Raw genomic sequence first — 115,343 nt, 5'->3', positions numbered from 1 at the left:
ACTCATAAGAGAAATTAATACGGGGTGCCCCCATTGTTCCGCGTTTGGTTTTCACAAGTACCACTCCATTGGCACCGCGAATGCCATACAAAGCAGTGGCTACAGCATCTTTCAACACACTTACAGATTCAATTTCTTCTGAACTCAGTTCGTCAATAGACCGTTCAAAACCATCGACCAGGATGAGCGGAGTTTTGGAACTTGTAGTACCAAGTCCACGTATATACATAGTGGCTCCGTTTTCCCACACTGTACCGGCGTTTTGTAAAACCTGCAAGCCCGGAATTGTACCAAACAATTGGTTAGAAGGCTTGATACTGTTTTTATGTGAAAGGGCGTCATTAGTAGCTACAGAAATTGCACCTGTCACTTCCTGTGCGTCATAGGTAATAGTACGTCCCAATTCTATTGCCTCCCGGTTTTTATGAACCGTCAAAGTATCTTGTTGTGCCATCATACCACATGAACACAACACACCGGCTAATAGTATATTTAATCTTTTACTCATAATAATCTTCATTTCTAATTTTCAGAAATATTATTCCCAACCCGGATTTTGTACCAATCCGTATTGTTTGTTAACCTCGTCTGAAGGGAAAGCGCTTAGATACCAGATTGGAGAGAAACCACCGGCATTCCACCAAGCACGCTTTCTGTCTGAATTTGCAAGAGAGAAAGGTTCACAGATATAAGAACCGTCGTTTTTGTTTTTATAGACATTCAGGCCATGTAATGGTGTAGTGAACTTCTCTTCCATCTTCCAGCGAATTAAGTCGAAGAAACGTACTTCTTCATAACCAAATTCACAAGCACGTTCACGAAGCACGGCAGCACGGAACTGTTCCTGGTTCATTCCTTCCTTCAGTCCTCCCAAACCAACACGGGCGCGCACCTGATTGACATAGCTATATGCCGTAGAATTAGGACCTCGATGATACTCATTCAATGCTTCCGCATAAGTCAGATAAAGTTCGGCTATGCGCAAGAAAGGCCACTGAATGACATGTCCCTTCAGTTCCGCACCACGATCCAGTCCCCATTTCCGGCAAGCTATTCCGGTCTTCAGGCTCAATTTGTTCATGGCACCTATTTCCCAATCTCTTCCTGCAGGATAATTTTCCTTATCATCTGTCTTGGGAGCTGTCAAGCCCGCTGTTCTTCCTTGAAAAATATCACCATCCATCAGGAAAGTTTCGTTCAGACGGGGATCACGGTTGACAAAGGGATTTTTAGTATGTTCGGGATTATTCCAGTCAAAATCACTACCATCAGCCATAGGAAACATGTCGAAATATTCTTTGGTCGGATTGTAACCACCCCAACGGATAGCGTTCCATAACATTAAATCTCCCGAACTCAAACTTGCGCTATAAATGTTCCTGTGTACAGATATCAAAGTTTCAGTAGTACCGCGATCAAAATAAGCCTTACGGAAAGCATAACGGTACTCATTCTCGGCAACATCACTTTTCTGTACCATCCGGAAATAGCCGTTAGCATTCAATGCGGTGAAAAAGGCTTCACAGGCATCAATAGCCTTTTTCCAACGTTCGTGGTCATAACCGCCAAACCAAGTCATCAATTTTTCGGAAGCTTCACCTGCAGCATAAGGTTGGTCACTATTAAATAGCGGACTTGCGACAAATAGCAGTACTCTCGCTTTTAAGCCATAGGCTCCTGCCTTGCAGAGGCGTCCATCCCACTGAGCCATATCCGCATCCGAAACTCTCCACGGGAATTGGGGACAGTTAATCGCTTCATCCAACAAACGAATAATGAAATCCACCGTTTCTTGCAGAGTAGCACGTGCCGGCATTTCGTCCGATGCCGCAAGCGCATGGTCAATAATGGGCAATGCGCCATAGTGGCGTAGCATATTGGCATATTGAACAGCCACAACCATTTTCGCCTCTGCTTTCAAGCGCTCTTTTTCCTCCTGGTCCATGTCTGGCACACGATCTATATTGGCTACTACCAACCAAGCGTTACGAATAGAAGACCATATATGAGTATCTGCATCGTTAAACCACATCTTAGTTGCCATATAAGTAGCGCGTGGCCGATTTTCTTTTCCGGCATCGTAATTGCCGTTATAATAAATCTTTTGTACACCGGAATATCCCACATTATCGCAATTCAAATCTGTCAGTCCTTCCAAATTTCCCAACCACATACCGGTCCAATAGTTCTTCGTATCAAGTCCGTATGGCAGATACTGATAACTATACCACAATACACGGCGGGCATATTCAGCGGTAGAGAAAACAGTATCGATAGTAACGTCTGTACTGGGCGGTTTCTGCAGGAATTTATCTCCAAACGCCAAGTCCTCACAGGAGATGGTTGTAACCAACCCCAACATCAATATAATGACATGAAAATGTTTCTTTATCTTTTTCATAAATACAGTTTATTAAAATCCAACTTTCAAACCGAAATTCACGATCTTAATCAACGGATATGCCCGTCCGTTTGCATTGGATTCCGGATCACAAAAATCCAGATCGCTAAATGTCAACAGGTTGTATCCGGATACTGAAAGACGCAGAGAATTGATATGTATCTTCTGCAACAACTGTTTCGGGAAAGAATAACCAAGTTCGATATTCTTCAGACGAACATAAGAGGCATCGCGCAACCACAAATCAGAATCTTGATAGTTATTTGTTTTACTACCTGTCAAAGAGATGGCAGGAGCTTTTGCACTGTTACCCTTTTCCGGTGTCCAAGCATCGTCGATCATATATTGCATCAGTGAGTTGGTACCAGTCTGTCCGAAAGGAGTACGATAAATGCTGCTCACCAAACGAGAAGTTTTAAATGCGCCAGCCCAAGTCATACTGAAATCAAAACCTTTCCAAGAAAAACCTGCTTGTAAGTTACCATTCAAAAGCGGATAGGTAGGATAACCAATGGCTGACTTGTCATTAATATCAATTTTGTGATCGCCATTCAAATCTTTATACTTCACGTCACCGGGTTTGGGTGAGAAACCGGCACCATGATCGGGAATTCCATCTTCCGTACCTTTCACGTTTTCATAGTTCTCCGCATCCGTTTCTGAGAAGAAACCATCGGTTACATAACCGAACTGCTGCCCTACAGGACGTCCGGTTTCGCACATCCACTCATAAGGTTGAGGAATTTCATCTTTAAAAATTACTTTATTCTTGGCATACGACCAGTTTGTTCCGATATAATAACTAAAGTTACGAATTCTATCTTCCCAACGGGCTGTTACTTCAAAACCTTTGTTATCTACCTTACCCATGTTGACAATCGGTAAAGAAATAGCAAGATAACCGGGATTTACCTGACGGGAAATCAAGATATCCTTACGATGTTCTATAAAGTAATCAAAAGAAGTCTTCAAACGACTGTCGAAGAAATGTAAATCAACTCCATAATTCTGCTTAGCAGCAGTTTCCCATGTAACATCTGGATTACCGACCAGAGATTCTTTGGAACCGGGCAATTTATTGTTAGTGATGGATCCAAAGTTTACAGATCCTGTACTGAGCGTATAATTATCCGGCAAGTACAGAAAACGTGAACTATTGGATACAATATCATTACCTACAATACCGAAAGAAGCACGAATCTTCAGATAATTTACCGCCGGTTTTAAAGCTTGCATGAATTTTTCTTCAGAAAGTATCCAGCCAATAGATCCGGCAGGGAACGTACCAAAGCGCTTTCCTTCCGCAAAGTTCTCGGAACCATTATAACCTAAGCTCAGATCGAGCAAGTAGCGTGTCTTCCAGTCATAAGTAAGACGACCCACAAAACCAACATAAGCACGAGGAATACCAGGATAATTATTACTAAAATAATATTTCATGGTCTGATTATACATGGCAAGAGCAGACACATGATGTTCACCGAAATTACGTTGATAATTCAAGGCTGCTTCCAGATACCAGTTACGGCTTTGTCCTGTTGACTGGCTAAATCCCAGTGTCTGTGATTCCTGAGATTTCTTCAAAATGGCTTCACCATTCTCGCCTTTCACAGCCTGGTAATTCTCAATACGACCCTCACGACGTTTATTATAGGTAACACCACTATTATAAGCGCCCTTAACATGAGCAACCAGACCTTTTGTAATAAAATTCAGTTTTTGCTCCAATGAAAAGTCGAAATTGATTGTATTTCCGGTCGTTGTGTTATATCCTTTTCCATAATAGGCACCTAAACCGTCATTCAATGTACCGAATGAGCCGAAAGTAGCCTTATCACCTACTATCCATTTTCCGTCTACAATACCGGCACCTGAGAAAGGAACGGCACTGTAAATATTGTCAAACAAATATGAAATGTCTGTATATGTACCGTTATTATAGTTAGGTTGACGTTGGTCTGACAGACGTCCTCCCAAGTTGATTTTCATGGCAGTAGTCTTCGTCACGTCTATATCCATATTGATACGATAGTTGTAACGGTTGTATTTGAAACCTTTGTCATTGCCATTATCAAACGTAGTGAAAAGGCCATCTTGTGTAAATACACCCAACGATGCAAAATAACGAACCCGTTCCGAACCTCCGGAAATGGATAAGTTATGCTGAGTCTGTAACGCCGTGTTCCTTATCATAAGATCGGTCCAGTCTGTATCCGCATAAATCAAAGGATTACTATGTGTACGGAAAGCTTCCAGAATTTCATCAGAGAACATCAGCTTATCTTCTGCCACTCCATCGCGTAATTGTGCAGCATTATAGGTGGTAGCATAATCGTAACTGTTGGCAAACTCCGGAATATTGGTAGGCATCTGAATTGCCATACTGGTAGAAAACGATATTTTCGCTTTACCTTGTTGTCCGCGTTTAGTAGTAACCAGAATAACACCATTGGCACCACGTACACCGAACACAGCAGTAGCCGAAGCATCTTTCAAAACAGTGATATCTTCTATTTCATTAGGATCCAACTGAGTGAACGAACGTTCCACACCATCAACTAAACATAACGGACTGGATAATCCGGTAGTTAAAGAACCAACTCCACGTACATACAAAGTAGCATCATCGGCACCCGGTTGACCACTAGTCTGTACACTGGATAGTCCCGGGACTTTACCACTTAAAGCATTGGCAATACTACCTACCGGAGATTTCATGATTTCGTCCGACTTCACCGAAGCCAAAGCACCTGTTACCGTTACCTTTTTAGTAGTACCATAAGCTATGACCTGCACTTCTTCCAGTTGTGTCACATCTTCTGATATAAAAATCTTCAGTTCACTTTCTCCTTTGTAGACGATTTCTTTATCCTGATATCCTACAAAAGAAACAACAAGAGTCTTCCCTACCGGAAGCTTCAACGTAAACTTACCATCCATGTCTGTAATCACACCATGTGTGGTACCTTTTACCATAACTGTAGCACCCGCTACCGGTCCCATATCATCAGAGACCGTACCCGTCACTACTTTTTCTCTAGCCTGTTGCGTTGTATTCACCGATTGGACGCGAACATCACTACCCCACGTCTTACCCGCATACAAGACTAACAAAGCAAAAGCAAATAACCAAACTCTGTTTCTCATAAGTTAGATTTTAATTTAAAATTCATGTTCTTCATTCTCTATATACATATTTATGTAATTTAATATCAAAATCCGACACTTTTCAAACCTCTCAAAAAGATGCGCAAATAAAGAATTATTAAACATGAAAAACTTAGCTTCACACAATTGTCTAAGACACAAATAGTACGTCGGACTATATATGCCGCACTTCGGACTATAAGTGCACAGCAACAAATAGAAGAATAATGAACTTATTAGGGGGGATATTCGTTAATGAATTTTCTTTCGGTAGTTCTGAGGAGAAACTCCGAACAAATCTTTGAAGCAACGACTGAAATAACGAGAAGAAGAAAAACCTAACCGATAAGATATTTCCGAAACATTATATTGCGGTTCTTCTTTCAACATTCTCAAAGCTTCTTCCAATTTAAGTTTTAAAGTAAACTCATTGGGAGTAAGCCCTACCACTTCCTTAAAACGAAGAAATAATTTACTTCGTCCCATATTCAACTCGGAAGCCAACATATTCATATCAAAATCCGGATTGTCAAAGTTCTGTTTTATCACAGCAGTTGCAGTATCCAATAGTTTCTGATCGACTATACTGGTACCCAAAGTCTTCACATCCTGCTCTTCCTTTATAACCATATTCAATCGAGCCATTAATTTTTTCCGGCTATTCAGCAAATTATTACAACGTGTCAACAATACCTTGACATTAAACGGTTTTGTGATATAATCATCAGCACCTGACATATATCCTTCTATCGTATAATCTACCGAAGATTGCGCCGTAAGTAACACAACTGGAATATAAGATAACTCCAACGAATTTTTAATCTTACTACACAATTCACTACCTGACATTACCGGCATCATAACATCACTCACAATCAAATTAGGATGTAGTTGGCATGCCATATCAAATCCAATCTGCCCATTCATTGCTTTATGGACCGTATAGGTGGGCGAAAATATTCCTACCAACATATCCAACATCTCCTCATCATCTTCTACAATCAAAATACTAGGTAGTCCCTCCTTCTCTTCTTCCAGCGGATCATCATTTTCAAGGGCAGTATTATCCGGCAATATTTCTTCCGCTATAAGTATACCTTCTTCTTCCCAATCCAATGAGTGTACTACAGTCTGCTCATATTCAAGTTCTTCGGCAGTAAAATGTCCATTTCCCAATAACAGTTGTATCTTGAAGCAGCTTCCCTCTCCTAATACACTTTCTACTTTTATTTCGCCTTTGTGAGCATCTACAATACCTTTTGTAAAGGCCAAACCAATGCCACTTCCCAAAATATTTTTCCCAGGACCATCATTTACCTGATAAAAACGCTCAAATATTTTCGATAAAGATCCTTCGGGAATTCCGCAACCAGTATCTGCTACTGCTATTTCAACAGTTCGTTGTTGCCGCTTAATAGAAATCTTAATGTGTCCTCCTTCGGGTGTATACTTAAAGGCATTCGACAATAAATTGAACAATACTTTCTGCATTTGTATGGCATCAAACCATAAGTCTATTTTCTCTTCTGCATGTTCGAACGTATAGCTGATATTCCTTTTTCGAGCAAGATCTATAAATGACTGATAGACTTCTTTCATGAATGGAATAATATCTACACACTCAACTTTCAACTTCAGGAAACCCTGCTCCTGTTTTCTAAAATCCAACAACTCAGTTATCAAAAAACGTAAATTCATTGCATTCTTGTATATGCCATGTAAGCGCTTATTCAGAGTAGGAGATAACTTATCCAACTGCAACAACATTTCTATTTGCCCTATTATCAGCGTCAAAGGTGTTCTGAATTCGTGTGAAATATTGGTAATAAATTCAATCTCTCAAAAATAGTTTATATAATGATTTGAAAATCAGATTGTTGAAAATTTCACGATTTTAATTAAGGAACAAACAAGAAACAAAATCGTTAATTAAAGGTATTTCCCAATTTTTTGTTTTCACTCTGTTTCTTTCTTTGCACTTGCTTATAATCGGGACTTCTTGAACAGCTTCCCACCAGATTTTTTTCGTCCGATGGTTGCATGTGAGCTTCCAAGAACCACTGCAGCCAAAAGAAAAAAGCAAGTATTCTTTAGTTCATACAAAGATAAGGAAAAACTTATAGGCAGGCAAATTTGGCTGCCTAAATATAGTTTACTTTGATTTAGCATATATATAGGCTAATGGACTAAACTAAACCTTTTCCCGAACTTCGTAAAACACTCCGGTCCCATTGTACAGCCAAAAGAAAAAAACATTCCACGTCATATTTTTCTTTTCGCTGCAACCCCCTTTTTATAAACCATCAACCTTTTACACGAGATCTTCTCTTCCCTGTGTTCGCACATCCGCTTTCGGGCTGCCTGATATGAATTGTGTCGCAAAGGTACTTGTCATGTCTTTCTTGTATGCAAGGTCAAAGCCTAACGGTTCACGACAAAATCTCCACCCTCCGTTCCGCACGGGTAGTATTTAATCGTGAAACCTTGCATAAAGAGCCATGACACCTTTTGAAGCGACATAATTAAATCAAGCCCGAAAGTAGCTGGATGCTACAAGAGGGAAAAAAGAAAACTTAAAATTCAAAGTTATGGCAAACTACGCAACAAACATTTTCCACGCAAGTACGGAAAACAAACAAGACCTCAATAAGATAGAGGCATTTCTGGACGATAATTTCAACGGCTTTGTCAACCGGTATGGCGACACGGTAGATGCCGAATTTGATTCCCGCTGGGAATACCCGGAAAAAGCAATCAACGAATTAATAGCCTTATTGGCAGCCAAAGACAAAATCTATATCCGCATACTGACATACGAGTTAGAGGACGAATACGTGAGCTTTCGGATATTCTCGCAAGGTAAATGGAACATTAAGTTATCCTAAACCTAAACACAATTCACTATGTACGAATACGAAGAAGATAGCGATATTATCGGTTTGTCCTGCACGTTGCTCAATCCATATAAAGGTTACATGGAAGGCACAATCGTGGGCGACTATGGCAATACCATAGTTGTCCGCCTTGAAAGCGGCAAGGAAATTTCAGAATACCGTGATGAAGTGATTATCCATGATTAAACGATAGCAAACGTATGACACAGATAGCAACAAAATTCGTCAAATGGGACATTCCCGAACTGGCGACATTGCAGGACAGCAAGGTTTACAAATTGCGGGTACACCTGAACAACGGAGGCAAGTTAAACCGGGAAGAAAAGAACTGGATTACCCGTAACGTATGGGAAAGTATCTATTTCAAACGTGGAATTGCCTTGAGCGGTTATCACTTTGACTTTTCCGACATCCTCAAACGGTATTTCGTCAAACAGCACGGAAGTATTCACGAGTATTATGCGATTGACAAAACAGCGTTACGCTCGATACTGTACGGCAGAATAGAGGATATTGTAGAAGTAAGCGGTTAAAACAACAAGGATATGGGAGAATACAAATTTTATCAAGACCGTAAGGTTACAAGTTGGGAACGGGATTATTTCAGTGTGAAAGCGGACAGTTATGAAGAAGCCGAGGCAATCGTCCGCTCATGGAACTGTGAGGACGTGTCGAACATCATTGACAACCGTCTTTGCTATGAAGAGTGGCAAGCATTGACCGATACATCGGAATCTATGCTCCCCGAAGAAAACGACGGCAACCCGACAATAGAAATTTTCAATCAAGACGGAGAATCAATAATGACTAATGTACCCGAAACACCTCAATCAAACCAATAGAACCATGAACGTAACAATCGAACACGTCTTTTGCCGCTATAGCGATGAAGCGGAAGAAATCTATTTCCGAATCATGAACACGATTCTTTTTGCAACTGACGAAACCGAACTTCGGGCAAGTATGGAACGCTTGAAGAACGAAACCACGCTCGACGACTATTTCATATTCGGATACGGAGCACACCATATCTGGATAAAGCAACGGCGACCGAGCGATAAAAACAGGATTTTCAAACATCGGATTATGTGTAATAGTCAAGACTTAATCTGACAGTTACGTATAAAAAGAATAAATTTGTAACAGAAAACAGATTGAGTTATGACCACATCAGAAAAAGTCATCAAGAACAAACTGGGATTGCTTGAACTCTCCCAACAGTTAGGAAACGTATCACGTGCTTGCAAGATTATGGGTTATAGCCGTGACAGTTTTTATCGTTTTAAGGAGCTGTATGAACAAGGAGGTGAAATCGCCTTGCAGGAGATCTCACGCCGTAAGCCTGTCATAAAGAACCGTGTGGAAGAACACATCGAGCAGGCTGTGGTAGGGATGGCGATAGACAATCCGGCATTGGGGCAGGTGCGTGTATCCAATGAATTGCGGAAGAAAGGCATTCTTGTTTCGCCGGGCGGAGTACGCTCCATTTGGCTGCGGCACGATATGGAGACCTTCCAGAAACGCCTGAAAGCATTGTCTGCCAAAGTGGAACAAGAGGGCATTATCCTTGATGAGAACCAAGTGGCTGCATTGGAGAAAGCAAAGGAAGAGAAACAGGCTCATGGAGAGATAGAAACCTATTATCCCGGTTTCCTTGTCGCCCAGGATACTTATTATGTTGGACACATCAAAGGTGTCGGACACATTTATCAGCAGACCGTCATTGACACTTACTCCAAAATCGGATTTGCTAAGCTATACGACAGGAAGAACGCCCTTGTCGCTGCCGATATGCTCAATGACAGGATAGTGCCTTTCTTCGAGCAGCATGACCTGAAGCTGATGCGTATGCTCACAGACAGAGGAACGGAATACTGCGGAAACAGAGAAAACCACGAATATGAACTGTATCTGGCTGTGGAGGATATAGACCACTCTAAAATCAAGGCGAAAAGCCCGCAGACAAACGGCATCTGCGAGAGATTCAACAGAACCGTGCAGAACGAGTTCTATGCAATCGCATTTAGAAAGAAAATCTATACCTCTATTGAGCAACTGCAAACAGACCTCGATGCGTGGATGAACTCCTACAACACCCAAAGAACCCACTCCGGAAAGTACTGTTTCGGAAAAACACCCATGCAGACTTTTATCGAAGGGATTGCCGTCGCAAGGAAATACAAACTCCAAAATCAGGAAACAATAAAACCGAATGGCGTTAATATAACACCATCCGGTTGTGAGAGTCAAGAAAGTTGCGTAACTTCGCAACAAACAGCTGACAGTTTTTTTGTCCGATACTAAACAAGCTGTCAGAACAAGTCTTGACTATTACACCTCTTTTATTTCCGAACAGACACTCATACCGTTTCCTTCGGAAATACCCCTTTATACATTTCGGCTGCGCCATATCCTTTTATATCGAACGGCCACTCATGCAAAGGCGGCTTCTCCGCTTTGTTTCAAGGCAGACTTCGGCCATTTTTCCTTTACCTCTTCTTTCCCTCATTTCTCTTGCCGGATAGAGACAGCGATATCGATACGTCGCACACGCCTTTTGCCGGATCTTCGTCCGATAGTATTTTCCACGATGCAGCGTATATGGTTGTTAAACGGTATATCGTTCTTGCCGCTTCAACCCCAAACAGCCGATACACTTTCTCGCCTGATGTTCTTCCCGCCCACCTGCCGGAACGGGAGCGGTCTTGTGTCGGTGGACGGACAGGTCTTTCATGTTTCCGAGTCCGCTGCGGATTGTTTCGCCTCGACTTTTTCGCGACCGCTTTCTATTTGAAGTCGCCATATCGTTTTTCGTTGCAAAGTTAGTATGCAGACGGGCGCGACCCGATGGTCTTGACCAATGGCGTATCGCACAAATCTTCCTTTATCGGGCTTGCGGTTTGGGGCTTCGCCTCCAAAATAAAGAGTATTTATGCGCTATCCTTGGTGCAGCCCTTTACTGCACCTACTTTTATGCACCGTAAAACTGATTTATTAACTTCAAAAAGCAATCGCAATGAAAAAGATCGAGAACAATTTCGCAGTAACCGGATTCGTGGCAAAAGATGCCGAAGTCCGTCAGTTCACCACCACAAGTGTCGCACGTTTCCCGCTGGCAGTGGCCCGTCAGGAGAAGAACGGCGAAGATACCAAGCGTATATCCGCTTTCATGAACATTGAAGCGTGGCGCAAGAACGAGAATACCGGGTCGTTCGACCAGCTCACCAAGGGCACGCTGCTTACCGTGGAGGGCTATTTTAAACCCGAAGAATGGACCGACAAAGACGGCGTGCTGCACAACCGCATCGTGACGGTTGCAGTCAAATTTTATCCGGCTGTCGATAAAGAGGAGGAAGTTCCTGCGGAACCGGCAAAGAAACCGAAGAAGGGCAAGAAGTAATTCCTGCCTTTTTGAGACAAAGCGGCCCGAAGGCCGCTTTTGTTTTGCTCGTTACCGTTCCGGAACGTCTATACTTTTATACTCCTTCATACTCCACACGAAGAGTCCGCCGTCGTCCATTGATTTTCCCGTGCAAAGTTAAGGCGGTCGGGAACCGGCAAGGCGCGGCTTCATTTGAGGTTAACAACCATCAACTCGCAAGCTCGTCAATACTTGTTCAACACAAATGAAATCGTCCATAGGACTATCCGCTTCCTCCTTGCCTTGTTTCCCTTCTGTCCGCCTTGTGGTCCGCACGTAAAATCAAATCCCGCCGGACGAGGGAAACCCTCCGAAGGCAGGGATAAAAAAACAAAAGTCAAACTTAAAATTCAAGACGTATGAAACAGATGATTTGGTCAAGCTATGACCTGTTGGACGAAACGGCAAAAGAATACTATCAAAATTCACAACGGGAAATATTGGACGATGACTGTTACGAGGTCAGCGATGAAGAATGGGCAGAAGAAGTATATCGCTGGCTGGACGACGAACGGAGCAACCTGAATAAAGAAGTGGACGGCATTATTGTCGTGTTCGGCAACTTGGGATTATGGAACGGCCGGAGACAAGGCTATCAAATATTGGGCAGCACCATTGCCGATATTTTGAAATCCCAGTGCGACGATGCAGAATGGTACGGCGACGGCTATAACATTCGCGGACGGATGGGCCATCATGACGGTACGAACTACACCTTGTATCGTATCGCCAAAGACCGTGATGAAGCGGAGCGTATCGCCGATAAGATTTACAACCGTGAAATCGACGAAGAAGGTTTCCGCCGGAGAACACGTTCCCTCTATCCGTATGTAGCCGCCGTGTACGGCTGGAAAACAAGGCAGCGCAAGCCGGACAAGGCCGCATAAAATGCTGTCCACAAAATACCGCAACGCATCCGCCAGAGATGGTTGCGGTATCCTTTATCGAATGGGCGAAACACAGAACCGTCTCCTTTTATAATCAGCTCCATTCCTTTTTATCACTACTCACGGAGCAATATCCGCCTTTTATACCGACCCCGGTCTTTCGTATATCTCCCGTCTTTTCTTCTTTCCATCACCGGTTTGGTTTTACCAGATGCAAAGGTAGGCCGTCGCACTTGATCCGGTGGCTTGAAGTGCATTTCTTGCAAAATTCTTCCTTACCGGGGTAAGAGTAATTTTCCAAGGAAAGCCACCGTATGAAGTTTTCCCGACAGCCGTGTACCGCATCCGTAAAACCCCAAAGCGGTTCAGGAAGAAAGAACCGACAAAAGGGAAAATAAGTATTAACAATTTCAAAAAACTAAGATTATGCCTAATCATGTGACAAACCGTTTAGAAATAAACGCAGACCGGGAAACAGTACAAAAAGTAATGAATTTCTTAAAAGGTAAAACCGATGATGACAATACGCCTTGTTACATCGACTTCAACAACATCATTCCTATGCCTGAAGAACTGTTGATAGAAAAAAGCAGCAGTGGAGATTTGGGTATGAAATACCTTGAAGCAATGCAGTTGAAGCCATTCTATTTTTTATTGGACGATGATGCTTTGAGAACCATTCAATGGATAGAAGGATTGGCGGAAAAGGACAGAAAAGAAGCGCTGCAACTTGGAGCATCGTATTTGGAAAATCGGAAAAAGTACGGTTATCCCACTTGGTACGAGTGGTCTACCGCCACATGGGGTACAAAATGGAATGCCTATCACCAAGACTTTGAAGAGCCGAACATACTTTGGTTCGATACGGCATGGAATGGAGTGCCACTGCTTATCCAAAAACTTTCCGAGATATTTCCGGATGTGGAATTCCATTACGCCTATGCGGACGAAGACTTAGGTTTCAATACGGGAAGAGGAACAGCCCGCAATGGAGAAATCAACATGACGATACCCGAAGGTAGAAGCAACGAAGCCTTTGAAATCATGTTTTTTGTGAAACCGGGAATGGACGAATATTTTGAACTGACGGACGAAGGTTACAAATGGGTTTCCTAAACATTCGGTACAGATAATGACCGGTGCAGGTTCGGGATACATTGACAATGGATGTGTCCTGAATCCTTTTGCCGGAATTCCCCCTTTATATCTTCATGGCTCTTTCCCTTTTATCGAAACGCGGTCCGTTCCCCTTTGTACCGTGACTATCCAGCCGGAAAGTAATCCTTTTATAACATTTTAGCTTCCCCCGTTTTATCCTCCTTACAGCCGTTTCCCAACACTCCATGCCGAAAGCCCGCTTATTTTTTCTGCAAAGTTCGATTGCCGCTTGTCTGTCCTGTCAAGAACCGCTTACGCTTGCTGTCGAAAAATCTTCCTCCCCGACTTTGTTGGAGAGTGTATTTTTCGCAGCCTTCTTGCCTGGACCGACCGTCAATCCTATAGGCAGAAAAATAATCAACCTTTCGGTACAGGATTGTACCAAAGGGAAAAACAAAAAATAGTTCAAACTTAAAATTTAGAGCGTATGACATTTAAAGAATTTATGCAAGAGAACGGTTATGAGTTACAAACAACCTTTTGGGAAGACTTCTCAATAGCGGACAGATTTGGGTTGGCGGCTGTTTTGGACACTTTCAACCGGGCTTTCAGGGAGTGGAAAGGGGACTATAAGTTCTTGACGGAACTGACATTGGTACTTAACCATAAGATATGGCAATACTATGAAAACAGACCGGATATGGCGGTACTTTACAATACTCTTTGGGAACAAGCCGACCAATACGCCAAAGAGAATCTGAAAGGGAACGAGTTAAGCTATTACTGGGAGGTGACGGATTAAATATATAATACCCTCGCATGATATAAAGAAAAAGAGGCAGTTCTAAAAGCCTCTTTTCTTTATAGGTTAACTTCTAATTCTTTTCCACCAGATAAACAAAAATACGCATTCTGGAGCTGGTGTAAGTATTCTATGCGGTGTCCGCTTACCGTATATTCATTAGCATGAGTGGTAATGTAATATACAGTTTGATCATCCCAGTCTTGTGTAATCTCCATTTCATCATTGTCAAATGTATAATCGTCAAGCTGATTAAAACCGCATTGCAAAACCAATTTTTCAGTAAGTAATATTGGCTGAATGTCTCCATTTGTTTTATACGGAGGTTCTCCCCATTTATAAACAACGGATATATTCTCTTTTCTCAACTTAGGATCATAATCCAATGCACAAACCAAAGATGGTTTACCTTTATAAGCAACGTAATTGCCAACTCTCAATTCTTTAATCATAACAATTCTGTATTATCTTTTAGACTAAAAACTTAATCCCTCTTAAATCGCTAATAGATACAAATCTACAAAATAAAATGAAACTTTTACACGTCCTTTATTTTCCCTCTTTTACGGCATTCAGGAATACTTTTGCCGGTTTGAAGGCGGGGATGGAATGAGCCGGAATCACAATAGTTGTGTTCTTTGATATGTTACGGGCCACCTTCTCTGCCCTTTGCTTGATAATGAAGCTACCGAAACCCCGCAGGAACACTTCGTTCCCGGCAATCATCGCATCTTTTACATTCTCCATGAATGCCTCGACCACGGTCATTACGACCTCTTTCTCTATTCCGGTCTGCTGTGCAATCCGGCTAACAATTTCTGCTTTTGTCATATATAAGAATTAAATAGCAATGTACAAAAATGCAACTTTTTTTGGATAAGTCAAATCTTTGGCCCACCTTTGCGGCGAAATAACGCAAAGGACATTTTATAATCCTCATCGGAGGGCTATGGAAGCCGGATAAGATGACTGGGTAAAACCATCGTCTTATCCGGCTTCCGTCGTTTTCTGCCGGAAGTAAACCATATAATATAAAATACAAAGACGTATGAAAGAAAAAGTGATTGATTTTGGGAATGAGAGAGTTTCCGTTCTGTTTAAGAAACTGTTTTTCCCCACTCTGTTGGGAATGTTGAGTATGTCGGCGGTAACGACTATCGACGGGATTTTCGTGGGACACGGCGTGGGCAGCGACGGGATTGCAGCTGTAAATATCTGCGTCCCTCTACTGATGTCACTCATGGGTGTTGGACTGATGATGGGGGCAGGTTGTTCCGTAATCGCTTCCATTTACTTGTCGAAAGGAAAAACCGTTTTGGCACGTGCGACCATCACCCAAGCCATGCTTTTCGTGACGCTCATATCCGTAACCGTCGGAGGATTCATTCTGGCGTTTCCCGAAGAAACCGCCCGTATGCTTGGCTCGTCGGAGCATTTGCTGCCGCTGGTTGTCGATTATCTGGTCTGGTTTTCCCCGTCTCTGCTGTTCGAGTTGTGGATTGCCGTCGCCTTGTTTGCCATGCGCCTGGACGGCGCTCCGAAACTCGCCATGTGGTGCAGCATCATAGCCGCAGCGGTGAATGTCGTTCTCGACTGGCTGTTCATCTTCCCGCTGGGCTGGGGAGTGATGGGGGCGGCATTTGCTACCTCCCTGAGTTGTTTGGCCGGGGCAGCGGTGGCGATGGGTTACTTGTTGTTCTATGCCCGTGACACTCGTTTGCATTCTCTTCGTCCGGGTAGAAAAAAGATTTTATTCTTCTTCCATGATATAGGAATGCAGTGTAAGATAGGATCATCCGCCTTGTTAGGCGAATTGACAATGGCGATATTGCTGTTCATCGGCAACCAGGTATTCATGCGCCATTTGGGAGATGACGGAGTAGGTGCTTTCGGAGTAAGCTGTTATTATCTCCCGTTCGTCTTCATGATAGGTAACGCCATTGCCCAATCTGCCCAGCCTATTATCAGTTACAATTTCGGCACAGGAAGCACGGAAAGAGTTCGTTCCGCCTTACGCGTTTCCGTGTTTGCGGCATTAGTTTGCGGAGTCATTTCTACTGCCGCCTTTATCCTGTTTCCTGAATTGCTTGTCGGACTATTCTTGCGCATTGACAATACTGCCGCACGCATAGCGATAGAAGGATTCCCTTATTATGGCACGGGGTTCATCTTCTTTATTTTGAACCTCTCCATTATCGGATATTATCAGAGCATGGAACAAGTAAAGCCGGCCATCACATTTGCTGTCTTGCGCGGACTTGTTTTTCTGGTTCCGTGCTTCATGGCATTACCTGCCATAATGGGAGTAAAAGGAATTTGGCTCGCCTTACCGTTGTCTGAAATTCTGACGACTTTAGTGATTGTCGTTACATTTTGGATATATTCCCGGCAACGTGCCATAATTTGCAGGTAATTTTTTCGGATTTAGGTTCCATGTAAAATGCCGCTATCAAAAAAGTTTAAAGATTGGTAGCGGCATTCTGAGCAGTTATCCGGAATAAAAATTCCGCCAAATGCATGATGTATTAATAAACATTAATGGGTCGTAAGCAATAATTCGTTATCAAAACTGTACATTTGCATAGCATATTATATACATATAACAATAAATATATTATAATTTATGGATAAATACATCATTGGCGAGAACGCTGGTAAAGTTTGGCGTTTATTGAATAGTGACCATCTCCGTAAATGGGAATTTTCAGAGATAAAGAAAATTACAGGGATGGATGATGCCGAGTTGGGTAGTGCTATTGGCTGGTTGGCCCGTGAAGATAAGGTACAATTCGAACTTGAACATCATAACAGTAAGGACGAAAAGGCATACTTGTATCTTATGTTGAATGTATATATTTGACTCCTTCCTATAATGCTGAAAAAAGAAAGAAACCATGCTGATGAAAAACATGATTTCTTTCTTTTCGTTTGGTATAGAACACAATGACGGGACACTTCCATCAATGAGAGACCGAGTTGGAGAAGACATTGATGACGACCACTCCGGCAATAATCAGGACCAGCCCGATGATGGCAGCCAGGTCGAGGTGCTGTTTGAAAACGAAAAAGCCGATAAGCGCGATAAGAATGATACCCACTCCCGACCAAATGGCGTAAGCTATGCCTACCGGAATGCTCTTCAGTACGACACTCAAGCAATAGAAAGCCGCCGCGTACCCCAGAACGGTCAATACGGACGGAACGAGTTTGGTAAACTGTTCGCTCTGTTTCAAGAAAGAAGTGGCTACAGTTTCAAAAACGATAGCCAAAAACAAGATAAGGTAAGTTTTCATTTATCTACATTCATCTTTTGATTTATACGAATCATATTCCGACTCCTGACACGAAAGAACCGGCAAGACAATGCCGCCGTTGCCTCATACGTGTTACTGGTCACGCCGGTAGTCGCTCTTGCTAAAACCGCCGAACACCGCTTTCAGAAGTTTACCCACTACCCAGAACACAACGATTATCAATATTACTTCCATACTACGTTTTTATTTAACCTGTATTAATAAATTAAACATCTGCTGTTTGTTACCAAGAGTGCGAATCCCTTTCAATCTTGTTTTCCGACAGTTAAACCGTTTATAAGCGGTAGTTGCCGCCGCCCTTTTCGTTTTACGGGTTATTCTTCCGCCGGACTGTCGTCCTTTTTCTTTTTCCGGGTTCCCAAGGGGCCGCTGAATTTCCCCCTGTTGAGTTTTACCCCATGCCTGTGGAGCACGCTGAATACCGAACTCCGACTGCTGTACCCGCTTACCGCCATGATGTCCTCGAATGAATGGCCGTTGACATACATGTCAACAATAGTATTTTCCTTGTCGGCCTTATCCATAGCCTTCATCGTTTTCTTCGGAATCTTCGCGTTCTGTTGCAGGTTCAAGACACGTGCGGACGAATATCGCAGTATCGCCACCTCTTCGGGAAGCGCCCCGAACATCTCCAGCACATCGGCAACCGTCGTTTCGGGAAACAGTTTACCCCGTGAGTCGATCCGGTCATGGATGGATATGATGCGTACCACCTTGATACGGCACAACTCAATGAAAGCCGACAGTTCGCGCGACCCTCGGAGGGCATTGCTGAATTTGGCCACCACTACCTCGTCACCCCTTTCGAGGCTCGCCACAAGCTGTTTCCATTTAGGCCGTAGCGCCTCGCTTTCGACCGGTTCCTCTATCACTTGTACACAGCCGTACTTCTGCATCCATTCTTTGTCAGCCTCGAACCCGTCGTAACGATCCGCCTTAAATATGTAACCTACTTTTGCCATCTCATTGTACACTTCTATGATAACAAGTACAAATATAACAGTTTTATTTTAAACTAAACCATACTTTGAACGGAAAATCGAATAAAGCACTTAAATCTCCCGTTTTTTTCACTTGTTTTCATTGAAAATCAAACTATTAAGTGTAATGTTAAAAATAGCTTATAAAACAAATTTCAACACTTGCCATCTTGAAAATAATACTTAGATTTGCGCTGTAAAATTCAAAATTGAACAATGAATAGTAGAAAATCATACTTAAAAATCATACTTCCCATTGCTGGACTTTCTGCCGCTTCGATTGCCGTTTTCACATTCCCGTCATGCGACAGTCCGAACGGCAAATCACTGGCGGAACCCCAAGACACGCCTGCCGGTCTGTACAGAGAGTACCTCTCCGAGATACGCAAGTCCCAAGAACTTTCCTTTGAAGAGCTGACTGTATGTATCGGGGAATGGCAAACCTTGAAAGATTCCGTGGCTGCAGCCATTCGGCAGGACACGGCCCGTCAGGCCCATTCCGGCACACGGGAAGAATGTCGTCTGTTACACGACTCCATTTGCTCGGAACTTTCCCGGTTGGCCCTGTCGAAACCGCGCACCTACAAGGAAGTGTTGAGCTTAAAAGAGCGGTTCTCTCCCTATGCCGGAGACGTGGAACTACACCGTTCCGCCGAGGAGATCCGCCCGTTTTTCGCAGCGCTGGATAAACGGCCTGCCTACCGTGGCAACAAGGAGCAAACGCTGTCGGCATATCGTAAGTTGCTTGCCGGAACCCTGAACAACGGCATACACGACAGTCGTGACCTCAAGAGATTCATCGAGAAAGAAGACGCCGTTTTTCGCGCTTTTCTGTCCGGTCTGCACGATTCCGGCAGTGCAAACATGGCCGACATTACCCGCGACACGGAGAAGTGCTGTTCCGAGGTGTTTCTCGCTGCCGGACGCAAAGAGATTACCTACAAGGAGGCCCTGATATACATGGCCCTGCGTGCCGACCGCCGACTGATACAGAACGTGCGTACCTGTCTCGACGACATACATCGGGGCGAAATCGCGACACCCGAACAGGCGCACGCCTACATCTGGATGATACTCCAGCCCTACGCTTCCTTGGACGGCCTCTGTATGACGCTTCTTTCCCCAGAGGATAAGAAAGCCCTCGACCGGATTGCGACCGAAACACCCGGCGCTTTCGAGACACTGCGTAAAATCCTGTCGTCAGAGAACAACCGGTTGGACGAGCTGCCCGGTATGCTCATGGAGATATTCATCGCCTCTTTGTAAAAGCCTATTCATAAAATAAACGATATATGATTATGTTACGACACTTTCTGGATGACTTCATGTCGTTCGTACCCCTGCAAATGCCGCAGCTTCTCAATGTGGCGACAATGGAGGAGCCGCAGTTTTACGGCGACTACGTTCTGCTCACGTTCCCGTTGCGGGACCCCTATGATTTGGAGGAGGTCATGGACATATTCGAGGACGACATGGAGCTGATCACGCTCTACCACCATGTGCCGGTCGGATTGGAAAAATCCGGTCATAGCACCTGTGCCTACTCCAATCCCGCTTTCGGACAAATGTTCAAGATGAACGCCCGGACAGACGCGGACGGTAAGGTAAACCGCGTCATCGCGACCGTTTACGATTCGTTGGAACTGATGTACGGCGACCTGTCTCTCGACTTGAAACTCCACACCGGAAACGGCAGCTTCAAGTACAAGAAGGAGCTGGAAGACGTGCTGTTGGATTTCATGTAAAACAGTTCCTATGCGAAACACGATATATCGCCAGATGATTTTCTGCATCGACACATACCGCACATGGATAGAGGTGGCCGATGACAACCTCTACAAGGAGCACGTCATTCCGAGGAACAACCGGACCGATTTCCTGGTTTCCCGCACGCTGGTACTGCGTGCTTGCAAACCGCATGGCACATACGACCGGGGCATGACGTGGACGATTCCGGAGCATGATCTGGACGCGGCACTGGCTACATACCGCAAGCAGAACGGCATATTCAAGTCCCGGATGAAGAAAGGCGCATCGTCCCTGACAGCTGAAGACACCGAGAACATTATCCGCTTGGCCACCCACGGGATTGTCCGCTTGGAACTCGTGGTACGGCCCGTTCACATACCTTCAAAACCCTATTACCTGTTATGACTTGGATTATATTACAGTTTGTGTTTCTTGCAATGCCTGTCGTCCTTCCGGCACTGTTGTACAGGAGCAGACGTTACTTCATGGCAAAATTCTACGATAAAATGATATGGAGCGAAAAGGCCCGCAGGTTGTACACCCATGTGCTGCTTATCGTATTGCTCCTCTTCCATTATGTCTATACGAGCGGACACCCCGGCGAGTTCGGTGTTGTGCCATCCACCATTGTGTGTGCCGCATGGGCCTCTTTCCGGCGGGCGGACCGATGGATGCGCTGTTTGCTCGACCGGCCGAAACGTTTCGTCTGGTTTGCGCTCTTGGCATTGGTCATCGGCTTCGTGCCGCATCTGTACACGATGTCCGTAACCATCGCCTTTATTCTTTTGGCTGCCCTGTTCTACCCGTCGGCAAGGGTCATGTCCGAAAGGACAGACATGCGCAAATTCCTCGAATGGCTGGAATATCCCGGAGCATTAGCCGACAGTTATCATAGTATCATCACGCAAGACTGCCATGATAATGCGGATAATGGCAGTCCATACAATCCGCACGATATGAATCATCAAAAACAGAACGAAAATGAGAAATAGAAATGAAGCACCCGCCACCATACTGGCCAACACGGAAGTGTTCGACTATCTGAAAGAAAAAGTCGGCGAGCGGAAAACAAGAACAGAAGCCTACTGCGACCTGTTGGATAAATCGCTGGCAGGTTTCGTCTCCCCGTTTTTAAGGAAACAAGACTACGACCTCGGTCCCTGCCAGTGCCATGTGACCGTTTCCGACCTTGCATCCGAGTGGCATTGGCACCGCGCCACCGTCCGCTCGTTTCTGGACACGCTCGAAGCATTCGGGCAGTTGGAACGTATCCGGCTGGCGAAAAGCGTCATCATTACCATGCACCTGCGAATCGGCACGCCTGACATGCCGGACAGTGGGCAGAAAGAAACGGACTTTGCCACAAGAATACAAGGAATATTGTACGATTGGGTGATTGGCAAAGCAACTTCTTTCGATGTCGGCAAATCATGCGGACAAATCATGCGTCAGACCTTGGCGGAGATAACCGGACAGGACAGCCGGGCCTATCCGGACAACCATTCCGGCACGACATCCGTGCATACCCTCCGATCAGAAGAACAATTGCGTGAGACCGTTTTGGAGTGTATCGCCCATGCCGCCCTATGGCGGGTTCTGCGCAAGTCGAGATTCGACGACGGCTCACCGCTCGTGCAGTTCTTCCGGTCCGATCTCGGTGGGGAATGGGCGGCGTTCATCGAAGCCTCGAAAGAGCTTGCAGAGCTTGTTATCGACGGAAAGCCGGATGGAACGGATTTCGGTATGGACGAAGAGACGGAACGCCTCGAATCGCTTCGTAAACCCTTTCTATCGCTTTTAGCGAAGGCGCAGGAAGAAAGTTGAACAGGGATTCGCAGACAAAGATTGTATAACCACGGGCAATTCTCCCCGGTTCAGGTTCAAATATCCTTCCAGTTATAGCAGGCATCCGGGCTTGCCCGTCTGCCACTGAACAAAGGGAAGGGGGAGCCTAATACCCCGACCGACATTCGTCGGTGGGAAGGGTGTCCGTACAAGCAGCAAGCTGGGGACACGGGGGATTGTCCGAAATAACACGGAAGCAGTATGGCAAATGCAAAACAGGTTCTTGACGTTCAAGTGTCGAAAGGAATCACCGCCGCCCAAGGCAACGAACATCTGCGCAATCGCAGCAAAGAGGCAGAGAAGTACGCCATGAGTAAGGGCAACTACGATCCCACTCGCAAACATCTGAACTTCGAGATTGCGTCCGGAGGCAAGATACGCCCTATTGACACGAGCCGTAATATCCCGGAACGGATGGCGGACATATTGGGCCGTCGCGGAATAAAGGACCCCAACGAGGGACTGATCGAACCGAAATACCGCACGGTGGTAAACATCATCTTTGGAGGTTCGCGGGAGCGGATGCACGAACTCGCATTCGGTACGCAGAAGGTGGATTTTGAAAAAGGTGCGGACAATACCAGCATCAAAAGGAAGAGCGACATCGAACGTTGGGCAAAGGATGTCTATTCATTCGTTTGTGGCAGATACGGAGAGCAGAATGTTGCCGCCTTCATTGTACACCTCGACGAGTTGAATCCGCACGTGCATTGCACGCTTCTGCCAATCAAAGACGGGAAGTTTGCGTACAAGGAGATATTCGCCGGAAAGGACAAGTTCGAATATAGTGCGAGAATGAAACAGCTCCATACGGACTTTTTCGCCGAGGTCAACACGAAATGGGGAATGGCGAGAGGCCGGAGCGTCGCCGAGACCGGCGCACGGCACAGGACGACGGAAGAATACCGCCGTATGCTCTCGGAAGAGTGTACAACTATCGAGGAGAATATTGACCGCCACCAAAAAGTGCTTTCCGATCTTCATTCGGATATACGGCTGGCAGAGCGCAGGGTAAAGGGTCTCACTTCAATGGTGGAAAACCTGCGACGAGAGAAATCCGAAAAGGAGGCCCAACTGGCAGCACTCGAAAATGACATGAACTCCCGAAAAGACGATGCCTTGGCCATATCCGCCGAGAAAGAGAAACTCGAAAAAGAACTGGTCGCTATCCAAGGGAAACTGGCAGACAAACAGGAGAAGTTACAGACTGCCGACCGACAGCTTTCCGACCTCAAAGAGAATATGGATGCCATTCAGGAACGCACGGAACAGCTTAAGGAAGAAGCCTACGAATACACCCGTGATGTACATTCCAAAGTGGACAGCCTGCTCAAGGATGCCATGCTGGAAAACATGGTCGATGAGTGGCGGGAACTGTCGGCACGTATGAAGCCCTCCGAACGGCAACTGTTCGATGGCACCCTCGTGCGCTCCGTGGCAGAACAAGGCACGGAAGTCATGCACTGCGCCACACTGTTGTTCCTCGGCATGGTCGATGATGCCACTACATTTGCCGAAACACGTGGCGGAGGTGGTGGCGGCAGTGACCTCAAATGGGGACGCGATGACGACGAGGACAACCGGGCATGGGCGCTCCGCTGCATGAGAATGGCGAGCCGCATGATGCGTCCGGCCATCGGCAAAAAGCCCAAACGATAAATGGCAAAGATTGCCTGAAAACTGAATAGATTACAATTAAAAAATTGGAATTATGACAAAGAATATCATCTTTATCTTTGCGGCGTTCTGTACGCTGCAAGCCCGTGCGGATGTACAACCCACGGAGAAGGATACTGTACGCTGCATGTTCCGTTACGATGACACTGAACTGCTGCAGCCGTTACAGCCCTCATATCTTGACGGAGTGGTCGTCCCGGCACGGGGAAACGGCAACTGGTTCGTCAGTATCGCCGGAGGCACGACGGCCTTTCTCGGCACCCCGCTTGGCTGCGAAGACCTGTTCGGGAGGTTGAAACCCTCGTATAGCCTTGCCATTGGCAAGTGGTTCACCCCGTGGGTAGGCGCACGCATAAATTATAGCGGCTTGCAGTTCAAGGACGGTACGCTGGCCGTGCAGGAATACCACCACCTCCATGCGGATCTGCTATGGAATGTGCTCGGCGGCAGTTATTCCCGTCAGGAACAGGTACGCTGGCATCTGGCTCCCTTTGCCGGTATCGGGCTGCTGCATCATGCGACCAACGGGCATAACCCGTTTGCAGTCTCTTATGGTATACAGGGGCAGTACCGGATTTCCAAAAGGGTAAGCGCCCTCGTGGAACTCTCCGGCGCAACCACTTTCCAAGATTTCGACGGGTATGGTAAGGAGAACCGTTTTGGTGACCACATGTTATCGCTTACCGCCGGATTTTCTTTTCATATCGGCAGGGTCGGTTGGAAACGCGCCATAGACCCAAGTCCTTATATCCGCCGCGATCAGTGGCTTGTCGAGCGCGTAAATGCTTTGTCGGAAGAGAACCGTCTTTATGCAGGGCAGCATGACAGAGACCGACGGACACTCGCTGAGCTGAAAAAGATTCTGGAAATCGAAGGATTGCTCGACAAGTACAGCCATCTTTTTGATGACGACGATGCATTCGACGGCAACCGTTATCCCAAAAACAATTACAGCGGTCTGAACTCGCTTCAAGCGAGACTTAAGAACCGGAAGTGGGACGGGAAATCTCCCTTGGATGGGAAGGGTACACAATCTGCCGACACAATTCCCCTTTGTGCGGGTCAAGACACACTCTGTATGCAATATTTGGCTCGTATGCAGAACGGAAAAGAGTGTATCGGCTCACCCGTGTATTTCTTCTTCCAACTCAATACGGCGCGTCTCACGGATACCTCCCAGACGCTTAATCTCGACGAGTTGGCAAGAGTAGCGAAGAAGTACGGGTTATCGGTAAGCGTCATTGGTGCAGCTGACAGTATGACCGGAACAGCATCCGTAAACAATGTCTTGAGTGCATCAAGAGCCGATTATATCGCTGAAGAATTAATCAAACGTGGGGTGTCGGGCGACAAGATAACCAAAACTCACCAAGGCGGCATTTCCGATTATGCGCCCAATGAGGCCAACCGCCATACAAAGGTTATGCTGCATCTCAAATAATACTTTTTGTTCATACGATATAAAAACATTTTTTTTCGTTTATGGAGAGCCTGTCTGTGAAGATCGGCTCTCTTTTTAAACGGAAATCTGACTGTTTGATATTTTCTAATCGGTAACGAACATCGTAATTATTTATTATATACTATCTTTGCATTCAGTCTTTTACCGGTATAATTCATGAACATGCAAAACTCTTATCTGACCTCGAAGCCGCACTACGAGATTCTGGACGGACTGCGCGGTGTGGCGGCTGCTATGGTAGTGGCCTTTCATCTGCTGGAAGCGCATTCCGGCGGCAACCATCTGAACCAGATTATCAATCATGGCTATCTGGCAGTCGATTTCTTCTTCATGCTTTCGGGTTTCGTCATCGGCTACGCATACGATGACCGTTGGAACCGGATGAGCACGGGAACCTTCTTCAAGCGTCGTCTTATCCGGCTACAGCCTATGGTGATCATGGGGAGTATCGTGGGAGCCGCGCTCTTTTGGTTTCAGGATGCCCCCTGTTATCCGGCAATGGAGGGCGTGTCCGCCGGTGCGGTGCTGCTGGTCATGCTGCTGGGTTGTACGTTACTGCCTCTGCCGCTGAAGTGGGACGTCCGGGGATGGATGGAAATGCACCCGCTGAACGGGCCGGCATGGTCGCTTTACTACGAATACATCGGCAACATATTGTACGCCTTGTTCATCCGCAAGTTCAGCAAGACGGCATTGACTGTCCTCGTGGCGATAGCGGCGTGCTTCACGGTACACCGCTGCCTTACCGCACCTGCCGGCGACATCGTGGGCGGATGGGCTTTGAACTGGGAACAGCAGTACGTGGGACTGGTCCGGCTGATGTACCCCTTCTTTGGCGGACTGCTCCTGTCCCGGCTTGGCTGGCTGATACGCACCCGCAAGAATGCTTTTGGGTGGTGCAGCCTGATGATAATCGCCGTGCTTTCCGCGCCCCGTATCGGTGGGGAGGACGGGTATTGGATGAACGGGCTTTACGAGGCTTTCTGCATCATCTGCATTTTCCCGGTTATCGTCTCGATGGGAGCGGGAGGCAGGATAACGGGCAAACGCTCCGCTGCCGTATGCAAGTTTCTGGGCGACATATCCTATCCCGTCTATATCACCCACTATCCGCTGGTCTATATTTATACGGCATGGGCGTTCAACCGTCAGGCGACACTTGCCGAAGGCCTTCCTTACATGCTGCTCACGTTCGTCGGGGCGTTCGCGCTTGCCTATGCCTGCCTGAAGTGCTATGATCTCCCGGTGCGCAAATGGCTCACGGAACGTTTCTTGAAGAAGAAATAAAAAGCGGTAAAGAAATCCTATATTTATTATCGTATTTCTGTCGGATGACAGATAAAGTTCCGACGCCGAAGGTGTTTTGCGGACGACACAATCAGATAACGCGAACCCAAATGTCTATTACTGTTTCGCTGATAGAAGAAAAGCCCCTTGATGCCTTTGCCATAGGTTTGAGGGGCTTTTGGGGAGGCTACAAACCTCTTTTTGTTGAATAGGTTCTTTTGATATTGTCACACCTTTTTCTATCCCGACCGACGTATAAAACGTGCGTGTGCATGTCGGTTGTACAGGCCAAAGACATACCGGGAGAATAAAAACAGCACTGCCCGCCTGTAGAGGGGTTTCCTACAGACGGGCAGTGAGTAAGACACGGAATTAAAGTTTGGCGGTTGTCACTGGATAGTTACGCCACTGGGCGGTACGTAGGCTGCACGGATGCGGAGAGGTCTATTGATGCGGGGTGCTTTACCGGTAGTGCCGTTATCATTCGTGTATATATCGTCCCAATCACTTTCTGCATAACCACCGTCTGGCAGGGCCTTGGTGGCACGGGCATAGCTGGTGCTCTCTGGATAGATATACGCAGGCCATATTCCTGTTCTATCTTTTGCTGCCGCCGATGACCAGTAGAAATTGTTCTGGAACTCCGTGTATGTATTGTAATAAGAGGTAAGAATACTTTCCAGTTGGGAGATACCGGGCAGGAACCAACCGGAAGAATTGCTCATGCCCTGTACGGCTCCATTGGCATTGCGCTTGTTCTTGTTATAGCAATATTCCGCCGCTGAGCGGGGTTTTTCGTTCAGGTTCATTTCTGATTGTCCAGCTTGGGTAATAATGCGCCGGGTAGCTGCCGCCCCATGTTTGTTTCCTTCCGTCCATTCGTTATTTAGCGGACCTCCGATGTATTCACCATTACAACCCCATTCCAAACCGTCATAGATATAATCCCCTTCAAACTCGTTCAGGGGGTCGTAATGGGATATATATTCCTCATAGGCTTCCACGTAGATAGTGCCTTGAAGTCTGCCTTCATAATACCACTGTACCGGCAACAGACCGTGCTGTACGATTTCAATGGTACGGGTACGTGGCGTCTGCGTGTTGTTGTCGGTGTACGAGATGTTGACGGTGGCGGTGCGGTCTTTCGTGCTTAGGTTTTCGTCCAAGTAGAAATAGATGCGGTCACGGCTCCTGCTGATGGTGTATTCGGTGTTTTGGGCAAGGGTGTTGGTCACCAAGTCCGTGGTGAAGTATTTGCGTTTGCCGTTTCCCGCAGTCCATTTCTGTCCGGTCGCCAAATGGGTATCTGTACTCATGTCGGCAGAGAGTGTTCCATTCTCCATATTTTCGGCTGGCACACGTTCCATGCGTATCCAAGTGTGACTTTCCGGGTCGGCTATGCTGACTTTCATCTTTGGATTCTCATCTTCCTCGAAGAGGTACACGTCCAAAGGTGTGATACAGAAGTGGGCGTCGTGGTCACGCTCGCGCAGCATGGACAGGTAGAACGGGTTGTTCTGCTCGGTGATGTTGACGCGGGCATCGAAGGTGATGTGGTCCGGGTTGTTGCCCACATGGGTCAGTCCGCTGATGACGATGTTGTTGGCGTAGTGCCTGTTGCGTATCACCTTGAAGTCATTCACCGGGTTGCCTCCGAGATAGAAGGTATATTCGGCCTCGATGGTGGTGTTATCCTGATTTGCGGGCAGGGAGGGGTCGCCGTTATAGGTAGTGTAGTAGGCTCTCATCTTGAAATAGGTAGCCTTACTGTTTTCGCCTACAAGTCTCGGCTTCCACCGCTGCTTGTCAACATCGTCCTCTACTCCAGCCGGATACTGATAGTTTTCCGGATCTTCGTCCGGTTCAATCATGTTCTCGAACATGTAGAAGGTCAGGGAGGCGGCCCCGCCGTGGTTGTAAACGACGGCATCGCTCTGTATGTTTTCTACATTGCGGTATGGCTCATCGGTAGTCAGGCTGGTCTGGCCATCGGCAGGCTCGGTCAGGGGTACGGCGGTAGGCATGTTGTACACGCCCCATTCCGCAATGGAAAGGCGGGGCAGTTGTCCGCTCTCGTCCGAGTGGTCGGAATCGATACTGATGTTGATGTCGATGCGGGCCATCAGTGCCTTGAGCTGCATCGTGAGGCTTCCCTTCTCGGTGAGGTTCACGGTCGCGCTCTTGCCCGCCATCGGCATTCCCGTGCTGGGCAGGGTCGTGATGTCATCGCGGGTGTTAGGAGTATAATTGGCAGGATCGTACACGAACGCTTCGAGCAGCTCCTTGGGCTTTTTCCCGTCTTTGCTATATTGGGGGAAATTATCGGGATAACCGTCGCCGTTGGCATCAGTTACCACCTCCGGAGTCACGTTGGCCAAAGCGTAGATGGTAGTTTTTTTTGCGAGTGCCGGATCTTTAAACACGTCCGTAGGAATGCTGACATTGGTCGTATTCGCCGACGGAGCCATATACGGCGAGAATACTTTCGTGTTGCTCGATTCCAGATAGTCGCCGTTTTCGTCGAAGAAGAACAGGTAGAGCTGGTTGATGCGCTTCTCCTTGTCGTCCTTGGCGATGGCCGAGCGGGTGACGACTTGCTGCGGCAGCATGTTCTGGCAGACGGCCTCGATGGTGAATCCGTCGCCGGGCGGAACGGTACCGCCGCCAAAGTCCTCCTCCGTGGTGCAGGCTGCCGGCAAGAGCATGGAGGCCACCGGCAGGAAATAATAAAGTATCTTTTTCATCTTTATGCTGTTTTCGGTTGTTGTTTTATTGGATAGAGACGTCGCTGTCGCCCCCGTCTTCCCAGAACTCGTTATCGGCGGCAATAAAGTTCAGCGCGAAGGTTTCGCCCACGAAGTTGAGCTGCGCCGTATAGCGGACACCCGCACGGGGCTGGAACTGTGTCGGACGTTCGGCTGTAGCGGTCTTATCCGCCCCTTTGTAGGTATATTCGACGGAAACCTCCACGTCCTTGCCGAAATAAGTGCCGTCCGTGGCGTTGCTCAACAGAAGCAGGTGCTTGTCGCCTATCGGGCTGACGGAACTGTTGGGAGCTACTGCAAGCCCTGTCTCGTTGTTATATATCTCGTATGTGCCGGGATAGGTGCCGCTGTAGGTGTAGAATCCCTCTTCGTTGGTATTCTTGCTGAAATCGATGGTAATCGAGCGGGTGAAGTGGCCCGACAAGGTAACACGCTTGACGGTAACAGTTTCCTTCTTTTCATCTCCGTAATTGTAGTTGTTCACGGCGAAGCCCAAGCCCGTCATGATGTGGCTGAAATTGAAGCCCACGTTCCCCGTGGTACGCAGGTGGTTATAGACGACGGAAACCATCGCGTCGGGTGTCTGCATGTCGTTCAACGTGGTAGTCGCTACATCGCCCGTCTCGCCGAACGGCATGGTGAACGTCAGTTTCGGCACGCCCCGTGTGGTGGCGCTGGCGGGACTTTCCACTGTAAAACCGTCCTTCGGGTAATAGGCGAAAAAGGTGTACCGATAGCTGTCGGGGGAGGTCGCCGCCGGATTTTCCGTCGTGTTGTACCATTTTCGCGGGCCGCCACTGTTATTATAGTCATAAGTGCAGGCCGAGCCGTTGTAGGTGACGGCTTGATTGAAGAACACGTCGGGGAAGGCGTTGCCGCTCTTGTTACCCCAGTTCGCGCTGCCCGATGCCCAGTCCTTTTCGGTGTTACTGCCACGCTGATAAGGCACGCAGTAGCCCAGTACGCCGAACGTGCCGCCGGTGGGGAATGCGTCGTGGAACGTGCTCCGGGTGAGTTTCTCCACGGTAATGACCGGGGCGGCAAAGTGGATGGCGTCGGGACTGTCGGCTTCGGGCTGCGCCCATTCCTCCTGCTGGCAGGCGGAGCAGAGAAGCAGGAGAGCCGGAAGTATGTATCGTTGCTTCATTTGGATGTTCATTTTATCGTCAAGTTACAGATAGCTTATAATTGGGTTATTGGGTCACGTCGATGGTTACGTTCCCGCCTATGGCGTCGCTCCATGCGTTGACCGTGGGCGGGTCGAACACGATATAGCCTCCGCCGGTGAGGGTGAACGAGTAACGGTAATGGTTCGCCGCCTCCCACATGCTCACGGTGGTGGCAGGCAAGGTGTAGGAAGCGGTCTTTCCCCTCTCGGCATCGGTATCGTAGGTGACAGTCAGTTTCACCCCGTCCGTGAGCGATTGCGGAATGAGTAGCAGGTCGCCCGACACGTCCGCATTTCCGGCTGGAGTTACGGAAGTCTCTTTCTCCACGCTGACGGTTCCCTCTGCCGTGTTGCTCCACAGGGGTTCCTTGCCGCTGTCGTAATCTCCCTTGACATCCAGCCCCTCAAGGGAGATGGAATGTACCGTGGCGTTGCCACCCTCACTGCGTGCCGCAAAGGTGATGCGTGCCAGCAAATGTTGGAATTTGAGGGCTACCGGACCGGGAGGCTCTGTCTGGCCTGCCATGACGGAGATACCCGTCTTTTTCGCCGTCATCAGGTCGTGTCCTTTCGTGGCGTCGAAGCCCTTGACGGTAAATGTGCCGTCCGTGCAGGTGGCGGAGGACACGGCATCGCCCAGCGTTTCCACAGACGGATAAAGGGCGTAGAAGTCGTAGGTATTACCGGGGAGCCAGTATCTCGTGCCCTCGTAACCCCACATGCCGGAAACGTATGTCACTTTTTCGGCGTTAAACACGCTCGTGGCCGTACCGCCCGTTCCGTCGGTGTAGTTCCCCCATACGCTGAACGAGTTTCCATCGGTCAACATTCCGTCCGCGTCGTCGATGGCGGCCCGTGTCACGGCGGGACCGGCAAAACGGATCGCCCCGCTGTTGCCGCTTGTTTCCATGTCCGGGCCCGTGCTTTCCGTACAGGCTCCCAGCAGGCAGGCGACAGCCGGTATGAACAAGGTTTTGAATAGGTTGTTATTCATAATCATACATTGTTTCTTTATATCCGGTTATTTCTGACGCTACCGGTAGCGTAAATAAGGAGCAACACTCCCGTTAGTGGCTATGAGGGGACATTCAACCCCTCATAGCCTGATGTGATGTCTTTTCGGCTATTGATGCAAGCGATTACTCTCCGGCGTTTTCCGGGGTTACATCACTATTTGATGCGTCAGCCCATTCATCTACATCAATAACTTTGAACTCAATTACCTGCTCCTTCAACTCCGGATCAATCGTGCTACCGTTGATTTCTACTGTATAGTTATATTTGAAACCTTCAGTCCATTGGTTCTGTACTGTGCCGCTAACATCGCCTTTATATGCCAATTTTCCTTTGAACTGATTTTCACTTAATTGTTTATTTGCTGCATCATAGAAAGTTGCGGTAAAGGTTACTTCCAGATTTTCGTTGCTTTGTGGAATGACAAAGCAGGTCGTAGTGTGGGTAGCGTCCTTAAATTCTTCGGCAATATCCCCTAATGCTCCGAAATCATAGTCCTCTGTTGAAACACTTTGAGTAGTCCAATTGATATCTGGTTTCCCGCTTTCGGCATAAGTCGCTGTAACATTAGTTGTTTTTACTGCATTCACCTTGATGTCGGAGATTTTCATGGTGTAGTCATAAGCGTCCGTGTTCTTGAACGTGAACTTCACCTGCGACAACATATGGTAGAAAGATAAGTTTACCGGACCATTATTAGCTTCTTTTGCAGTCACCTCTTGGGGTATAGCCACAATCAAATCTTTCGTATTGTCTACCGAGTAATTTGGGAATGTCAACACTCGAGAGGTTGCATTAAACTCTGCATTCTCAATTTTATTACCACCATTGGAGTAAGCGCCAAAACGGTACTTCTTGCCATTTATCCAATAAGCAGTCTGTGTGGGATTCCAAACCGTCCCCTCCGCTCCTACAGTGCCTCCGTCTACCTGAACATTGGTATATACGGAAGTCCATGAATCATCATAGTTTCCGAATACGAAGAACTTCTGAAGATTCTGCTCCGTTGTTTCAGTCACACTACTTCTCGTTGAATGGTTCACGAAAGTTCCGAACTGGATCGCCCGGCTCTGCGGCATATCCACAACTTCTTCGTTCGTACAGCTTGCCAGTGCTGCTACAGCCACTCCAAGCACAAAAAAACTTTTCTTCATAAGATGTAAAAAATTAAATTAAAAATTTGGTTATTTAGTACCTGTTGTTTTATTCGTTTCAGTCAATGGGCAGCGGTATGTCCACCCATTCTCCCCAGCCGTCCACATCTACGTCAAAGCTGCCTCCGCCTTCCAGCCCCTCGTCGTTGGAAATCGACAGCCCGCTCACGACGATAACGCCACCCCGTGGTTGTCCTTTCACTTGGTCTGTGACATCGAACTCGAAGGTCTTGAACTTGCCGTTCACCATTCTCACCTCCAAGTTCAGGCTGTACCTTCGCCCGTCCGTACCGTTTCGTCCGTAATGTTCACCCGGATAGTCGGGTACGCCGAACGACTGTACCAGCGCTTCCGCTCCGTAATCTTCCAGCGTACAGTCGAACATTACCGTGGCTGCGGTTTCTCCGGTATGCCCATCGTTCAGATAGACCGTTTCGGCCATGCCTGCCAAGGCTCCGCGTGCCAAGGCCACGTATTGTTGTCCGCTTTCGAACTCGTAACGTATCATATAGGTGTAAACCAATGGACGCAAGGTAACCGGCAGCTCCGTCGGGGCAAGTGTTTTTTCTGCCGTGTATTCTTCCATGTATGCCCCGTAAAGCATGTCGGGCTGGTTCACGGTACGTTCCCCCGCGTGCAATTCATGGAAAGAACTCCGGGTCACGCCGCGTGTGGTGGCTGTGGCGGATTCCGAAGCGGCCACGCCATCGAACACGATATATTCCGTATCATTGTTGTAGAACAACAGTTCGTGCGTGCCTTCCGGCATGGCGATCCGTCCTCCTTCATCGGGCAGATTGCTCTCTATACGCTGTCCGTCGCTGGTATAGACTTGGACACGTATTCCGTCGGCCGGAGCAGGACACAAATCTTCATAGTCGTACTTCCAGTCCTCTTCCCACAATTTTTCCCAGTCATAGGCGTAAGTACGTTCCCATTCCTGTTCCCAGTCGGAAGAGAGATTCACCTTCACGGAAAGACCATGCTCGTCGTGGTCGTAACACAGGTCTTTCCGGCAGCTCGTGGAAAGGAATGTCAATCCTGCAAACGTAAGCCCCATGAGGGTATATCGTAGCGTTGCTTTCATCGTGCGCCTCCTTTCTTTTTATCGGTATCCCACAACCGCCACACAAGGGCAAACTTCAGTTTCAACGGACCGAAGTAATTCATTCGGTTTGTCTGCTGGTACACGTAGTGCCCGTCGATGGGAAGATATTCTTCGTACTTGCTGTGCATGTACCCCAGACCGATACCGGCTTCCAGCGAGAGCCGCCGTCCGATGGGGAACATGTAGCCGTAGCTGACACCCACCATTTCGGCCTCGCCCTGATAGCCCTCTTTGCCGTTTTCAAGGTCGTACCACGTGAAGCCGCCGAACACGCCGAGGTAGTGGCCGTGCCACGGGCTGCCTTGCTTCTGTCCGAACCACCAGCGTCCCTCCGGGCTGATTGTAGCTACTTGGTAACATTTGTGCTTGCCGTCATTATTCCACCATGCCATGTCGCCTTCGAGGTTCACCGTCCAACGGTCGGCGATACGGTACTCCACTTCGAGCGAAGGCATCAGTATCGCATCGTAGAGCAGGTTGGTCTTAACGGCCAACCGCTGTACTGTCGGTCTATGCGGTTGCACGGTCGCTTCCTTCCGCACCGTTGCCGGCTCGGAGGCCGGTTCCGCCACGCTATCGGGTTGCAGGGCCGGTTCCGGCTCTTTCACTTTCGTCTCTTTTTGGGAAATGACTTTTACGGGCGGTTCGGGTTTCCGGTAGCAGGCCACCGAGAGGCTGGAGCGCAGTTCGGGAAAGAAATTCTCCAGCATGTAGGTGTACGGCATACCGCCCCGCAGGTCCATGAGCTGTTTCTTGCGTCCGTCCACTACGCGACCTGCCTTGTCGAACACCCATACGGGCGTATGGTCAAGGATATGCAGCACCTCTTCCTTGTATAATATGTCCGAGGCGGCGACCATTTGGCGCAGCATGTCCCACGCAATACCTTCTCCATGTATGCAGATCAAACTGTCGGGGATTCCGGCGTGGCGCACGAGATAGGATTTCAGGGAGTCGGCCCTGCGCTCTGACAGCACCCCGTTGAGACGGTTCACACCTTCGGGCGATGCCCACGAGCGTATCACGACGCTTTCAAGGCGGTCCGCACCGTGTTCTTCACGCAGGGTGCGGATAAAACGCTCCAGTTCCGCGCGGTTGTCCCGGAAGAGCATGTCCACTTCCCTGTGGCCCTGCCGGTAATGGATACGGGCCGAGTCCAACTCTTGCGCATGAACATACCCGCCGCAGAATAAAAGAAATAATAACAGTATTCGTTTCATTGTCATAATTCTGTCTATGCCAATTTATTTATATCAGCTATTTATTCAATCTCTGTACGTTTGTCCGTGCCGTGCTTCTTTCTTTAGAGGTAAAAAAGCACCGAACCAACAAATAATCAGCCGGATAACTGTCAGTTATGCCGATTTATTTGTTGGTTTAATCGTTCGTTAAAAAGACTATCGGAAAAAAGGTCGTATTATTCGGACACTCCGGGAAAATTTGTCCTACTCAAAGAACTGAAACGCAATTTTTTGCAGATTTTTTTTGTGGATAATTCGTGTTTTTGTAATTTTGTGGCTGAAAACGAACGATTTAACCAACGTAAAATCATACCCTCCGTTTTTGCAACTCCCCTTTCCGTCTTATCTCTTTCTCTTTCATGGCCTTATCTATTTCCTTATAGCGGCTACGGAATTTCATGAATGTATCCCGCGAAATGTCGAAACGCCTGCATATATCGGCAATCGTACAGTTCCGCTTCAACATGCCAACGATGACCTTTCGGTTTTCGATCAGCACGTTCATTTTCGTGTAGCTGCCTTTTTTCCGACCAAGGACGACACCCTCGGCTTTCCGGAGGGCGAGAGCCTCCTTCGTGCGCATCGAAATCAGGTTGCGTTCAATTTCCGCTACCAGACCGAACGCGAAACAAAGTACCTTGCTGTTGATGGAGTTGTCGAACGAATACCCCTCCTTGGTTGTGTAAAGGTTGATTCCCTTCTCCAGACACTTGCCCATGATGGCCATGAGGTCCGTCAGCGTGCGGCTTAGCCGCGAAACTTCCGTGACAATCAGCGTGTCGCCCCGTTTCATGCGCCGTATCAGTCCCCCTAATTTGCGGTCGCACCCCTTCTTCTTGCCGCTGGCGACCTCCGTCACCCACTGGCTGACGGAAAGATTTCTACTGTCGGCGAAACGCCGGATCTCGTCTTGTTGGTTAGCCGGGTTCTGTTTGCCCGTGCTGACCCTTAAATAACCTATTATCATAATCCTTAATTATTTTACGGGAGCGACATTGCCCCCGTCCGGTATAAATAAGGCATGATGGTTCGAAATGAAAGGATTCTGTACATAATTGTATGCGTAACATTTTATTCTTCAACTATTTTAATGTCTTTTCGGAATCTCGTCGGGAAAAACTGGCACGTATGTTTTCTCCGGACAGGCCGTAAGCTCGTGAAAAACATAAACCGTTACGGAGGAAATGCCTCATTCGTGGAACTGCATGAAGTCGGTGCCTATGACAACAGCCATTCTCTGATGCCGGATTTGAAGGGGCAACGAATGGACCGGATGCCCCAAATGGTTGGACGAGCAATGCTGAAATCGAATGATATGCCGAAAAATAAAGAAAAATGCGGTCTTCTCGACAGTAAGCAAGAAGCCGCATTTGTAATAAGTACCCCGATTTCTGTAAGAACGCTTTGTCCGGAAGTTGTCCGTTGAATAGGTTGTGCTTATTTCAATGATTTGCGTAGCAACGGAAGGCGTTTCAGTATATGGCCGATAGAAAGGACAGTTGTAACGATTCCTGCCCAAAAATGACATTGCCCGACCGGGGAACCTGCTCCTTCTATGCCTAACAGGGCAAATCCGGTCAGAACCACGGACAGGAACAGGACCGACAGTACCGCCGTGACCTTGCTTTTCCGGCCTATTCCGTTCTTGGCAGTTCCCTTGTACCAGCCCCAATGCGTCGCTATATGAAATATGGAGGCCATGAGGAACAGCAGGCTCGTCAGGACATGGAAAACTGCCCAATTATGCCATACCTCGTGATTGCCTTCATAGTCGGCCACATGCAATTCGATTCCGGAGTATGCGGACAGGACAAACACGGGAATCAGGCTCCAGTCTATTATAAAAATCTTTTTCATCTGTCTTTCGGTTTTAATAGATGCGGCAAAGTTCGCATCTTCGACTGGAACCGGACGATAACAAATGTAAAGAAATGAACTATCGCCTGTTTCTGATCCTCGACAGGGAAACAGAAGTAATCCCCAAATAGGAGGCAATATAATGCTGGGGAATCCGCTGTATGATAGAGGGGTGTTCTTTCAGCAGTTCTTCATACCGTTGTTGGGGGGTGTTCTTTATGCGGGAAAGGAAGAGCCGCTGATAAACATGGAAGCGTTCGATGATTTTTTCCTCATATATCTGCCGTAGCGCGGGCTTCTGTCCGAGGTTTCTGAAAAAATCTTCCCGCTTCATAACCGACAGTTCTGCCGGCTCTATGCTTTCCAGGGAAAAAAGGCTCGGTGTCCGTTGATACAGGCTGTCGAATGACGCGACGAAATCCCCTTCGAAAAAGAACTGGAAAGTGATGTCCCGTCCTTCGTTGTTGAAAAACAGGCGCAGGCAACCTTTCCGGATCAGGTACATTCTGTCGGCTACCTTGCCTTCTTCCAACAATATCGTTTTAGGAGGAACGGATAATTCGGTTATCTCCGGAAGCGATAGAAAATAGGCGTTTTTATCAGAGTTCATTGTCATTTCATCTTTATTCGTCATGGTTTGATAGTGTATTGTTCATCACGTACTCGGCACAAATTCTGATAGAGACTCATCTACTTTAATAACTTGCGTTCGCTGCCGCCAGTTCCCAATATTCTCATCTGTTGAATGGCTATCTGATTGAGTTTAATCAACCGCTCACCCTGCGGAATACCTTGGTCTATAAATACTGCATTGAGGTTTTCCATATTTGAGAGGCAAATAAGCTCATTGATTGTGGCATAGTCCCGGATATTCCCTTTCAGTTCGGGGTGTTGCTCACGCCACATCTTGGCGGTCATACCGAACATCGCCACATTCAGCATATCGGCTTCATCGGCATAGATAATACTGGCTTGTTTGGCGGTTACCTCTGCCGGGATAAGGTTCTGTTTTATGGCATCGGTATGTATGCGGTAGTTGATTTTCGACAGTTCCCGTTTGGCTGACCAACCGAGTTGCTGTTGTTCCTCGGTCTTTAATCGTTGGAACTCCTTTATAATATACAGTTCAAATTCAACGGAAATCCAGCTTGCAAACTTAAATGCTATATCCTTGTGAGCGTAAGTGCCGCCGTAGCGTCCCGATTTGGAGAGTATGCCTATTGCGTTTGTCGTACTTATCCATTTTGTCGGTGATAAGGTAAAGGCGTTCAGCCCGGCTTCCTTTTTAAACCCCTCGAATTCGAGGGGTTTAAAACTCGGGTTGTACAAACTCTCCCAAATACCCAGATATTCTATTGTATTCCGGTTACGCAGCCAGTTCCCGATAACCGCAGTCGGGTCATCGCTTTTGTATCTTGCTATGTCTGTCAGGCTGATATAATCATTCTCGTTGACTGATATAATTGTGACACTTGTGTCTTTTACTGTAATCTTTGCCATTTTATATTTGATTCTTTGGGTTTTATGTACAAAAGTAATTATAATCTATGAGACTTTCTCCTTTTCAATGAACAATATGACTTTTCCTTTCGGATATAGACAAGGATATAGACAAGGTATTTCGCTACCTCCGGTAATACCTGCTTTTCCCTTATTTCAATCATGTAAAATCACCATAAATAGGTATTGTCCAGTAAATTCAAACCCCGTACTTTTGCAAAAATATAAACGGAAACATCGTTCATTATTTATGCAGGTACTCAAAGAAGACATACGCGGCCGCATATTGGCAGTCGCCGAACAGCGATTCGGGCAGCAGGGGTATTCCAAGACCTCCATGCGCGAGATTGCCGGAGCCGTCGGTGTCGGTGTGGGGAACATATATAATTATTTCCGGAACAAGGACGAATTGTTCTGTGAAGTGGTCCGTCCCGTCCTGCACGCTATGGAAGCCATGTTGCAGGAGCATCACGGCATACGCGGCGAGGACGTGATGACGATGCGTTCCGAAAAATACCTGAAAGCCTGTATCGACGAATACGTTTCGCTCATCGAAACGCATCGCAGCCTGCTGGAGATCCTGTTGTTCCGTGCCCAAGGCTCTTCGCTGGAACATTTTCGCGAAAGCTACACCGACCGTTCGACCGGGCTGGTCAAGGCATGGTTCGCCGCCATGAAGAAGAAGTACCCGAATATAAATACGGCTGTGTCCGATTTTATCATTCACCTGCATACGGTGTGGATGTTCACGCTGTTCGAGGAGCTGTTGATGCACGCGGTGCCCAAACAGGAAATGGAATCCATTCTGCATGACTATATTCTGTTTGAAATTCAAGGTTGGAGGGCCATTATCAAGGTATGACAGATAGAAAAGACACATACGGACAAGCTGCCGTAACGGGGCAGCGGGAAAAGAGGAAATCTTCACAAAGGTTTCCTCTTTTTTTATTCGTGAACAAATCTGAATATCGTTCATTAATAAATATCATAACAAATGAAACAGAGACATAAATTCGAGAGCATTGTCGCCGAGACATTGCTCATTCCGCTCTATTACAGGGCGAAAGAGAGCCGCCGAAAGAACCCGATTCTGAACGACAAGGTTGCGGAGGGGCTGGTGGACAGTCTGGAATACGACTACTCCCGTTTCGACGGGGCGAAGTTGAGCGAGGTCGGCTGCGTCGTGCGCGGGTGGTTTTTCGACCGTGCCGTGCGCCGCTTCATAGGGAAGCACGCCGATGCGGTGGTGGTGAATGTGGGCTGTGGTCTGGACACCCGTTTCCAGCGTATCGGCGACGGGAAGGCCGTATTCTACGACATGGACCTGCCGGAAGTCATCGCGCTGCGCCGCGAGCTGATTCCGGAGCAGCCGGGCAACCCCTACATTGCGGCCTCCCTGCTGGATGCCGGCTGGCTGGACGACCTGCGTCGCCGGCATCCCGATGCGCATTTCATCTTCGTGGTCGAAGGCGTGCTGATGTATTTCTATGAAAAGCAGGTAAAAACATTTCTGCACCATGTGGCCGAGCGTTTCGGGGGCGGCGAACTGTGGTTCGACGTCTGCGGTACGATGATGAGCCGTCACGGAGTGAAACCCGATTCGCTCCGTGAACACGAGGCGCAAATCCGCTCCGGTCTGAGCGACGGGCGTCTGGTAGAACAATGGGAACCCCGCCTACGCCTTTTGGAACAGGCCAATTACATGAAGTTTTTCCGTCCGCGCTGGGGCTTCTTCTTCGGGCAAATATTGGGACGGATGACGCGGCTGTGCTACAAGTTCAGTTCGATGTTGGGATATGAAATCGTATCGAATTCCCGTGACACGGCGGCAATTCTCCATGAAAGATGAAAGAGACGACGATTGAACCTTATCTCCCAATGTTGGAACGGTTCGAAGAATTTTTCAGGGAAGAACTGGCATCCCGTTTGTCGGTCGAATCCGTTGATTCCGTGATGGAAGCGGCTGTCGAGAATTTTCATCGTATCTCCGCAATCATTCCGGATGTCCCGCCGACATCACCATGGGTGAAAAACATTATCGGTATAGCCTATGAGATCGGTCTGTGGCAAGAACTGTCGGCCAGAGGATGGAGTCCGGCAGAACTTTCCATTGTTACGCAGAAAGCATTGAAAAAGCTCACGTTGTCGAGTATCCCTTCTGAAAAAATTTCGGAAATACGCGAAATGTTGTGTTCGCCCGACTATGTGCGTCGCATCGCTTCCGCTTCGCATGTTTCCACAGAGGACGATTGGCTGTTCGATTGCGTGTTGCCGAATGCGGACGATACGTTCGATGTCGGTATGGACATTGCCCGGTGCCCGGTCGCCGAACTCTGTTCCCGTATTGGCGTCGAGTGCTTTTTTCCCTATTTCTGCGTGAATGATTATATCACACACGATGTACTCGGTATCCGGCTGACACGGACCCGCACATTGGCACACGGTGCTTCGTGCTGCGATTTCCGGCTGACAAAAGAGCGGGGAGCGGCTGACGGGGCTGTTGTAATCCGGCCGGAAGATTTACAGGAATTTACCAACAACGGATAGAGAGAATCGGATAAAATTCAATATATGGAAACAAAAGAAAAGAAGAAAGAAGGTCTGTCCCGCCTGTTCGAGATCGCGGGGCAGAAGAAAGGGCTGCTTTTTCTGGCGGGTCTGCTGTCGGCAGGCAGCGCCGTGTGTATGCTCGTACCCTATTGGGCGGTGTACGAGGTGTTGAAAGAGCTGCTGACGCACGGTACAAGCCCGGCTTCGGTGGACGAAGCCGGCATGATTCGTTGGGGCTGGATCGCCTTCTGCGGGCTTATCGGCGGACTGGTGCTGCTGTACGCCGCCCTGATGTCCTCGCACGTGGCTGCATTCCGCATTCTGTACGGATTGCGTGTCCGGCTGTCCGAGCATATCGGCAAGCTGTCGCTGGGTTATCTCAACAACACCTCTACCGGAGCCATCAAGAAGACGATGGAGCAGAACATCGAGAAAATCGAGGGATTCATCGCCCACACGATTCCCGATTTGGTGAACGTAGTGGCGACGGTCGTGGTGATGCTCGTCATCTTTTTCTCGCTGGATACATGGCTGACGGCGGTCTGTCTGGCCGTGGTGCTGTTGAGCTTCGCCCTGCAATTCTCCAATTTCATGGGGAAGAAGGCACGGGAGTTCATGAGTATTTACTATGATGCGCAGGAAAAGATGAGCGCCTCCGCCGTGCAGTACGTCAGGGGAATGCCCGTGGTGAAGATATTCGGACAGAGCGTCCGCTCGTTCCGGCAGTTCAACGCCGAGATACAGGCTTACAAGACGTTCGCCCTGAAATGCTGCGACACCTACCAGAACGGGATGATCGCGTTCACCGTCCTGCTGGGTTCGATGGTGACGTTCATTCTTCCCGTGGGTATCCTGCTGATACAAGGGAATCCGCAGTCGCTCGCATTGGCCGCCGTATGGCTGTTTTTCATCATCATGGGACCGGGTGTGGCTTCGCCCATCTACAAACTGACGTTCCTGGGCGGAAACACCAAGGAGATCGACGAAGGCGTGGCGCGTATCGACCGCATTCTGGAGAAAAAGCCCGTTCCCGAACCGGAACACCCCGAAGTGCCGCAGTCGTATGAGGTGGAGTTCCGCCACGTGTCATTCTCCTACGAAAATACGGAACAGGGCACACGTACCGAGGCGCTGCGCGATGTTTGCTTCACGGCGCCGCAAGGCCGGATTACGGCGCTCGTGGGGCCTTCGGGAAGCGGCAAGTCCACCGTCGCGAACCTGATTCCCCGTTTCTGGGACGTGGAGCAGGGCGAGATTCTCATCGGTGGCGTGAACATCAAGAACATCGCTACGACGCAGTTGATGGATACCGTTTCATTCGTCTTTCAGGATACGTTCCTGTTCTACGACACGCTGTACGAGAACATCGCCGTCGGTTCCCCCGCCGCAACGAAAGAAACGGTCGTGGCGGCGGCCAAAGCCGCCCAGTGCCACGAGTTCATCGAGCGGCTGCCGCAAGGCTACGAGACGAGAATAGGCGACGAGGGCGTGTATCTGTCGGGCGGCGAGGCGCAGCGGGTATGCGTGGCCCGCGCCATTCTGAAGAATGCGCCGATACTGGTACTGGACGAAGCCACGGCCTTCGCCGATCCGGAGAACGAATACAAGATGCAGCAGGCCCTTCAATCCCTGATAAAAGGCAAGACCGTGATTATTATCGCCCACCGGCTGTCGTCCATCGTCTCGGCGGACAACATCGTGGTCTTGCAGCAGGGACGGATCGTACAGCAGGGCCAGCACGACGACTTATCCGTCGCCGAGGGGCTCTACAAGAACATGTGGGATGCCTATACGAGCGCTTATCATTGGAAGTTGAACAAAAATTGAATACGGAGATATGAAAAAGAATAGTTTCTTGAACGATATTTTACAGAATACGAGTTGTCCGCAGGGATTCTGGGGACGGATGATTTTGCGGGGAATGAACTGTTTCCACGCTTCGCTGGCCCATCGCGGCATGAAACAGGTGGACTGGCGGCCGGAATGGAATGTGCTGGACATCGGATGCGGGGGCGGCGCCAACGTGAAGCGTCTGCTGAAGCTGTGTCCGCAGGGAAAAGTTTACGGCATGGACCTGTCGGAGGAGAGCGTCGCCTTCGCCCGCAGGCACAATGCGGGAGAACTGGACCGCCGATGTTTCATACAGCAGGGCGATGTCTGCTCCCTGCCTTACGGGGACGGGGCCTTCGATGCCGTTACGGCCTTCGAGACCGTCTATTTCTGGTCTTCCGTCAGCAAGGCGCTGGCCGAAGTCTTCCGCGTGATCCGGAAAGGGGGCTGCTTTCTCATCAGTCTGGAAGCGAGCGACCCCGAACTCGGAAAGGCGTGGACGGAGCGGATAAAGGGAATGACGGTGTACGGAGCCGAAGAACTGAAACAGTTGCTGTCCCAAGCCGGCTTTTCCGACATCCGGGTAATTCAGAAAAAAGAAGAACTGCATATCGTCGCACATAAATGAAAGGAGTGGAACATGAATGCGATTAAAAACATTACGATAGGCCATACGGAACGTCTTTACAAGCCCGTGGGCTATACCATGCTCGCCAATCTGGTCAACATCATACCTTTCTGCCTCTCCATCGAGGCGGTGCGCATCATCTTCGCCGCGTTCGACGGCAGCGGACGACCGCTCGACACGGCAAGACTGTGGTGCATTTTCGGCATATTGGCTGTCTATATGCTGGTGATGGCTTTGGCCGAACGGGCCTCCTACCGGGCCAATTTCAGAGGAGCCTACGAAATGAGTGCGTCGGGGCGCATTGCACTGGCGGAACATCTGCGGAAACTCTCTCTCGGATTTCTTTCCCGGCGCGACCCCGGCGATCTTTCGTCCATGCTCGTTACCGATTTCACGATGGCCGAGACGGGCATTTCCCACCATTTGCCCCAACTGATGGGAGCCGTCGTCATGCCCGTGCTGGCATTCCTCTCGCTGGTATGGATCGACTGGCGGATGGCCGTTGCCATGTTCGCCGCACTGCCGGTCGCCTTGCTTGTCCTATGGATGAGCACGAGTGTGCAGAAAAAGTTGAGCGGCAGGCAGATACAAGCCAAAATCAATGCCGGGAACCGCTTGGAGGAATACTTGCAGGGCATTCGCGTGATGAAAGCCTACAACCTGCTGGGCGACCGCTTTGTCCGCCTGCGCGATGCTTTTGCGGAACTGCGCCGTGCCTGTATCCGTCAGGAAGCCATGCTGGGGCCTTTCGTGCTGCTGAGCATTACATTGGTGCGGGCCGGACTGACCCTGATGGTGCTGTGCGGAACCTACCTGCTGTTGGGAGGCGAACTCTCGCTGCTCGTCTTCGTGCTGTTCCTCGTGGTCGGCTCGCGCGTGTTCGACCCGCTGACTTCGGCGCTGACCAACTTTGCGGAGTTCCGCTACTTCTCCATTGCCGGAGGGCGTATTCTCACGCTGATGAACGAGCCGGAGATGGAAGGCGAACGGCAGGCGCCGGCCACCGGCGACATCCGGTTCGAGCATGTGTCGTTCGCCTATCAGGACAAGAAGGTGCTTCAGGACGTTTCCATCGCGTTTCCGAGAAACACGCTGACGGCTCTCGTCGGTCCTTCGGGGAGCGGGAAAAGTACGGTGATGAAACTTTGCGCCCGATTCTACGACCCGCAGCAGGGGCGTGTCCTTTTCGATGGCGTTCCGATGAAAGATATAGAACCTGAAAGTCTGATGAGCCGCATCTCGATGGTGTTCCAGGACGTCTATCTGTTTCAGGACACGATACGCGACAATATCCGTTTCGGAAAGCCCGGTGCGACGGACGAGGAGATCATCGCGGCAGCCGAGAAAGCCTGCTGCCACGATTTCATCATGCGCCTGCCGCAGGGATACGACACGATGGTGGGTGAGGGCGGTTGCACGCTGTCCGGCGGCGAGAAACAGCGCATATCCATCGCCCGCGCCATCTTGAAGGATGCGCCGATTATCCTGCTGGACGAGGCGACCGCATCGCTCGACCCGGAAAACGAGGTGGAGGTGCAGAAAGCCATCGACACGCTTATCAAGGGACGCACCGTCATCGTCATCGCCCACAAGCTTAAGACGATCATGAATGCGGACCGGATCGTCGTTCTGGAAGACGGACGGGTAAAAGAACAAGGCACGCACGACGAACTGATGCGGCACGAGGGGCTTTATGCCCGTCTGTGGACGATTCAAGAGAAGTCCGCAGGCTGGACCGTATAGAATAACGGGAAGCCCGGATAATAGGACTTTCACGAAAAGCCGGAAAGAAGGCAAGCCCCTCTTTTCGGCTTTTCCTTATTTTATCGGCATTGTCGTAAATCAGTACGACGGCATAGTTACTGTTTCTGACTGCTGAACGATGCTGCGTTATTCATTGTTCGCTGGACCTTTCGGTTATGGCAGAGACAAGACGGCTACCCGGCCTCGTGTCCGGAAACACCTTATTATAATTATACCGAAAAATTTCCTTTTCAAGTCCATATTCTATACCCGTTATATCCCGTTCACCTCTCCTTTTTATTTATTCTCGTTCTTATCGCTCCCTGCCGCACTCCCTTGTCGGTGTGATTTTCCCATGCGAAGGTACAGCGTCATTCGGTCGTCAAGTACCGCTCCGCTAACCGGCTCGCGGATTTGCCCGGCAGCCTTCCCAAATCGAAGATGACCTTTCGGTCCCCGCCGTGCTGCGCTGTCGGGTTGGGTATTCCGTTCAATCCCCGGCGGTTTCCTTGCCTTTTCCTCATTTTCCCGCTGTCTGGCCTGCATGTAAAATCTATCCCGATAAGGAAGCCGGAACAGCTTCCGAAAAAAGGGAAGAAAAAGTTTAACGAATAAAAATTAACGATTATGCCAAACTGGTGTTCAACAGCGTATGTGATAGAGGGCGACGCGCAGGAAATCAAAAGCCTCTATGAGTTGATGAAAGATTTGCAGGACAGAAAAACGCCTGCCGTGAAAAACGGCTTCGGGACATCATGGCTGGGGTGTCTTGTGGATGCCTTGGGCAAGGACTGGGACAAGGTGAGTTGTCGGGGAGATTGGGCAAACCTCGAAATGGTGGGCGAAACCCTCCGCTTTACGACGGAGACGGCATGGGGGCCATGCAACGAGACATTCGACCTCGTGTGCGAGAAATTCCCATCGCTCCGTTATTATTACCAGACCGAAGAGCCGGGAATGGGCTTCTACGAGACCAACGACAGCGAAGGCAAGTATTTTACCGACAAATACATAGTCGATTTATGTACTGCCAAAGGCAAATACTTCTGCGAATATTTTGCCGACAGGGAGAGCCTGTTTGCGTGGCTTGGCGAGGTCGCAGGAAAAACCGTCCGCTCGGAACAGGATGCCAAGGCTCTGTTTGAAGAATGGGCGCAGGAAAACCCCGATTCTTGCTGCAGTATCAATGAATATGTGGTCGTGGATTAAATCGGACAGACAGCCATGAGAACCTATCATTGGAAAGAGTACGGCTTTATCGGGACTGTACCCGACTTCGCCCGGCATTTCGGGATATGCAAAAGCCCGACTTTCGTCAATGCGGTGCGGAGAGTGTCCCGACACGTTTATAACTGCATGAACGCACGGGAACAGGCGGAATATGAAGAGAAGCGGGAGCGGGTGAAACCCGCTTACCGCCTCTATCTGGACGAGGAACGCACACGTTTCATCGAAATGACGAAAGAGGAGTACGAAGCTGTCGGCCTGCCCGTGGTGCAGGAAGAGGTCGGCATGTTCAAACTGTCTTACAGGAACAGAAGCCTGCCCGCATCGTTTGTCGGAAACGGTCGGGACGAAAGCCCCGTGGCTTCGGCCATGAAAAAATATCGGGCAGAAGCCATGCGTTTCGCCGGACAGGTCATGCTGGCTACGGGTTATTTCAATACCCGTCTGCCGACCGAACAGCCCAAAACCGAGATAAACTATACGGAATTGCGATTGTCGTACAGCAACGGTATCGTGTTCTATTTTGTCGCTGACCGTAGCCGTGACGGAGTATGCGGCTGTTACCTGCAACGGATAACGCTCGACGGCAAGCAGATATATAACGGCTGTTTTAGCCGATATTCCAGCGTCGATGACGTTTTGCAAAAGACACAATCGAACGGAGAATGCCAAAATGCCCATTACCATTTTATAGAGTAGACGATAAGCCCTCTCGGACAGTAAAAGTTCGAGAGGACTTTCTCTGTACGCCGTTTCCACGGAACGACCTCCTTTTTTAGCCAATGTTCCGGCTTTTTTATACAGTCCGGCTTCTTCCCCTTTTACTCCACTATCGTATCTCCTTCTTTCCCTTATCTCGTTTCCGCCACTTTCTCGCCGGTTGGATTTTCCCATGCAAAGGTACAGCGGTCGTCCGGTGTCAAGTACCGCCATGCTAACCGCTCGTGGATTTGCCCGGCAGCCTTCCCAAATCGAAGATGTCCTTTCAGTTCCCTCCTTGCTGCGCCTGTCGGGTTGGGTATTCCGTGAAATCCCCGGCTGTTTGCTTGCCTTCCCGTCCTTTCCCCGCTGTCTGATCTGCATGTAAAATCTCTCCCGGCAAGGAAAGCTGAAAAGCTTCCGAGAGGAGGGAAATAAATAACTCGGAGTTTAATTTAACTTTTATGTATTATGCACGCAAATGGTAATCAAATTATGGAAGGGAAAGTTCTGGACGAACAGGTTAAGATAAGAATTTTTGAGGCATTCCGGCAGTCATGTTTTTTGTTTGATGAAACAAGCGGTCAATGCGCCTATATGGGGTCGGTTCGTAAATGCGATGGGAAGTGTCGCCTAATGCTACGCTTTAAGCAGAATCTGGATAAATTGTTTTGTTGAAAAGGAATTGCAGCCATTGGCTGAACCTTATCGACAAGTTCAATATAGCGGATAGAAAGATATATTAATTTTTAATCTTGACAAGATATGAGTATAATATGTACACGATGTGGCGGTACGCAGGTAGTATGCGAAGCCACAGTAAACCCCAACACCAAAGTGATAACGGAAATTTCCGACGATTCTTTGCAATTCGGCCGGTGCGAAACCTGTAAGGCACGAAGCGTCCTGACGGATGTAGAGAAGACAAAGGCCGCCATCAAGAGCGGATTTGCCGGATTTGTCGAGGCGAACGGCAGGAAGCCCCATTATGCAAGTTGTCGGATAGTATGGAAGTACACCAACGATTCCGAAGACGTAAAAATCCGGCTGCTGGAAAGCGGTGAAAGTATTGGAAACGACATGTTCTTCTCCTGCAACAGCCTCCATGCCCTCGAATCTCTGGCGGAGTTCGGAAAAGAACCGTTCATCGTAACGGAATGTTACGGGTTCAAGACCTTAACAGAAGAGGAAATCTCCGATGAAAAAGCGTATGAATACGAGTTCGGAGACGAGAAAATCGTTGTTACAGGTAAAGAAGTACGTGCATTTTACTCGGAAGTATACAGGCTGACGGCACAGGACATCGAACAGTTTGCAGCCTATAATACGGCAAAACGCATGTATTACCGGAAAAATGATTGCCAGCTTACCCCGGAGCTTGTCCGACGGTTGCTCGATGAAGAACATTTGATGAAAGCAGGTGAATCCGACAGTTTCACGATTCAGTTGTTCTTCCTGTGGCATGTGCGGATTCGGAAAGAACCTGAAAATTTTGCACCGTTCAAATACGCTTTGGAAGCCTGTTGCTTGGATAACGTACAGACTTTCAGCCGCCGATACATCACGCTCGAAAAAGCATTGCTTCATTGCCTGAACGGTTTCAATGAAAACGCTAATATTCAAAACCGCTACCAATCCCTGCAAGACTATCTTCTGGGACAGGCGCACGGCAAACGCTGATAAATAGCCTCATGCGGCACAAGCCTCCGAACCTGCAAAGCCGGTTTCGGGGGCTTTATTCCGCAAGGTCGTCTCTCCAGTTATATGCCATACCCGGCATGTCACAAGAAATTCCTTTTTAAGCGGACGTCCACCTGTTATAACCCTTATACCCCATTTCCATTCCTTTCTACCTCCCGATAGCGTTTCCCGTTTTTGCTCCTGACGTTACCCGACAAATCAAGGCAAGACACACGACACCCTATGCAGCTGCAAAGGAACGTCGGAGGAGTTAAACTCTTTTATATCACATTCCTGTGAATCTTAATAAAAAAAGTCGTTCATGGCACCTTGTGGAATTGATTTTTATATATTTGCTTCTGAAAAAAACATACTGGAAACAGTGCCGGATAGTATGTGAAGAACAGAAACTTTTGGGAAAATAATATGTAAATACAAAATTATAAAAACAAAAAAATGATTAGAGTTGCCACGATAAAGGATGCTTCAAGACTTGCGGAAATACAGATTTTCTCTAAAAGAAAAGCCTTTCGCCCTATTTTTCAAAACGATGATGTTTCCTTTAATGAAATGTCGGTATTGCGTCTTGCATTATATTATCAGGATGTTATAGGAGCTTTGGACGATATATATGTTTTTGATGACGGGATTGTAAAGGGGATGATGAAACTGGATTGTAAAAACAGTATATGGGAATTGAAAGAGTTGTATGTAGATCCGTTCTTTCAAGGAGAAGGTGTTGGGACAAAACTTATGCGCCATTTCCTTACAACAGCAAAAAGTCACGATGTAAAAGAGGTTTACCTGTGGGTGTTGGAAGAAAATTTTGCAGCAAGAAAATTTTATGAGAGCCACGGGTATGTCTATACAGGAAATAAAAAAGAGTTTTCCGATTCAGGAAAATATCTGTTGAATTATGCATTACGATTAAAAGCCACCTTATAATCCGGCTCGCGTTCCGAAAATTCCGCTTTGCCGGGCACGTGAAGTCCCTTGGACGGTCAAAAGGTTCAGGGGGCTTTTTTTGTCAATCGCCCTCACAGGCAGATTTTCTTTTTTAGCCGTTATTCCCACTTCTATATACAATCGGGCTTCTTCCTCTTTTATTCCGGTTATCCCATTCTTTCCCTGATCTCGCCCCCGTTGCCTCCTCGCCGGTTGGATTTTCTCATGCAAAGGTACAGCGGTCGTCCGGCGTCAAGCACCACTATGCTAACGGCTCGCGGATTTGCCCGGCAGCCTTCCGCAAATCGAAGATGGCCTTTCAGCCCCCGCCTCGTACCTCGACGGGTTGGGTATTCCGTGAAATTCTCCGGCCGTTTGCTTGCCTTTCCGTCCTTTCCCCGCTGTCTGGCTTGCATGTAAAATCTCTCCCGCCAAGGAAGCCGAAAGGCTCCGAAAGCAGGGAGAAGAAAAAAGCAAGTTCAACAAATTAAAAATTTAAAGTTATGCACAGCAAGATTTTTCAAATTACCGAAACACGGGTGAGCAAGGACAACTACCTGAACGAGGACACCCTCACGCAGGGCGACGATAGTTTCTTCGACTATTGTGCGGAGATTGACGATGAGGAACGCCAGTTCCATATCGACAACTTGGTAAACAACATTCTGCCCAAAGGCATGTTCGAGCTTGTTTCCGACGATACCATACGCTACAAAGGCGGTGCGGAACGATGGAGAGAAGATTTCATCGCAGACATTCGAAGCAGGGCGGAAGCCCTTACCCCCGAAAGCGTGCAGGACTGGATTGGCCCGGTCTATCAACTCGAAAAGTTCCTGAAAAACCCGCTCGATACCGCTTACTGGTTCTACATGGACGAGGAGGGGCTGCAATCCAACGCCGAGCAATCCTACGAGTTCCTGCGGCAGGCATGTGAATTTAAACCCGGTACGCTGCTTTACATCGGCGGTGTCATCGACTATCATTTTTAACCTCAAAACGCTGAACGATGAAAGGTACGGAACATTTCAAACGGACTATCAAGGAATACTTGGACGGCAAGGCACGGACGGACGAACTTTTCGCCGTCTCCTATGCCAAAGAAAACAAAAACTTGGACGATTGTATCACATTCATTCTCAATCAAGTCAAGGCAAGCGGCTGTTGCGGAATGACCGACGACGAGGTGTGGTCGCTCGCCATTCATTACTATGATGAGGACAACATCGACGTGGGCAAACCTATCAGTTGTGGCGTCGTGGTCAATCACAAGGTGGAGCTGACCGAAGAAGAAAAGGCGCAAGCCCGAAAAGACGCGCTGAAAGCCTATCAGGAGGAAGAAATGCGCAAGATACAGCAACGCCACAGCAGGCCGAAGCCGACCGCCAAAGCTGTACAGAATACCCAAACGGAACTCTCACTCTTCGATTTCTGACCATGAAAGCACGGACAAAATTTCAGCATCAGGTAGTAGCCGCCAACGGGCGGTTGCTGCCTATCACGGAGAAACAGGCAGAATGGGCGTTCCGGCATACCGTCGGACATTACGCTTTTCGTACACCGAGCGGACAAACGACCTGCCTCGATTGCGGTCATAGGTGGAACGAGACAAAGGCGAAGCGTTGCCATTGCCCGAACTGCCACGCCAAACTGACGCTCAAAGACACGCTTTGCCGCAAGACAGATGAGAAAAGCTATTTTTCTGTCATCACCACGCAGGACGGATTTCAGGTGCAGCGGATTTTCAGAATGAATGTCTGTTACCGCAAAGGCAAGAACGCATGGACAGACGTGTGCGAAGTGGCGAGATACTGGTTGGACGAGAACGGGAAAACCGCTTTGACAGCCTTGCAACGGACAATGGGGTGTTATTTGGACAGCTTTCTGTACGGGTCGGGATTGGAACTGCGGAACGACAATTACGTGTACCAACGCATAGCCGACTGTTATGTCTGTCCGGGCTACACGGTTATCCCGAAGTTACGGCGCAACGGGCTGAAAGGGTCGTTTGCCGACATCGCCCCGCAAAAGCTGATGAAAGCCCTGCTATCGGACAGCCGAGTGGAGACAATACTTAAAAGTGGACGCAAACGAGACCTCAAGCACTTCATCGACCACCCGCAGGATTTGGATTTCTGTTGGCCGTCCTACAAAATCGTGTTACGCCAGAAGTATCGGATAACGGACATTGGAATATGGGTGGATTATCTCCGTATGCTCGACAGATGCGGCAAGGACTTGCACAACGCCCACTATGTTTGCCCCGCCGATTTGAAAGCCGAGCATGACAAGTATCAGAACAAGGTGCGTATTCTCCAAGAGCAGGAAAAACGCAAGGAGCAGATGAAACGGGCGAGGGAAAACGAGGCACGTTTTAGGGAGTTGAAAGGCAAGTTCTTCGGTCTGGAGTTCACGGACGGAACGATAGTCGTCCGTGTACTGGATAGCGTGGAAGCCTACTACGACGAGGGTAATGCGTTGCACCACTGCGTGGGACAGTGCGAATATTACCTCAAACCGGATACGCTGGTATTCTCCGCACGGATAGAGGACAAGAGGGTCGAGACCGTAGAATTGAGCCTCGAAACATTCAAGGTGCTGCAGTCGAGAGGACTGTGTAATAAAAATACGAAATATCACAAGCGGATTATGAACCTCGTGCATAAGAACATCGCCCTTATCCGAAAGCGCATGGCCGCCTGATACCGGCTGCGGAAGTTATATCGGGCAACCACCTGCCAATCGGGACAGGTGGTTGTTCATATTCCCGATAAAGGCCATGTCGAACATTCTGTTATACAGACAATTCTTTTTCCATTCCCTTACATTTTGTCCGATGGACAATCGTTCGACGTTTTTTTTGCCCTTTATACCCCAGACACATACTGCCGTCGTTTCCTGTTGTAACGGCCGGAGATCTTTGCCTCCATTCCCTTTGTATGCTTGGGCGTATCATTTCATGGAATCTCCACTATCGCCACGGCCTGTTTTTACGCAGCAAAGGTACGGCGAACGAACAGCGTGTCAAGTACCGCTTCGCTACTCCGGATAAAATTTGACGCAAACTTTCCGCAATCGCAGATTGCGGCATTTCATAAAATTTTAACCTCCGTTCCTTGCCTGCTGTTCTTGCTTTCGCCGTTGGGAATTGCACGTAAAAATCAACCCTTTGGGCGAAGTCGGAAGGCTTCAAGAAAAGGGAAATAAAAAAACAGAACAATGACAGCAATAGAACAGATTATCGCCATAGCTGAACAATTAGGCTGGCAAGTTAAAACCGATACCGACAAACCGAACCTCGTGGTGTTCGATTTTCAGCAATACACACCTCACGGGCAGGATTTCAGTTTCTCGGTTGAGATGAAAGGCAATGACACCGACAGCTTGTTACAGGAAGTTGAAACATATTACGAAGACTTCGACCCCGACTATGAAGCCTACCTGTGGATTGGTACGGACGGGCATGGCAAGAACGGCGCACCTTACCGAATCAAAGACATCGTGAGCGATATGGAGCAGGCGGAAGCCATGATAGAAAAACTTTATGAAACATTAAAAACAACCATGCAATGAGAACGAAAACCCTCTACACACGAGACGCCGAAAAGGCAGGAATAAGCCGTTTCCCAAACTTTCACCGCACGGGGAACATAACCGGCATGAAGCAGCTTTACTACGGAAAAAACGCCCTATTGGTACGTTGCGGGAGTCAGATTTACAACGTATCGAGCGAACCCGAAATTTACTACAACATGGCTCATTAAATGGTATTCATTATGAAAAGAGCAAGTTACAAGAAAGATTTTCAGAGTTGGAAAGGCATAATGGCTCTAAAACTGCTCTGCTGCAATATAGTTGCAGGCCGTTTTGATTGGAAGAAATACTGTACGCCACAGTCTTATTGCGGTCAGGAAATTTGCGTTGTACCGCTGCATTGCTCCTACGGACAGATAGGCTATACCGTGCACTTCCCTTATTCCGATATACCGGAAGTGGAATACGATTGGGAAATGAACAAATTAACTATCGACAAAGAGAATTGGGAAAGCTATTTAACGTGAGTATAATTCAAAATATAGCCAGTTGCCCGTCTTTGAAAAACATACATCAATGGCGGGCTTCTTTCAAAAACAGTATGCTGTTATGGTAGAAAGGGAGTTGGAAATAAAGTTATATTAAAGGAAGTGGGGCATGGAATATTCAATATCTTTATCTTCAACCATATATTTTTCCTGAAATTGAGCAATTTCTTTGCAAAAATCATCTGTCATACAATAAATCTCCGTAATTTTGGTCTCTGAAAACATCATGGTAATTGCTTAAATGTTAATTGAATACTATAAATTCAATACTTTTATTGCTATGTGCCTAATTTATTTACAGAATTAGAATTGAAAGAATATGACACAGACTTTTTATACCCAATGGCAATCTTCTGTCCTTGCAGACGCAGAAACTTATGTTTCAAAGGAATACAGTAATTTCCAAACGGCATTGCTACGTGAAATATCCAAATATGCAGAAGCCGTGGATGCGGCGGTCGTATCCGAGAATAAGGGGCATTATTATACAAGTTGCTTTATTGAACGTAATGGTAAGTTTGTATATATAAACCATTCTGCGGATGTGCGGATGGATGATGGGATAAAGATAGAACTCGGTTCGTTCATGATACGGACTGCCCGGCACGCAAAGGATTATACCGGCGGAAACAATCAATATTGCGATATGCTGCAGTTACAGTCAATGATTGACAAACTGCTGTCGTAATGATAACATATAGTCTGTAGCGGAATGAAAACCGGTAGGGACTATAAGGATGTGGAGCGCCTTCAGTATGAAATCGCTCCACATTCTTCATATTACGCTGCCGTTACCGACGCAGACCGCCGCCATATTCCGCCTCTTGTAGCTCCTCCCTGTATTCTTCAAGCTCGTTCAGCTTCTCGTTCACGGCTTGCAGGTTGGCCTCCAGCGTCATGTTGTGGTCATAAGGGTAATGATGTTGTACGGCCATCCCTGCATTGGTGGCCGTACCCACGTCCAGCGTATCCTTGTCCCTGTTGTACCTTGCATACAGAATATCTCCGTTTGGCATTTCGAATACCGGCATTCTCTGATGTGTCAGTTCAGCAAACTGTTCCGCCGCCATATCTTTGGCCACCTCTTTCACATCATCGCTGGCACGGTCTGTGCCGTAACGTGTGATATGGTCCCGCACCTCCTGTTCCGTGTATTTCAGCATGATGTCGTATGTGCCTCCGACACTTCCGTTGTACACCACGGCAAAGTCCTTATCTTCAATCAGCAGGTCATCGCCCCGGTTCTGGAGGGGAGAAGCGTATGTATGCTGCTCGTCCATGCCGTTGCCGTCGTAATACTCCTTGGCGAGCGCAAGCAGACCCTTGTAGTCGCCTTTGTCCTTCAATTCGTCCAGTTGCTTCGTGTCGTCAGCGGTTTGGAGATAGGCCACCGAAGCATAAAAAATACGTTCCTTGGCAGAGCGTTTGTCCTCTTGCTCTTCGGTAACATTTTGTTCCAACTCCTGCGCAATCTTATCCACCTTTTGAGTAACGATTGACGAAGCTCTTTTCACGTCCAGAAGCGTTGTCTTGATAAACTGTGGGGATTCTTTCAACTCATCGAGCCACCCTTTGAGGTATGCGCAACTGTCTTCCTTTATATGCTTGGTCATGCCGTAGCGTTGTGCGACCAACGCGCTGCCCAGTTCGGCCACCAGTTCCTCGCGGGCATACTCTTTCGAACCGAAAGAGGTAGGTTGGAGTCGGTCAAGCACACCTTCGGCACCCGTGGAATGGACCATCTCATGGAACAGCGTTCCGTAGAAAGATTCCCCGTCTCTGAACTGCTCCTTTTCGGGTACGACAATCTCGTTCTTTGTGATTGAGTAGTATGCTTCGTTTTGGTGCGTCGGTTTGATGGGACAAATCCAAAGGTTGTCCTTTATCATCGCATCGACAGGCCCAAAACTGAAATGTTCGCCGTTTTCGACCCTTTTCCCGTTCTCTCTTTCCAACTGCTCCCATAACTCCGGTCGAGCCTCCTGCAGGTTGGTCTGGGCGACATTGAACACCCGGAACACCTGCATTTTCGGATAGACATTGTATTGCGCCTTCTCTTCGTCGGAGAGTTTCTTGTAGTCGTCGTACTTGATTTTCTCCTTTGTTTCCTTATGTATGCAGGTGAATGTGGTCAGCATGACGGGAAACGATTTCTCGCCGCGCAGTACAGATACACGGGGTAATTCCTGCCCGTCCTTGCCGGGCTTGTTGAGCCGCTGCACGCAGTCAAAGGTGCAGAAGCGCGGAATCTTGTACCCCTCATTCTCACAATGCAACAGTAACATAAGGGCGTTCATACCGTTGTACTCCCGCCCGGAAAGGTTACGCGGCCATTGCAGTGCCCCCTCGGTAAACCACGGCTTATGCCAGTCCTTGTGGATGCTTTCGATTTTCTCGATCATCATCTCGGCAAAGAGGTCCAGCGCCTTGTCCTCGCTGCTCGGCCCCTCCGTATTTCGCTTTCTATAACCGGCCATGACTGCTACTGATTGAAGTTATCCGATTCGGGAATATATTGCGCCAGTTCTTCCACCCGGCAGGAGATGTCCGGCTTCCCGTTATGTACCGAGACCGTCATTTCGCCCTTGGCTTCTACCTTGACGCCCGGTTGCAGCCACTCTTCACGTTGCCTGTCGAAGCAGAAGAAACGCACCCACTGGTACTCGAAATTCTCATCGACCTTTTCGGTGCTGAATGCAGAGAACATCGTGTAGGACTTATCCTTTTTGTCCTTCCGTTCCTCGATGTTCTTGCCCACCTTGCCCCGGAACGACAGTTCGCCCTTGATGGAATCCGCGATGTCCGCCGCCGGGCCGATACGGTCGGCAAAGAGGTTGAAATAGAGCTTTTCGCCCCGGCGTTTCAGGAACAGCGTCCCCGCAACCTCGACACGCAATCCGTTTCGATAGCCGGATACCTTCTTCTGACCGCCCTCCTTGCTGACACTGATCTCGACCGTTTCGTTCCGACCGTCCTTGCCTTGGAGCACGACGCGGAGCGGAAAGGTCAGGAATGTTTTCTCTTCTTTGGTCGTGCGCATCGAAGCGTCGCGGCCGATGGTGCCGCACGCCGTAATATTGCATTTAATCATTTTATTTTGTCTTTTAGTGATACATAGTCCACCGGACAAAGCGGGGTGTCTTGAAGTTGAACAGGTTGAAAGCGTTTCCTAATCGGGAGCACGTATTCTCATGTAGACAATCCAGCCGGCAATACCCAGTTGGACGCCCACGATAACGAGTGTTGCTACCCAACCGAATAGCCGGGAACAGAACAGGATATGCAGGGCGCAGACGGACACCCCGGACAAGTACCCGCAAAGTCGTATCATCACGCGTTTTATCATGACTTTTTGGGATTATCTTTTCAGGTTTTCCGATTGTGCCCGTTGTTCGGACATTCCCCGTTCAAAGTTCTGCGACGCCGCCTCCGAGAGGATGACCGTGTTCAGCACGCCGGTCACACGCAGCCGTTTGGCTTCCTCCGAAAGAGAACTGTCGTTCAGCGTCACCGACAGGCGGCTTAACTCGGCAGAGGCCAGTTCCCGTGATACCTGAACGCTGCCGTTGTCCGCCTGCAGGACAGCTCGCCCGTTTTCCCCGACTGTGAGGTCACAGTTTTTCATGCCCGGCAGCAACGCTTTGAGGTCGATACGCCGGCTGTCCATCGCCTCGGAAATGGCTGCCTTTTGTTCCTCCTTGTTCTTGCTGTCGATTTGCGTCGCCAGTAACATCAGGGAGGTAAAGGCGGTCATGGCCATTTCCACGACAGGATCACTGCACCCCGACAATCCCACGCCGCTATCCTCCGAGGAGAGCAGTTTTTTCATCCACGCATCGGGCGAAAGGCTTTTGCCGGTGGCATTCTCTTCTGTTCCCTTATATCGGGCGAGCAGGTCGTTGCCGTTATGTAGTACCTGCTGTTTGATGTGGCCCTTTTGTGCGATTTCAGCCAGATACGCTGCCGGATCGACGTCCCGCTGCGTGCCGTCCGCATAAATCTGCCGGACACCGAAGTGCAGGTGCTTCCCGGTCGTCCGTGTCCCCGTGTTACCGGAACGGCCGAGCTTCTGGCCTGCCTGTACCGTATCGCCTGCCTTTACGGAAACTTCGCCGAGGTGCATGTAGGTACACTGTACCTTGCTGCCGTCCGGACGGGTGTATTCCACGGTCAGCGATTTGTTACCGGGTGCATGGCCTTTGTCTTTGACAGCGACGACCTTGCCGTCTTTTTCCGTGGCCAGGACCGTATCGCCGTCGCACCGGATGTCGATACCCGTGTGCATACGTTCCTTGCCGTCTGCCGGATCTTGCCGCATACCGAATGGCGAGGTGACGAAAAGAAACTCTTTCCGCTCCACCGGAAACGAATAGTCCACTGTATTTCCGACCTCACGGAGCGGGTTCTCTTCCACGCCGAACCGCTTTCCCTGCGTCTCCATTTCCTGCATGACCTGCCGGTCGTACTTTTGCAGCCCGTTCTGTTCGATGATACGTTGCAGGCTGTCGGCATAATGCCCGCCCGTGGCATAGCCCGCCTTTTCGAGGCCCTGTGTCCAGCCCTTGTAGTCATCGGGCGAGAGCGAGAAACAGCGGGCATAGCGGCTGTTCTCTTTCAGGAAGCGTGAGTGGTGCTCATACGAATCGCCCACGCTGTCGTAGCTGCAAAACTTCTCGTTCGGCTTGTCATCGGAATACAGACCGTACCGGCCACCTTCGGCAATCCATTCGGGCGTGGCCTTGATGCCGAAATGGTTGTTCTCATTCACGGCCAAACGGCTCTGCCCGTTGGAACTTTCCAGTATGCCCTGTGCCAGCGTCACGGAGGCCGGAATGCCGTACCTCCGCATCTGTGCCATCGCATAATCTGCGTATTGTTCCGTATATTCTTGATTCTTGTTTGCCATATCTTTACCTCCTCATGGTTGGACGTTGTTCGTTCTCGTTCTGTTCGTCAGTTGCCTCTGCAGGCTCGTTTTGCTGCGCCTTGGACATACCGTCACAATCCATCACGTATGCCCGCAGCGCATGGATTTGCTGCCTTGTTTCCTCATTGCTGTGTTCAAATACCAATATGATTTTGTCCGCATCATACGGAATGCGTTCTTTGGCCGGAGGCATGTCCAGCTCGTTCGCTATGGTCTCCGCATCATACATGGAAGCGTAATACTTGTTCTCATGTTTGAAAAGGACGACCGCTTCCGGTTGTTCCTCTTTGATTTTCTTGTATTTGTCATACAGTTGTTCCGGTATATCTTTTATGGGCAACTCTTTCAAGGATGAAGCAGTTTTGGGGGATTCCTCATTGGCTTGCTTGGGGTGCTTGTCCTTATCCTGCTGTAGGGTATCCTCTTCTCCTTGTTTCTTTCCGGCAGTCTCTTCCTGCGTCTGTCCTTTACGCAGCACATCGGCAAAAAGCGTGGCCGCCAGATGGCGTTTATATTCTGCACGGTCCTCAGCCAGCCACATGCGCTGCCACTGTTGCCGCGTGACGCTCCGGGGCTGCAGTTTCTTCCCGTCGATGGTCGCCACGCACAGAGTTCCTTCTTGTTTGGTCTTGAATACGGACACACGCTGAATCCGGTTCAGGTCGATGTCCTGCGCCCCGCTGCTGAACAGGTCCACTTTCAGGTCTGGCTGTGTTTCCGCCAGTACATAATACTTGTGCGCCAGTTCCATGCGTACCTTGTCGATGTTGTCCATCGCCTGTTTGAGCGTGGAGAAAAAACGGTTCACGTCCTCCTTGTCTGGATAGATACTGTACCCGTTCTGATGTTCGGGCTTCAGATACAGCGCCCAGCGGTTCTTGTCGTCCTGGATCATCTGTATCTGGTCGAAACCGATTTCGTCCGCCCGTTTGACCGCAGGCGTCACGTCCAGTGTGGAAAGCATCTCCAGTGCCCAGTTCTTCAGTCGGGCCAGTGATACCTGTTTCTTGGCGAAATAGGCATCATCGGGCCTGTACCCCCATGCGCCGTCGGGATTGAAGAAACGCACGTTTTCAATACCTTCCCTTCGCAAAGCCCTGCCGATACGGGCCTTGTTCATGCCCGGCACTTCGTTGTCCACCTCCGGCGACGCACCGGCAGGGAGTATCACATCCGCCGATTTCGAGGACGGATCGATGACGATGACAATGGTCTTGTCCTCCTTGTTCGGGTGTTTCCGGATTTCATCGGCCACGTAGAAATGCTTGGGTAACTGCTCCTGCATATCCGAAGTCTGCCGGCGGTTACGCATCGTGGCATATTCGATTTTCTCGCCCCGTTCCGCCTTGTGGATTACTTCGAGGGCGTTGTTCACGTCGCTTTCGAGGGCATCCATCAGGTTGGGGTTCTCTTTAAGTTCCCGGTTCCAGTAGTCTACCAATTCAAGGCTTTTGTCGGACAGACGGGCAGGCAGTCCCAGTTCCAGCATTTTGATGCCCGAAGCCACCTCCACGATCAGCCGTTCCTGTTTGAGGGCATCTTCCGAAGGACCCATGCCGTTTTTCATCACCATGCCTTCACGGGCCAGCCGTTGTTGGTGCCCCGTGGCGCTCACGATTTGCCGCAAGGCTTCCTGAACGTAGTCGTTATAATGCTCGAAGTTCCGTTGGCGCGGCATATAGACCGCATCGCGGTCCGTCTCGTAATGGGGCATTCCGCTGCCGTCCGAACGCACGGGCACGAGATTGTCCCGCATTTTCAGCAGGAAGTCGTTGAAGCGGATATGCAGTCTCCGTTCATCGGTTTCGGAGTAGCCACGCTCCACGGCACTACCGTCTTTCTGCAATACCGCATCGTAAGTCTCCTTATCCACGTAGGGCAGTGTCGTCTGGTCGATGTTGAAAAGTGTGCGGATCTCCCTGTTATGTATGCCCTTGTACTGTTTCTGCACCTCCTCGTCCAGTTTCAGATAAGCGTCCCGGCTGATGATGTCCTCCGGATTGTTGCGGTGGACGTACTTGTTCCAGTTGTAGAACAGGAACGGAACGCCTTGCTCGTGCTCGCGTACCGATGTGCCGCGTGCCTTGGCATCGCTGTAAAGGGTGAACAGGTTGGTCTTGCACCCGTTCCGGTCCGAATGCAAGGCCATGAACAGGCCGTTGAACGGGCTGACGGCAACACCTTTCGGATAAAATTTCGGAAAGCCCTTGCCCGTAGCGTTGAGCCAGTGTCCCCCGGCATTCGACGCTTCGTTCAAAGCCGTGGAGAGCAGCTCTATCTGACGCTCCTCGGCATTCTTTTCTATTTGCGATTTTTCTTTCATATTCCCATATTTTTTCGGTTACAGGATTATTGAATGCCCCGTGTCCGCACGATGGTTTCCTGCTGTCCGTTGTCATAGTTCTGCGAAGCCATCTGGCGGAGCTTGTCGCTTTGGGCGAGCACGGCATTGGCCAGCGTGTTCAGCGGCAAGGCTCCTGCACGGTAAGCGTCGGCCATAGCGGGGGTGAGCTGCACCGTACAGGGCACACGGTCTATCGTGGCAACCAGCGTGCAGCCTTGTAGTGCCGGGTTCACGATACGCGGATTCAGCGGCTCGTCGGGATAGCGTCTGTACTGTACCTCTCTACCGGTCGTGGCTGCATTTCTGTTTCCCTCCGTCCGTTCTTTTCCCAGCACCTCGTGTCCCGCCTTGTTCAGCAGGTTCGCGCCACCCAAGCCGATAAGCAGCATCTTCAACATCGGATTCTTGACGAACATACCTGCCACTATACTCGCTATCGGCAGCAGGTTGTCTTTCAGGCCCAGCGATTGTGTCCTACCTGTAAACACGCCCAGCAGGATGTCGGGCAGCATGGCCAGTATATAGCCCAGATTACCCGCGACATCGCCTATGCCGTCCAGTCCGAGCGAGCGGACCAGCTCGTCCCAGCCGTTCTCGTTGGTCTGTATGGTCTGTGTTCCCTGACCTGCCTGTTCCTGCCGCATCCCTTCCCCCGCAGAGACGGCGGAAGTCGACACTTCCTTTTCCTCTTTTTCCCTTTGTTTGGGTTTCGATTCCGTCTGTTCCTCCGTTTCGGCTTTCCGTCTTTCCATATCTTGCAGGTAGGCTTCCTCTTGTCCGGGAGCGACAACCATCGGCACGTCTTTATACCGTTCCACCCGTTTCCGTTCCTCCTCGGCGGTTTCTTCCCGCCACGGCATATTTCTATTGTCTGTTTTCCACCAGTCCATAAAATCGAATGTTACAATCGGTATCTTCTTTTGCAACTTTCCGTTGGCTGCGGCAAGAGCCGTGTTTTCTTTGCCCGGTATGCTTGCCGCCTCTTTGCGGAAGCTGTCGAACACGTTGCTGTCGCTGCCGAACACGCCCTTGCTGATACACTCCTCTGCAGAGAGCGGCTGCGTTTCCTCCTTCCCGAAATGGTCGGCAACGGCTGAGATTGCCGTATCCGCACCGATGAACCGTGCAACGGCCGTCCACGAACCCGTACCGCCCAACATGACCGTATCGGCCGAAGCCCCCAACACCCAGCCCGCACCTTTCTCCAACTTGCTCGGCCGGTAGGCAACCTCTCCGCGTTTTTCTATCTCTTCGGCCAGCGGCGAGCGCCCCAAAGCCTGTGGCAATCCCAGCAGGCTCGATTCTGCCGCCTTACGGATGATGTAGTCCGCCGAGGATTTGGGCATACGTTCCTTGACCAGTTGGTCTATCATCAGTTGCTCTACACGATAGTCCACGAAGGCATAGGCGAGGTCGCAGCCCAATTCCTGCGACAGTTTATCGTAACGCTCGCGTCCGACTTCCTTCACAACGACATCGCGCCACTGTCCGGCCATGTAGGCGAGGTCGTGCTGCATCTCCTCCGACGAGAGAATCCTGTCCTTGCACATCCCGATGTAGTCCTCGGTCGTCTTGGAGTTCCACTCTCCCGTAACCTTGAGAGTCTGGTACGGGTCGGCGAGCGGTTGCCCCGCTGACGCCATCATGCCGAGTATGCCGCCCAGGGAGGTCGAATACGCTTTCATTTCCTCGCCCTGTTTTTCGGTCAGGTAGGATTGCGTCTGCGTCATGACGGGGACAAGATGATGGCGGAAATAACTGCCCATCAGGGCCTCCAACTCCGCAAACCTTCTGCTATGTTTGATTCCGTCCATATAATCAATGTCTTTCTATATCATGTTTATTTGTTTCAACAGTTGTTCCTTCGTCTGCTCGATAGCGTTATGGTACACCTCCATTTGCTTGGGGAAAAACTCTTCGAGCCACGTGTCCTTTTCGATATTGTCGTGAATGAAACGTATCGCCTGTTCCCGCTCGATTTCTACCGAGGCTTCCCCTTCCTCCCGGTTGTTGAACCATGCCTTCGTCCACCAGCGGACTCCGGCACGGTCGGGATAGACGGAGACGATTCTCGGTATGTCGAAGCTCTGGATGTCGATGTCCAGTTCCGCCAACAGATCAATGAGTCCGCTGCCCGCTACGGCTTCGTCATGAAGTTTTTTTTTACCTCGCCGCCTGTTGCGGAAAGGTACACATCATGCCGCAGGGCAAGGTAGTTCAGGAAATCCGCTATCAGCAGGTTCTGTACCTTGCAGGCCAGCGGCATGGCTTTGCGCCCCAGTCCCAGCGGGTTGTACATGCTCGGCATCTTCTCATAGAAATACTCCTTCGCAGCTCCCATTGTAAAGATGTGGCGCAGCGACTGCTCCGTATGTGCGGGCACCGTGTACGCTCCCCGCTGTAAATCCTCCATGTAAAGTGGCAGAAAGCGGAGCATCAGCTCTTCTATTTCCCTTTGATCCTTCTCGTAGTCGTTTTTTACTCTTGTTTCCGCATCGTAAAAAGACGCCGCACCATTGCCGTCGGCTTCCTGCAAAGCCTTGATGTTGCCGTACAACATGGTCAGGAACTCTATTGGGTTCAGTTCCTCGCCCTTGAATTTGACTTCTATATGCAGCAGTTCGCCGCTCAAAGCCACCGTTTGTCCGGCTTTCACCCGCTGTCCGAATTGGGCGAATACATTCGACAGATGACCGTATGTCACCTCGTACCCGCCGTAACGGACCGTCTGGCAAATGCCATGTACCGGGTCGTTGCCCACACCTGACACGATGCCGCTGGCCACGGCTGACAGCATGTAACACCTCACGTTGAAGTCTATTCCGTGATGAAAGAACTTTTCTCCCGTTGCCGGGTGTACCTGTTCGCCGTAGCCGAGCGACATCTCCACATCTTTCCCCTGCGGCTCCTCGAACGGCATACAATAGCCGCTGTCGGAGTGCAGAATCATTTCTTCCGTATATTTCATTGTGATATATATTTTCGTGTTTCTATCTTCTCATTCCTCCGCTTTGCGTTTGTTCCTCCGGAGAGAGTGTCGGCGTCTGTGTCCTCGATACCGTTTCCGAGGGAACCGTGCGGACAACGCCCGCATTGTTGCCGATAAGCATCATGCCCAGAAACAGACCGGCGATTTTACCCAGCCAGCCGAAACGTCCGAACACGAGGTACGCTGCTGCGATAAGTCCTGCAATGTTCAATCCCGACACATTGCCCCCTCCGAGGTTTCGCAAAAAGCCGCTGAGCATGTTGAACAACCCACCGCCGGAGGCTTCCCGCAGGAAGTTCGATACCCCGTTCAGTTTCGAGTCCGCGCCTCCCACAGCCTCACCTATGGCAGAGACCGTCTCTCCGGCTTTGTCTTTCAGTTCCTTCATGTCTTCGGTCGTACCTGCAAGGGCATCCGTGGCGGATTTGCCGACTACGGCCTCACTGACGATCCGTGCGACACTTTTGTCGGTGGTCAGTTTTTCCCAACCCACATAACCGACGGCAGCTCCGGCGGTAGCCGTTTTGACCGCCTGCCCGGCTCCCCGAAGGGTCTGCGAGGGATGCAGTACCGCATGACCGGCACTTTTCCCCGTCGCATTGGCGGCCTTGCCCATGCCTTTCATGGCCTTTCCGCCGTATTTCAATATCGTATCCCAAGCTCCCATATTTTTATTCTTTTTTTTAGGGTCTTACATTTCTTCCAATTTGCCGCCAGCGTCTTTGGGCGGCTTTCACGATGTCGTACTTGTCCGCGACAGGGCGTGCGCCCTCGTCGATTTCCCGCCAGATGTCGCCCATCGTGGTGTATTTCACTGCCTTGGTCAGTCGCTGCAGCGTCCGGTTCATCGACCGGAGTTTCGGACGTATGCCGAACACGATCTCCATACGTTCCCTTTCCGTCATCTTGTTGTCCGAGAGGCAGGCCGTGCGTATATCGTTCACGATTTCCACGCTGTTCAATATCATCTCCCGGTAAATCTGGTTGCGCCGCGTGGAGAGGGCGACGGCCAATGCACCCGTCGAATGTCTGCTCAATTGTTTGGTGAAGTCGCCCATGTTGTCTGTAAGCTGCGATATTTCATGGTAAAAACCGTAAATCTGAGCCGCATAGCAGACAATCGAGCGGAACGAGTTCAGGTAATTGTTGAACTCCCGTTGCAAGTCCGTCGTGCCTTCCACTTCTTCCTTCGTCCACACATGCCCTGTAGTTTGCATCAGCATGACCTTCTCTTGGTTTTTCAGTTCCTTCTCGGCCTTGTTGGTATAAACCAGAATCATTCCCGCAAGGGTCGCATCGTTCTGCGCCTGTACCTTCGAGATACCGGCGCACAGCAACAGAATCCATATCGAGATTATCCGCTTCATCGTTCTTCGTTTTTTATTATCCTTTTTTCAACGGGCGATGGCTGCCGCCCTGCGCCAGCGGGACATGGCCAGACGGGCCACCTCGCCGTTGCTGCGGTCTATCATACCCGCCGTTATGTTGTTCCACACGTCGTTCAGGGTATAATAGCGCAGGCTCAAATAGAGCAGATGCAGTTTCCGGCTGAATGCCGCGAGCTGGTCGTTCAAAGCCCACAGGGTTTTGCTCCGTTCCGCCCCCGTGAGCATGTTTTCCGTGCCGCCTTTGGCCACGGCGTCGTTCAGCAACGTGAACACGGAAACCAGCTCCGTCGCCGTCTCGATATAGAGGTTGTTCATGTTCATGCTGGCGACGATGCCCTGCGGGTTGTCCCCGATGGCTTTGCCCAGTTTTCCCAGCGTGAGGAAAATCCGCACGCCGTCGTTATAGAGGTGGGTACAGGCTTTCAGCGACGAAGCATAACCGTTCGCCGTCTTGAGGTAACTGTTGTACTGCTTTTCCCACTCATGTATGCGGTTGAACTCCGCTGCGATACTGTTCTGCATCAGGGCGGTCTGTGTCTGCCCTTTGATTTGTTTGTCTATCTGGCCGTTTATCAGTTCGTTTCCCTCGGCCAAGGCTGCCCATTCCAACGGGTTCGAAGCGGCAACCTGCGCCTTGGCCAATTGCGGAAGCAGACCGGCAAGCACAAAGACCACCCATATGCTAATGATTCGTAATCTCATAGATTCCCTTTTTTCGTTTATTGATTTCCACACGTTCACGGATAATCGCCACGATGTCGTTTCCGCGCCGGATACCGATAAGGTCGAGCTTCGGGCTGTTCCGGTCCGTCGAAAGGATAACGACCGTTTTCAGACCGCAAAGCTGTTGCAGGAGGCTCTGGTGTTCCTGAAAGTCCACGATACGGTACAGTTCCATGTAGTCCACCCTGCGGCAGAAAAGTCCCCGCTCGCAGACAAGCTGTTCGTTGCCGACCCGGTAACATATCCGGCGCAGGCAAATGAAACGATACAGCAGCACGAGGAACAGAAACAAGGCAATGACCGTCGCCATACCGCCAAGCGGCATACCTTCCATGCCGCCGTACACCAGTCCCGCCATGCACATGAATATCAATGGCAGTTCGTCGATGACGAATTGCCCGGCGTGCGGGCGCAGGATAATGTTCCGGACATCTTGTATGGTATATGGCATGGTCATCGGCGAAAGTGTATCTGTCGTTCCTGCCCGGCGTTTTCTTCTTTTTCCGACTCCTGCCCGACAGTCTCTTCACGTTTCTGTTCAGCCAAAAGCTGTTCGTTCCAGCTCGTATGGCGATAATCCGGACTTTCCCAGGTAATGGAGACATCATGCTCCCTGTCAATACCAAGGAACTCCCGTAGTTTCTCTCGATATTCCCGGTAGCACTTGTTCGTGGTATCTATCTGGTCCTGCACGTCTTCCGGGGCACACAACCCGCTCGAACGCATCGACTCCGCTTCTTCCGATTCGGCGTCGAACCGTATGCAGATTTCTTGCAAACCACCCTTGGGCAATAGGTAAAATTCTCCGTCTGTCAAATCCCCGCCGTCCGGTATGGAATCGAGATAGGGTTTCCTCTCCGGCGTTTCCTCTATGGCAAAACGTACTGAGCGGCATATCTCCTTTTGCAAATCCCATGTGAGATTCGACCCTTTCCGGGTATTATCGAAACAGATATGTTGCCGGGCAGGGATGGTAAGATCAAGTATCTCTCTCATCTGTTTCCCGATAGGCTTGCCGCCCGTTGAGATAAAGACCGCCTTTCTCAAATCCTTGTTCTTCGCCTGATGGAGTTGGTAATAGGCCATCGCGTCATAGGTACTCCCGAACCAGTAGATATGTTTGGCCTCGGCAAGAGGTGTTCCGGCAGGACTTGCAATCCACAACCCTTCGCTCTCATTGCTTTCCTCGCTCTTGCCTTTATAGCTATCGCATCCGTCCATTCTCATACGTTCCCGTTCCTCGAAACCCACGACCGTACCGCCCTCTTTGGGCAAGGTCAGTGGAAAAGCGAGACAGGTGTATGCCGCACCGTCTGCGCCGTGTTTTGTTGCCAGGCAGAAATGACGGTGGAAAGCATTCTGCGTGCTGAGGTCGATACCCCGGTTCTTGAAATAGGGATAGAATATCTCCTGCATCTCATGGTCTTGAGGGTTGAATCTGTGCAGGTCGTAGTCTGTTATATCGAATGGTCGTAGGTCTTGCTTGACCGGTACGGTTTGCACCTCGTATTCTTCGAAGGGGATGTTCAGCAGGCGGCTGCACACGAGGTTTACCAGCCGGTTCAGGTCTATTCCCTCATAATATTCCGCGAATAACGCCGGGTGCTCCTTGATGAACGAAACGACGTTGTATTCCTTCTGCCGGGGTGGTTGGCAACAGCATTTTCCCTGTTGCGTTATGACGAACTTGTCACCCCGGATACGCTTTTCCTCACTGTCCGTGCGGATAAACGAGGAGAGGCGTAGTCCGAAGCGTCGGTTCTGGCGATACCCGGCATCAAGCAGTACATCCCGGATATCGAGTCTTTGCAAAAAATCATTATGTGTCAATTTCTTGTCATTCATTGTCTTCTCTTTTCTTTTGTTGTTTCATGTAGGGGGTACTGCGTTGTCATCGGTGGAAACGTGCTTGCCGTTCCTGTTCGGGTTCTTCTCTTCTGGCCGGCTCTTCGTGAACTGATTCTTGCAGCCTGATCTTTGCCAAGAGCTGTTCGTTCCAGTCCTTATAGCCTTTTTCAGCGGGCTCGTACACAATAAGGTCGGTGCTGTCCTCGCCGGGAGCGGGAAGATTACGGATCGCATCCTCTATGGCCATGATATTTTGTCTCATGCCCTCCAGTGTTTCCTCACTGGCCGAACCCTCGGCAAGGGCTATCTCGTACTCGTCTTGGCACACCATGCTCATCTCCTGCAAATATCCGTCGCCGATTGTCCGATAGTCGAGCGTACCATCTTCCCGATAGATTTCTTTGGGACGTAAAAGCGTGCCGATTATCCTGTGAAAGTCGAAGGGTTCGAGTTTTATTTCGTAGTTCTGGTTCTCCTCGCCACTGATACGGACCAGCAGTTTGTCGTCTTTCGTCACGTTGCTGGTGAATGTCTTGCCCGCCTGGGTGAGCGCGAAGTTGATGGCGAAGATCTGTCCGGCACGGTCCTGGTCGAAGCAGAGATGGTGGTAAGCGCGTGGAGTGGCCTTTATCATGGCTTTGAACTGCTGTTGGCTCGGTGCCCCGCCGGTAGAAACGAACACTCCCTTTCGCAGTTCCTTGTCCCATTTCTGGTTAAGCTGGTAATAAGCCATCGCGTCGTAGGCACTCTCGAACCAATAGATACGCTTAGCTTCCGCAAGTGGGGTTTGGGCAGGGCTGGCAATCCACAGCCCCTCGCTCGAATTGCTGCCCTCGGCCTTGCCTTTGTAGCTGCCGCTTCCGTCCATTCTTGCACGTCCCCGTTCCTCGAAGCCCACGACCGTGCCGTCGCCTTTGGGCAAGGTCAGCGGAAAAGCGAGATTGGTGTATGCCGCACCGTCCTCACGGTGTTTCGTCGCCAGACAGAAGTGGCGGTGGAAGGCGTACTGGGTGTAGAGGTCGATACCCCGGCTCTTGAAATAAGGATAGAACTTCTTCTGTGTCTCCCGGTCCTGCGGGTTGAACTTGTACAGGTCGTAGTTCGCGATGTCGAACGGGCGGATGTCCCGCTTGGGCTGTATAATCCGCGTTGTCCGGTCCTCGATGGGATGGTTCAGCAGCCGGTTGCACACGAGGTTCACCAGTCGGTCGGGAGACATGCCCGCACGGTATTCAGCGAAAAACTGCGGGTGCGCCTTGATGAACGAGATGATGTTATAGACTTTCTGCTGCTGTGCTTGGAAGCAGCACTTTCCCTGTTGCGTCACGATGAACTTGTCGCCACGGATACGCCGTCCCTCGCTGTCCAGACGGACATACGAGGGATAGCGCAGGCCGTCGCGCCGGTTCAGGTGGTAGCCCGCGTCAATCAGCACGTCCTGAATGTTCAGCCTTTGCAGGAAGTCGTCGTAGGTAAGGTCTCCTTCTCTCATAATTGTCTTTATCTCCCTCTTCTCATATCGTTAATATCCTGATTCATCTGTGCCTCGAAATTGCGTATAGCCACGTCCCTCGGCGTATCGACACCGGGCTTGAAATACGGACGCGGCTCGCCTCCGAAACGCTCACCGTAGAACTCCGGACCGTGATGATGATGCCGCAGGCCGTGGACGACACCCGCCGTGACGACCGTTCCTGCCGCAAGGGCGGCGAAAATCTTCACGCCGAGACCGCGCTGTGCTTCCGGCCGCATCTTCATGTCCACCTCGCTGAATATTTTCGAAAAGATTTTCATGCGGTGGTAGTCATCGACCGCAAGGAATTTGTCGTAATCCTTCTGGCTGATCTCGTGGCTGATGACCTGCCCGTCGATGACGGCCGTCATCTTGTACTTGCCCTCTATGGGGGACGGGTGTACGGCTATCTCGCCGACCTCGACCTCCCTGCCGTGCCGTTCTTCTCGGTACCAGCCCTTGCGCTCGTCAAGGACGGAAATATCCCGTCCATCGACGGAAGCAGCCGCACCATACGGCATCTCCTGCCGGAGCTGGTTTTCCAGTGGGGAGAGGATTTCCTGCTCCTGTTGCTGACGCTGCGTCAGTTCCTCCTGTACTTCGGGGTGCAGACCAAGGGCGATACGTTGTTTGCTGTCGAGGTCCGCCATCGTTACCTTGTCGGCAAAATCCGCCCCGATAACCCCGTTCAGGACTTCCAGCCGCTTCTCGACCGGTTGTTCCTCGATGGAGTTGGAGGTCAGGACGGCCGTTTCTTCTTCCGTCAGGTCATAGACCAGATCGGCGGTCACCTTTTCGGACTGTACGGTCAGTGTCCGTGCCTCCTTATCGACGATAAGGCCGTGGGAGGCAAGACATTCCTGCCATTTCTCGTTGGAAAAATAGACAGGAGAGCTTATCAGTTCCTTGTAGGTACGGGCCGGTTCCGTGCTGCGCGGACGGCTGACCAGCGGCGTGATGACCGTCTGCAGGTTTTGCAGGACGTCGGCCTGTTGTGCCGGTTGCACCGGTTGTCCGGCCTTGTATTTGTAATAGAAGCCGTAGCCGCCCGACTGCAATTCGCCCGGCTTCATGCGTCCGTCCCACCGTTCAGGGACAACGGGCGGTCCCGGATAGAACAGTTGGCCGCCGACCCGCCGCAGATGGAAGCCCCACTGGTGGCGTGGCGTCCAGCCGAGAAACGGGGGCGGCATACCCAACCGTCCCACATGCCCGTATTCGCCGATACCGATACGGTAGCCGTGCAGCCCCATAGCGACACGACCGTTGGCATTGCGGGCATGGACGAAGTTCTTGGGCATATAAAAGTCTTTCCCTACAATGCTCGTGAACACGTTGTAGGCTTTCTTGTTGGCCGAGTTTGTTCCCCAGTCCGTCAGGGCCAACATCTGACGCTCGGTAAGGTCGTAGGTCAGCAGCGGCGAATCGTGGCCCTGCACCACGAGCCGGTAGCCCGTGCCGTCGCTGACCACGTGGGCCTGCATACCGTTACGCCTCAATATGTCCTGCATTTCGGGTTGCAGGTCCATCATTCGGGGGTTGGTATTCTTTCGTATCGCCATAATCCGTTGTTAAAAAGGGTTTCCGTTATGCATCTCCGTTCTCCATCGCCGCCTCCAGTTGCTCGTCCTTGTAGTGGACGAACTCGGCGGCGGATTCGTTGCCCGCCATAAGGCTGTGCTCCTTGCAATAGCGGGCATATTCCTCCTGCCATTCGGGCGAGAAATGATTCACATAGTCGAGCCAGCCGTATTCGCCGCGCTCCATCTTCTCGATAAGTACCTCTTCGGAATAATATTGGTGTTCTGCCATATTCGCTGGATGTTAAGATATTATTTGTGAACTCCCGCCGCACGGTTACGCTCGGCGCTTTTCTTCTGTTCGTTCCACAGTTCTTCGGTATATTCCTCTTCGGGAACATAGTCGAGGTTGCCGTCATCGTCCATCACCCAGCAGCCGTACACGCCGAAAGTGTACTTGTCCCACTCGCGTTTGGGCTGTTCTTTCCATTTCTGGCTGTCGCCCGAACAGAAGCGGATGCCGGTCTTGTCATGCAGGTCGATGCCCACCGTGACGGGTTCATCGTCCACGACCAGTGTCAGCGGTTCGCCGTTCTGCATACTGTTTACCTCCATTGTACCGAGGTGCATTATGTCGGCCAGCACTTGCAGGTTGCGCCCGATAATCGGCGTGGGGATATACATCACCTGCTTCGTTTCCTCGTCTATCTGCACGAATGCCTTGCTGTGCCGTCCGTCTGCCGTCTCCACATCGGCAAGAATCGCCTTGCCTGCGAGCAGTTGTTTCTGTTGCGCCTCGTCGTAGCGTTCCAGTGGCGAGGATTCCAGGACGGGATAAAATACCACGTCCGACAGACCGTCATCTCTACGGACAAGGGCGAAGCGGCTGCGGCTTTCGATTAGTTCTCCCTTCTCGTCACGGACACGGACCGGAAGCACGGGAGAGTGTCTGCCGTCGCAAATCTCATCGAGGACACGCATCGGCAAGTCCTCGATCATCTCCTGTGTAAGCCCGAATCGGGCCAGTGTCGGATAGGGCAATTCAATTAGTTCAAATCGTACTACATTCATATTTAATTTTGTATTTTGAATTACACTTTGCAAAGATAGATTCTTTTCATTCCCTTGTATATAATAGAATAATATTAGTGTATTAAGAGAGTTTATTTTTATGTTCAGAGTATGATTTTGCGCATAAATTCATACTCTGAATGCTTTTTTTGTTGTACTTTGGTCGAAAAAGGCCGTGGAAACGGGACATCTTGGGCAGGGCTGGTTATATTTGCCGCATGAGAAAGAAACTACTGGTTTTGATGGCGGGTGCTGCAAGTATCGCAGGCCCCGTTCAAGCACAATTCAATACGGTCTCGACCGTGCCGTCCCGATACAGGGTTGAAGTCGTTTCTGCCGGTAGGGATAATGTGGCGACCTTGCCCGGAAACATGCTTTCCGTCCAAGACTCCTTACCGTCGGCAGGAGACGCCGCCCCGGCATTGCCCGCCGACACCTGCAAACACGTATGGATAGAGCGTTACCTTAGCGTAAGCTATCCGCTGCACCGGATGAAAATCAACTCGCTTTATGGGTATCGGAAAGATCCTTTTACCGGAAAAAAGAAGTTTCACAACGGAATCGACCTCCACGCACGGGGCGACGAGGTGATGGCCATGATGGCGGGAGTGGTAGTGAAAGTCGGGCAGGACAAATCCTCCGGCAAGTATGTGACCTTACGGCATGGAGACTACACGGTCAGCTATTGCCACCTGTCGCGTATCCTTACCCGGAAAGGGGCTGCTATCGGGCCGAGGGATGTCGTCGGTATTACCGGTTCTACAGGACGCAGCACCAGCGAACACCTGCATATTTCCTGCAAGCTCGATGGAAAAAGTGTCGATCCGTTAATGGTACTGGATTACATCAAGTCCATACGCGAAGAGTGCGTGGCGGCACTGGCCGAATCCAGAGAGGCCCCCGCATTAAGTCCTGCGGGTGGAAAACACAGATGATTCCGTTTATTTTTGTTAATCATTTCACGGGAATGGTAAAAAAATGCCTTTATGCTTACCTTTGCAAGGCAAAATTAAGGTATGAAAGGATTCGTTGCTGTTCTATCGTTGGTGCTGCTGGCCTTGGTATGCAATTCCGGGGCGCTGCATGTTCCGGCGGCCGGTGTGGCGGCTGCGCAGGAATGTTGTGTCCGAAATACGGACAACGCCTCTTTTCAGCAATTCCATGACAGAGACTCTATCCGGCAAAAAAAGGACAGCGACATAACAGGCATAATCGGGGAAATCCCCGATGTGGCTTGCCGTGCCGGCGCATCGGTAAAGGGGATGCATCTTCGGTACATATCTGTGGAAACGGCCCATTTTCTCCGAATTTTACAGCGGTATCTCATTTGCCGCATGAACAACCTGACCTATTGTTGTACCCTCGTGCATGACTCTTCCCGTAGCCCGAACTGGGATAATGCCTGCGAGCATTATATCTTCGGGATGAGACGGATTCTGATTTAGCGGTTTGTTTTTTTATCGTTTATACTGACGGTTACACTTGGCTGAAAAGCGGGGTGTGGCTGTTCGTCGTGAGTATATCTTATTATTGAACAATCAGCAAAAATAAAATTTTCAATCCGTATGAATCAAAACATTTCTGCTGCCGAAACCCTGTTTTCCGCAGCGCATCCCGATATAAAGAAGATTACCAATATTTCGGCTCTTATTCTTTCCCTCCTTTTTTGTGCGGTGGGACTGTGCCTTCTGTTTTTCTCGTCGAAAGTGGAAGATTCCTCTTCCGCGTCAGGTCCTGTCCTGCTGGTCGGCGGAATCGCCTTTCTGGTGGCCGGAGGTATTCGCCTGATGATAAGAAAAAGGAGTCTGATATACGTTCCGACCGGCAGTTTGGTGAAAAAAGGTTCTTGTTTCTTCGATGCGGGCGACCTCTCTGTATTGGGGCGGTTGCTGGAGGAGAAGACTTTTGACGGCAAGGCAGAGGTACTGCCGAAGAAGGACGGCGGTGTGCGGATGGACTACATGGTTTCGCAGGACGGTAACTTCGCTGCCGTCCAGTTGCTGAAGTATGTTCCTTACGCTTACGAACCGGCATCTTCCGTACTCCATTATACGGGAGAAGAGGCCAGCGCTTTCGTGAATGCTTTGCGGGTCGGCCGATTCTGATTCTGGAAGGGAAACGGTAACAGTTTCCGCAATTTGGCTCGTCCGGCAGCCGGTTCTATAAAAGAACGGTTGCCGGATTTGTTTTTATTGTGGACTGGGGTTTGTTTCTTTGGAAGGCTTTCATTTGCACGACAAATGTCCGGTTCATACATGACGCCATGCTCTGGAAAAGACCCGGTTGTACGGCAGGTTTTCTTGTACTCTGTATCGTTCCGACCATTTTTTATATGTTGAAGGTTAAAGTAATGAGTTATTATATATACCGATTGTTTGGTATTGGCACGGCTGGTAAAAGCTTGTAATTTTGTACCCGTTTTTCATTTCTTTTAAAAACTATAAAAAAATAACGGGTAATTGTGCGTATATCTGTTCTCGGACTGATACTTATGTTCCTGTTTCCGATAACTCTATTTGCCCAACAGAGGGTGGATGTGACCGGAAAGACCCTTGTCGTTTCCAACAATGGAGAAGGACAAGAGGTGTTGCCCTATACCAATATCTTGGTACTCGAAGCCGGGGATTCCACCCTTGTAAAAGGGGTGATGAGTGATGCCGGCGGGAATTTCCGTCTTAGCTTCCATGCAAAGAAAGAATCGCCTTACCTGCTGAAAGTTTCTTATATAGGTATGAAGCCGGAGTTTCGTGCATTAAATACAGGCAAGACGAAAATCCATGTCGGAAACATTGTCTTGACAGAAGGTCTTGAACTGTCCGAAGTGGTGGTCACGGCTCCCATAAAGGAGGTGGAACTGGTGGGCGACACTACCGTCATCAATGCCGATGCCTACCGGATTCCCGAAGGCTCGAACTTGGAAGAGCTGGTAAAAAAGATACCGGGCTTGGAATATGACAGGCAAAACAAAACCTTGGTTTATAATGGGCTTCCCATTGCGGAAATCAATGTTAACGGGGAAGCGTTCTTTGCAGGAAACCATGCGCTGGCTTTGGAAAATCTGCCCGCCGATTTGGTAAGCAGGATAAAAGTGTATGACAAGCGTAGCGAAATGGAGAAATTCATGGGGATAAAAACAGGGGAAGAAAACTATGTGCTCGACCTGCAAACCAAGAAGGAGTTCAACGGTACACTGATGACTTCCGTAGCCGCAGGCAAGGGTAACAACAAGAAAAAAGAAGCGGAACTAATCAGCAATTTCTTCAAAACCGGCGGGGAAAACCTGTCGGTAATCGCCAAAAGCGGCAACCGCAACATGACATCCGCAAACAAAGACAACCGCCAAGACAATGTAGCGGTGAACTTCCTGAAAAAGTTCGGAAAGAAGATACACCTTAACGGGAATGTCATGTACAGCAATGCTATCAATGGGAACGAGGGGACATCTTACTACGAGCAATACCTGAAAACGGGGAACCGCTACCGCTATGCGACCAGCGACCGCCACAACACCAACCGCATGGCAAGCACCATGCTAAGCATGAAATGGAATATCGATAAGATGACCTTGCTGAACCTTTCAGGCAGCTTTAGTGCGATGAAAGGGACAAACGGGAGTGACAGCCGGCAGGCGACCTACAATGAAAATCCAGAATTGGATATCACAGCACCGTTCAATGGGGAAGAAAACGGCCAAACGGAAAACGATATCCGGGTGAATGGCATCCGCATGAACTCCCGTTCAACAAGCGCCAACCGGCAGTATTTCCTGAACGCCGACCTCACCCGACGGCTGAACGAGAAAGGCAGCAGTTTGGGGCTAACCATGCAATACTCGGAGGGGAGAGGAAAGAACGAGGCGTTTTCCGTGTCCTCCACCACCTATTACCAATTGCAGGATGAGTGGGGTAACGATTCCGTCCTCTACCGTAATCAATATTATGACAGCCCAAACAGAAACCGCAAATTCAGCTTGGGACTGATACTGACACAGCCACTACACAAGAGCCTGCGGGCACAACTTTCGTATAAATTCAGACGGGAAAACCAAAACAACGACCGCAATACCTACGACCTGTCCCGCTTTTTCGACGGTACGGACGATGAACCCTTGTACACCCTGCCGGAAGGCTACGAGGCAGCCTATACCGACAGCCTGAGCAACAGAAGCCGAAGCCACACGACAGCGCATGAAGTGGCCCTCCACCTTAACTATACGGACAGAACTTGGGAAATCAACGCTGGCCTGTCCGTCGTTCCCGAACGGCAGAGTCTCGACCAGAAGACCGGGCGGATGCAAGCCGACACGCTGAGAACCTCCGTGAACTACTACCCGGCTGTTACCGTCTTGTGGCACAAAAAGAAAACACGGGTGCAACTAAGTTACGAGGGAGACACGAAACAGCCGGGACTGACCGAACTGCTGACACTGACCGACAACAGCGATCCGCTGAACATTACACGGGGAAATCCCAGCCTGCGCCCTTCGTACAACCAAAGGGTGCGCTTAGAAGCACGAGACACGAAGATAGGTTTGAACGGAGACATGACTTGGGCGAACACGGTGAACAGTGTGACACGGGCTGTGACGTACAATACCCAAACAGGCGGTATAGAAAGCTATCCCGTGAATGTGAACGGGAATTGGAACGCAAGAGCCACCGTGCGATACCAGAAGCGCATCAAACGCCGATTTTCCGTTACCGCACGTACCGGCGCTTCGTTCAGCCAGAACGTAAGCCTTATCAACGAGGGACAGCAGGAGATGCCGGAGCGCAGTACGACCCACAACACGACACTGAATGCCAACCTGCGTTTTGGCTACCAGCCCCAATGGGGAGGTTTCGACCTGACGGGTGACTGGCGTTTCCGCCACTCCACCAACCTTTTGCGCGAAACCGGCGATTACACCCGCGACTACCGCTTGGGGGTGAACGCCTACGCCGACCTGCCCGGCGGCATTCAGTTGCGGAGCGATGTCGATTATTCTTTCCGCAACGGGACGAACATCACCCCCGGCGAAGATGACCAGGTAGTGTGGAACGCCTCCCTTTCTTGGCGTTTCCTCAAACAGAAGAAGGCGGAACTGTCATTCTACTGGGCGGACATCCTTAGCCAGAAAAAGAACTTTACCCGCAGCGTCTCTTCCTCCGGATTGTCGGAGAGACACACGCAGCAGATAGGTAGTTGGTTCATGCTCTCCTTCAAGTACCGTTTTAACAAACAATTATAAAGCAGGAGCGAAGTTTATATTTTTTTAGTTAATGAGTGGTGATTTGCTTCTAATTATATACCAATTTTTAGGTATTGTGCTCTGAGTAAACTCGTTATAATTTTGCACCCCGAAATAATAATAACGAAATAATAAAATCACAGAAAGATGAAAAGAAACAATTTGCATGTCGGTTTGATGGCATTCGCAATGCTGCTGATAGGGGCATCGTGCAGCGATGACGACAACACCCTCTCATACAGCACGGGTGCCGTGCAGAATACCGAATTGAAAACCATTCTTGTTCAAAGAGGCTACACATTCAACGAGGACGGCAATCTGTTGCTTGATGATTTGGCTAACAATACGACGACGCTTGACCTCTCCGGAACGCAGATTTCCACAGACGCACTGGCAGAACTTTCCATGTTCCCTAACTTGACTGATGTGGATCTGTCGGACAATGGTTACGGCCCGGCGTTCGACTTTGCCAAATTGCCGGAACAAATCACCGGAATAGACCTGACGGGTAATGAAATCTACGACTATGATAATCTTGTGAGTGTCGTAGTGGAAGAAAACGGTGATGAAACTGTGACTAACCTGCACGAAATTACCAAACTTTACCTTCCGGAAACCGCTAAAGAGAATATCGAAGATCTCGTGCGTTTCTACCGCCAAAACAAGGAAGCCATCACCGCCGGCACCATTGATATGAAGATGACTGATGTCGACGGCAATCTGCAAACTTATACCACCCTGCGCGACGTGCCCGACGCAAACCTGCTCACTTATTTGCAGACAAATTTTGCCGATCTGTTTAACGGCGACCAAATAGACCTTAGCAAACATTTGGGACTCGACCAGAAAACAAAGGAACTGCTTGTTGCTCCTGCTGATAATGTTACCAACTTTGAGGGTATTCAGTTTCTGGTGGAGAATCCTTATTGGGAAGGTGCTAAAATCAGCCTTTATTCTGCCGGAGAAGAAAGTATAGCTTCTATGCCCAATATAAAAGTAGGGAAATTCATAACCCAAGTCATCCTGCAAAATATAGAAGTGGAAGATATCGACTTATCCAATGCTACAGATTTGCGAAGTGCTTGGGTCCAAAATAACCCGGCATTGCAGAAGTTAGATTTGAGTTATTCCACTATTTGGGGTCAAGGAGATAAAGAAACGGAAGGCAATGGTACGTATGGCAGTAGTCTGATGGTTCTGGGATGTCCTATACTGAAAGAAATCAAATTGCCCGAAAAAAATGAATTGAAAGCCTACAGAATTGATATTGAATGCTTGGACGCATTGGAAACATTTGACATGTCGAATGTCAAGATGGTAGCAGAACTCAGTATAGGTGATTTGAATAAAGACTTTAATCTGGTTTATCCGGAACTGACCATTTTCTATAGTGAAGATGGATATGCCGGTACTTATTTCGCTTGTTCAGAGAACACTTTCTATAGAGAATCAACCCAAGCATTCCTGAAAGCAAATTATACAGACATTGACCCAGACGATACGGTCAGAAGGTTAGGTTATACTTCTTCTTTATCGTATGATAAAAACAAAGGATGCCGTTGGAGGACTTTATTGAACAAACAAAAATAAAGTGTAATTATTTTTTTATTAAACTTTAATTATAAAAACGATGCGAAAATTTTTCTTAGGAGCTGCCCTTGTTGCAGCAAGTTTCGGAATGGCACAGTCTGCTGACGCTGCCACAGTGATGGATGTAGATGGTGTAAGTACCGTATTGGCAATCAGCGATTACGAAGGTACTTATAACGGTACAATGGATCAAATCAAAATGAGAGGAGAAGATTATGAGCCACGTGCTGCATCTTATACTCTTGAAAATGGTATTTTGAGTTGCGATTTTCCGCAGATCGGAAGTATGCCGGGGAATATCACTATCGAGTTGGAAGTAGAAGTAGATGAAGAAACCGGTGAAATTACAGCTTTCAAAGGTGATAAAGCAGGAACTTTGACCATTTTAGGCATGGATTTAGTAACATTGAAGTTAGATTCTTTGACTGATGCCAAAGTTACAGGCAACACTATCGAGTTTACTCTGGCAGTATCCGGTAAGTTCTTAGGTGCAGATTTCCCTGCATCCGTACACTTTGTTGGAACAAAATAATTCGTCATTATTTTGTCAAGCAACGAAATTAAATTCAGAAAGAGTAAGGAGAAAGCTGTCAAACGGCTTTCTCTTAGCTCTTTTTTTGTGTGTTACTAAGAAAAAATTATCACAATATATTCACCTCACCCAATGGGGAAGACACCATTATCCTGTCAGCAAGGCTGCTATGCCGCTAAAAACACTTCCGGTATGCAACCGACGGCGAGGAAACAAAATTATCCAAACCGCCTGAACCGCTTCTGAAGCCTACATGCGGTACACATCAAAGACAGACTTTGCCATCGGAAAAAGCCTGCCTTTAATCATGTAAAAACCATGACTTTACATACCCTTTGCGGAATACACGCAGGCAAGGGTAATGAACAGGAAACAATTATGGATTACAAAACAAGTAAATTATATAAGCAAAATGAAAAAGTTATACTTTTTATTCAGCCTTCTTATGGCAACAGTAATCGGATTAAGTTCGTGTGAAAGTGACGATTCACTTACCAATGAGCCACCTGCACAGGAATATATTGATAAGGCGAAGGAAATCCTTGTAGGAGACCTCGTGCTCTCAACCCGTGCTACAATGAGCGGTGTGGACAAGACGCTGTTGGAAAGCGGTTGCCCCACCAAATTCAACTTTTCTTGGCGGGAAGACGGCACGATGGTGCTCGACCTGAGCGACTTCACCGTGGGCGCCATGCCCTTCGCCATCACCTTCCGCTGTGCAACGAAGTTTATGCAACTCAACAGTTGGGAAAAGGATGAATACCCCGGCAGCGGTTGGGTGAAGTTCGTGGGAACGGACGGAAATGTCACCACGAGCGGCGATGACGCTGCGGACAACCAGGAAGGGAGCGGCGCCCGTGTAGATGGTTTCCTGAACGTGGACACCAAGCAAGTGGAGTTCATCGTGGACTACAACATGATGAACGTGCGCACCGAAACCTTCCTGCAAGAAATCGACAAGAGCCGTATCGACCGCTTTGAAGAAGAATTTGCCCAGTACGAAAAAGACTTGGAAGAAGCCAAGAAAGAACAGGGCAAGGCTTGACCTTTCGATTGCAGGAAAGAAGGAAAGACCGTAAGACACACGGCTTTCCCTCTTTTTTGTGTAGAATAACATGTTTTGATGATAGACAGATGAAAAGAATAACAGCCATCTTATTTTGTGTCTTACTGGCATGTATGAATGCCCAGGCACAACGTAAAGTAAAGCTCAAAGTTCTGGAGAAAGGGACGGAACAGCCGGTCATCGCGGCCACTGTGGTCTATGCCGATAACGAAGCGTTGCAAAACCTGCAGGGGAGCGTCACGAATGTGGACGGGCTGGCGGAACTGAAAATCCCCTCCAAGAAAACGTATTATTACAAAATATCCTATGTCGGTTTTGTTCCGGCAACAGGAAAGATAGAAGCGACCGAAACCGAGAAGACCGTCTATCTGGAAGAGGATCATTTGGGACTGAACGAGGTAGTCGTCACCGGTTCGCGTACAGCGCGACCCATCAAGATGTCGCCCGTTACGACGCAAGTCTTGGGCGGCAAGCAGTTGGTCGAAGCCGGATACAGCAACCTGCAACAGGCATTGCAGCAGGAAACTCCCGGTCTGAATATCCAGAAGGTGGGCTTCGGAAACGAAATCTCCATGCAGGGGCTCGACGCCCGCCACGTGCTGTTCCTGATGGACGGCGAGCGCATGACGGGCGACATGGCCGGGAATCTCGACTACGAGCGTTTCAACCTGCACGCCATCGACCGTATCGAGATTGTAAAAGGAGCCAGCAGTACGCTGTACGGCTCGCGTGCCGCCGGTGCGGTAATCAACCTTATCACGAAGAAAACGACCAAACCGCTTTCCATCGACGCAGGTGTGCGCTACGGACAGATGAACGAGCGCAATTACAAGAATCCGCAACCGAAGGATTTTTTGTATATGTTCGAGAAGAATGCCGACCGCCCCAACCTGCAAGGCTGGGTATCTGCCGGATTCAAGGCGGGGAAAGTAACCTCGCAGACCGACGCATGGTACAGTTCCTCGGATGCGTTCTACATGTATCAGGCGGAGAATGACAAGAAGGTCTACACGCAGGAGGCCAATCCCTTCCTTCCGCACGACATCACCGTGGTCAACTCGTCCTCACGTCCGCCGATGGGCATCGAGGGCAAGGAGCATATCACGGTTTCCCAAAAACTGTATTACGACCCGACCGATGACCTCTCGGTCTTGGTTTACGGGAGCACCTTCTTCATGAACACGTATGACCTGATACAGGACATGACTTTCAGCCAGGCGCGTGACTGGACGGCGGGAGCCAAGCTGACCTACCACGTGAAGGACTGGTTCAGCGTTACGGGTAGCCTTCATGCCGACTTTTACGACCGCTTCAAGCGGCACGAGCGCATCGACACGCGCAACAAGGACTACGAGAGTAGCATCTGGCAGCCGCGCCTGACCATCACGAGCAACTACTTCGACGGGCACAGCCTGATCTTCGGTGTGGAACATACGTCGGACGAACTGACCTCCGACCGTTTCTCCGGCAATGCCAACCACGATCTGAAAACCCGCGCCTTGAAAGAAACGGAGTATTTCTTGCAGGACGAGTGGACCATCAACCCCAAGTGGATGGTATCTGCCGGACTGCGTACCAACTTCTCGAAGGCGTTCGGTTTCATGGGGATGCCCAAGATTGCCGCCAAGTATTCGCCCAACGAACGGTGGAGCATCCGCGCCAACTATTCGATGGGATACCGTTCTCCGAGTATCAAGGAACTCTTCTTCAACTGGGACCATTTGGGCATGTTCATGATCCGCGGAAACGAGAACATGCAACCGGAAAAGAACAATTATTTCTCGCTGGGAGCCGAGTACAGCAACGACCGCCTGTTCCTGTCCGGTACGGCCTACGGCAACTATTTCCGTGATAAAATCGAGGGCGTATGGCGCATCTACGACATGCAGTACAACTTCGAGTACACCAATTTGAGCAAGCAACGCCTTCTGGGGCTGGAAGCCTTGCTGCGCTGGCACGTGCTGGACTGCCTGACGCTGAACGGGACGTACAGCTTCGTGAACGTGAGCAAGAACGAGGGCATACAGGTGAACACCACCTCTCCCCATGCCGCCACGGCCAGTCTGGACTACAAGTTCACGAAGAAGAACTACCGGTTGAACGCCGTGTTCAGCGCCTCGTACATGGGACGCAAGAAGTTCGACGTGCAGGACCGCGTGTTCGTGGAAGAGGACAACAAGAGCTATGACGCCTACTTCCGTTGCGACCTGCCGCAATACGTGCTGTGCAACCTGTCGGTGTCGCAGACCTTCTACAATAAGGTAAAACTGACGCTCGGTGTGGACAACATCTTCAACTACGTGCCGAAAACCCTCGGTTCGGGCATCACGATGTTCAACGTGCCCGCCACGCCGGGAACACGCGGATGGGTGCAGTTGGAATTTATGCTGGACGATGTGATTAACTCTTTAAGGAAAAAGAAATGATTAAATATACGACAATGAAACGTATGGGATTATTCAAAACGGTAAGCCTCCTGCTGGGCTGTCTCACGATGTTCTCCTGCGTGGACTATGACGACATACAGCCCTTTACGGGCAAGACGCTGCCCCGCAAGTCGGGCTATTCCACAGGGGTGACGAACGACTGGATATACTTCAACCTCCGCACGGGAGAGTCATTCAACACTTACACCGTGAACAAGGACATCAAGGAAGGCGAACAAATCAACCGCACGGACTGGGATCTGGCTTTCTGCGGCTATACCATGCGTACCAATTCGGGTACGAGCGGCATCGGTCAGGGCGGTGCCGCCGACTTGGGCTATGGCGGTTACGATGACTGGACGAGCGTTTCACAACTGCCTTCCGACTTGGAATGGGTCGTTGACACGGACGACGTGCGCGTCACCATGTCGCAGAACGACTGGAACCATTACCTTGTGGAAAACAATCTGGACTTCGATGCCAACCCGTGGTTCGACCCCAACAACGGTCCTGCCACGACCGAGACCAATGCCAACCCGCTGCTGTCGCAGGCCATGAGCTTCTCCGGGCCTCCCCCCACATACACCCCTTCGTTCCACACGTATGTGGTGCGTACCGCCGACGGAGAGAGGTACTTCAAGATACAGATTATCAGTTGGTACGATGCCAACGTGGAAATCGGTGATGAAGGCGGGAGAATCAGTTACTATTGCGACGAATTGAAATGACGGAAAGTATGATGGGACAATTCGTGCGCTTTATGCGCTTCTGCAACCGGCGGTGGGTGAAATGGCCGACAGTTATCGTCTTCCTGACGGCGATAACGGTCGCCCACTTCGTCATGGCAGACAAGTACGGGGACAGCCCCAATGCTCCCACTTGGGAGTTTACAATTACGCTGCACGCCGCCATGCTGGTTGCTGCGGCAATTATTATAGTATTCTACAAGAAACGTATCAAACGTAAATTAATGGAATATGGAAAAGACTAACGTAACGACCACTGAAACAACAAATGTAACACCTCCTGCCGCCAAACGGCGCTATTGGTGGAAAGCCATCGCTTCTTTCCTCATGGTATTGTTTACCATGCCTTTGGGGCACGGGCTGATGATTATCATGGAGCATCTGATGAGCGAGACCGTTCTGCACTATTCGGCCTTTGTCATGGGCGCGGTAGGTATGGCGATGGTGATTGTCGGCGTATTCGCCAAAGGAGATACGCGCCAAACACTCTGGGGATTCTTCGGCGGTCTGCTCTTCTGGACAGGCTGGGTGGAATTTCTCTTCATGTATTTTGCCAACCGTTTCGGCACGCAGCCGGAACTCGACCCTGTGACGGGTGAAATCGTAACCCGTCCCGAATATCTCATACTGCCCGCCTCGTTCGGTTTTTGGATGATGATTATGGTAATGTACCTGTTCAGTACAAAGAACGGATGCAACTTCATCAACTGGTGGCAACGGTTGCTCTTCCGTGGTAAGAAGAACGACATCGCCGCCCGCCCCATGACGCGCCACACGAGTATCGTCACATTCATGGAACTGATGATGTTGCTGTGGACTTCCTACCTGTTGCTGATGTTCTGCTACGATGATGTATTCCTGGGCGAGAATCATCCGGTGACACTGTTGGTGGGGGTCGGATGCTTTATCGGCTCGTTCTTTATCTTCGCCAAACAGTTGCGCCTTTCTGCGTGGGGGGCCAACATCCGTATGGCAATCGCTACCGTTATCGTGTTCTGGACACCGATTGAGATCCTTGGCCGTATGGATTTGTTGAGCGAGATATGGGTAGACCCTATGGGGCATAAGACGGAAATGATTATCATACTGGCAGCGTTCCTTGTACTGGCTGTTTACCTGTGGTATATGGGTGCGAAGAAAAAGAATGCCGTTTCCCAATAAAGAAAACCGGATATGGCAGCAACAAAAGAGAGAAAAAGGCACTGGCTTAAAGCGTTTGTCTCCATCGCTGTGACATTGGTTGCCATGCCGCTGACACACATCCTGGCACGTGCGCTGAAAGACGGTACGGCGGGGGTGGAACAGTTCTATGCCGGTATGGGAATGGGGCTGTTCGGTTTGCTGATGGTCATTATCGGTGTATTCATAAAAGGCGACGTCAAACAAACGCTGTTGGGTTTGTTCGGCGGTATGTTTTACTGGATGGGCGCCATCGACTTCCTGTTTATGTACTATGCCAACCGTTTCGGCACGCAGGCGCAGCTCGACCCGGTAACGGGCGAGATTGTCAGCCGGCCGGAATACCTGATACTTCCGTCCACATTCGGGTTCTGGGCCATGACGATGATGCTGTACCTGTTCTGCACTGCCAACGGCTGCAATTTCCTGAACTGGTGGCAGCGCTTGTTCTTCGGCAAGCACAAGAAGGAAATCGCCGCACGCCCCATGACACGCCATACCAGCATTGTCGCTTTTATGGAAGTCATTACCATGCTGTGGACGTGCTACTTGGTGCTGATGTTCTGCTACGATGAGCGTTTTTTTGGTGACCATCATCCGGTGACATTGCTTGTCGGGATGCTGGGCTTCATCGGTTCGCTGTTCATGTTCGCCAAGCTGTTGCGTTATGCTTCGTGGGGCATGAGCCTGCGTTTCGGTTTCGCCACCGTAATTATCTTCTGGATCGCGGTAGAGGTCTTCGACCGGATTCACCTGCTGAACGGGCTATGGGCAAATCCACAAGGACATGTGCAGGAAATCGCGTTGATTCTGGTTTCGTTTGCAGTAACCGGGCTTTATCTCGCTTGTGACAGACGAAAGAAAACTGCGGATGTAAAACGACAATAAAAGATAAATCATGAAACGGATAACTTGGAGGAAACATCATAAATGGTTCGGGTTGCTGTTCTGCTTCTTCATGCTCATGTTCTGTTGGAGCGGTATTGTGCTGAATCATCGTGAAGCGGTGGCCGACATCAACGTCAGCCGGAAGTGGCTGCCTGCGGGTTATCGTTTCGAAGCATGGAACGGCGGGCTGCTGAGGGGAACGCTGCGCTATACGGACAAGGATTCCGTGGCTCATATACTGGCCTATGGTGCAGCCGGGGTATGGCGCACGGACACTGCCGCCTCGGCTTTTGCGGACTTCAACGAAGGACTTTCCCAAGGGGCGGACTACCGTAGCATGAAAGGCATAGTGCAAACACCCGACGGTACGCTGTATGCCGCCGGCCAGTTCGGCCTGTACCGCCACGACGGAACGGCTTGGATAGAAATCCCCCTGCCTTTGGACGAGGGAGAACGTCTTTCGGACATCACCGTCCGGGGCGACACGCTGGTAGTTGCCGGACGTTCGTACCTCTATCTCTCCACGTCTTCTCACGCCGGATTTCGGAAAATACAGGTGAAAGTTCCCGACGGTTACGAGCCGAAGGTGACGCTTTTCCGCACGGTGTGGATGTTGCATAGCGGGGAGTTGTTCGGCACGGCAGGCAAGCTGGTTGTGGATGCGGTGGCTGTTGTGCTGGTTCTCCTGTGCCTCACGGGGCTTGCCTACTGGCTGCTGCCCAAGGACATGCGCCGCCGCCACCGCCACGGGCGGCACACGGAAGGCGAAGCCCGATGGACACGCCTCTCCCTGCTGTGGCACGACAAGCTGGGACGCACCACTATCATACTGACCCTCTTGGTGGCCGTTACGGGCTGGTGTCTCCGTCCACCCGTCATGATACCGTTGGCTCTGACTAAGACACCCGCTCTGCCCGGCACTTCCTTAGACAGCCCTAATCCTTGGCACGACAAGCTGCGCATGGTGCGCTATGACGATATGTGCGGTGACTGGCTGCTCTCCACTTCCGAAGGTTTTTATTCGCTGGCTTCACCGGATGCCGTTCCCGTGAAGGTGGAGGAAGCTCCCCCGGTCAGTGTCATGGGGCTGAATGTCTGGCAAAAGGATAAGCAGGGGAACTGGCTGGCCGGTTCGTTCAGCGGCCTGTTCGTTTGGGACAGACAGCAGGGCTGGGTAACGGACTACTTCACGGGAGAAGAAGCCGAAGATACAGCCGGTCCTCCTTTCGGCAAGTTTGCCGTTTCGGGTTACAGTGCGGATTTCAAGGGAAAGGAATGCGTGGTGGAATATTACGAGGGAACGGATGCACTTGTCCAGCCCGGCGAACTCTCCACACAACCCATGTCGCTTTGGAACTTCGCTTTGGAAGTACACAGCGGACGGGTGTTCATAGGCAGCGTGGCTACTTACGTGTTTGTCTTCCTCGTGGGAGGAGGATGCGTATGGTGTCTGTGGACAGGATATAGGGTGAGAAAAGGAAACAAGTAATAAAACTTGTTTTTAAGAAAGTCTCTTGGAGATTGAGCACACCCGATTCTACACAAAATGCGATGGCATACGGCAGAACGCCCTGTTTATTTTCATGCAGGACCGGAGAGATAAAACGGCATTTGAAAGAAACGGATTGCCAGTTGAAAATTTGGGAGGCTTTGTTCAAGATTCCATTGGTTGGAATGACCGCATACGGAGACATCGCCTCTTTGCGCATAAAAAGTGAGGTTGTGCCGGTTTGAAGTGAACAACCTCACTTTTTATAATTTGGGGCAGCGATTGTTTAACATCCTCCGCAACATCCGCCTCTTCTGTGTTTCTTGTGATGACGATGATAATCGCAGCAACGACCTTCATGATCACAATCTACGCAACTTCTGCATTCTTCATTCTTGCGACAACCTCTGCATTCCGAGCAGTCCGTATCGCATTTACACTTGCGGCAGGTACAGTCCTCGCAACAACATTCTATTTTCACTGTTTCCTTTTCTTTTTTGTCCTTTTGTGCAAACAGGGTCACACAGCAGGCTGAAAAAACGAGGACACAAGTCAATACGATTTTCTTCATAAATTATAATGTTTTAATGTAATGACTAAAAATACTTGTCCCTATTATTCTTGGTTTTTCGGGAAAATTAAAATTACGTTTCCAAAAATAGAGATATAATTCAATAATCACAAATCACTTATAATAAATGATGTGAAAAATGAGATTCCATTCAAAATATGAATTAAGAGAAATCTTTCCGCAAGTACACCATGTCGGTAAGCAGCTTTCCATCCTCATAAATCGGATGATCGTAATTATCCGTGAAGAAATTTTTCAGTCGGTGTGAGATACGAAAGCCGCAATGTTCGTAGAAAGAGAGTGTAGATGGCGTATCTCCCGTACCGACAAGCATGACGGAACATCTGCCCTGATAGTATCCAAAGAGATAATCAACCAGCCGTTTTCCGTATCCTTTGCGTTGGGAGGAGGGACAAACGGCTATGTTTTTTATTTCGTAAATACCCTCTCCTTCACACGTCACTACAGAGATAGCCTTCAGACCGTCATCATAGAGGGCAAACATCTCACCTCGTTCCAGATATTTGTCTATCATGCTTTCTTGTTCATCTGCCAACAACAGCAAATCCAAGAATTGTTTCTTGTTAGAAGTAATAAGTTTTATTTCCATGTCATATATTCTTTTTCCAATGTTCCAAAACCGTTTCCAAGTGTTCAAGTCCCCTTTCTACCACCCCTTGATAAAAAGGATAAGGCTTTTTCCCGATGATGTTCAAACGAATTTCAACAATAGTCATTCTTTCATTTCGTCAGTTCCTTGATTTTGTTCACGATGCAGCCACCCCACACGTGCGCCTTTATCAGAAGCAGAGGCGGCCGGGTAACGGTTTTTCCATAGAAGATGGCCGCCACCACCTTGCCGCCGCACCTTTCTATCTCCTCCTTGTAGTCGGCCATACTCTGTCCGCTTGTCAGCACGTCGTCCACGATGATAATCTGTTTCCCTTCGATATTCCCCGTGATACGGTAGTTCCTTTCGAGGATACGGTTTTCGCCGCCTTTCGCCTCGTGCAAGCTGTCGCGTGACTCGAACACATCGACATCATATAAGCCCGAACTTAGGTCCGGCCGGTGGGTTGTGATGTACCAGTCGAGCCGTTTGAATCGCCGGGCATACTTGAACTCGTCGCTGCACGGCATAAACAGGATGTGGTAAGGGGCATCGGCCAAATTCAAGACGGACATGCACGCCTTAAAAAACTCGATACCGTGATTTTCGCCCTCTTTGAACTGGTAGAGGGAACAGCAGAACGCCCGCTGTTCATCGTCGATCAGGTCGGCGTACCGTGAAGGATAGTAATACCCATAGAAAGCGACTTTTATTCCGTGCGATTTGAACGGCTTGAGCGGCTGATGGTCCTCGAAAAAGTCCGAACGGGCGAAACAGAACATGAGGCAGGCTTCCCGATGGCCCGCCAGTACCGCCAGACGGCAATAACGGTCGCGCTCTTTGGCGGTAGCGGCGTGCTGCTGCGAACGCAGCAGCTGCAGTCTTCCGTCGCCAGAAACCGGCAAGATACGACAGCAGGACTGCAAGGCCGCACAAAACCATGAACCAGAGCTTTGCTTCCATATTCATTGGGATAAGGTTATTCCGACATACCTGTACAACCGGCAGTTTTCTCTGCCACGGGAGCTTTGCACCTGCCGTTCACCTGTTTCAATGTCTTCTCGAAATATCTTGTTTTCATGTATTTATGCAATTTATTACTGTGTAATATATAAGCAAAGGAATGAATTACATTTTGTCTGCTGACATTCCTAATATTTTTTCCATATTGGGACGAAAGAAATTGCCCCACTCTTCCAGTTTCTCAATGATAGGCAAAAGGGTTTCACCTATCGGAGTAATCGAGTATTCGGAATGTGGGGGAAGTTCCGCAAATATTTTCTTCTCTATGATTCCATACATTTCCAATTTCTTTAATTGCTGATTTATAACACGAGCATTGGCTTCAGGAAACAATTTGTGTAATTTGCTCGGACATTTAGCCCCATCGCTTAGCTCAAAAATGATACAACTTTTCCATGTCCCACTAATAACTTCCATTGCAATTCTGATTCCGTAATCAATGTCAAAAGGTATTTTCGATACCCGATTCTAATTTATATTCCACCTCCCAGTGCATGATAAAGTTTGATAATACTCTGTATGCGGTCAAAGCTGGTTTGCAACCGGTTTGTCTCTGCTTCAAGGAGTGACTGTTGGGTAGTTAATATTTCCAGATAGGTGGTACCGGAATGGCGCATCAACAGTTCCGTCTTTCGCACAGCTTCACGCAAGGTTTCAACCTGATGGGTGTTTATTTCAAATTGCGATTTTGCCGTCTGCCATGCGGTTAAGGCATCATTCACCTCTTTCCCCGCGTTCAGTAATGACTGTTGGTATAACAATCTGGCTTCTTCCTGACGGGTTTGAGCAATTTTCAAATTAGCGATATTTGTTCCACGGTTGAATAACGGCTGTGTCAGCGAAGCGATTGCATTGAACAGCCACTGTCCGGGATTGGTGATTACCCCGCCTCCATTGTTGGTCCAGCCCAATGTACCCGAAAGAGTGATATTGGGGTAGAAGGCCGAGCGGGCTACATTGGTGGCGTAGAACGCTTGAGCCAGTTCCATTTCAGCCCGACGAACATCAGGACGATTGGATAATAACAGCAAAGGAACTCCGACAGAGATTGTATCGGGGAAAGACGCTTCTGCCAAATCGCTCCGCTCAATCGAGTGCGACGGCATGGCAAGTATCGCCGACAAGGCGTTTTCTGTCTCAGAGATACTTTTGCATATAGCCAGTTGCGATGATTCCAGCTGCATCACGTTTGCCCTTGCCTGCAACACACCGGCATCATTCGCCTTGCCCACCTTTTTCAACGCTTCAAGTGTGCGCACGGTAGCCTGCCAGTTTTCCAAAGTCCGATGATTTATCACCTTTTGCGCATCAAGCAGGGCGAGGGTATAGTAACTGTCCGCTATCGTAGCGACAAGCTGTGTCTGTACGGCCTGCCGGTAGTCACGACTTCCTTGCAATGCGGCAACCGCACCACGCTTTGCTGCCGTAAGTTTGCCGAATAATTCAAGCTCCCAACTTGCGGACGCTCCCACATTGTACGCCTTTGCCGTAGCTCCGTCATATTTGTTTCCGCTGCCTTCCGCACTGATTCCCAATGAAGGGAGGTACGACAGTCTGGCTGTCATCAGGGCGGCTTCTGCCGCTTCCACTCGCAGGCGTGCCACATTGAGGTCGGTATTCTGCCGGAGTCCTGTCTCAATCAAAAACTGAAGTTTACGGTCGGTAAACATCTCCCGCCATGACATGGATGCAAGCGTTGTTGTATCAATGCCAGCCGGGATATTCCGGTACAGCTTCTCTGTCGGAATGTCAGCCCGATGATACCGGCTGTATGTGCCACAGCCGGTAAGCATCAAGGTTGATATGGTAAATAAGATGATCTTCTTCATTTAATTACGTTTAATCCGTTCTTGAATATATTGAAATGTGATGAACAGTGACGGTACGAGGAACAGCAGTGCCAGCGTACCTACTATCATACCTCCGATTACGCCCGTGGCGAGCGAGCGGCTGCCGTTGGCACCCACACCATGAGCCATCATCAGCGGAACGAGTCCGAACACCATAGACAATACGGTCATCAGGATGGGGCGCAGGCGAACCTTTGCCGCACTGTATGCCGCCTGCGCGAGGGTCATGCCTTCCGACCGCCGCTTGCCGGCATATTCGGTCAGCAGAATGGCTGTCTTGGCAAGCAGCCCGATAATCATAATCAGTCCGGTCTGCATGTAGATGTTGTTCTCCAGCCCGAACAGTCCCGCGAACAGGAAGCTGCCCATCAAACCGCAAGGCACGGACAGCAACACGGCAAACGGGATGAACACGCTTTCATAGAGGGCACACAGTATGAGGTATATCAAGACCATGCACAGCACGAATATCCACACGGCATTGTTCGTCGTATTGCTTTCTTCGCGCGACAACCCTCCCAACTCGTAGGTGTAACCTGACGGGAGAACGTGGTCGGCAGTTTCCCTTATGGCCTTCAATACCTGTCCCGAACTGTATCCTGTTGCCGGCGACCCGCTGATGGAAATGGCATTGAACATATTGAAGCGGGTCAGGTCCGACGGACCGTTGGTCTTGGTAAGACGGACAAAATGGCTCAACGGCGACATGGAGCCGTCGGAAGTACGGACATACATGCCGTCCAACGATTCGGTGTCCATGCGATATTCGGCAGGAGCCTGCATGGTGACATGGTACAGTTTTGAGAAGCGGTTGAAATTCGATACATATTCTCCCGAAAAATATCCCGAGAGTGTTGACAGGACATCGGAAGGAGACACACCGGACTGTTCGCATTTGGCAGCATCTATATCCACCCAGTATTGCGGATAATCAGCCGCGAACGATGAATAGACCTCACCGATCTCCGGTCTGCCCGACAACGCTTCCACAAACCGGTCGGTCACTTGGCTGAAGGCGGTTATGTCTCCGGCGTTTTTGTCCTGCAAGTACAGTTCAAAACCGTTGCCCATCCCATATCCGGCAATCATCGGGGGCGACATGGCGAATACGGTGGCATCGGGAATATCGGCGGTGGCGGCATAAATACGGCCTATTACATCGTTCACCGACTGCCCTTCCCCTTTGCGCTCGTCCCAATCCGTGAGAGTGAGAAAAGACATGGCCTGCGAAGGTCCCGAGCCACTGAAAGAAAAGCCTGCCACAGTACCGTTGTATTCAATCTCTGCGATACTGTCAAGACGGCTGTTTATACGTTTTAGGGTTTTGCCGGTCTGCGCCATGGATGTACCGGGTTTCGTGTTCATGCTGACCATGACCGTGCCTGTATCTTCTTCAGGAATAAGTCCGGTCTTGGTCGTATTGACAAAAAGCACCAACAGCCCGAACGATACCGCGATAGTGCCCCACAGCAGCCACCTGCGATGAATGACATATAGCACACCGCGCACATAACGACGGCTCAAACGGTCAAAAACCGCATTGAATGCCTTGCGGAAGCGTGCCGCGAAGTTGTTCTTCGTGTTCCCGTGCTCGTCAATGTAAGGCTTCAGCAGCAGGGCGCACAATGCCGGAGAAAGGGTGAAGGCATTGATGGCCGAAATGCCCACGGCAACCGCCATCGTGATACCGAACTGCGTATAGAACGCCCCTGAAGTACCGCCCATCATGCCCACAGGGAAGAACACCGCCATGAAAATAAGGGTGGAGGTCAGAATGGCCGACGACACGCCCTTCATGGCATCATCGGCGGCAAGCACCGGAGACTGATACCCCTCGTCGAACTTCGCCTGCACGGCTTCCACCACCACGATGGCATCGTCCACCACCGTGCCTATGGCAAGCACAAGGGCGAAAAGCGTAAGCAGGTTGATGGAAAAGCCTATCAGTGACATTACGGCAAACGTTCCGATGATGGACACGAAGATAGAAATCGTGGGAATCAGCGTGGACTTGATGTCCTGTAAGAACACATACACCACCACGATGACTAAAAGTATCGCCTCGATAAGCGTCCTGATGACAGAATGGATGGAGGCATTCAGGAACTTGTTGGTGTCGGTAAGCACCACAAACTCTGCCCCTTCGGGCAAATCGCGGCTGAGGTCATCGAGTACCTCGTGTATCTCATTGATGGTGCTTGATGCGTTCGAACCGGATTTCTGGTTTATCATCATCATGGCTGCCGGATGTCCGTTCACTTCGGATGAATAATTGTAATACTCATCGCCCAGCTCTATATCCGCGACCTCTTTCAATCGCAATACATCGCCGCCGGGCAGGGACTTGACCACCAGTTCGCCGAACTCTTCCGCAGTCGAGAGCCTGCCCCGGTATTTCATCGTGTACTCGTTTGCCCCGTCGGAGTTCTGTCCGAAAGAACCGGTGGCGGCCTCAATGTTCTGCCGTGCCAATACCGCCGAAATATCATCCGGGATAAGCCCGTACCCCGCCATCTTGTCCGGTTTGAGCCACAAACGCATACTGTAGTTCGAGCCGAACAGCTGTGCCTTTCCGACACCGCCTATACGTTTCACCCGTGGCTCGACATTGATTTTCATGTAATTGTTCAGGAAAGTCTGGTCGAAACGGTCGTCGGGTGAGTAAAGCGCGAAAGTCATCAGCTCGGCATTCTGCTGTTTCTCTGTCGTGACGCCGCTTTTGGTGGCTTCCGCCGGAAGCTGGCTTAACGCGCCATTCACACGGTTCTGCACGTTCACCGCCGCCATGTCCGCGTTGGCACCCTGCTTGAAATAGATGTTGATGGAAGCATCGCCCGTGTTGGATGCGGTAGAGGTCATGTAGATCATGTCCTCCACTCCGTTAATGGCTTCCTCAAGCGGGACGATTACCGCTTTCTGCACGGTTTCGGCATTCGCACCGGGATAGGTACAGAACACGTTGACAGTAGGCGGTGCAATGTCGGGATATTGCTCCACCGGGAGCACTTTGATGGCGATGAGTCCCATCAAGACAATCACCACGGAAATAACGCCCGAGAATACCGGGCGGTCTATGAAAAATCGTAGATTCATGGGGTTACGTTTTTAGGTGTAACAATCATTCCTTCCTTTACAAGTCCTACCCCTTCGGTGATGATGGTGTCGCCCACGGACACACCTTGCTTCACCACGAAGTGGTTACCATCGTTCAGACGGTCCACGGTCAGGTAGGCTGCTTCGGCCTTTCCGTTTCTGAGGCGGTAGGCGATAATCTTGTCCTGCAATTCCACGGTGGCGGTCTTGGGCAGCAGGATGGCATCCGCATCCACTCCTTGCAGGACGATATTGCCGATGGTGCCGCTCAGCAGCTCACGGTCGGGGTTGGGGAAGCGGGCTTTGATTTGCACCGCCCCGGTGGTGGCATTGACCACGCCACTGACAGTCTCTATGCGTCCCTTCCGTCCGTAGAACGTGCCGTCATTCAGTTGCAGGCCGACTTCCGGCATTTGGGAAATCATCTTGTCTATGGAACCGTATTGTGTCCTGAACTGACGCAGCTTGTTTTCGGAGACGGAGAAATAGGCGTACATTTCCGCATTGTCGGAAACTACCGTGAAGGGCTGCGTCATGCCGGGACTGACAAGTGCGCCGATGCGGAAAGGAAGCGTGCCTACCACTCCGTTGCTGGGACTTTTTATCTCGGTATAGGAGAGATTGTTGCGGGCATCCGTTTCCTGAGCCTTTGCCTGTTCGAGTTCGGCAAGTGCTACCGCCAGCCCGTTGCGGGCAAGAGAGAGTTCGTAATCGGATATGACTTTCTCATCAAACAAGGCTTGCTTGCCTTGCAGCTCGATCCGTGCCGTTTCCACTTTTGCCTGTGCTGCGCTGACGTTTGCCTGTGCGGTGCGCAAGGCTGCCTGATAGGGCACTTGGTCGATGACGGCAAGCACTTGTCCCGTCTTAACCTGCTCCCCTTCTTTCACACACAGGCGGGTGATACGGCCCGACACTTGGGGTACTATGTCCACATCCTGCCGCCCACGGATGGAGGCGGAATAACTTTCTTGAAATTCAACTGCCCGGGAAGAAACCACCATGACGGGCAATGTCTGTCTCATTTCCTGTTCCCTCTGTTCTTGTTTGCAGGCTGTCAATAATGCAGCCAGCAGGCTTGTTACCGTGATGCCGGCTATCCATGTTCTTCTATTCATCATCTGTTCTTATTGTTTTTCCATTCCTTATTCAATACCGCATAAATGCAGGTGTCCTCATACCGTGGTGTTCCATCGGGATGGCACACAAACGATATGAATTCCTTCATGCATCCTTCATATCTCATTCCGAGACGTTCGCACAATCTTTTCGACCGCAGGTTGTCATCCTCCACAAAGCCGTAGATGCGACGTGCGCCTGCTTCACGGAAAAGGTAATCCAGAAATTCCGTTGCCGCTTCATGCGCCAATCCCTTGCCCTCGAAGCGTTGGTTGAAATGCCAGCCCACGTTGAATGTGTCGGCTTCTTCACGCAATGCAAAAACATCACCGATTATGAAATCGTCTTCCTTCAGGCACACGGCATAGCGCAGCAACTCCTTTGGAGTATTGGATATATAAGCCAGTGCAGACTCTTCAGAGCACAAGCGTTCGCTCACGAAGCAGTTGACACGCGGATGGGAGAGGTATTCCAGCAAACCAACGGCATCCTTCTCCTGAAAATCTCTGATGATAAGGTGTTCTGTTTCAATAATCATAAGTCGCCAATTTTGGCTGCAAAGATATTCCATACCCAATTTGCCGACAACCGGCATGCAGTCGAAACGGAAAAAAACATTTATAAAACAGCTAAAATGGCTTCTGAAATGTCATTGTAAATGCTCTTTTCAAAGATGCACATCTTTGGGCAGTTAAGCCATGCTTCTTGATGCGTCACCTTCCTACAGATTACCAAAATCATACCCTGTTTTGGCAATCTACGTTCATTATGCAAGCATCGAATACAGTATAAATGATAGAACCATCTGTCTCGACACTCCTTTTATCTGTTTCAACTGCTGTTTTGTCTGTTTCATCCGGTTTCGACCTATCAAATGAAAAAGCAAAGTCGTACCTTTGCAACATGAAGTAACTTTGCAACCAAATATGATCAAAGAAAATGTAAAAATAATGAACTGGCGGAACGGCTTCCTGCTATCGCTCGTTTCCTATATCCTCTACCTTATTATATGGTTAATTCTTGATGACGAAACCGCCAACCAATTACCGGGAATGGCGACAGTCGATTATGTCGTCGATTTTTTGTTGTGTATGCTCTTTACCTACATATCCTTGGGGTTCTCTTACCTTGTTTTTAAGATTTTGCCGTTCAGAACATCTTATGTGTGGGTGATTGTCTATGCTTCCTGTCTTTTGACGCTGAATAACCTCGTTGCGTTCGGCATGACATCTCTGTTCAATCTTTTGTGGGATGAAACCGGCAACGGGCTTCTTGACGAACTGATCAACATGAAGGGGGCTTACACTTTTGCCATGATAGCCACTTTCATATCAAGCGTTTATGCCAACACATTCTTCCTCCAGTCATACATCAGGGCGCGCGATGAGAAGCAGGCTCTTGAAATGGCACTGATGAAGGAGAAGGAGATTGCCTTACAGTCGCAACTCAACTCGCTGAAGCTGCAAATTAATCCGCACTTCATGTTCAACAACTTCAACAACCTGCTGGAATTGATAGAGGAAGATACCAAACTTGCCGGCAAGTTCCTGAGTAACCTGTCGAAAGTGTACCGGTACATCATCACCAATCTGGACCGGAATCTGATTCCCGTCAGAGATGAGATAAAGTTCCTTGAATCATACTTGTATCTGATGCAGGTGCGCCACGTCGGAGGGGTCGTCACGAACATCAGCCTCGAACTGAAAGAATGCAAAGGATACCTTCCCCCGGCCGTGTTGCAACTTCTTGTGGAGAATGCAATAAAGCATAACGGTTTTTCGATGGAAAATCCGTTGTTTATTGACATCACGTTGTCTGACGACTATATCACAGTGCGCAACCTTAAATCTTCCTTGCTCTCAAAAATGGAATCGACCGGCTTGGGTCATAAAAACATAATAGAGCGTTATTCGTTGCTCTGCGATAAAAAAGTCAAGATAGAAAATGCCGAGAACTTCTATTCGGTGAGTTTGCCCATCATAAAAAAACAGTCCCTATGAAGATACTGATTCTTGAAGACGAACAGCGCAATGCCATGCGTCTCATTAGATTGCTGAACGACATTGATACGACGTTTATAATTGAAGGACCACTTACAAATATCAAAGAGGCGGTCGATTTTTTCCAATCAGGCAAAACAACAGACCTCATCCTTGCGGATATCCGCCTTACTGACGGCCTGAGTTTTGAAGCGCTTAAATATGCTCCGGCAACCGTTCCAATCATATTCACCACCGCATACGATGAATATGCGGTACAGGCTTTCAAGTTCAATAGCTTTGACTATCTTCTGAAGCCTTTGGATGCCGATGAACTTGAAGCTGCCATAGATAAAGCTACCAAAGCTGGCAAGAATTATGCTGACGAAAATCTCCGGCAGCTTTTCGATTCGTTGCAGAAGAACCAGTTCCGCTATCGGGAACGTTTCCTGTTGCCCTATCGTGACGGGTATAAGACCGTACGTGTTTCGGACATCAACCATATCGAAACCGAAAACAAGACGGTATACCTTCGTCTTAATAATGGAACTTCAGAAGTTGTCAATATGTCAATGGACGAACTCGAACAGCAACTCAATCCTGATTGCTTCTTCCGTGCCAACCGCCAATACATAATTAACATAGAATACGTATTGTTTCTTTCTAATTATTTCGGAGGGAAACTTATTGTCCGCTTAAAAGGGTATCCGAACACAAAAATAACCGTTAGTAAAGAGAAGGCTCAACGGCTAAAAGAGTGGATTGACAAATAGTCTCTGCCATGCTATGATAACATTTCTGTACTCACTTTCAGTTAGAAAAAACTGAATATCTCGCTACTCCATGAGGAACGCGCGGATATTCTTTATAATCGCTTGTTCCAGTTCGTATTCGGAATGTTCTTTCGAAAGGCCCACAAGGTCGAATGTATATTCGTCTTTCAGGGCAAGTATGGCCTGGTTCTTTATCTTCTCCGGCAAGGTCATGTCGAAGTTGCTCTGACCGAGCAGATAATTTTCGTAGGTCTTTGCTTCTATCTTGTTGATAAGTACATCTTTCGTCCAGCCGTATTTCTTGGTTGACAAGATGTAGAATTGCCGTTGTTGCATCTCTTTGCACTTGGTCAGAATGACGATGTGCTTCGACCAGCTAATTTCTCCAACTAACGGTTGGAGAATTTCATTCGACCGGTATTCGGTATAAAAACGGGCCATGTCCCACATGTTGGAAACACCGAATCCCTTTATACCCAGAAACTCCTTTTGTATGTACCGCGAAAGGTTCTCCATGACGGATTTTCCCCAGCCCAAGGCCGCTTGTTGTTCGGTAATCCGCCTGCCGATTTCCCAATACAGGGCGATCATCTCTTTGTTTACGGCCTTCAATGCCTCGTATTGGGGCGACCGGATGCGGGAGGTTATCTCGTTTCTGAAATCGAGATATTCGGGAGATAAGATGGGAGTATTCTTTTCAGTCATAGGTTATTCATTATAATCGGTTACAGGGGTAAGTTTTTCTTTTGATTATGCACAGGATTCCCTTGTCTTATCCCATCTTCTCCGGATTTCCGGTCTGTCGGCAGCATTCCCCGTTGTACGACGCTTTCTCCCTTTTCTATACCCGTTCCGTCCTTTCTCCCTTGTACGCATTTTCCTCCCTCTTTTAGCTGTCGGTTTCCGTGCCCAGCCTTGCAGCGACCTGCGGGGTATTATTTTTCCGCGAAGGTAACGGGCCGTTCCAATCTTGCCAATGCCGGCTGCGCCGCGAGTGAGGCGCAAAAATCTTCCTCTCCGTTGTCGAGCGTATTTTTTCGCTTCAGCCTTGTCCGATTGTCCCTGCCACCTTCAAGAGGCAGAAAAATAATCCCGGAGGCCGCAAACAGGCCGAATAAAGGGAAACAAACAAGGTTAAATTATGAGTTACAGCAAATTAAAATCACTGGTGGCAAACGTGGAAGCCATTGCAACGGCAATGAAAGTCCGTATCGACGACCGACAAGCCACTGACGAAGAGAAAGAGGTATTATCCCGATATTCCGGTTTCGGGGGGATTAAAGATGTATTGAATATAGGAACGGAGCATACCGTCAGCGATGATGTGGCCGAGCCTATCCGCAAGCTGCAGGACTTGATAGGCGCATATCCCTATTATGACGACGCCATGCGGCAAGCCGTCATCAACAGTATAAAATCCTCCGTCCTGACTGCTTTTTACACACCGAAATTCCTCGTGGACGCAGTAACCCGGCAGATACACGCTACATTCAAGGATAACTGCCTGCAAATGAGTACCTTTCTTGAACCCAGTGCGGGAATTGGCGGCTTTCTGCCCGTCTCCATGCCCGGCACTCGCAGCTACGCTTTTGAAAAAGATTGTCTTACGGGGCTTATCCTGTCGCTTCTGTATGACGAGGCGACCACGGTAACGGCAGGCTTCGAGACGATAGCCGACCAGCATCTGGAGCATGAGAGCTTCGATGTTATCGCCTCGAATATCCCGTTCGGCAATTTCCGGGTGTTCGATGCGGAAATGTGGAAGAAAGGCGGCATGTACGAACAGTCAGCCAAGACCATACACAACTACTTTTTTGTCAAGGCAATGGAACTGTTGAACGAGGGCGGACTGCTGGCGTTCGTTGCGCCGAGAGGAATTGCCGACACGCCGGGCAACAAGTTCGTGCGCGAGTACCTCGTCAATCATGCCGACCTCATAACGGCCTTACGGCTACCCGATACCCTTTTCATGCAGACGAGCGGCATAGAGGTAGGGAGCGACCTTTTGATATTCCAAAAGCACAGCCGCAAGGCGACGCTCTCGTTACGGGAGAAGATGTTTTTGCAGGTCTCCAAGGAAAAGGTCGACACGGCAGGAACGATGACCGACTATGCGAACAAAATCTTTACCCTCCCCAAGACCGCCCTTGCCACGGACAGTCGCATTGCGCTGAACCAGTTCGGTAAGTACGTCCGCAAATACCAGTGGTTAGGCGATGGAAACGCCATGTCCCAATACCTTTCCGCACTGCTCAAATACGATTTCGACCGCTATTTTCGCAAGGCTCTTTTTGCCAATCACGGCCAGGACAACACCCCCGTGCAGATGTCTCTTTTCGGCGAGCCGCAGACGGTCAAAGGCATACGTGCCTACACGGAGGACATGGAAACATGGATGAAGAACGGCGCAATGGTCGTTTTCGAGGGGCAGGTAGGTACGCTTCGGTTTCGTAAGTCGAGCCGTTACACGGAGACAGCCGTTGATTTCGTACCCGTGGACGAGGGCAAGGTAAATACGGACAGGGCCGCCGACTATTTCCCCATACGCAAGGTGTATTTCGAGCTGTCCGGCAGGGAACGGGAAGAACAAAAGGAGTGCTCGGAACTGCGTAAACAACTCAACACCCTATACGACGCTTTTATTGCCAAATGGGGATTTTTCCACGACAACGACAACAAGGAGTTTATCTTGCTCGACAGCCTCGGTACGGAGGTGTTCACGATAGAAATGCAGGTCGGCAGGGACATCTTCAAAGCCGACGTTATGCGTGAACCTGTAGCTTTCAAGAAGATAGACACCGCCGTAACGCTGTCCCCCGTGGAAGCCTTGGCAAGCAGCCTGAACTTTTACGGCAAGGTCGATATGGGCTACATGGCACAAGCCACGAACAAGGAGGAAGAAGAAATCATCGAAGCCCTGCAAGGGGAAATTTTCTACAATCCGGCCAATGGGGAATGGGAGCACAAAGGAAAGTTCCTCTCCGGAAACATCATCGCCAAGCAGGAAGAGACGCTTTCCTTTCTCCCGAATCTCGCAGGCAAGGAGAAAGAATGGGCCGAAGCGTCCGCAAAGGCACTGGAGAACACCATACCCGAACCGATACCCTATGAAGAACTCGACATCAACATGGGCGAGCGGTGGATAGATACGAAGCTGTACGCCGATTTCGCCTCCGACCTATTCGGAGTGGGTGCGGACGTGATGTATTTCGACGTGAACGATACCTACTTGATTCGGCTGCAGGGATATTCGCCCGTGGCATACAATACCTATTCCGTGCGCAATTACAACGGCGAGGACTTGTTTGTACACGCCCTGCACGATACCGTACCTGAGATAACGAAAGAGGAATACCGGAACGGCAGCAAAATACGTGTGCCGGACGAGGAAGCCATGCAGGAGGCCGCCGCCAAGATACAGGAAATTAGAGACCGTTTCAACCGGTGGCTTGACGATGAGCCTTTGGAAGTCCGGGACGAACTGGTAAGGACATACAACGAGCGCTTCAATTGTTACGTGCGTCCGCACTACGACGGCTCGGCGCAGACGTTCCCCGGCCTCTCTTTCGAGCTGTTCCCGTACAAAGAACTTTATCCCTCACAGAAAGACGCTATCTGGATGATTAAGCAGAACGGCGGCGGTATCTGCTGGCACGAGGTCGGCACGGGCAAGACGATGATTATGTGCGTGGCCGCATACGAAATGAAACGTCTCGGACTGGTGCAGAAACCCCTCATTATCGGGCTGAAAGCCAATGTACACGAGATTGCCGATACATTCCGAAAGGCATACCCCACGGCCAAGGTGCTCTATCCGGGCAAGGAAGATTTCACCCCCGCCAACCGCAAGGAAGTGTTTTCAAAAATCAAGAACAACAACTGGGATTGCATTATCCTGACACACGACCAGTTTAGCAAGATTCCGCAATCCGAAGAAACCATGTACGACATATTCTCGGAAGAACTGGCCGATGTGGAGCGCAGCCTCGAAGTGCTGGAGCAATCCACTATGCGTTACCGGAGCGGCAGGATGCAGAAAGGACTGGAAACCCGGAAACAGAACCTTGAAGCCAAGCTCGCCGAACTGCAGATGAAGATAGACCTCCGGAAAGACGATACCATCGATTTCCGTTCGATGGGCATAGACCACATTTTTGTAGACGAATGCCACTGCTATAAAAATTTGATGTTCCAGACACGCCACACGAGAGTAGCGGGCATCGGCAATGCGCAAGGCTCGCAAAGGGCGATGAACCTTTTGTTTGCCATTCGGGACATTCAACGCCGCACGGGAAAGGACTTGGGGGCTACGTTCCTGTCGGGTACGGTGGTCGTCAATGCGCTGACCGAACTGTACGTGATGTTCAAATATCTGCGTCCAAGGGAACTCAAACGGCAACAAGTAAGCTGTTTCGACGCTTGGGCGGCTATCTTCACGAAAAAGGCCGCCGACTACGAGCTGAACGTAACGGGTACGATAAAGCGCAAAGAGCGTTTCCGCACTTACATCAAAGTGCCGGAACTGGCGATGTTCCTGCGGGAGATTACCGACTATCGTACAGCCGATATGATAAACCTCGATGTGCCGGACAAAAACGTGCGTTTCCTTTCCCATGCACCCACTATCCAACAGGAGGAAATGATCGGGCGGCTCGTCGCCTTTGCGCACAGCGGACAATGGGAAGATTTGGGGTTGGATATTCCGCAGCCGGACAATCTCGACAAGGCAAAAATGCTTGTTGCTACCAACGTGGCCCGTAAGATGTCTCTTGATATGCGTCTGTTGGGCGATAAGTTTACTGATGACCCGAACAACAAGGCTTCGATTTGCGCAAGAACTATTTATGATTATTATGTAAGTTCAAATGCCAATCGTGGTACACAGTTCGTCTTCAGCGACCTTGCCACTTACAAGCCGAACGAGTGGAACATCTATAGCGACATCAAGGACAAGCTGGTGGCAATGGGGATTCCTGCCGATGAAATCCAGTTTATCCAGTACGCCAAGACCGAACGGGCGAGAAAGAAACTTTTTGCGGACATGAACAGTGGCAGGGTACGGGTGTTGTTCGGCTCTACCTCGATGTTGGGAACGGGAGTAAACGCCCAAGAAAGGGCCGTTGCGGTGCATCATCTGGAGATACCTTGGCGCCCCGCCGACATGGAGCAGCGCAACGGTCGTGCGGTACGCAAAGGCAACACCGTTAAGCTCTGGGGAAACAATACCGTGGACGTGGTGATTTACGGAACGGAAAAGACGCTCGACGCTTACAAATTTAACCTGTTGAAAACCAAGCAAATGTTCATCAACCAAATTAACAACGGTACGATTGCTGTGCGCCGTATCGACGAGGACGCTATGGACGAGGATAACGGCATGAATTTCGCCGAGTTCGTGGCTCTCCTGTCGGGAAATACCGACCTGTTGGAGAAAACGAAGCTCGACAACAAGATTATGCAGCTCGAAAAGGAACAGGCCATTTTCAAGAAAGACCGTATCAGGGCCGAGCGTAAGATTGCGGCCAACCGGGAAGACATGACAAAGGCCGAGAGTGCGGCGGCACGCATGACGCAGGACTGGGAATATATCACCTCTTACACCGGAGACCGGACGACCCGGCTGTTGAACCTCGCACAAGCCACGGCGGAAGAGACCGGACGGGAGCTGCACCGCATTTCCAAGACCTACCGCAACGGGGCAATCGGTACGATAGGCACGTATGCCGGATTGAACCTGTCGGTGTACAGCGAGTATGACATGGGCGGTACATTCTACCGCAACACGTTCCTCGTCGAGGGCGTAAGCGGACTGAAATACCGTTGTGGCATATCGGGAGCATTGCCTCTGGGCTTCGTGGAATCCTCCCGATACCCGCAAGCCGCCCTCGCCAAGCTGCCCGGCATGATTGAGGAACAACGGCAGAAGATAGCCAAGCTGGAGAGCGAGATACCCGCTTTGCAGGGAATCATCGCCCGCAAGTGGAGCAAGGCGGACGAGTTGGCAAGGCTCAAACAGGAGTGCAACGCTTTACAGCATCGGATCGACGAAAGCATGAAAGAGGCGGAACGCACGCAGTCCGCCCTTTCCGAACACGAGGCCACCGACAAAGCGGCATGACCATAATTCATAGATTTAACCTTTTCCCTCTGTTCGGTTACAACACCGGACAGGGGATTTTTTCACCTTCCGGTCTGCCACGGCCATACCCGGTTGTAACGGAATCTTCCCCTTGTACCTCCAGCCACTCCTTTTATACCACACACCTTGTCTTTTATAGGCAGGCTTTCGCTTCCCCCCCCTTTGTAGATTGAGATGCTATCACGAACCGACGACCGTAAAGCCCGACACTTTTTTCCGCAAAGTTGATTGCATCTCAAAACTTTGCCTCAAGGCCCATCTTCGATTTTCCTGATGAAAAATCTTCCTTCTCATTCCATTCCAAGAGTATTTTTCATGGAATCCTTGCTGCAAACCCCGTGATGCAAAGACGAGGCAGAAAAAAGAATCGAACTTTCCGGTAATCGCTCGAACCGGAGGGAAATAAAAAAAACTTAAAAACAAATTGAAACATGAAAAAAAATTCGCTTTTTGACAACTGGTTCGTTTACAACTATCAGAGATTGCGTAACATATTCGGACGTTACCTGCACGAGGACGCCTTTCACGACGCCTATTTGGCGATGAAACGGGAAGTCGTGATTTCGGAAATACCTGTCGAGAGCTTCGAGCCTTATTTTTTCGGCGTGTACAAAAAGTGCAGACTGAAATGTATTCACAAGGATAGTTGTTACTGTTTCCCCGACAACGAACATTTCTTTTTGCTCATGCAGGAAGAAGAAACACCGTCCGTCGAGGTGCTGGCAGCTTCCGACAAGCTGGTGTATGACATACTGCTGTTTGTGAAGAAGAAATATCCCCAAACGGACTACGAGCTTTTCAGACTGAAAGAGTACGAGGCGAAATGTTCATACAGACACCTTTCCGCCTATGCAGGCATTTCCGCAAGTGCGATACACCGGAGAATAAGCGATATAACCGACACTATCCGCAATCACGAAGGATTTTCCAAAAGGTACGCCCACGTAAGCATGTAATTTGTATAACCCGTAAATAATTCAAGAAAATGAAATTTGTAATTTACAACGTCGAGAATTGCCGGACAAGAGAAAACCGTGTAGGTAAAAGAAGCATAAGGTTCAACAGCGTTACCGGCAACATGTATCTATCCACCAAATTGGCAAAAGAAATGAATATCACAATGAACGACCGACTGGAGTTTGGCTGTGATGAAAACAACCCGAAAGAGTGGTTTCTGCACAAAACCACTGACAAGCGAGGTTTTCCGCTGCAGTTCAACAGGGGAGGAACACGTTTGAGGAATAAGTACATCTGTAAGACCATTTTGGATATAGCGAAGGTCAAGGAGAGCGCAACATTCTTGGTATCGAAAGACCCGGTAAAGACCGAGCTGGGGCCATTTTACAGAATAATACTTTCTTGCCCCATTCTCCCGAAGAACAAGCCCAAACTATAAGCCGATAACCTCTGTGGTCTGTCCGATGGGCGAAAGCCCTCCGGACGGATTGCGGGGCAACCGATACCTTTTATAGTACGATTACTCCTTTTTTACCTTCAGGCTGTTTCCCTATTATACGCCGGCTTTCCCAACCCCGTGAACCAGTGGAAAGTCTGTGCCGTAACAAGTCGTCAGGGAAAGGTACGGGAGGCCGTTCAAAACCGGCGGCAGCCCGGATCGTGCCGTTCCATGCCGGAGCTTCGACCTGTCGAAACAACACGGTATTCCACAGCCCGACCGGTCTTTATGCCGCTGGTTTCGGACTTTCCGCCTCTGTTCCGTATCTTTCCCTTGTGACCTGCCACGTCAAGGGCAAACGGTGATACTTCTTATTCGCTCCGCGCTTTCATTCCGCCCGGTCGAAATTCAGGCGTGGAGCGGATAAGGAGAATCCCTTTCATGTTTGCCCCGGCAGACCCTTGCCTGACCCGCCCAAGCCGGACCCTTTTCTACTTCGCTTCCCCTGCATTTATACAGGCAAAGCCGTACTCCCTTTTTACCATCATATTTACCGGTCTGTTCCGGTCTCCTCTCTGCCGGTATCGTCCGGTTTGCCAGATGCAAAGGTCGGCTGCCATGCTTGATCCGGCGGCTTGAAGTGCATTCCCCGCAAATTCTTCCTTTCCATGAAAGCGTAATTGGCCGGGAAACCCACCGTATGAAGCCCTGTCGGCAGCCGTGTTCCGCATCTGTAAAATCCCGGAACGGTTCAGACAGAGAGAAGAATCGAAAAAAGGGTAAAAAAGCAGATGTTTCACGGCATAAAAGACAAGTGATGGACAAGAAAAATTGTAAAACAGGCAAACGCATGAAAAGGCAGGTTGAAAAAATCCTGATGGTTATCAATGTCAAATGGGAAATCATAGATATTCTTCAAATAACCAATCGGCGTTTTATGTACAATCCGCAAACGGGAACTTTAATTTTAGGAGACGAAATCTACGGTAAAACCATTTGCAGTTCCCATTCACAAGAGTTCCATGCGTCAAGAGCAGAAGGCTGTTTCGATGATTATTTGCGCGGGTGGATTGGCACATCGAAAAGCTACCCTCACGGGATTATCCATTTTGCCCCCGCCGTCATCATGGAACAGTTCGACAGAGGGTTTGACGCATTACAAATGTTCGCCGGACTTGAAGGCGTAAACGGAGATACTATCGTCAGAGGGTTTTGTACTTTGCCAGAACAAAGGATGGGCGATTTGCTGCATTCCTCCCTTTGAGATACCGGTTCTGACAAAATAAGCTATGATAAGGTATCGTGCCTATGACAACATCGTCGGTGAAGGGCACGATACCCGTTTGTAAATTACCGCAACTCCGTTGGCGGTTTCCTTTTATACCTCTCTCTTTTCCTCTGCTCTTATACTTGGGCGAAGCCCTCTTCCCTTTATATCAATTATATGTATAACCTCTACGGTCTCCTCTCTGCCGTCACCGTCCGATTTTTCAGATGCAAAGGTAGGCTGCCGCGCTTGATCCGGCGGCTTGAAGTGTATTTCTTGCAAATTCTTCCTTCTACGAAGAGTAATTGGCAAGAAAAGCCGTCGTATGAAGCTGTACCGGCAGCCGGGTACCGCATCTATAAAATCCCGGAACGGTTCAGGCAGAGAAAGGAACCGAAAAGAGGGAAAAAATAAACAGTTAGGTAACGGCAGGACCAACCACCTTGCCACAAACAATTTTCTATTATGTTACATGTTCACACTATCGGACGCATCGGCAAAGATTGCCAAGTAATTTCAGGAGCACACGGCTCATTCATGGCTATGGACATAGCCGTTGACGATTATTCAAAGGGGCAAAACATCACCACTTGGATAAGGGTACGCAGCAACAAGGACAACCATATCCGCTTGTCCGAATATCTGACGAAAGGGAGACTCATACTTGTTGACGGCACGCTGTCATCTTCCCTGTGGAAAGACAAGAACGGCGAGAGCCAGATACAGCTCTCCATCACGGCAGAGAGTATTGCCTTTATCAATACCGGAAGGCGGGAAGGCGCGGCAGCCGGAGAGGACAATGCAGTAAGCGGAGCAGACGGCGCACCCGTTCCTCCTGCAGATTTCCCGCAGGACGAAAAGGAGGATTTGCCTTTCTGATAAGAGAGTAAACCTTTGAAAATAAGCGAATACTAAATGTAGTATATCCTATATGTAGTAGATTAGTAAGCCACTCGTCTGCGAATGTAGGATATACTACTCTTAGTCAAACTTTATTTTAGTATAGTAGTAAATACTAAAATACTACACTGCTAAAACAATAGTTTTTAGTGAATTAGTATATACTAATTTTAGTATTTACGAAAAATAGTATTAACTTTGCAAGTGGAATAAAAGAGTGAAACGATGACAAAAATAATTGCGGTCTTGAACCATAAGGGAGGGGTCGGAAAGACGACCACCACCATCAATCTGGCTGCGGCCCTGCAGCAAAAGAAAAAGCGCGTGCTGGCTATCGACATGGACGGTCAGGCGAACCTTACGGAATCCTTCGGCCTCTCCATTGAGGAAGAACAGACGGTGTACGGGGCGATGAAAGGCAAATACCCCTTGCCATTAGTTGAAACGGCAGGAGGTGTAACCGTCGTACCGTCCTGCCTCGACCTCTCGGCTGCCGAGGCAGAACTCATCAACGAGCCGGGACGGGAACTGATATTGAACGGCCTGATTGGCAAGTTGCTCGAAAACCGGAAATTCGATTATATCCTTATCGACTGTCCGCCCTCGTTGGGGTTGCTGACGCTGAACGCCCTTACCGCCGCAGACTACCTGATTATCCCGGTACAGGCACAATTCCTCGCCATGCGCGGCATGGCCAAGATCATGAATGTGATTGCCACCGTCCAGGAACGCCTGAATCCGAAACTCGCTATTGGTGGCATTGTAATTACCCAGTTCGACAAACGCAAGACACTGAACAAAAGTGTGGCCGAACTCGTCAAGGATTCATTCTGCGAAAAGGTGTTCAAGACCGTTATACGGGATAACGTATCTTTGGCCGAAGCTCCCATAAAGGGCAAGAACATCTTCGAGTATAGCAGGAACAGCAACGGAGCCAAGGACTACATGGCACTGGCGCAAGAGGTACTGAAATTAAAATAATCCCGATATGAGCAAGAGCGATTTACTGAAAGACAGCATGAAAGGCGGACTGGACGGGTTGCTGTCACCTACGAAAAAGACTACCGGCGGAAAACAGCCGGTAGCAGCCCCCACGGAAAAAGAAACGGCGGTTCATTGCAACTTCGTCATCAACAAAAGCATTCATACCCGTATGAAATTCCTCGCCATCAAGAAGAACATGTCGCTGAAAGACATCGTGAACGAGGCAATGAAAGAGTATCTGGAGAAGAACGAACAATAAACACAGGCATGGCTACCGCGTCTGCCCACCCCGGAGACGGCAGCCATGCGTCCTTTTTTATCCGCCCGCTGTTTCCATAGGGCGCATTCCTCCTTTATAGTCTTACCATCTTTCTCTTTTTTACCTGCCCGCAAGTACAGGCACATGGCCCGTTTTATCCCTATTCTAACCCTGACGGGCATATCCCTTTTCTACCGATTCCCTTACCGCTTTCCCGGCTTCATTCTCTGCCGTCACCGTTGTGTTTTATCAGATGCAAAGGTCCGCTGTCGCGCTTGATACGGCGGCTTGAAGTGTATTTCCTGCAAATTCTTCCTTTCTGCGAAAGAGTAATTGGCAGGAAAAGCCGTCGTATGAAGCTGTACCGACAGCCGTGTACCGCATCCGTAAAACCTCAAAGCGGTTCAGGCAGAGAAAGGAACCGAAAGGAGGGAAAAGAAAAACAATTATTAAAATTTAACAAATGAAGACATTAGAAGAATTATTGCAAGAACTGGGCTGCGAAGGTAGCGCATTCGACAGTACCGGAGAATTTACAAAAGCGGGAGAAAAGGCGTATGAACGCTTGGAGCACTTGCTGTATGACATAGAAAGTCTTACAGGCAAAAAGGTGACACCCATAATTGAGGAACTTGACAGAATATGCAACGAGAACTATTAAAATTCAAGAATATGGACATTAAAGAAAGCAAAGAATACCGCCTCGCCAAAGACTGGGAAATGGCGGTAAACAGTTTCAGTTTCAACCCCGAACGGTTCGCGGCGGCAATCCCGGACATGCACCCGACGCTTCAGCAAAGCCTGTACCGCCTGATTAAGGCGTGTATCAAGGTCATGGCGGACGAAACACGCCGTTACGATGACCGGAACCGGGCATCGCACGAGGAAGCGAAGCATATCATGGAATACCTCAATGAACACGGAAAAAATGTACCATTAATATAAAAACGACGATATGAAAACAACTAAGATTCAATTCAACGGCAGGTCTTATTACTCCCGCATCGTGGAATCTGTCGATGGCGAAGAATTGCTTATCGGTTCGACAATCCTGCTCGATGCCTTGCAGCCCGGCAGTTTCAATGACGAGAACGAAGGTTTTGCCAGTAAAGAAGCCGAAAGGATTTATGACGAGATTTTCTTCTTTACCGACGAGAGAACGCTTCAGCTTCCCGAAAACGAGTTGATAGCCGAACTCAAAAAGGATAACCCCGATTGGTTCGAGTAAATCATGGAATAATAATTTATAAACTTAGAATTATGGAAAAAGAATATGTAATGCAGGTCGCACAGACCATTAAGGAACAGTTAGTAGCGTTAACCCCCATGACCGTCCTCATGTCGTGGGGTATCAAAGAGTTTGCCGCCACCCTATACAGGGATTTGCCGGCACTCCGCATTAAGGTGAACGGACGGCTGCACGCAGGGTACGTCATCGTCGCACTCAACGGATCGGATTATTACGAGGTCTATCTTGTGAAAGGAATGGAGGTGGAATGTGTGAACGAAGAGGTTTGTTTCGACGAGTTGGGAGACGTTATCGACCGGGCTATCGAGAGCGGCACGGACAAAGCCGAGTACGATAAATTCTGCGAACAGGAGCGACAGAATTTATATGTAACTGTTGTCACTGTCTGATTCCTCTTTTTAGGGGATGAAAGCCGTGCCTTTCGGAAAACGAGCAGGGTACGGCTTTTCTATGTATAATGCAGAAACGAATAAAAACCTGCCGTTTATAAAACGGATTACCTACGTGTTACAGTACCTTACCTCTTATTGTAAAAAGGTTTGTTTTATCTTTTGGCCGGCAGATTGTTTTTCACTTCAAGATGTCGTTTCTTTATCTGTCTACTGCCTTTTTACTTGCAGCTCTATTTACGACCAGAATGCTCGCTTCATATAAAACCCACATCGGCAATGTGACCAATGACAACGTGAACACGTCCGAAGTCGGCGTGATGACAGCCGCAACGATAAGGATAATCACTATAGCGTGCTTCCGGTAACGTCGCATGAAATCGGCGGTGAGAAACCCCAATTTGGCAAACAGCCATGATAAAATCGGAATCTCGAACACGATACCCATTGTCAGGCACATCAGCACGAGGGTCGAAATGTAGGATTGCAAGACGATCATGTTCTCCACTTCACCGCTGACCTGATAGGTTCCAAGGAAACGGAATGTCAGCGGGAAAATAAGAAAGTAGCTGACCGCCACACCCATCAGGAACATTGCATAGCCGCCTCCGACTATCCGCACGGCATATTTCCGCTCGCAGGCATACAGGGCAGGCGACACGAACCGGAACAACTGGTAAAGGATATAGGGCGACGCGCACAGGACACCCGCGCATAATGCCGTCTTCATGTGGATGACGAACTGCCCGGCCAGTCCCGTGTTGATGAGCTGCACGGCAAAACTCCCGGTCTCGCCGCCGGCCCATGCTGCAATCCGGTTGAAAAGACGGTACGTGATGAAGCCGTCGTTTTTCGGGGCAAGGATAACGGCAAAAAGTTTTTCCTTAAAACAAAAGGCGGCGATACCGAACACGACGGCCACGGCGACGATTTTAACAATCGCCGTCCGCAGCACGTCCAAGTGCTCCCAAAAGCTCAAGCCGTCCGTTTTGTCTTCCTTTGCCATGTCACTCCTCTTTCTTGTCGGTATTTTCGGGACTGATTTCTTTCTCCATGCCGTTCATACCTTCCTTGAATGAACGGACACCTTTGCCGATGCCTTTCATCAGTTCGGGAATTTTGCGTCCTCCGAAGAACAGCAGGACGACTAATGCAATCAGCAGCACTTCCTGCATACCGATGCCTCCGATAAATAATGGTATCATATGAAAATTGTTAAAGGTTGTTCGATTAACTCAATAGTCGTTTTCAGTCATCGTTCCGCCGGCTATTCCCGCCATTTTCAGAAAGTTCCTTCGTCCATGACTCCGCCTTCTCAATCCAGTCCTTTCTCATGTAACCATCTCGACAGGTGATCGGCCACCTCCACGTTGTTCAAATCGGAGAAGGGAAAATGGGTGTTGCCCTTCAAACCTATCTCCGGCAGATGAATGACCGTGACATCGCCGCCGTGTTCGTTGAGCAAGGCAGCCCATTTGCGCATCAGATGCAGGCGTCGTGTCCATTCGTACAGTTCCGGCCGTTCGTCGGTTTCCGGCAGATTGTCGCCATAGTAGATGATGATAGGGATTTTCGTGAACTGCAGAAATTCTTCCATCGGCACTTCCACGCCTTCGGTCTTCTTCGACAGGGTTAGTACTTTCCCTTCCTCCGGCATCTGCCCTTCGGGAAAAGGCACGTTTGTTCCCGGCTCGTAGGCGACGATGGCACGGATGTTCCTTGTCTGCGGCAGTGTAAGCCATCCGACACCTCCGCCCTGCGAATGGGTGACGAAGACAGCCGGACCTATCCTGTCGAACAGTGCGGCATACGCCTTGGCGTAGACATCCAGATCGGGAGGGCCGAGAGTTGGCGTCATCTGACGGAAATACTGGTTCAGAGCCTCCTTGTCGCGGCTGAACTGCACGCCCTCGAAATAATCGGGCCAGATGCCCACGCGGAAACGGTTGAACCACGTCTCCTCGTCGAAGACGGGGGTAACGGTTGCGGGTGTCGTGCTCCGCCCCGCGTTTCCCCGGCGGGGCTGGTCGACGAGATAAGTCTGGAAACCGCGGCGCAGGAAAATATTCTGGAACCCCTCGCGGCCGTCCGGCGTAGTTTCCCATGTCTTGGAAAACTGCCCCACGCCGTGGGCGAAGACAAGCGGGTATTTCCGGGCATCGACGGGTTTCTGATAGAACACGTAGGCGTGGTCGCCGTGATAGGTGCGCCCCAGTGAATCGGTGAGCACCGTGCCGCCCACGGCGAAACTGCCCTGTTCCTCGATTTGCATGATATTCCCGTTGCGTGCGTTGCAACCCGACAGCAAGGCGGCGGCCATCATATAAAAGACAACCTTTCTCATACGCCCTTCCTATTTCTGGATTTTCGATTCCTGCAAAGCGTCATAGCGGCTTCCCACGACCGGAATTGCGGCCACGGCCTTTTCCAGCTCGGTCACTTCTTCCGACGTGAACACTATGTCGCAGGCCCGCAGGTTCTCTTCGAGGTGCGAGAGCTTGGTCGTGCCGGGAATAGGAACGATAAAAGGCCTCCTGTTCAGCAGCCATGCCAATGCCACCTGCGCCGTGGTAATGCCTCTCGTCCGTCCGAAAGCGTTCAGTACCTCCACGATACGCGTGTTGGCACGGATGGCTTCGGGCTGGAAACGCGGAAGCGTCTGGCGGTTGTCGTTGGCGGTGTCGAACCGGGTGTACTCGTTTATCATGCCGCCGAGGAAACCACGGTTCAGCGGGCTGTACGGCACGAAACCGATACCCAGTTCCTCGCAAAGCGCCAGCACGCCGTTTTCTTCCACCGCGCGGTGCATGAAGTGATACTCGCTCTGTATGGCCGTAACCGGACATACCTTGTGCGCCCGGCGGATGGTTTCAGCATTGACCTCGCACATGCCCCAGTGCAGTATCTTTCCCTCCCGGATAAGCTCGCCGCATGTTTCGGCTACGACCTCGATGGGCGTCGCAGGGTCGACGCGATGCTGGTAGAATATGCCGAGCGTCTCCACGCCGAGATTGCGCAGGGAGTTCTCGCATACGCGCCGGATGTTTGTCGGGGTGCTGTCCTCTTCGGTCTTCACCTGCACGCCGTTCACGAACTTGTGCCCGAATTTGGAAGAGACGAACACGCGGTCGGTATAGCCTTTCAGGGCTTCGCCTACCAGTTTTTCATTCTTGTGGTAGCCATAGCTTTCAGCCGTATCGAATAAGGTTACACCCCGTTCTATCGCTTCGTGAATCAACCGGATGCAGGTCTTTTCATCGGGAGACTGGCTGCGGTGATGGTTCAGCCCCATGCAGCCGAAGCCCATCGCCGAAATGGTAAAGGCTGCCTTGCCGCTGCTCAAGGTACGCTGTGCGCGGACTGCTGCCATTCCTGCTGGAATGGTTGCTGCCGATACTGACGATTTACCTGTAATGGCTTTTTCCGCGGCCGTTACTTTCTCCAATGCCGGCGCGATGCAGATGGCCGCGCCTGCCAATGCGGTTCGTTTCAGGAACCCGCGACGACTGATGCCGTTCTCTTGAATCTGTTCTTTTTTCATGTCGTTATCTGTTTGATTATCTTTCTGATTGCAAAATTAGATAGGGGAATTAAGAGCCTGTGTATCAATTTCACGGATAGAATTACCAATTTCAACGGGCCGGTAAGAACGATGCCGGTATACCAGTAAAATTGGTATCCAAAACGATGATTTCGGTATATGCCGTACCATCGGGAATCCGTATCTTTGCTTTTAATTAAAAGCAGAATGAAAAGCTATCACAGAAAAATAGCTATATTTGCAATGACTTAAAAAAGAGGAAATTATGAGTGAAATAATGAAGGTTGATACAGTCCAGCAGTACAACGACTATTTTGGCGTGGAGACCCTGCACCCGTTGGTCAGCGTTATTGAAGGCAGTAAAGGGAAGCCTCTCCGGTTCGGGAAAAAACTGTATAACATCTATGCTATTCTATTGAAAGATGCGAACTGTGGAAATCTTAAATATGGAAACACTACTGTCCAAAGAAATTTTCTCAGACATGATTTAAATTAGTTTATATTAATGCATTACGCGAATAAAATTTTTCCGGGATTTGATTTTATACTTTTGCAAATAGTATTGCAAGAGATAGAAATC

115 protein-coding genes and 4 pseudogenes (1 of these 119 running past the window's edge) are annotated in these 115,343 nt (G+C 49.6%); 65 read left to right on the top strand and 54 right to left on the bottom strand.

Annotated features, from left to right (window positions below; translation table 11 throughout):
- The 4 genes from C1A09_RS07765 to C1A09_RS07750 form a co-directional block, all read right to left on the bottom strand.
- Positions 1 to 508: the start of a SusC/RagA family TonB-linked outer membrane protein gene (locus C1A09_RS07765; protein ID WP_180949193.1), read on the bottom strand. 2,270 nt of this gene lie to the left of the window's left edge; the window shows 508 of its 2,778 coding nt (coding positions 1–508); the start codon lies at positions 506 to 508; the stop codon falls past the left edge of the window.
- A gap of 30 nt (positions 509 to 538) precedes the next feature.
- On the bottom strand, positions 539 to 2,401 hold the full coding sequence (locus C1A09_RS07760) for a RagB/SusD family nutrient uptake outer membrane protein (protein ID WP_101543011.1): 1,863 nt from the start codon (positions 2,399 to 2,401) through the stop codon (positions 539 to 541).
- Between the two features lie 12 nt (positions 2,402 to 2,413).
- A complete protein-coding gene (locus tag C1A09_RS07755) occupies positions 2,414 to 5,548 on the bottom strand; it encodes a SusC/RagA family TonB-linked outer membrane protein (protein WP_101543010.1) in 3,135 nt (1,044 codons plus the stop codon).
- 252 nt (positions 5,549 to 5,800) lie between these two features.
- Positions 5,801 to 7,375, bottom strand: a complete 1,575-nt coding sequence (locus C1A09_RS07750; RefSeq protein WP_281258233.1) for a hybrid sensor histidine kinase/response regulator transcription factor — start codon at positions 7,373 to 7,375, stop codon at positions 5,801 to 5,803.
- A 761-nt stretch (positions 7,376 to 8,136) separates the two neighbouring features.
- Between C1A09_RS07750 and C1A09_RS07740 the strand changes: the two genes are divergently transcribed.
- Genes C1A09_RS07740 through C1A09_RS07715 form a run of 6 tightly spaced genes read left to right on the top strand, consistent with a single transcriptional unit; the run spans position 8,137 to position 10,746 of the window.
- Positions 8,137 to 8,433, top strand: coding sequence for a hypothetical protein (locus C1A09_RS07740; RefSeq protein WP_007571905.1), 297 nt, complete (start codon positions 8,137 to 8,139; stop codon positions 8,431 to 8,433).
- Between the two features lie 18 nt (positions 8,434 to 8,451).
- Positions 8,452 to 8,628, top strand: coding sequence for a hypothetical protein (locus C1A09_RS07735; RefSeq protein WP_007571908.1), 177 nt, complete (start codon positions 8,452 to 8,454; stop codon positions 8,626 to 8,628).
- Positions 8,629 to 8,642: 14 nt separating this feature from the next.
- Positions 8,643 to 8,975 (top strand): hypothetical protein, encoded by a 333-nt coding sequence (locus C1A09_RS07730; RefSeq protein ID WP_007571909.1) that lies wholly within the window; start codon positions 8,643 to 8,645, stop codon positions 8,973 to 8,975.
- A gap of 12 nt (positions 8,976 to 8,987) precedes the next feature.
- A complete protein-coding gene (locus tag C1A09_RS07725; RefSeq protein WP_007571910.1) occupies positions 8,988 to 9,284 on the top strand; it encodes a hypothetical protein in 297 nt (98 codons plus the stop codon).
- Between the two features lie 4 nt (positions 9,285 to 9,288).
- Positions 9,289 to 9,555, top strand: coding sequence for a DUF8466 domain-containing protein (locus C1A09_RS07720; RefSeq protein ID WP_101543423.1), 267 nt, complete (start codon positions 9,289 to 9,291; stop codon positions 9,553 to 9,555).
- Between the two features lie 48 nt (positions 9,556 to 9,603).
- A complete protein-coding gene (locus tag C1A09_RS07715; RefSeq protein WP_005867787.1) occupies positions 9,604 to 10,746 on the top strand; it encodes an IS481 family transposase in 1,143 nt (380 codons plus the stop codon).
- A 304-nt stretch (positions 10,747 to 11,050) separates the two neighbouring features.
- Here C1A09_RS07715 and C1A09_RS07710 read toward each other — a convergent pair whose 3' ends face one another.
- Complete coding sequence (locus C1A09_RS07710) at positions 11,051 to 11,245, bottom strand: hypothetical protein (RefSeq protein WP_080715528.1); 195 nt, start codon at positions 11,243 to 11,245, stop codon at positions 11,051 to 11,053.
- A gap of 213 nt (positions 11,246 to 11,458) precedes the next feature.
- Between C1A09_RS07710 and C1A09_RS07705 the strand changes: the two genes are divergently transcribed.
- The 4 genes from C1A09_RS07705 (at position 11,459) to C1A09_RS07685 (ending at position 14,650) form a co-directional block, all read left to right on the top strand.
- Positions 11,459 to 11,842 carry a single-stranded DNA-binding protein gene (locus C1A09_RS07705; RefSeq protein ID WP_007571923.1) on the top strand — a complete coding sequence of 128 codons (384 nt, stop codon included), beginning with the start codon at positions 11,459 to 11,461 and terminating at the stop codon, positions 11,840 to 11,842.
- Between the two features lie 380 nt (positions 11,843 to 12,222).
- Positions 12,223 to 12,750: a hypothetical protein gene (locus tag C1A09_RS07700; RefSeq protein WP_007571928.1), complete on the top strand. Its 528-nt coding sequence runs from the start codon at positions 12,223 to 12,225 to the stop codon at positions 12,748 to 12,750.
- 426 nt (positions 12,751 to 13,176) lie between these two features.
- Positions 13,177 to 13,866 carry a DUF1281 family ferredoxin-like fold protein gene (locus C1A09_RS07695; RefSeq protein ID WP_007571930.1) on the top strand — a complete coding sequence of 230 codons (690 nt, stop codon included), beginning with the start codon at positions 13,177 to 13,179 and terminating at the stop codon, positions 13,864 to 13,866.
- A 469-nt stretch (positions 13,867 to 14,335) separates the two neighbouring features.
- Positions 14,336 to 14,650, top strand: coding sequence for a hypothetical protein (locus C1A09_RS07685; RefSeq protein WP_007571936.1), 315 nt, complete (start codon positions 14,336 to 14,338; stop codon positions 14,648 to 14,650).
- A gap of 59 nt (positions 14,651 to 14,709) precedes the next feature.
- On the opposite strand, the gene C1A09_RS07680 is transcribed toward C1A09_RS07685, so the two are convergent.
- A complete protein-coding gene (locus C1A09_RS07680; protein WP_007571940.1) occupies positions 14,710 to 15,102 on the bottom strand; it encodes a hypothetical protein in 393 nt (130 codons plus the stop codon).
- Between the two features lie 97 nt (positions 15,103 to 15,199).
- Positions 15,200 to 15,481, bottom strand: coding sequence for an HU family DNA-binding protein (locus C1A09_RS07675; RefSeq protein ID WP_007571941.1), 282 nt, complete (start codon positions 15,479 to 15,481; stop codon positions 15,200 to 15,202).
- A gap of 217 nt (positions 15,482 to 15,698) precedes the next feature.
- Between C1A09_RS07675 and C1A09_RS07670 the strand changes: the two genes are divergently transcribed.
- Entirely contained in the window at positions 15,699 to 17,063 is a 1,365-nt protein-coding gene (locus C1A09_RS07670; RefSeq protein ID WP_007571943.1) for an MATE family efflux transporter, read from the top strand.
- 210 nt (positions 17,064 to 17,273) lie between these two features.
- Entirely contained in the window at positions 17,274 to 17,510 is a 237-nt protein-coding gene (locus C1A09_RS07665; protein WP_007571944.1) for a winged helix-turn-helix domain-containing protein, read from the top strand.
- 100 nt (positions 17,511 to 17,610) lie between these two features.
- Here the strand turns inward: C1A09_RS07665 and C1A09_RS07660 are convergent, their stop codons facing one another.
- On the bottom strand, positions 17,611 to 17,943 hold the full coding sequence (locus C1A09_RS07660) for a DMT family transporter (RefSeq protein WP_008654963.1): 333 nt from the start codon (positions 17,941 to 17,943) through the stop codon (positions 17,611 to 17,613).
- Positions 17,944 to 18,278: 335 nt separating this feature from the next.
- Entirely contained in the window at positions 18,279 to 18,926 is a 648-nt protein-coding gene (locus C1A09_RS07655) for a recombinase family protein (protein WP_007571946.1), read from the bottom strand.
- A 234-nt stretch (positions 18,927 to 19,160) separates the two neighbouring features.
- Here C1A09_RS07655 and C1A09_RS07650 point away from each other — a divergent pair, with 234 nt between their 5' ends.
- From C1A09_RS07650 to C1A09_RS16505, 3 genes are read left to right on the top strand one after another with little or no spacing between them, the layout of a single operon-like run.
- Complete coding sequence (locus C1A09_RS07650) at positions 19,161 to 20,210, top strand: hypothetical protein (protein ID WP_007571947.1); 1,050 nt, start codon at positions 19,161 to 19,163, stop codon at positions 20,208 to 20,210.
- Between the two features lie 26 nt (positions 20,211 to 20,236).
- Complete coding sequence (locus tag C1A09_RS07645; RefSeq protein WP_007571948.1) at positions 20,237 to 20,689, top strand: hypothetical protein; 453 nt, start codon at positions 20,237 to 20,239, stop codon at positions 20,687 to 20,689.
- A gap of 10 nt (positions 20,690 to 20,699) precedes the next feature.
- Positions 20,700 to 21,098: a hypothetical protein gene (locus C1A09_RS16505; protein WP_171059043.1), complete on the top strand. Its 399-nt coding sequence runs from the start codon at positions 20,700 to 20,702 to the stop codon at positions 21,096 to 21,098.
- An 11-nt stretch (positions 21,099 to 21,109) separates the two neighbouring features.
- On the opposite strand, the gene C1A09_RS16735 is transcribed toward C1A09_RS16505, so the two are convergent.
- A complete protein-coding gene (locus C1A09_RS16735) occupies positions 21,110 to 21,268 on the bottom strand; it encodes a hypothetical protein (RefSeq protein ID WP_370738725.1) in 159 nt (52 codons plus the stop codon).
- 96 nt (positions 21,269 to 21,364) lie between these two features.
- On the opposite strand from C1A09_RS16735, the gene C1A09_RS16730 reads away from it, so the two are divergent.
- From C1A09_RS16730 to C1A09_RS07615, 5 genes are all read left to right on the top strand, one after another.
- A complete protein-coding gene (locus tag C1A09_RS16730) occupies positions 21,365 to 21,685 on the top strand; it encodes a hypothetical protein (RefSeq protein ID WP_370738724.1) in 321 nt (106 codons plus the stop codon).
- Positions 21,675 to 22,517, top strand: a complete 843-nt coding sequence (locus tag C1A09_RS07630; RefSeq protein ID WP_008654966.1) for a hypothetical protein — start codon at positions 21,675 to 21,677, stop codon at positions 22,515 to 22,517. Before C1A09_RS16730 ends, C1A09_RS07630 begins: the two co-directional genes overlap by 11 nt.
- A gap of 222 nt (positions 22,518 to 22,739) precedes the next feature.
- Positions 22,740 to 24,197, top strand: coding sequence for a MobV family relaxase (mobV, locus tag C1A09_RS07625; protein ID WP_007571955.1), 1,458 nt, complete (start codon positions 22,740 to 22,742; stop codon positions 24,195 to 24,197).
- A gap of 52 nt (positions 24,198 to 24,249) precedes the next feature.
- The gene (locus C1A09_RS07620) at positions 24,250 to 25,656 is read left to right on the top strand and encodes an OmpA family protein (protein WP_007571956.1); all 1,407 of its coding nucleotides are present in this window, start codon (positions 24,250 to 24,252) and stop codon (positions 25,654 to 25,656) included.
- Positions 25,657 to 25,833: 177 nt separating this feature from the next.
- On the top strand, positions 25,834 to 26,964 hold the full coding sequence (locus C1A09_RS07615; RefSeq protein ID WP_007571958.1) for an acyltransferase family protein: 1,131 nt from the start codon (positions 25,834 to 25,836) through the stop codon (positions 26,962 to 26,964).
- Positions 26,965 to 27,353: 389 nt separating this feature from the next.
- Here C1A09_RS07615 and C1A09_RS07610 read toward each other — a convergent pair whose 3' ends face one another.
- The 7 genes from C1A09_RS07610 to C1A09_RS07580 all read right to left on the bottom strand — a co-directional run bounded on the left by C1A09_RS07610 (position 27,354) and on the right by C1A09_RS07580 (position 36,381).
- Positions 27,354 to 29,708: a DUF4906 domain-containing protein gene (locus C1A09_RS07610; RefSeq protein WP_007571963.1), complete on the bottom strand. Its 2,355-nt coding sequence runs from the start codon at positions 29,706 to 29,708 to the stop codon at positions 27,354 to 27,356.
- 25 nt (positions 29,709 to 29,733) lie between these two features.
- Positions 29,734 to 30,876 (bottom strand): fimbrillin family protein, encoded by a 1,143-nt coding sequence (locus C1A09_RS07605; protein WP_225719301.1) that lies wholly within the window; start codon positions 30,874 to 30,876, stop codon positions 29,734 to 29,736.
- Between the two features lie 46 nt (positions 30,877 to 30,922).
- Positions 30,923 to 31,891, bottom strand: coding sequence for a fimbrillin family protein (locus tag C1A09_RS07600; protein WP_225719302.1), 969 nt, complete (start codon positions 31,889 to 31,891; stop codon positions 30,923 to 30,925).
- A gap of 145 nt (positions 31,892 to 32,036) precedes the next feature.
- A complete protein-coding gene (locus C1A09_RS07595) occupies positions 32,037 to 33,065 on the bottom strand; it encodes a fimbrillin family protein (protein ID WP_007571968.1) in 1,029 nt (342 codons plus the stop codon).
- 58 nt (positions 33,066 to 33,123) lie between these two features.
- A complete protein-coding gene (locus tag C1A09_RS07590) occupies positions 33,124 to 34,152 on the bottom strand; it encodes a DUF5119 domain-containing protein (protein WP_007571970.1) in 1,029 nt (342 codons plus the stop codon).
- Positions 34,149 to 35,399 (bottom strand): DUF3575 domain-containing protein, encoded by a 1,251-nt coding sequence (locus C1A09_RS07585; RefSeq protein WP_007571972.1) that lies wholly within the window; start codon positions 35,397 to 35,399, stop codon positions 34,149 to 34,151. The genes C1A09_RS07590 and C1A09_RS07585 overlap by 4 nt, the downstream gene beginning before the upstream one ends.
- Before the next feature lie 322 nt (positions 35,400 to 35,721).
- Positions 35,722 to 36,381 (bottom strand): recombinase family protein, encoded by a 660-nt coding sequence (locus C1A09_RS07580; protein ID WP_007571976.1) that lies wholly within the window; start codon positions 36,379 to 36,381, stop codon positions 35,722 to 35,724.
- Positions 36,382 to 36,570: 189 nt separating this feature from the next.
- On the opposite strand from C1A09_RS07580, the gene C1A09_RS07575 reads away from it, so the two are divergent.
- A complete protein-coding gene (locus C1A09_RS07575; protein WP_225719305.1) occupies positions 36,571 to 36,840 on the top strand; it encodes a hypothetical protein in 270 nt (89 codons plus the stop codon).
- An 11-nt stretch (positions 36,841 to 36,851) separates the two neighbouring features.
- Here the strand turns inward: C1A09_RS07575 and C1A09_RS07570 are convergent, their stop codons facing one another.
- The 3 genes from C1A09_RS07570 to C1A09_RS07560 all read right to left on the bottom strand — a co-directional run bounded on the left by C1A09_RS07570 (position 36,852) and on the right by C1A09_RS07560 (position 38,771).
- The gene (locus tag C1A09_RS07570; RefSeq protein ID WP_007571980.1) at positions 36,852 to 37,271 is read right to left on the bottom strand and encodes a DUF4405 domain-containing protein; all 420 of its coding nucleotides are present in this window, start codon (positions 37,269 to 37,271) and stop codon (positions 36,852 to 36,854) included.
- Between the two features lie 79 nt (positions 37,272 to 37,350).
- Positions 37,351 to 37,905, bottom strand: coding sequence for a Crp/Fnr family transcriptional regulator (locus C1A09_RS07565; RefSeq protein ID WP_007571982.1), 555 nt, complete (start codon positions 37,903 to 37,905; stop codon positions 37,351 to 37,353).
- A gap of 56 nt (positions 37,906 to 37,961) precedes the next feature.
- The gene (locus C1A09_RS07560) at positions 37,962 to 38,771 is read right to left on the bottom strand and encodes a KilA-N domain-containing protein (protein ID WP_007571983.1); all 810 of its coding nucleotides are present in this window, start codon (positions 38,769 to 38,771) and stop codon (positions 37,962 to 37,964) included.
- A gap of 250 nt (positions 38,772 to 39,021) precedes the next feature.
- Between C1A09_RS07560 and C1A09_RS07555 the strand changes: the two genes are divergently transcribed.
- From C1A09_RS07555 to C1A09_RS07450, 16 genes are all read left to right on the top strand, one after another.
- Positions 39,022 to 39,633, top strand: a complete 612-nt coding sequence (locus C1A09_RS07555; RefSeq protein ID WP_007571984.1) for a TetR/AcrR family transcriptional regulator — start codon at positions 39,022 to 39,024, stop codon at positions 39,631 to 39,633.
- Between the two features lie 132 nt (positions 39,634 to 39,765).
- Entirely contained in the window at positions 39,766 to 40,620 is an 855-nt protein-coding gene (locus tag C1A09_RS07550; RefSeq protein WP_007571986.1) for a class I SAM-dependent methyltransferase, read from the top strand.
- On the top strand, positions 40,617 to 41,318 hold the full coding sequence (locus C1A09_RS07545) for an L-2-amino-thiazoline-4-carboxylic acid hydrolase (protein WP_007571988.1): 702 nt from the start codon (positions 40,617 to 40,619) through the stop codon (positions 41,316 to 41,318). Before C1A09_RS07550 ends, C1A09_RS07545 begins: the two co-directional genes overlap by 4 nt.
- A 24-nt stretch (positions 41,319 to 41,342) precedes the next feature.
- Positions 41,343 to 43,148, top strand: coding sequence for an ABC transporter ATP-binding protein (locus tag C1A09_RS07540; protein WP_007571990.1), 1,806 nt, complete (start codon positions 41,343 to 41,345; stop codon positions 43,146 to 43,148).
- A gap of 10 nt (positions 43,149 to 43,158) precedes the next feature.
- Positions 43,159 to 43,779 carry a class I SAM-dependent methyltransferase gene (locus C1A09_RS07535; protein ID WP_007571993.1) on the top strand — a complete coding sequence of 207 codons (621 nt, stop codon included), beginning with the start codon at positions 43,159 to 43,161 and terminating at the stop codon, positions 43,777 to 43,779.
- A 12-nt stretch (positions 43,780 to 43,791) separates the two neighbouring features.
- The gene (locus C1A09_RS07530) at positions 43,792 to 45,522 is read left to right on the top strand and encodes an ABC transporter ATP-binding protein (RefSeq protein WP_007571994.1); all 1,731 of its coding nucleotides are present in this window, start codon (positions 43,792 to 43,794) and stop codon (positions 45,520 to 45,522) included.
- 627 nt (positions 45,523 to 46,149) lie between these two features.
- On the top strand, positions 46,150 to 46,731 hold the full coding sequence (locus C1A09_RS07520) for a hypothetical protein (RefSeq protein WP_007571996.1): 582 nt from the start codon (positions 46,150 to 46,152) through the stop codon (positions 46,729 to 46,731).
- Positions 46,732 to 46,878: 147 nt separating this feature from the next.
- Positions 46,879 to 47,448, top strand: coding sequence for a hypothetical protein (locus C1A09_RS07515; RefSeq protein WP_007571997.1), 570 nt, complete (start codon positions 46,879 to 46,881; stop codon positions 47,446 to 47,448).
- A gap of 765 nt (positions 47,449 to 48,213) precedes the next feature.
- Complete coding sequence (locus tag C1A09_RS07500; protein ID WP_007572000.1) at positions 48,214 to 49,128, top strand: hypothetical protein; 915 nt, start codon at positions 48,214 to 48,216, stop codon at positions 49,126 to 49,128.
- 456 nt (positions 49,129 to 49,584) lie between these two features.
- The gene (locus C1A09_RS07495) at positions 49,585 to 50,073 is read left to right on the top strand and encodes a GNAT family N-acetyltransferase (protein WP_008654991.1); all 489 of its coding nucleotides are present in this window, start codon (positions 49,585 to 49,587) and stop codon (positions 50,071 to 50,073) included.
- A 503-nt stretch (positions 50,074 to 50,576) separates the two neighbouring features.
- On the top strand, positions 50,577 to 51,062 hold the full coding sequence (locus C1A09_RS07480) for a hypothetical protein (RefSeq protein ID WP_008654997.1): 486 nt from the start codon (positions 50,577 to 50,579) through the stop codon (positions 51,060 to 51,062).
- 17 nt (positions 51,063 to 51,079) lie between these two features.
- On the top strand, positions 51,080 to 51,505 hold the full coding sequence (locus C1A09_RS07475) for a PcfK-like family protein (RefSeq protein ID WP_008654998.1): 426 nt from the start codon (positions 51,080 to 51,082) through the stop codon (positions 51,503 to 51,505).
- Positions 51,506 to 51,507: 2 nt separating this feature from the next.
- On the top strand, positions 51,508 to 52,773 hold the full coding sequence (locus C1A09_RS07470) for a PcfJ domain-containing protein (RefSeq protein WP_008654999.1): 1,266 nt from the start codon (positions 51,508 to 51,510) through the stop codon (positions 52,771 to 52,773).
- A 516-nt stretch (positions 52,774 to 53,289) separates the two neighbouring features.
- Positions 53,290 to 53,643: a hypothetical protein gene (locus C1A09_RS07460; RefSeq protein ID WP_008655002.1), complete on the top strand. Its 354-nt coding sequence runs from the start codon at positions 53,290 to 53,292 to the stop codon at positions 53,641 to 53,643.
- Positions 53,640 to 53,834 carry a hypothetical protein gene (locus tag C1A09_RS07455; protein ID WP_008655004.1) on the top strand — a complete coding sequence of 65 codons (195 nt, stop codon included), beginning with the start codon at positions 53,640 to 53,642 and terminating at the stop codon, positions 53,832 to 53,834. The genes C1A09_RS07460 and C1A09_RS07455 overlap by 4 nt, the downstream gene beginning before the upstream one ends.
- 12 nt (positions 53,835 to 53,846) lie before the next feature.
- The gene (locus tag C1A09_RS07450; RefSeq protein WP_008655007.1) at positions 53,847 to 54,131 is read left to right on the top strand and encodes a hypothetical protein; all 285 of its coding nucleotides are present in this window, start codon (positions 53,847 to 53,849) and stop codon (positions 54,129 to 54,131) included.
- A 147-nt stretch (positions 54,132 to 54,278) separates the two neighbouring features.
- On the opposite strand, the pseudogene C1A09_RS16725 reads toward C1A09_RS07450, so the two are convergent.
- A pseudogene (locus C1A09_RS16725) lies at positions 54,279 to 54,377 on the bottom strand (IS982 family transposase); the annotation flags it as partial.
- Positions 54,378 to 54,471: 94 nt separating this feature from the next.
- Between C1A09_RS16725 and C1A09_RS07445 the strand changes: the two are divergent.
- Positions 54,472 to 54,840, top strand: coding sequence for a hypothetical protein (locus C1A09_RS07445; protein ID WP_008655022.1), 369 nt, complete (start codon positions 54,472 to 54,474; stop codon positions 54,838 to 54,840).
- Positions 54,841 to 54,943: 103 nt separating this feature from the next.
- Here C1A09_RS07445 and C1A09_RS07440 read toward each other — a convergent pair whose 3' ends face one another.
- The 17 genes from C1A09_RS07440 to C1A09_RS07365 form a co-directional block, all read right to left on the bottom strand.
- Positions 54,944 to 56,629 (bottom strand): zincin-like metallopeptidase domain-containing protein, encoded by a 1,686-nt coding sequence (locus C1A09_RS07440; protein ID WP_008655024.1) that lies wholly within the window; start codon positions 56,627 to 56,629, stop codon positions 54,944 to 54,946.
- Between the two features lie 5 nt (positions 56,630 to 56,634).
- Positions 56,635 to 57,243 carry a hypothetical protein gene (locus C1A09_RS07435; protein WP_008655026.1) on the bottom strand — a complete coding sequence of 203 codons (609 nt, stop codon included), beginning with the start codon at positions 57,241 to 57,243 and terminating at the stop codon, positions 56,635 to 56,637.
- Between the two features lie 78 nt (positions 57,244 to 57,321).
- Positions 57,322 to 57,483, bottom strand: coding sequence for a hypothetical protein (locus C1A09_RS16320; protein ID WP_165860124.1), 162 nt, complete (start codon positions 57,481 to 57,483; stop codon positions 57,322 to 57,324).
- Positions 57,484 to 57,510: 27 nt separating this feature from the next.
- On the bottom strand, positions 57,511 to 59,058 hold the full coding sequence (locus C1A09_RS07430) for a glucosaminidase domain-containing protein (protein WP_008655029.1): 1,548 nt from the start codon (positions 59,056 to 59,058) through the stop codon (positions 57,511 to 57,513).
- A 4-nt stretch (positions 59,059 to 59,062) separates the two neighbouring features.
- Positions 59,063 to 61,402, bottom strand: coding sequence for a zincin-like metallopeptidase domain-containing protein (locus tag C1A09_RS07425; protein ID WP_008655030.1), 2,340 nt, complete (start codon positions 61,400 to 61,402; stop codon positions 59,063 to 59,065).
- Between the two features lie 26 nt (positions 61,403 to 61,428).
- Positions 61,429 to 63,237: a hypothetical protein gene (locus tag C1A09_RS07420; RefSeq protein WP_008655031.1), complete on the bottom strand. Its 1,809-nt coding sequence runs from the start codon at positions 63,235 to 63,237 to the stop codon at positions 61,429 to 61,431.
- A gap of 15 nt (positions 63,238 to 63,252) precedes the next feature.
- Positions 63,253 to 63,537 (bottom strand): hypothetical protein, encoded by a 285-nt coding sequence (locus tag C1A09_RS07415; RefSeq protein ID WP_008655032.1) that lies wholly within the window; start codon positions 63,535 to 63,537, stop codon positions 63,253 to 63,255.
- Between the two features lie 23 nt (positions 63,538 to 63,560).
- Complete coding sequence (locus C1A09_RS07410; protein WP_008655033.1) at positions 63,561 to 64,391, bottom strand: M23 family metallopeptidase; 831 nt, start codon at positions 64,389 to 64,391, stop codon at positions 63,561 to 63,563.
- A gap of 22 nt (positions 64,392 to 64,413) precedes the next feature.
- Positions 64,414 to 65,079 (bottom strand): hypothetical protein, encoded by a 666-nt coding sequence (locus C1A09_RS07405; protein WP_008655034.1) that lies wholly within the window; start codon positions 65,077 to 65,079, stop codon positions 64,414 to 64,416.
- Positions 65,080 to 65,095: 16 nt separating this feature from the next.
- Entirely contained in the window at positions 65,096 to 65,779 is a 684-nt protein-coding gene (locus tag C1A09_RS07400) for a hypothetical protein (RefSeq protein WP_008655035.1), read from the bottom strand.
- Positions 65,780 to 65,806: 27 nt separating this feature from the next.
- On the bottom strand, positions 65,807 to 66,502 hold the full coding sequence (locus C1A09_RS07395; protein WP_007567566.1) for a hypothetical protein: 696 nt from the start codon (positions 66,500 to 66,502) through the stop codon (positions 65,807 to 65,809).
- Positions 66,483 to 66,980 (bottom strand): PH domain-containing protein, encoded by a 498-nt coding sequence (locus tag C1A09_RS07390; protein WP_007567564.1) that lies wholly within the window; start codon positions 66,978 to 66,980, stop codon positions 66,483 to 66,485. Before C1A09_RS07390 ends, C1A09_RS07395 begins: the two co-directional genes overlap by 20 nt.
- Positions 66,977 to 68,368, bottom strand: a complete 1,392-nt coding sequence (locus C1A09_RS07385) for a toprim domain-containing protein (RefSeq protein WP_007567560.1) — start codon at positions 68,366 to 68,368, stop codon at positions 66,977 to 66,979. The genes C1A09_RS07390 and C1A09_RS07385 overlap by 4 nt, the downstream gene beginning before the upstream one ends.
- A gap of 46 nt (positions 68,369 to 68,414) precedes the next feature.
- Entirely contained in the window at positions 68,415 to 69,863 is a 1,449-nt protein-coding gene (locus tag C1A09_RS07380; RefSeq protein WP_007567554.1) for a toprim domain-containing protein, read from the bottom strand.
- 8 nt (positions 69,864 to 69,871) lie between these two features.
- The gene (locus C1A09_RS07375) at positions 69,872 to 71,446 is read right to left on the bottom strand and encodes a hypothetical protein (RefSeq protein ID WP_007567553.1); all 1,575 of its coding nucleotides are present in this window, start codon (positions 71,444 to 71,446) and stop codon (positions 69,872 to 69,874) included.
- Between the two features lie 25 nt (positions 71,447 to 71,471).
- Positions 71,472 to 71,696 carry a hypothetical protein gene (locus tag C1A09_RS07370; protein WP_007567552.1) on the bottom strand — a complete coding sequence of 75 codons (225 nt, stop codon included), beginning with the start codon at positions 71,694 to 71,696 and terminating at the stop codon, positions 71,472 to 71,474.
- Positions 71,697 to 71,716: 20 nt separating this feature from the next.
- Positions 71,717 to 72,475: a DUF4099 domain-containing protein gene (locus C1A09_RS07365; protein ID WP_007567550.1), complete on the bottom strand. Its 759-nt coding sequence runs from the start codon at positions 72,473 to 72,475 to the stop codon at positions 71,717 to 71,719.
- A 140-nt stretch (positions 72,476 to 72,615) separates the two neighbouring features.
- Between C1A09_RS07365 and C1A09_RS07360 the strand changes: the two genes are divergently transcribed.
- From C1A09_RS07360 to C1A09_RS07290, 13 genes are all read left to right on the top strand, one after another.
- Positions 72,616 to 73,410 (top strand): M23 family metallopeptidase, encoded by a 795-nt coding sequence (locus C1A09_RS07360; RefSeq protein WP_007567541.1) that lies wholly within the window; start codon positions 72,616 to 72,618, stop codon positions 73,408 to 73,410.
- A gap of 81 nt (positions 73,411 to 73,491) precedes the next feature.
- Positions 73,492 to 73,920 (top strand): DUF8440 family protein, encoded by a 429-nt coding sequence (locus tag C1A09_RS07355; RefSeq protein ID WP_007567540.1) that lies wholly within the window; start codon positions 73,492 to 73,494, stop codon positions 73,918 to 73,920.
- 120 nt (positions 73,921 to 74,040) lie between these two features.
- On the top strand, positions 74,041 to 74,580 hold the full coding sequence (locus tag C1A09_RS07350; RefSeq protein WP_007567538.1) for a DUF8460 domain-containing protein: 540 nt from the start codon (positions 74,041 to 74,043) through the stop codon (positions 74,578 to 74,580).
- Positions 74,581 to 74,966: 386 nt separating this feature from the next.
- The gene (locus C1A09_RS07340) at positions 74,967 to 77,705 is read left to right on the top strand and encodes an outer membrane beta-barrel protein (RefSeq protein ID WP_007567535.1); all 2,739 of its coding nucleotides are present in this window, start codon (positions 74,967 to 74,969) and stop codon (positions 77,703 to 77,705) included.
- A gap of 147 nt (positions 77,706 to 77,852) precedes the next feature.
- On the top strand, positions 77,853 to 79,295 hold the full coding sequence (locus C1A09_RS07335) for a hypothetical protein (RefSeq protein WP_007569382.1): 1,443 nt from the start codon (positions 77,853 to 77,855) through the stop codon (positions 79,293 to 79,295).
- A 40-nt stretch (positions 79,296 to 79,335) separates the two neighbouring features.
- A complete protein-coding gene (locus tag C1A09_RS07330; protein ID WP_007569380.1) occupies positions 79,336 to 79,827 on the top strand; it encodes a hypothetical protein in 492 nt (163 codons plus the stop codon).
- Between the two features lie 412 nt (positions 79,828 to 80,239).
- Complete coding sequence (locus tag C1A09_RS07320) at positions 80,240 to 80,872, top strand: DUF4903 family protein (RefSeq protein WP_044301994.1); 633 nt, start codon at positions 80,240 to 80,242, stop codon at positions 80,870 to 80,872.
- Between the two features lie 89 nt (positions 80,873 to 80,961).
- Positions 80,962 to 83,319: a TonB-dependent receptor gene (locus C1A09_RS07315; protein ID WP_008655042.1), complete on the top strand. Its 2,358-nt coding sequence runs from the start codon at positions 80,962 to 80,964 to the stop codon at positions 83,317 to 83,319.
- A 14-nt stretch (positions 83,320 to 83,333) separates the two neighbouring features.
- The gene (locus C1A09_RS07310; protein WP_008655044.1) at positions 83,334 to 84,047 is read left to right on the top strand and encodes an HmuY family protein; all 714 of its coding nucleotides are present in this window, start codon (positions 83,334 to 83,336) and stop codon (positions 84,045 to 84,047) included.
- Positions 84,044 to 84,310, top strand: coding sequence for a hypothetical protein (locus C1A09_RS07305; RefSeq protein WP_007569374.1), 267 nt, complete (start codon positions 84,044 to 84,046; stop codon positions 84,308 to 84,310). Before C1A09_RS07310 ends, C1A09_RS07305 begins: the two co-directional genes overlap by 4 nt.
- Positions 84,297 to 85,226, top strand: coding sequence for a hypothetical protein (locus tag C1A09_RS07300; RefSeq protein ID WP_007569373.1), 930 nt, complete (start codon positions 84,297 to 84,299; stop codon positions 85,224 to 85,226). The genes C1A09_RS07305 and C1A09_RS07300 overlap by 14 nt, the downstream gene beginning before the upstream one ends.
- Positions 85,227 to 85,238: 12 nt before the next feature.
- The gene (locus tag C1A09_RS07295; RefSeq protein WP_007569372.1) at positions 85,239 to 86,132 is read left to right on the top strand and encodes a hypothetical protein; all 894 of its coding nucleotides are present in this window, start codon (positions 85,239 to 85,241) and stop codon (positions 86,130 to 86,132) included.
- 10 nt (positions 86,133 to 86,142) lie between these two features.
- Complete coding sequence (locus C1A09_RS07290) at positions 86,143 to 87,621, top strand: PepSY domain-containing protein (RefSeq protein ID WP_007569370.1); 1,479 nt, start codon at positions 86,143 to 86,145, stop codon at positions 87,619 to 87,621.
- Between the two features lie 286 nt (positions 87,622 to 87,907).
- Here the strand turns inward: C1A09_RS07290 and C1A09_RS16315 are convergent, their stop codons facing one another.
- From C1A09_RS16315 to C1A09_RS07250, 8 genes and pseudogenes are all read right to left on the bottom strand, one after another.
- Positions 87,908 to 88,192, bottom strand: coding sequence for a hypothetical protein (locus tag C1A09_RS16315; RefSeq protein ID WP_164932424.1), 285 nt, complete (start codon positions 88,190 to 88,192; stop codon positions 87,908 to 87,910).
- Positions 88,193 to 88,355: 163 nt separating this feature from the next.
- Positions 88,356 to 88,802 (bottom strand): GNAT family N-acetyltransferase, encoded by a 447-nt coding sequence (locus C1A09_RS07280; protein ID WP_007569366.1) that lies wholly within the window; start codon positions 88,800 to 88,802, stop codon positions 88,356 to 88,358.
- 131 nt (positions 88,803 to 88,933) lie between these two features.
- Positions 88,934 to 89,765: pseudogene (locus tag C1A09_RS07275) on the bottom strand (phosphoribosyltransferase family protein).
- 165 nt (positions 89,766 to 89,930) lie between these two features.
- Positions 89,931 to 90,242: a winged helix-turn-helix transcriptional regulator gene (locus tag C1A09_RS07270; RefSeq protein WP_007569362.1), complete on the bottom strand. Its 312-nt coding sequence runs from the start codon at positions 90,240 to 90,242 to the stop codon at positions 89,931 to 89,933.
- Positions 90,243 to 90,298: 56 nt separating this feature from the next.
- Positions 90,299 to 91,654: an efflux transporter outer membrane subunit gene (locus C1A09_RS07265; RefSeq protein ID WP_007569361.1), complete on the bottom strand. Its 1,356-nt coding sequence runs from the start codon at positions 91,652 to 91,654 to the stop codon at positions 90,299 to 90,301.
- On the bottom strand, positions 91,655 to 94,768 hold the full coding sequence (locus C1A09_RS07260; RefSeq protein ID WP_007569360.1) for an efflux RND transporter permease subunit: 3,114 nt from the start codon (positions 94,766 to 94,768) through the stop codon (positions 91,655 to 91,657).
- A complete protein-coding gene (locus C1A09_RS07255; RefSeq protein ID WP_007569358.1) occupies positions 94,765 to 95,889 on the bottom strand; it encodes an efflux RND transporter periplasmic adaptor subunit in 1,125 nt (374 codons plus the stop codon). The genes C1A09_RS07260 and C1A09_RS07255 overlap by 4 nt, the downstream gene beginning before the upstream one ends.
- The gene (locus tag C1A09_RS07250) at positions 95,886 to 96,425 is read right to left on the bottom strand and encodes a GNAT family N-acetyltransferase (protein WP_171059046.1); all 540 of its coding nucleotides are present in this window, start codon (positions 96,423 to 96,425) and stop codon (positions 95,886 to 95,888) included. The genes C1A09_RS07255 and C1A09_RS07250 overlap by 4 nt, the downstream gene beginning before the upstream one ends.
- Positions 96,426 to 96,837: 412 nt before the next feature.
- Here C1A09_RS07250 and C1A09_RS07245 point away from each other — a divergent pair, with 412 nt between their 5' ends.
- Together C1A09_RS07245 and C1A09_RS07240 are read left to right on the top strand one after the other, a co-directional pair.
- Positions 96,838 to 97,887: a sensor histidine kinase gene (locus tag C1A09_RS07245; RefSeq protein WP_226794729.1), complete on the top strand. Its 1,050-nt coding sequence runs from the start codon at positions 96,838 to 96,840 to the stop codon at positions 97,885 to 97,887.
- Entirely contained in the window at positions 97,884 to 98,639 is a 756-nt protein-coding gene (locus tag C1A09_RS07240; protein ID WP_007569354.1) for a LytR/AlgR family response regulator transcription factor, read from the top strand. Before C1A09_RS07245 ends, C1A09_RS07240 begins: the two co-directional genes overlap by 4 nt.
- A gap of 66 nt (positions 98,640 to 98,705) precedes the next feature.
- On the opposite strand, the pseudogene C1A09_RS07235 reads toward C1A09_RS07240, so the two are convergent.
- A pseudogene (locus tag C1A09_RS07235) lies at positions 98,706 to 99,344 on the bottom strand (DUF1016 N-terminal domain-containing protein); the annotation flags it as partial.
- A gap of 436 nt (positions 99,345 to 99,780) precedes the next feature.
- Between C1A09_RS07235 and C1A09_RS07230 the strand changes: the two are divergent.
- From C1A09_RS07230 to C1A09_RS07220, 3 genes are all read left to right on the top strand, one after another.
- Complete coding sequence (locus tag C1A09_RS07230) at positions 99,781 to 104,757, top strand: helicase-like domain-containing protein (protein ID WP_007569351.1); 4,977 nt, start codon at positions 99,781 to 99,783, stop codon at positions 104,755 to 104,757.
- A gap of 452 nt (positions 104,758 to 105,209) precedes the next feature.
- Positions 105,210 to 105,734 carry a hypothetical protein gene (locus tag C1A09_RS07225; RefSeq protein ID WP_007569350.1) on the top strand — a complete coding sequence of 175 codons (525 nt, stop codon included), beginning with the start codon at positions 105,210 to 105,212 and terminating at the stop codon, positions 105,732 to 105,734.
- Between the two features lie 29 nt (positions 105,735 to 105,763).
- Positions 105,764 to 106,174 (top strand): hypothetical protein, encoded by a 411-nt coding sequence (locus C1A09_RS07220; protein WP_007569349.1) that lies wholly within the window; start codon positions 105,764 to 105,766, stop codon positions 106,172 to 106,174.
- Positions 106,175 to 106,244: 70 nt separating this feature from the next.
- Here the strand turns inward: C1A09_RS07220 and C1A09_RS16310 are convergent, their stop codons facing one another.
- Both C1A09_RS16310 and C1A09_RS07210 read right to left on the bottom strand, forming a co-directional pair.
- Positions 106,245 to 106,433 carry a hypothetical protein gene (locus C1A09_RS16310; RefSeq protein WP_165860086.1) on the bottom strand — a complete coding sequence of 63 codons (189 nt, stop codon included), beginning with the start codon at positions 106,431 to 106,433 and terminating at the stop codon, positions 106,245 to 106,247.
- 232 nt (positions 106,434 to 106,665) lie between these two features.
- Positions 106,666 to 106,974 (bottom strand): hypothetical protein, encoded by a 309-nt coding sequence (locus tag C1A09_RS07210; RefSeq protein ID WP_171059048.1) that lies wholly within the window; start codon positions 106,972 to 106,974, stop codon positions 106,666 to 106,668.
- A gap of 17 nt (positions 106,975 to 106,991) precedes the next feature.
- Between C1A09_RS07210 and C1A09_RS07205 the strand changes: the two genes are divergently transcribed.
- The 8 genes from C1A09_RS07205 to C1A09_RS07165 all read left to right on the top strand — a co-directional run bounded on the left by C1A09_RS07205 (position 106,992) and on the right by C1A09_RS07165 (position 111,222).
- Entirely contained in the window at positions 106,992 to 107,438 is a 447-nt protein-coding gene (locus tag C1A09_RS07205) for a hypothetical protein (RefSeq protein WP_007569346.1), read from the top strand.
- A gap of 468 nt (positions 107,439 to 107,906) precedes the next feature.
- Positions 107,907 to 108,320: a single-stranded DNA-binding protein gene (locus C1A09_RS07200; RefSeq protein ID WP_007569341.1), complete on the top strand. Its 414-nt coding sequence runs from the start codon at positions 107,907 to 107,909 to the stop codon at positions 108,318 to 108,320.
- Positions 108,321 to 108,566: 246 nt separating this feature from the next.
- Positions 108,567 to 109,322, top strand: coding sequence for a ParA family protein (locus C1A09_RS07195; RefSeq protein WP_007569340.1), 756 nt, complete (start codon positions 108,567 to 108,569; stop codon positions 109,320 to 109,322).
- A gap of 7 nt (positions 109,323 to 109,329) precedes the next feature.
- A complete protein-coding gene (locus C1A09_RS07190) occupies positions 109,330 to 109,584 on the top strand; it encodes a plasmid partition protein ParG (protein ID WP_007569339.1) in 255 nt (84 codons plus the stop codon).
- A 463-nt stretch (positions 109,585 to 110,047) separates the two neighbouring features.
- Positions 110,048 to 110,245 carry a hypothetical protein gene (locus C1A09_RS07180; protein WP_007569317.1) on the top strand — a complete coding sequence of 66 codons (198 nt, stop codon included), beginning with the start codon at positions 110,048 to 110,050 and terminating at the stop codon, positions 110,243 to 110,245.
- Positions 110,227 to 110,529 (top strand): hypothetical protein, encoded by a 303-nt coding sequence (locus C1A09_RS07175; RefSeq protein WP_007569314.1) that lies wholly within the window; start codon positions 110,227 to 110,229, stop codon positions 110,527 to 110,529. Before C1A09_RS07180 ends, C1A09_RS07175 begins: the two co-directional genes overlap by 19 nt.
- 10 nt (positions 110,530 to 110,539) lie before the next feature.
- Entirely contained in the window at positions 110,540 to 110,812 is a 273-nt protein-coding gene (locus C1A09_RS07170) for a hypothetical protein (RefSeq protein ID WP_007569311.1), read from the top strand.
- A gap of 32 nt (positions 110,813 to 110,844) precedes the next feature.
- Entirely contained in the window at positions 110,845 to 111,222 is a 378-nt protein-coding gene (locus C1A09_RS07165) for a hypothetical protein (protein ID WP_007569310.1), read from the top strand.
- A gap of 202 nt (positions 111,223 to 111,424) precedes the next feature.
- On the opposite strand, the gene tatC is transcribed toward C1A09_RS07165, so the two are convergent.
- From tatC to C1A09_RS07140, 5 genes are read right to left on the bottom strand one after another with little or no spacing between them, the layout of a single operon-like run.
- Positions 111,425 to 112,228 (bottom strand): twin-arginine translocase subunit TatC, encoded by an 804-nt coding sequence (gene tatC / locus C1A09_RS07160; protein ID WP_007569307.1) that lies wholly within the window; start codon positions 112,226 to 112,228, stop codon positions 111,425 to 111,427.
- 1 nt (position 112,229) lies between these two features.
- Positions 112,230 to 112,427: a twin-arginine translocase TatA/TatE family subunit gene (gene tatA / locus C1A09_RS07155; RefSeq protein ID WP_007569305.1), complete on the bottom strand. Its 198-nt coding sequence runs from the start codon at positions 112,425 to 112,427 to the stop codon at positions 112,230 to 112,232.
- Positions 112,428 to 112,457: 30 nt separating this feature from the next.
- Positions 112,458 to 112,541, bottom strand: a complete 84-nt coding sequence (locus C1A09_RS16720) for a twin-arginine translocation signal domain-containing protein (protein ID WP_080783879.1) — start codon at positions 112,539 to 112,541, stop codon at positions 112,458 to 112,460.
- Complete coding sequence (locus C1A09_RS07145; protein ID WP_007569304.1) at positions 112,538 to 113,566, bottom strand: alpha/beta hydrolase; 1,029 nt, start codon at positions 113,564 to 113,566, stop codon at positions 112,538 to 112,540. The genes C1A09_RS16720 and C1A09_RS07145 overlap by 4 nt, the downstream gene beginning before the upstream one ends.
- A gap of 9 nt (positions 113,567 to 113,575) precedes the next feature.
- Complete coding sequence (locus tag C1A09_RS07140) at positions 113,576 to 114,763, bottom strand: aldo/keto reductase (protein ID WP_007569302.1); 1,188 nt, start codon at positions 114,761 to 114,763, stop codon at positions 113,576 to 113,578.
- Between the two features lie 265 nt (positions 114,764 to 115,028).
- Between C1A09_RS07140 and C1A09_RS07135 the strand changes: the two are divergent.
- A pseudogene (locus C1A09_RS07135) lies at positions 115,029 to 115,220 on the top strand (AraC family transcriptional regulator); the annotation flags it as partial.
- Positions 115,221 to 115,343 lie beyond the last annotated feature (123 nt).

The sequence above is a fragment of the Bacteroides cutis genome (genome assembly GCF_900241005.1).
Taxonomy (GTDB): domain Bacteria; phylum Bacteroidota; class Bacteroidia; order Bacteroidales; family Bacteroidaceae; genus Bacteroides; species Bacteroides cutis.
Note: the sequence above shows the minus strand (reverse complement) of the source record. Positions and strands in the feature narration are given on the sequence as shown.

Coding starts and splice junctions, on each gene's coding strand:
- C1A09_RS07760 (WP_101543011.1), bottom strand. CDS start 2,401: ATGAAAAAGATAAAGAAACATTTTCATGTCATTATATTGATGTTGGGG.
- C1A09_RS07755 (WP_101543010.1), bottom strand. CDS start 5,548: ATGAGAAACAGAGTTTGGTTATTTGCTTTTGCTTTGTTAGTCTTGTAT.
- C1A09_RS07740 (WP_007571905.1), top strand. CDS start 8,137: ATGGCAAACTACGCAACAAACATTTTCCACGCAAGTACGGAAAACAAA.
- C1A09_RS07735 (WP_007571908.1), top strand. CDS start 8,452: ATGTACGAATACGAAGAAGATAGCGATATTATCGGTTTGTCCTGCACG.
- C1A09_RS07730 (WP_007571909.1), top strand. CDS start 8,643: ATGACACAGATAGCAACAAAATTCGTCAAATGGGACATTCCCGAACTG.
- C1A09_RS07725 (WP_007571910.1), top strand. CDS start 8,988: ATGGGAGAATACAAATTTTATCAAGACCGTAAGGTTACAAGTTGGGAA.
- C1A09_RS07720 (WP_101543423.1), top strand. CDS start 9,289: ATGAACGTAACAATCGAACACGTCTTTTGCCGCTATAGCGATGAAGCG.
- C1A09_RS07715 (WP_005867787.1), top strand. CDS start 9,604: ATGACCACATCAGAAAAAGTCATCAAGAACAAACTGGGATTGCTTGAA.
- C1A09_RS07710 (WP_080715528.1), bottom strand. CDS start 11,245: ATGGCGACTTCAAATAGAAAGCGGTCGCGAAAAAGTCGAGGCGAAACA.
- C1A09_RS07705 (WP_007571923.1), top strand. CDS start 11,459: ATGAAAAAGATCGAGAACAATTTCGCAGTAACCGGATTCGTGGCAAAA.
- C1A09_RS07700 (WP_007571928.1), top strand. CDS start 12,223: ATGAAACAGATGATTTGGTCAAGCTATGACCTGTTGGACGAAACGGCA.
- C1A09_RS07695 (WP_007571930.1), top strand. CDS start 13,177: ATGCCTAATCATGTGACAAACCGTTTAGAAATAAACGCAGACCGGGAA.
- C1A09_RS07685 (WP_007571936.1), top strand. CDS start 14,336: ATGACATTTAAAGAATTTATGCAAGAGAACGGTTATGAGTTACAAACA.
- C1A09_RS07680 (WP_007571940.1), bottom strand. CDS start 15,102: ATGATTAAAGAATTGAGAGTTGGCAATTACGTTGCTTATAAAGGTAAA.
- C1A09_RS07675 (WP_007571941.1), bottom strand. CDS start 15,481: ATGACAAAAGCAGAAATTGTTAGCCGGATTGCACAGCAGACCGGAATA.
- C1A09_RS07670 (WP_007571943.1), top strand. CDS start 15,699: ATGAAAGAAAAAGTGATTGATTTTGGGAATGAGAGAGTTTCCGTTCTG.
- C1A09_RS07665 (WP_007571944.1), top strand. CDS start 17,274: ATGGATAAATACATCATTGGCGAGAACGCTGGTAAAGTTTGGCGTTTA.
- C1A09_RS07660 (WP_008654963.1), bottom strand. CDS start 17,943: ATGAAAACTTACCTTATCTTGTTTTTGGCTATCGTTTTTGAAACTGTA.
- C1A09_RS07655 (WP_007571946.1), bottom strand. CDS start 18,926: ATGGCAAAAGTAGGTTACATATTTAAGGCGGATCGTTACGACGGGTTC.
- C1A09_RS07650 (WP_007571947.1), top strand. CDS start 19,161: ATGAATAGTAGAAAATCATACTTAAAAATCATACTTCCCATTGCTGGA.
- C1A09_RS07645 (WP_007571948.1), top strand. CDS start 20,237: ATGATTATGTTACGACACTTTCTGGATGACTTCATGTCGTTCGTACCC.
- C1A09_RS16505 (WP_171059043.1), top strand. CDS start 20,700: ATGCGAAACACGATATATCGCCAGATGATTTTCTGCATCGACACATAC.
- C1A09_RS16735 (WP_370738725.1), bottom strand. CDS start 21,268: ATGGAAGAGGAGCAATACGATAAGCAGCACATGGGTGTACAACCTGCG.
- C1A09_RS16730 (WP_370738724.1), top strand. CDS start 21,365: ATGCGCTGTTTGCTCGACCGGCCGAAACGTTTCGTCTGGTTTGCGCTC.
- C1A09_RS07630 (WP_008654966.1), top strand. CDS start 21,675: ATGAGAAATAGAAATGAAGCACCCGCCACCATACTGGCCAACACGGAA.
- mobV (WP_007571955.1), top strand. CDS start 22,740: ATGGCAAATGCAAAACAGGTTCTTGACGTTCAAGTGTCGAAAGGAATC.
- C1A09_RS07620 (WP_007571956.1), top strand. CDS start 24,250: ATGACAAAGAATATCATCTTTATCTTTGCGGCGTTCTGTACGCTGCAA.
- C1A09_RS07615 (WP_007571958.1), top strand. CDS start 25,834: ATGAACATGCAAAACTCTTATCTGACCTCGAAGCCGCACTACGAGATT.
- C1A09_RS07610 (WP_007571963.1), bottom strand. CDS start 29,708: ATGAAAAAGATACTTTATTATTTCCTGCCGGTGGCCTCCATGCTCTTG.
- C1A09_RS07605 (WP_225719301.1), bottom strand. CDS start 30,876: ATGAAGCAACGATACATACTTCCGGCTCTCCTGCTTCTCTGCTCCGCC.
- C1A09_RS07600 (WP_225719302.1), bottom strand. CDS start 31,891: ATGAATAACAACCTATTCAAAACCTTGTTCATACCGGCTGTCGCCTGC.
- C1A09_RS07595 (WP_007571968.1), bottom strand. CDS start 33,065: ATGAAGAAAAGTTTTTTTGTGCTTGGAGTGGCTGTAGCAGCACTGGCA.
- C1A09_RS07590 (WP_007571970.1), bottom strand. CDS start 34,152: ATGAAAGCAACGCTACGATATACCCTCATGGGGCTTACGTTTGCAGGA.
- C1A09_RS07585 (WP_007571972.1), bottom strand. CDS start 35,399: ATGACAATGAAACGAATACTGTTATTATTTCTTTTATTCTGCGGCGGG.
- C1A09_RS07580 (WP_007571976.1), bottom strand. CDS start 36,381: ATGATAATAGGTTATTTAAGGGTCAGCACGGGCAAACAGAACCCGGCT.
- C1A09_RS07570 (WP_007571980.1), bottom strand. CDS start 37,271: ATGAAAAAGATTTTTATAATAGACTGGAGCCTGATTCCCGTGTTTGTC.
- C1A09_RS07565 (WP_007571982.1), bottom strand. CDS start 37,905: ATGACGAATAAAGATGAAATGACAATGAACTCTGATAAAAACGCCTAT.
- C1A09_RS07560 (WP_007571983.1), bottom strand. CDS start 38,771: ATGGCAAAGATTACAGTAAAAGACACAAGTGTCACAATTATATCAGTC.
- C1A09_RS07555 (WP_007571984.1), top strand. CDS start 39,022: ATGCAGGTACTCAAAGAAGACATACGCGGCCGCATATTGGCAGTCGCC.
- C1A09_RS07550 (WP_007571986.1), top strand. CDS start 39,766: ATGAAACAGAGACATAAATTCGAGAGCATTGTCGCCGAGACATTGCTC.
- C1A09_RS07545 (WP_007571988.1), top strand. CDS start 40,617: ATGAAAGAGACGACGATTGAACCTTATCTCCCAATGTTGGAACGGTTC.
- C1A09_RS07540 (WP_007571990.1), top strand. CDS start 41,343: ATGGAAACAAAAGAAAAGAAGAAAGAAGGTCTGTCCCGCCTGTTCGAG.
- C1A09_RS07535 (WP_007571993.1), top strand. CDS start 43,159: ATGAAAAAGAATAGTTTCTTGAACGATATTTTACAGAATACGAGTTGT.
- C1A09_RS07530 (WP_007571994.1), top strand. CDS start 43,792: ATGAATGCGATTAAAAACATTACGATAGGCCATACGGAACGTCTTTAC.
- C1A09_RS07520 (WP_007571996.1), top strand. CDS start 46,150: ATGCCAAACTGGTGTTCAACAGCGTATGTGATAGAGGGCGACGCGCAG.
- C1A09_RS07515 (WP_007571997.1), top strand. CDS start 46,879: ATGAACGCACGGGAACAGGCGGAATATGAAGAGAAGCGGGAGCGGGTG.
- C1A09_RS07500 (WP_007572000.1), top strand. CDS start 48,214: ATGAGTATAATATGTACACGATGTGGCGGTACGCAGGTAGTATGCGAA.
- C1A09_RS07495 (WP_008654991.1), top strand. CDS start 49,585: ATGATTAGAGTTGCCACGATAAAGGATGCTTCAAGACTTGCGGAAATA.
- C1A09_RS07480 (WP_008654997.1), top strand. CDS start 50,577: ATGCACAGCAAGATTTTTCAAATTACCGAAACACGGGTGAGCAAGGAC.
- C1A09_RS07475 (WP_008654998.1), top strand. CDS start 51,080: ATGAAAGGTACGGAACATTTCAAACGGACTATCAAGGAATACTTGGAC.
- C1A09_RS07470 (WP_008654999.1), top strand. CDS start 51,508: ATGAAAGCACGGACAAAATTTCAGCATCAGGTAGTAGCCGCCAACGGG.
- C1A09_RS07460 (WP_008655002.1), top strand. CDS start 53,290: ATGACAGCAATAGAACAGATTATCGCCATAGCTGAACAATTAGGCTGG.
- C1A09_RS07455 (WP_008655004.1), top strand. CDS start 53,640: ATGAGAACGAAAACCCTCTACACACGAGACGCCGAAAAGGCAGGAATA.
- C1A09_RS07450 (WP_008655007.1), top strand. CDS start 53,847: ATGAAAAGAGCAAGTTACAAGAAAGATTTTCAGAGTTGGAAAGGCATA.
- C1A09_RS07445 (WP_008655022.1), top strand. CDS start 54,472: ATGACACAGACTTTTTATACCCAATGGCAATCTTCTGTCCTTGCAGAC.
- C1A09_RS07440 (WP_008655024.1), bottom strand. CDS start 56,629: ATGGCCGGTTATAGAAAGCGAAATACGGAGGGGCCGAGCAGCGAGGAC.
- C1A09_RS07435 (WP_008655026.1), bottom strand. CDS start 57,243: ATGATTAAATGCAATATTACGGCGTGCGGCACCATCGGCCGCGACGCT.
- C1A09_RS16320 (WP_165860124.1), bottom strand. CDS start 57,483: ATGATACGACTTTGCGGGTACTTGTCCGGGGTGTCCGTCTGCGCCCTG.
- C1A09_RS07430 (WP_008655029.1), bottom strand. CDS start 59,058: ATGGCAAACAAGAATCAAGAATATACGGAACAATACGCAGATTATGCG.
- C1A09_RS07425 (WP_008655030.1), bottom strand. CDS start 61,402: ATGAAAGAAAAATCGCAAATAGAAAAGAATGCCGAGGAGCGTCAGATA.
- C1A09_RS07420 (WP_008655031.1), bottom strand. CDS start 63,237: ATGGACGGAATCAAACATAGCAGAAGGTTTGCGGAGTTGGAGGCCCTG.
- C1A09_RS07410 (WP_008655033.1), bottom strand. CDS start 64,391: ATGAAATATACGGAAGAAATGATTCTGCACTCCGACAGCGGCTATTGT.
- C1A09_RS07405 (WP_008655034.1), bottom strand. CDS start 65,079: ATGGGAGCTTGGGATACGATATTGAAATACGGCGGAAAGGCCATGAAA.
- C1A09_RS07400 (WP_008655035.1), bottom strand. CDS start 65,779: ATGAAGCGGATAATCTCGATATGGATTCTGTTGCTGTGCGCCGGTATC.
- C1A09_RS07395 (WP_007567566.1), bottom strand. CDS start 66,502: ATGAGATTACGAATCATTAGCATATGGGTGGTCTTTGTGCTTGCCGGT.
- C1A09_RS07390 (WP_007567564.1), bottom strand. CDS start 66,980: ATGACCATGCCATATACCATACAAGATGTCCGGAACATTATCCTGCGC.
- C1A09_RS07385 (WP_007567560.1), bottom strand. CDS start 68,368: ATGAATGACAAGAAATTGACACATAATGATTTTTTGCAAAGACTCGAT.
- C1A09_RS07380 (WP_007567554.1), bottom strand. CDS start 69,863: ATGAGAGAAGGAGACCTTACCTACGACGACTTCCTGCAAAGGCTGAAC.
- C1A09_RS07375 (WP_007567553.1), bottom strand. CDS start 71,446: ATGGCGATACGAAAGAATACCAACCCCCGAATGATGGACCTGCAACCC.
- C1A09_RS07370 (WP_007567552.1), bottom strand. CDS start 71,696: ATGGCAGAACACCAATATTATTCCGAAGAGGTACTTATCGAGAAGATG.
- C1A09_RS07365 (WP_007567550.1), bottom strand. CDS start 72,475: ATGAATGTAGTACGATTTGAACTAATTGAATTGCCCTATCCGACACTG.
- C1A09_RS07360 (WP_007567541.1), top strand. CDS start 72,616: ATGCTTTTTTTGTTGTACTTTGGTCGAAAAAGGCCGTGGAAACGGGAC.
- C1A09_RS07355 (WP_007567540.1), top strand. CDS start 73,492: ATGAAAGGATTCGTTGCTGTTCTATCGTTGGTGCTGCTGGCCTTGGTA.
- C1A09_RS07350 (WP_007567538.1), top strand. CDS start 74,041: ATGAATCAAAACATTTCTGCTGCCGAAACCCTGTTTTCCGCAGCGCAT.
- C1A09_RS07340 (WP_007567535.1), top strand. CDS start 74,967: ATGTTCCTGTTTCCGATAACTCTATTTGCCCAACAGAGGGTGGATGTG.
- C1A09_RS07335 (WP_007569382.1), top strand. CDS start 77,853: ATGAAAAGAAACAATTTGCATGTCGGTTTGATGGCATTCGCAATGCTG.
- C1A09_RS07330 (WP_007569380.1), top strand. CDS start 79,336: ATGCGAAAATTTTTCTTAGGAGCTGCCCTTGTTGCAGCAAGTTTCGGA.
- C1A09_RS07320 (WP_044301994.1), top strand. CDS start 80,240: ATGAAAAAGTTATACTTTTTATTCAGCCTTCTTATGGCAACAGTAATC.
- C1A09_RS07315 (WP_008655042.1), top strand. CDS start 80,962: ATGAAAAGAATAACAGCCATCTTATTTTGTGTCTTACTGGCATGTATG.
- C1A09_RS07310 (WP_008655044.1), top strand. CDS start 83,334: ATGAAACGTATGGGATTATTCAAAACGGTAAGCCTCCTGCTGGGCTGT.
- C1A09_RS07305 (WP_007569374.1), top strand. CDS start 84,044: ATGACGGAAAGTATGATGGGACAATTCGTGCGCTTTATGCGCTTCTGC.
- C1A09_RS07300 (WP_007569373.1), top strand. CDS start 84,297: ATGGAAAAGACTAACGTAACGACCACTGAAACAACAAATGTAACACCT.
- C1A09_RS07295 (WP_007569372.1), top strand. CDS start 85,239: ATGGCAGCAACAAAAGAGAGAAAAAGGCACTGGCTTAAAGCGTTTGTC.
- C1A09_RS07290 (WP_007569370.1), top strand. CDS start 86,143: ATGAAACGGATAACTTGGAGGAAACATCATAAATGGTTCGGGTTGCTG.
- C1A09_RS16315 (WP_164932424.1), bottom strand. CDS start 88,192: ATGAAGAAAATCGTATTGACTTGTGTCCTCGTTTTTTCAGCCTGCTGT.
- C1A09_RS07280 (WP_007569366.1), bottom strand. CDS start 88,802: ATGGAAATAAAACTTATTACTTCTAACAAGAAACAATTCTTGGATTTG.
- C1A09_RS07270 (WP_007569362.1), bottom strand. CDS start 90,242: ATGGAAGTTATTAGTGGGACATGGAAAAGTTGTATCATTTTTGAGCTA.
- C1A09_RS07265 (WP_007569361.1), bottom strand. CDS start 91,654: ATGAAGAAGATCATCTTATTTACCATATCAACCTTGATGCTTACCGGC.
- C1A09_RS07260 (WP_007569360.1), bottom strand. CDS start 94,768: ATGAATCTACGATTTTTCATAGACCGCCCGGTATTCTCGGGCGTTATT.
- C1A09_RS07255 (WP_007569358.1), bottom strand. CDS start 95,889: ATGATGAATAGAAGAACATGGATAGCCGGCATCACGGTAACAAGCCTG.
- C1A09_RS07250 (WP_171059046.1), bottom strand. CDS start 96,425: ATGATTATTGAAACAGAACACCTTATCATCAGAGATTTTCAGGAGAAG.
- C1A09_RS07245 (WP_226794729.1), top strand. CDS start 96,838: ATGAACTGGCGGAACGGCTTCCTGCTATCGCTCGTTTCCTATATCCTC.
- C1A09_RS07240 (WP_007569354.1), top strand. CDS start 97,884: ATGAAGATACTGATTCTTGAAGACGAACAGCGCAATGCCATGCGTCTC.
- C1A09_RS07230 (WP_007569351.1), top strand. CDS start 99,781: ATGAGTTACAGCAAATTAAAATCACTGGTGGCAAACGTGGAAGCCATT.
- C1A09_RS07225 (WP_007569350.1), top strand. CDS start 105,210: ATGAAAAAAAATTCGCTTTTTGACAACTGGTTCGTTTACAACTATCAG.
- C1A09_RS07220 (WP_007569349.1), top strand. CDS start 105,764: ATGAAATTTGTAATTTACAACGTCGAGAATTGCCGGACAAGAGAAAAC.
- C1A09_RS07205 (WP_007569346.1), top strand. CDS start 106,992: ATGGACAAGAAAAATTGTAAAACAGGCAAACGCATGAAAAGGCAGGTT.
- C1A09_RS07200 (WP_007569341.1), top strand. CDS start 107,907: ATGTTACATGTTCACACTATCGGACGCATCGGCAAAGATTGCCAAGTA.
- C1A09_RS07195 (WP_007569340.1), top strand. CDS start 108,567: ATGACAAAAATAATTGCGGTCTTGAACCATAAGGGAGGGGTCGGAAAG.
- C1A09_RS07190 (WP_007569339.1), top strand. CDS start 109,330: ATGAGCAAGAGCGATTTACTGAAAGACAGCATGAAAGGCGGACTGGAC.
- C1A09_RS07180 (WP_007569317.1), top strand. CDS start 110,048: ATGAAGACATTAGAAGAATTATTGCAAGAACTGGGCTGCGAAGGTAGC.
- C1A09_RS07175 (WP_007569314.1), top strand. CDS start 110,227: ATGCAACGAGAACTATTAAAATTCAAGAATATGGACATTAAAGAAAGC.
- C1A09_RS07170 (WP_007569311.1), top strand. CDS start 110,540: ATGAAAACAACTAAGATTCAATTCAACGGCAGGTCTTATTACTCCCGC.
- C1A09_RS07165 (WP_007569310.1), top strand. CDS start 110,845: ATGGAAAAAGAATATGTAATGCAGGTCGCACAGACCATTAAGGAACAG.
- tatC (WP_007569307.1), bottom strand. CDS start 112,228: ATGGCAAAGGAAGACAAAACGGACGGCTTGAGCTTTTGGGAGCACTTG.
- tatA (WP_007569305.1), bottom strand. CDS start 112,427: ATGATACCATTATTTATCGGAGGCATCGGTATGCAGGAAGTGCTGCTG.
- C1A09_RS07145 (WP_007569304.1), bottom strand. CDS start 113,566: ATGAGAAAGGTTGTCTTTTATATGATGGCCGCCGCCTTGCTGTCGGGT.
- C1A09_RS07140 (WP_007569302.1), bottom strand. CDS start 114,763: ATGAAAAAAGAACAGATTCAAGAGAACGGCATCAGTCGTCGCGGGTTC.